Source organism: Streptomyces sp. CA-250714 (genome assembly GCF_050936705.1).
Classification (GTDB): Bacteria; Actinomycetota; Actinomycetes; order Streptomycetales; family Streptomycetaceae; genus Streptomyces.
Genome location: NZ_JBNJMI010000002.1, coordinates 2,265,053 through 2,378,723 on the forward strand (window position 1 = coordinate 2,265,053; position 113,671 = coordinate 2,378,723).

Genomic DNA, 113,671 nt, shown 5'->3' on the forward strand with positions numbered 1-113,671 from the left:
GGCGAAGACCTTGCTGAACGGGCAGGCGGCGCCGGTCGTCTGAGGGTGGCGGCCGCGGTCTTGGCGGGCCCGTCGCGCGTGAGAGAGGGCGCCGCCGGGTCGACGCGGCCCCGTAGTCGGCATAGCCCGCGTAGGCGGCTTGGCCTTGCCCGGCGGATCTTGTACGGCCCTCGCCGGTGTTCCGGTGAGGGGGTGCCCCTGACCGACGCGCGCGGCCTGCGGGCTCGTTGTGGCTTGTGGGGGCACCTCCCGGCCGGAGTCCCCCAGCCTCCGGCCGGGAGATGCCCCCAGGGGAGCAGTTCCCCGCGCCCCTTACGGGGCGCGCCGACAAGGCCGCATTCACTCAACGAAGGTGCCGACTACAGCCGCTGAAGAATGGTGGCAGTCGACAGGGCGCCGCCCGCGCACATGGTGATCAGGGCGAACTCCTTGTCGGTACGTTCGAGTTCATGCAGCGCGGTGGTGAGGAGCCGGGCACCGGTCGCGCCGACGGGGTGGCCGAGCGCGATGGCTCCGCCGTTGACGTTGACCTTCTCCAGGTCCTGTTCGAAGACCTGAGCCCAGGAGAGGACGACGGAGGCGAACGCCTCGTTGATCTCGACGAGGTCGATGTCCTTGAGGGACATCCCTGCCTTGCCGAGGACGGCGCGGGTGGCATCGACGGGCCCGTCCAGGTGGAAGTGCGGGTCGGCACCCACCAGGGCCTGGGCGACGGTACGGGCGCGGGGGCGGAGCTTCAGGGCGCGGGCCATGCGCTTGGAAGCCCACATCACGGCGGCTGCGCCGTCGGAGATCTGCGAGGAGTTCCCGGCGGTGTGCACGGCGGTGGGCATGACGGGTTTGAGTGTGGCGAGGGCTTCCATGGAGGTGTCGCGCAGTCCCTCGTCGCGGTCAACGTAGCGCCACATGCCTTGTCCGGCGGCCTGTTCCTCCTCGGTGGTGGGCACCTGCACGGCGAAGGTCTCCCGCTTGAAGCGCTCCTCGGCCCAGGCGGTGGCGGCGCGTTCCTGGGAGAGGAGGCCGAGCGAGTCGACGCGTTCGCGGGTGAGGCCGCGGTGGCGGGCGATGCGCTCGGCGGCCTCGAACTGGTTGGGCAGGTCGACGTTCCACTCGTCCGGCCAGGGTTTGCCGGGGCCGTGCTTGGAGCCGCTGCCCAGCGGCACCCGGGACATGGCCTCCACACCGCAGCCGATGCCGATGTCGATGACGCCGGCGGCGACCATGTTGGCGACCATGTGGTTGGCCTGCTGGGAGGAGCCGCACTGGCAGTCGACGGTGGTGGCGGCGGTCTCGTAGGGCAGGCCGACGGCCAGCCAGGCGTTGCGTGCCGGGTTCATGGACTGTTCACCGGCGTGGGTGACGGTGCCGCCGACGATCTGTTCGACGCAGTCGGCGTGGATGCCGGTGCGGCCGAGGAGTTCGCGGTAGGTCTCGCCCAGCAGATAGGCGGGGTGCAGATTGGCCAGGGCGCCGGAGCGCTTGCCGATGGGGGTGCGTACTGCCTCGACGATGACGGGTTCGGCGGCCATGAGTCGTCCTCTCCAGCCCGGCTGGCTCCCCACCAGCACAACTAGTACGCGTTCTAGTTCTTCGGACAGTGTGCGGAGCGCGCTCACCGCCGCGCAAGGGTCTTGCACGCTCCGCAACACACTCGCGGCCCACCCCGAAGCACACTCGCGGCCCATTCGCGGCTCACCGCATCGCACGTTCACGGCCCACTCCGTCGCACACTGAAGGCCCACTGTCGGCCCACTCCGTCGCACGCTCGCAGCCCACCCAGCCGCACACCCTCGGCCACCCGGCCGCACGCTCCGTGCGCAAGAACTGCCGCCGCGCCCCTTGCCACTTGTAGAACCCGTTACTACCTTCGGGGCGATTCTGACGGCCCGTCAGCCACGTTCGCCGTATGCCCCAGTACGTCGCGCGGACGAGCCGCCGGCTACGTCGAAGATGGAGTGGAGCTGCCGATGTCCTCCTGCCCCGCGCTGCCCGACGGGTTCGACTTCACCGATCCGGACGTCTACCAGGAGCGCGTGCCGCTCCCCGAGTTCACCCTGCTGCGGGAGACCGCACCGGTGTGGTGGAACCGGCAGCCGCGCGGGGTGGCGGGCTTCGACGACGAGGGGTACTGGGTGGTGACCCGGCACGCCGATGTGAAGGAGGTCTCCACCCGTCCGGAGCTCTACTCCTCCAACCTGAACACCGCTGTCATCAGGTTCGCCGACCATATGAGCCGCGACCAGATCGACGTCCAGAAGCTGATCATGCTCAATATGGACCCGCCCGAGCACACCCGGGTCCGGCAGATCGTGCAGCGGGGCTTCACGCCCCGCGCCATCCGTGCGCTGGAGGCCGCCCTGGGCGAGCGTGCGGCGCGCATCGTACGGGAGGCCAGGGACAGCGGCAGCGGGGACTTCGTCACCGACATCGCCGTCGAACTGCCGCTGCAGGCCATCGCCGAACTCATCGGCATACCGCAGGAGGACCGCTCCCGTATCTTCGACTGGTCCAACAAGATGGTCGCCTACGACGACCCCGAGTACGCCATCACCGAGGAGGTCGGCACCCAGTCGGCGGCCGAGCTCGTCTCGTACGCGATGACGATGGCCCAGGCCCGCAAGGAGTGCCCGGCCCAGTACGCCGAGGACATCGTCAGCCGTCTGGTGGCCGCCGAGGGCGAGGGCAACCTCAGCGCGGACGAGTTCGGCTTCTTCGTCATCCTGCTGGCCGTCGCGGGCAACGAGACCACCCGCAACGCCATCAGCCATGGCATGCACGCCTTCCTCACCCACCCCGACCAGTGGGAGCTCTACCGGCGCGAGCGCCCCGCGACCACGGCCGAGGAGATCGTGCGCTGGGCCACGCCCGTGGTCTCCTTCCAGCGCACCGCCACCCAGGACACCGAACTGGGCGGGCAGAAGATCTCGGCGGGGGAGCGCATCGGCCTCTTCTACTCCTCCGCCAACAACGACCCCGAGGTCTTCGAGGACCCGCACGTCTTCGACATCACCCGCGATCCCAACCCCCACCTCGGATTCGGCGGTGGAGGGCCGCACTTCTGCCTCGGCAAGAGCCTTGCCGTGCTGGAGATCAACCTGATCTTCGACGCCATAGCCGACCTCACCCCCGGAATCTCCCTCGCCGGTCCCACGCCGCGCAGGCTCCGCTCGGCCTGGCTCAACGGGATCAAGGAGCTACGGGTCTTCTACGGCTGACCGCGTACGCGCGCGGCTGAGCATGTACGCGCGCAGCGGATCGGCGCACACGGACACTGACCGGCGTACGCGTGACCCGGCGAGTGCTCAACTGCGGGCGTACGCGCCCGGGGTGATGCCGTAGGAGCGGACGAACCAGCGGTGCAGATGTGCCTGGTCCGCGAATCCGCAGACCGCCGCCGCCTCGGCTGCCGTGGCGCCGCCCGCGAGCATCCGGCGGGCGCCCCGCAGCCGCAGCTGCCGCTGGAAGTCGCTGGGCGGCATGCCCAGCTCCGCGCGGAAGGCGCGGTAGAGCGCGAACCGGCTGCACCCGGCCGCCCGCGCCAGCCGCTCGGCGGGGATCTCCCCGGCCCAGTCCTCCTCCAGCAGCTCGCGGGCCCGGCGTACGGCCACCGACCCGGCGTGCGGAATGGTGGCACGCGCCGGGGTACGCGCACCCCGGCGCACCATGGCGACCACCGTCTCGGTCAACCGCTCGTCCCGCACCAGCGCGCTCGCCGCCGCCCCGCCCGCGAGGGCCGCGTGCAGCCGCAGCAGCGCCGTCCGCAGCACCGGATCCTCACGTACCGGTTCGGGAAACAGCGGCATGGGGGCGTCGTGTCCCGCGGCGTCGGTGAGGACGGACCGCACCAGATCGGGGCCCAGGTGGACGATGCGGTAGGTGAAGCCCGCGGGGACGGCGGCCTCGCCGTCATGCGGATCGTCCGGGTTGAAGGCCATCACCATGCCCGCGCCGCTGGTGTGGTCACCGCCGCGGCAGCGGAAGCGCTGGGCACCCGTCTCGGTCACGGCGAAGGAGTAGGCGTCATGGCTGTGCCGATGGAAGACGCGGCCGGTGAAGTGGGCACGCATGGCCTCCAGCGGCTGGTCGGGCGCCCGCCAGTAGCGGACCCAGTTGCCCGGGGCCGACCCCGCGGAACCAACTCCCTCGCCCATACGGCAGCCTCCTGTGCCTCTCCCGTCCCGCACACCCCGCCCTGTCCAACCAGTCTGCCAGCACACGCGCACATCCGTTCAAGACGGCTGACCAGGGACGCGAGCAGGCTGACCCCATGCGTTTCGACACAAAGATCGCCGTGATCGTCCGCTCGGACCTCGCGGACTGGCAGAAGCTCAATGTGACCGCCTTCCTGGCCAGCGGGATCGCCGGCGCCTCCGACGAGGTGATCGGCGAGCCGTACGAGGACGGCTCGGGCAACCGCTATCTGCCGATGGTCCGCGAGCCCGTACTGTGCTTCGCCGCCGACCGGGAGGGGCTGGCGACGGCGCACCGCCGGGCCCTGTCCCGGGGGCTGGCCATCGCCGTCTACACCGACGAGATGTTCGCCACCGACAACGACGCCGACAACCGGGCCGCCGTTCGGGCCGTCGAGGCGGAGAAGCTCAGTCTTGCCGGGCTGGCGCTCTACGGTCCCCGGAACTCGGTTGACCGGGCAGTGAAAGGTCTGAAGCTGCACGGGTGACCGGCTCCGGACGGTCGTCCGCCGCCACGCCCTGGTCCTCGGCGGTCCCGGAGCCGCCGCCCTCTGCGGTCCCGAAGCCGCTCTCGACGGCCTCCGGGCCGCCCGATCCCTCGTGCGCCGCCGTGTCGTCGCCGCCCCGGAGCCGGGCCAGCCACCGCTGACCGTAGAAGCCCGCCATCACGACTGCGGCACCGCCCGCGGCGTCCAGCAGGTAGTGGTTGGCGGTGGCCATCACCACGAACGTCGTCAGCAGCGGATAGAGCACACCCAGCGCCCGCAGCCAGCGGTTCCGGGTGATGGTGAAGACGACGATCGTGCACCACAGCGACCAGCCCACATGCAGCGACGGCATCGCGGCGTACTGGTTGGACAGCTGCGTCAGCGCGCCGAAGTCCGGGTTGGACAGGTCCTGCGGGCCGTGCGCCGTGTCGATGTAGCCCTGGCCGGGCATCAGCCGCGGCGGCGCGAGCGGGTACAGCCAGAAGCCGATCAGCCCCAGCAGCGTGGCGAGGCTCAGCGCCGTACGCGCCGGCCGGTACTGCTGCACACGGCGCGCGTACATCCAGCCCAACAGGGCTATCGGCACCAGGAAATGGAACGTCGTGTAGTACGTGTCGCAGGCGTCCCGCAGCCACTCCGTTCGCGCGGCAAGCTTGTTGAGGCTGTGCTCCATGTCGATGTGGAGGAACGACTCCGCGGTAAGAATCTGGTGGCCGTGGCCCTCGGCCAGGGAGCGCGAGTCGGGCGCGTGGGCGCGCACCCAGGAGTACGCCCAGTAGCCGACGCGGATCAGCAGCAGCTCCAGCATCAGGTTGGGGCGGCTCAGCGGGCCGGAGGGCTGCGGGTCGGCCCAGGCCGGGGAGGTGCGCGGCACGAACGGGACGGCGCAGGACGCCAGCAGTGCCGCCAGCAGCACCGCGTTGTCGCCGAGCACACCGAACGCGGCGACCTTGGGCACCAGCGCGGTGCCGTCCAGCGTCATCACCATCACCACGAACACCGGCCACACCAGCCGGTCCCCGGTGCGCCGCCCGACGCGGCCCACGACCGCCAGCAGCACCCACAGCTGCTGGTGCTGCCATGCCATCGGCGAAGCGACCACAGCGGCGCACCCCACGACAGCCGCAGCGAGCAGCAGTTGCCCGTCACGCGCGTACCGCACCGCACGGCGCAGCGCCAGCCAGCTGACGGCGGCCACCATCACGACCAGCAGCACCGCCTCCGGCCGGCCGTGCAGCCCGGCACGCAACAGGGCACCGTGCAGCGACTGGTTGGCGGTCGCGGCCGCCGGATCACCCAGGCCGACACCGGCCACGTGGTGTATCCAGTACGTCCACGAGTCGTCCGGCATGGCGGCCCAGCCGGTCAGGGTGCAGATGAGGAACGTCCCCGCGCCGGAGACGGCGGCCGTGCGGCGCCCGGTGAGCCACAGCAGCGGTACGAAGAGCAAGGTGGCGGGCTGCAACGCGCCCGCGATACCGACGAGTACGCCGCCCGCCTTCCCGCCGAGGGCTTCCGTACATGTCGCGAGGAGACGGCGCAGGGCCTCGCCGCGCCCGCCGTGCTCCGCGCTGCGGTCACCCCGGGCCCGCTCGCCGCCCAACAGCCAGGCGGTCAGCACCAGCAGCACCGGCAGGACACTGGTCTGCCCGAGGTGGAAGGTGTTGCGCACCGGCACCGACAGAACGAGCAGGCTCAGCGCGACCGGCACGGCGAACAGCGCGGTACGCCGCGAGACCGGCTCGGGCAGCGCCCGCGCGGCCACCACACCGACGGCGGCGACCAGCAGCATCGTGCCGAACGTCCAGGCCACGCCCAGCCCTTGCTCCGCGGCCCTGGTGAGCGGTTTGAGGACAAGGCCCGCGAACGGCGTCCCGGTGAAGGGCGTCTCGCCGTCGTAGAGGGAACCGTGCACCCGCAGCACGCCGTTGTCGCCGGTCCAGGCGAACAGGTCGACGAGCCGCTCGTCCTGAGGGAGCCGCAGCACGGCGGCCGCCTGCCGGACGGCCAGCGCGAGCGCCAGCAACCACAGGCCCGCCAACACCATGCCCGAGCGGGACCCCAGCCGCCCCCACTGCCGGGCCGGTCTCCGGTACGGTCCACCCGGTCCGCCTTCGGACGGGTGCCATTTGCCGCCCGCGTCCGCCCCCTTGGGCCCGTCCGCCACCGATTCCGCCGCCACGCCCCGCCGTCTCCGTCCTGTCCGCCGGTGTTCTTCTCCGCGGGTCCCCCGCACTCGCCCGCCCCGCCCCGCTTCGCTCTGAGAGGCAGCCCCGTTCTGAGAGGCAGCCTTCAGGTCAGACGCTAGAAACCTACTCGCTACCTGACAGCTGTGTGCGACGGGCCGCCAACCCGGACAGACCTGTCACCGGGGCGGCGGCGTGGTGACGGCGGTGAGGCAGGATGGGCCCATGAGCATCGTCAAGATCAACGCGCTGACCGTGCCCGCCGACCAGCGGGAGGTGCTGGAAAGCCGGTTCGCCGCACGCAAAGGCTTCGTGGAGAGTGCCGACGGCTTCGAGTGGTTCGAACTGCTGCGCCCGCTGGAGGGAACCGACCGCTATCTCGTCTACACCCGCTGGCGGGACGAGGAGTCGTTCCAGGCGTGGATGAACGGCCCGATGAAGGAGGCCCACCAGCGCGCGAAGGGCGCCGACAGCGGCACGGAGGCCAAGCCTGCCGAGTCCGGGACCGGCGGCGAGGAGCGGCCGAAGCCCGCGGCGACCGACTCGGAGACCTGGTCGTTCGAGGTCGTCCAGCAGGCACCGCCGAAGAAGTGACGCCCCCGACGGCGGCGCTGCGCCGTCGGCATCTCGCTACGCCGCCGGGGCAGCTCAGCCGTCGAACGTGAGGCGCACACGGCCGTCCGCGAGCCGGGTGGCGCGCACCTGCTCCAGGTCCGGCACGTGCACGGTCGGGCCGTGTTCACCGGCGCGCGGGCCGACGCCGACGACCGGCATACCGGCGGCCAGGCCCGCCGCGATACCCGCGCCCGAGTCCTCGAACACGACACACTCCGCGGGCGGAAAACCCAGCTCTGCCGCGCCCTTGAGGAACCCCTCGGGATCGGGCTTGCTGGCGCTGACATCGGTGGCGGTGATACGGACCGCGGGCATCCGCAACCCGGCCGCCGCCATCCGCGCCGCGGCCAGGGCCGGAGTCGCGGAGGTCACCAGCGCGTGCGGCAGTTCCTGGAGCGCCGCGAGGAAGGCGGGCGCGCCGGGCACCGGGACGATGCCGTCGGTGTCGGCGGTCTCCTGCGCCAGCAGAACGCTGTTCTCCGCGTAGTTCTGCTCCATCGGGCGGTCCGGGAGCAGCGTGGCCATCGTCAGATGTCCCTGGCGGCCGTGTGCGACCCGCAGCACCTCGTCGGGGGCGAGCCCCTGCTCGACGGCCCAGCCCCGCCAGACCCGCGCGACCACGGCGTCGGAGTTGACGAGCGTGCCGTCCATGTCGAGCAGCAGCGCGCGGACGGTGAGCGGCGGTGTGGGCATGCGGAGGCTCCCGGGATCGCGATCGGTCGGCGCACAGCCGTCAGAAATGCTGCACAGCTGCCGGAAAGAGGGCGCAGCAGTGGCAAGAAATGACGGCGAACAGAACGCACAGGACGAGAAAACAGATGGCCCGCCCGCCGGTCAGGGACGCCCCTCCCGTCAGGTGAGGGACACGGGCGGGACCATTTGTTTCTCCATCATACAAACCAGCTCTGGAATCCGGCCAGCCCTGTGCCGGTCCAGAAAAACGGCCCACTGTGAACGCACGGAAACAGCCCTGCTGTGCCCGTACGGAATACAGCCCGCCTGCGCCGGACCGGAGAACAGGCCCCTGTACGGGAAAAGGCAGCCCTGCCCGCGCTCCCGCTCAGCCCGACGTGCGGGCCTCCAGATGGCGCCGGGTGGCCGGGCCGTACTCGCCAGGTGTGTCGTCCCACAGGTGGTAGTGCGCCTGGTAGCGGAAGACGGCCTCCTGGACGCGCGAGGAGTAGACGCCGTCCTCCGGCGCATCGCGGTCGTAGTAGCCGGCCTCCTTCAGGCGGCGCTGCAACTCGACGACATCGCCGCCCGTGTCTCCGGGGCGGAGGGTCTCTCCCGAGGGGCGGCCCGGCCATCCCGGATGCGGGCGGCCGTGGTCCCGCTGCCCGTCCCCCGGTTGGCCCGGCCGGCCGGTCGGGCGCCCCTTGCCGCTCCGCGAGGGGGACGGGCGCGTGGTGTGCTCGCCGCCGTTCCGGTCTGCGCGGGGGGCTTGGGAGGCGCCGGTGCGGGAGGGGGCGGGCTGGGGCCGCTCGCTGCGTTCCGGGGTCTCCTCGGCGGACGGGGAGGGCGAGGACAGGTCGTCGTCGGGCGCGCCGGTCGGCATGTGGCGCAGTGCCCGGCCGTCCCCGGTGCGGCTGCCGTCGTCGGTCAGCAGTTGGGTCGTCAGCAGGCCGCCGCCGAGCACTGCCGCCACCCCGACCCCGGCGAACACCGCCGTGCTGGGTCTGCGGCGCTCACGCATCCGGCGGTGGGCCGCGGGCGCCGGGGCGGCGGCGGAGGACTGCGCACGGTGCTTCGAAGCCCGGCTGCCACCCGATCCGGTGACGGCGGGCAGCTCGGCCGTCTCCTCCGTACCGTGTGCGGCGAACGGCGACAGGTCGGGCAACGGCACATGGGCGTCCTGGGCGCTCACAGCGGCCTGTTCGGGTGCCTCGTGCCGAGCCTGCGCGGAGTCGCTCTCCCGCAGTTTTACGTAGGGGCGGATGTGCAGCGGATCCTCCGGTTCCCGCGCCGGCTCGCCGCCGGCCGGTCCGCCGCCGGCCGATTCTCCTCCGCCGGGCGGCCCGCTGCCGGCTGCCGTACCGTCAGCGTGTGCGCACGCCTGAGCGCTCCCGCCGCACTCGGGACATCGTCCGTCCCCCGTCATCCCGGTCCCCTCCCCTGGCACCGCCACTCCGTCCGTCGCACGGCGGCCGTGCCCGAATCGCCAGTAACTGTCCAGTGCTGGACCATACGCGGTCGAGGACGGTCAGGGTCAAGCACACAGGAAAAGCCTGACAGGTGCGGAAAGTTCACACTGCGGAAGAGTCCGCCTTTCTTCTGCGGAAGCGCCCTGGGCGGCTGGACGAGAGCGCTCGCCGGACCGCGCGCCGCCAACCGCGTCGCGGTCACGCCGCCCGGGGCGGCTCCGACTCGCCGACTTCCGCGTTCAGTTGCCGTACCAGCTCCGTCAGATCCGTGGGGCGGTCGGGTGTCCACCAGTCGCCCAGCAGCTCGGCCAGCTGCTCCTGGCGGGCGTCGGAGAGGGCACGAGCCGCCTGTTCGCCGCGCGGGGTGGCCACCAGCTCCAGGCCCTCCCGGGTCGCCAGCCCGCGCTCCTCCAACTCCCGTGCCCCGTCGGCGATGACGCGACGGGGCACCACCCCGGCGTCCTCCAGCAGCGCGGGCTCGACCGGCCCGTCGTACTGGACGCGCAGCAGCATCCACGTTGCGGCAGGGGCCAGATCGAGCCCGGCGGTCCGGGCGATCCGCGCGTACAGGTCGCGCCGGCCCTCGATGGTGCTCAGCCGGGAGAGGGCCCGCAGGACCTCGTCGGCGGGGCTGCGCTCGACGGGGCACGCGCCCAGCGTCTCGCTCTCGTCGGGCACCTGCACACTGCGCCGCAGCCGCTGCTCGCGCAGCAGCCAGGTCAGGACGAAGGCCAGCGCGGCGAGCGGCGCGGCGTAGAGGAAGACATCCGTGATGGCGGACGAGTAGGCGTCCAGCACCCCGCGCCGGGCAGCGGCCGGTAGTCGCCCGACGGTCTGCGGGTCGTGTTCCAGGGACTCCGGTGTGATCCCTGCGAGCAGGTTCTGGCCGCGCAGCGCGTCGCTGAGCTTGCCGCCGAGCCGGGAGGCGAAGATCGCGCCGAAGACGGCCACGCCGACCGCGGCGCCCACGGAGCGGAAGAAGGTGACGCCGGAGGTGGCCACACCCAGGTCCGCGTAGCGCACGGCGTTCTGCGCGACCAGCACCAGCACCTGGAGCACCAGTCCGAGGCCGAGGCCGAAGACGGCGAAGTAGATGCCCATCTCCCACTGTGAGCTGTCCGGCGTCATCCGGTGCAGCAGCAGAAGTCCGCCGGTGGTGATCGCGGTGCCCAGCACCGGGAAGATCTTCCAGTGCCCGGTGTGGGTGATCAGCTGGCCGGACAGTGTGGAGGAGACGAGCACGCCGCCCACCATCGGCAGCATGTGCACACCCGACAGCGTCGGCGTGATCCCGTGCACGACCTGGAGGAAGGTCGGCAGATAGGTCAGACAGCCGAACATGGCGAAGCCGATGACGAAGCTGATCGCCGAACAGAGGGTGAAGTTGCGCACGGCGAAGATGCTCGGCGGCAGCACCGGCTCCGCCGCCCTGCGCTCGACCGCGATGAAGCACGGCACCATGACGACGGCCAGCACGGACAGTACGTAGATCTGTGCCGAGTTCCATGGCCAAGTGGTGCCGCCCAGTGAGGTGACGAGCACGACACAGGTGGCGACGGCGGCGATCAGGAACGTGCCGAGGTAGTCGATCCGGTGCGGCTGGGCGTGCACCGGGATGTGCAGCGCGAGGGCGATCACCACCATGGCGACGATGCCGATCGGCAGGTTGATGTAGAAGACCCAGCGCCAGTCGAGGTGCTCGGTGAAGAAGCCGCCCAGCAGCGGGCCGAGCACGCTGGTCGCACCGAACACCGCGCCGAACAGGCCCTGGTAGCGGCCGCGTTCGCGGGGCGGCACCAGATCGCCGACGATCGCCATGGACAGCGTGATCAGCCCGCCGCCGCCCAGGCCCTGTACGGCGCGGTAGCCGATGAGCTGCGGCATGTCCTGCGCCACCCCGCACAGTGCCGAGCCCACCAGGAAGATCACGATGGCGATCTGGAAGAGGCGTTTGCGCCCGTACTGGTCGCCGAGCTTGCCCCACAGCGGGGTGGCCGCCGTCACGGCCAGCAGATAGGCGGTCACCACCCAGGACAGGTGCTCCATGCCGCCGAGATCGCTGACGATGGTGGGCAGCGCGGTGGCGACGATCGTCTGGTCGAGCGCGGCCAGCAGCAGCCCGAGCAGGAGCGCGCTGATCGGCAGCAGTACCCCGCTGGTGCGAGGGGGTGCCGTTGCCGCCGCGTGTTCCCCGCTCATACGCCCACGGTGCCCTGCCGGGTGGGCCCCGGCCCGCCGACCGCCTCCGTTCGGGGGACGGGCAGCTCCTGGGCGACGGCCTCATAACGGGGCCCCTGGGCGACGGCCTCAACGGGGCCCCTAGGCGACGGCCTCATGACGGGCACCCCTCAGGCGACGGCCTCATAGAGGCTGAACGCGGCCAGGGCCAGCATCAGCAGGGCCGCGACCCTGGTGATCAGCCGCAGCGGGACGTACTTCATCAGGGTGCGGCCCCCCAGGATGCCCAGCGCGGCCACCGCCCACAGGGCGAGGACGGCCCCCACGCCCACCGAGAGGGGGTCGTCGTAGCGGGCGGCGAGGTTGGCGGTCATGATCTGCGTCAGATCGCCGAACTCGGCGACGAGGATCAGCATGAAGCCGCTGCCCGCCACCTTCCAGAACGACTGGTCGGCGGGCTTGCGGGCCTGCTCCTCCTCACCGTCGTCCTTCTTGAGCAGCAGCATGGCGGCGCCCAGCAGGAACAGCACGCCCACGATGCCCTGCACCAGCCGGTGCGGCAGCAGAGTCAGCACGCTGCCCGCCGCGACGGCGAGGACGACGTGGACGAGGAAAGCGGCGGCGACGCCCGCGAAGACGTAGGACGCGCGGTAGCGGGTGCCGAGCATCAGTCCGGCCAGGGCCGTCTTGTCCGGCAGTTCGGCGAGGAAGACGACGCCGAACACGACGGCGGTGACGGTGAGGCTGAGCACGGGGTTCCTCCGTGGTCGGGGCTGCCGCACCGGCTCCAGCACACTTCGGCACGGCAGCGTCATGGGCTGTCCGTGCACCGGGCACGAACGCGGACGCTACGGCCGAAGGTCTCGCTGGCGCGGCACCGCCACCGAGTGGCGGACGCCTCGCTCCGGGCGCCGGGCCCGCACGCGGCGGGCCAGTGTGTCGACGGTCCGGCGAAGAGCTACTCCCCTTCAGACTCGTACGACTGTACGCGATGTCCGCGCCCCGCTGCGATCGACGCTCCATGTGACGCAGGAGCCGGGAGGCGTGGCAGAGGGGGACGGCGAACGGCTTGTGCGGCCAACTCCCGTACGACATCCGTCGGGTGGGTGTATCGCGTGTGGACGGAGACTGTTTCCCGGGCAGGCTCTTGAAGTGACGTGCACACGACCGTCAGGCTGTGTGCCTGCACCGCCAACAGCACCACCCGACAGCAAGCACCCGACGCACCGTTCCACCGCACCACCGCTCGACTTCCCCCCACACCATGGGAGTTCGCATGGCGCACAAGCACCGGACAGCCCTCACCCTCTACGCGCGTCGACGCTGGTCGGCGCTCCTGGCGGCCCTCGCAGCCGCCGTCTGCGGAACGCTGACCGCCCTCACCCTGGGCGCCTCCCCCGCCGCCGCCGAGCCCCCGGCGCCGCCCAGCGCATCCGAGGCCACCACCATGCTCGGGGACCTCACCGAGAAGGCCGAGGGCTCGATGGACGGCTACTCGCGCGAGAAATTCCCGCACTGGAGCGACCAGGGCGACAACTGCGACACCCGCGAAGCCGTCCTCAAGCGGGACGGCGAGGGCGTCGAGACCGGCAGCGACTGCTACCCGACCAAGGGCACCTGGAAGAGCCCCTACGACGGAGGGTCCTGGACCAAGCCCTCCGACGTGGACATCGACCACATCGTCCCGCTCGCCGAGTCATGGCGCTCCGGTGCAGCCGACTGGACCCAGGACAAGCGCCAGGAGCTGGCCAACAATCTCAAGATCGCCCAGCTGATCGCGGTCACCGACAACGTCAACCAGGAGAAGGGTGACAAGGACCCCGCCAAGTGGATGCCGTCCGAGTCCGGCTACCACTGCACCTACGCCCGCATGTGGATCTGGGTCAAGCACACCTACGACATGACGGCGGACTCCGAGGAGAAGGCGGCCCTCAAGAAGGCCCTGGGCACCTGCTGAGCCCGTACCCGGTCAGGAAACTGGTCGGACGGCTCCCTCGTTCCGTACGGTGCGGGTTCAAGGCCCGCACCGTACGGCGCCACACGGACGAGGGAGATCCGCATGACCGGCCTCCGACTGGGCCCGCTGCTGCGCTACGTCGACCAGGACACCGCCACGGTATGGGTGGAGACGGACACACCCTGTCAGGCCGAGGTGCACTGCGAGGGCTCGACAGCGGGCGGCACGGCCCGCACCTGGCAGGTCGCGGGACACCACTACGCGCTGATCACCGTGGTCGGCCTGGAGCCGGGCACCGAGACGCCGTACCGCGTCACGCTCGACGGCGAGCAGGTGTGGCCGCTGCCCGACTCCCCGTTCCCCACCAGCACCATCCGCACCCTGCCGCCGCCCGAGGCGGCCCCCCGCGAGACGGCGCCCTTCCGGATAGCCTTCGGGTCCTGCCGCTGGGCCGCCCGCCCCTCGGGCGCCCGGCACGATCCGATGGGGCCCGACGCGCTGGACGCGCTGGCGCACCAGGCGATCTCCGGCGGCCCCCGCCCTGACGTGCTGCTCCTGCTGGGCGACCAGGTCTACGCGGACGAGACCTCGGAGCCGGTCCGCGCGAAGCTCGCCCAGCGCCGCGATGTGAGCAGACCGCCCTGGGACCAGGTGGCCGACTACGAGGAATACACACTGCTGTACTACGAGTCCTGGCTGGACCCGGAGGTGCGCTGGCTGCTGTCCACCGTCCCCAGCTGCATGATCTTCGACGACCACGATGTGATCGACGACTGGAACACCAGCGAGGCGTGGCAGCGCGAGATCCGCGCCACCGACTGGTGGCGCGAGCGCATCCTGAGCGGGCTGACCTCGTACTGGGTCTACCAGCACCTGGGCAACCTCTCCCCCGCCGAACTCGCCGAGGACCCGGTCTTCGCGGCCGTACGGGCCGCCGAGGACGGGGCGCCGCCACTGCGCGCGTACGCCGAGCGCGCCGACCAGGACCCGACCGCGGCCCGGTGGAGCTACCGCCGGGACTTCGGCCGGATCCGGCTGGTGATGATCGACACCCGCGCGGGCCGCGTACTGCCGGAGCGCGAGCGGCGGATGGTGGACGACGAGGAGCTGGACTGGCTGCACGAGCAGGTGCTCGACGGCGGGCCCGGCGCCGTCGACCATCTGATCCTGGGCACCTCGCTGCCGTGGCTGCTGCCGCCCGCAGTGCACGGCCTGGAGTCCTGGAACACCACACTGTGCTCGGGGGCGCGCGGGCCGCGCTGGGCGCGGTTCAGCGAGAAGCTGCGGCAGCGCGCCGACCTGGAGCACTGGGCGGCCTTCCCGCGCTCCTTCCGCGCCCTGACCGAGCTGATCCAGCGGGTGGCCGCCGACCAGGACGCGCCCGCCTCGGTCAGCGTCATCTCGGGTGATGTGCACCACGCGTACGTCACCGAGCCGGAGTTCGACGACCTGAAGGTCGCAGGCGGCGGGCAGCGCTCCCGCGTGGTGCAGCTCACCTGCTCGCCGATACACAACGACATCCCGGCGGTGATGCGGGCCGGCTTCCGCTTCGGCTGGAGCCGGGTCGGCCGCCGGCTCGGGCAGACGCTGGAACGGCACGCCCGCACCGAGGAGCCGCCCATCCGCTGGAAGCGGACCGGCGGCCCCTGGTTCGGCAACATGCTGATGACGCTGACGCTGCACGGCCGCGACGCCGGCTTCGCGCTCGACCAGGCCCGCCCGGCGACCTCCGCGCCGGACGGCACGCCCCGCTCCGGACTGGAGCGGGTCTTCAGCGGCCGGCTCAGCGGAGCGGAACCGGCCGCCGGACAGAACTGACGGCGGGTCGGTGCCGTCGGTCGGCCAGCTGCGCGGGGCAGTTGCGCGGGCGGGTCAGTCCGCGAGCGGGTCAGCTGCCGTTCAGCGGTACGCGTCAGCTGCCGCTCAGCGGTACCGAGAAACAGGCGACCCGGGCACCCGCCTGGCCCGCGTGTCCGTGCCCGGTGCTGGTGCCCCTCTCGTGCAGCACCACCGACTCGGCCTCGCCCGCACGGAACGTCCAGTTGTGCCGGGAGACGGCCTCGCCCCGGCCCTTGCGGTCGGTGGTGAAGTCGAGCCAGACCTCGTTGCGCGGGTTGGCGTAGCGGGGGTTGGTGGACGGCTGCACCGGGTCCTTGCGGTGCTGGTAGTGCGGGCCCGAGTCGTCGGGCTTGGCACCGCAGGGCTTGGTGTGCACATGCGCACCATAGGTGCGGTTCTTGAGCAGGCCGCGCACCTGCAACCGCACTGTGGTGCTGCGCTCGGTGGCCTTCCGCGCCACCATGATGCCCGCCCCGACGGGCACCTTTGCACGGTCGTAGGTGACCGCGTCGGGACGGATGAACGCCTTCGCCGGCGAGAACCGGTCGTAGCGCACCAGGATCGACCGGTAGCTGCCGCCGCGGGCCGCGTCACCGACAGAGTGGGTGGTGTCGATGGCGGCGTCGCCGTCGCTGGTGTGCCGGATGACCGGATCGGAACTGTCGTCGCTGTCGCTGCCGAACCGGAAGGGACGGTCCTGCGCCTTGCCACCGGTGATCTCGACCTCACCGGTGCTCACATTCACGCGCACGCTGCCGAGTTGGGCGTCGCGCATGCGGTTCGGCAGGTCGCGGAGATCCTTCAGCGCCGCGAGACGGTCGATGTCCCTGCCGCCGAGGTCCCGGCTCTTGACGTCGGCTCCGCCGAGGTTCTTCAGTACGTCGGTGAGGCGCTGGAGGTCGAATTGGCCCGCGCGGGCCGTGCGTTCCCCGTCGTCGTCTCCCGGTACGTCGCTCGCCGTACTCGACCCGCTCCCCGCGAGCAGGGCCGTCACCAGCGTGACAGCCGCCGCTCCCCCCACCCCCACCGTGTGCATACGTGCCCTCATCGTGCCGGCCTCCACTGATTCACGGTTGTCCTATGGTCCGATTCCGTGACATCCGTATCCACGAGTGCGGCAGAAGTGTCGCCACGTGCACCCAGCGGCCCTGAGCGGGGGACCCGGGCGTACGCTGTACGGCGGTAAACCGCCAGCCGACGAGAGCCGGACAGGGGAAGAAACGGGGACAGCAGTGCCGGAAATCCTGGGGTCGGTGACCGGATCCCCGTGGATCTACGTTGTCATCGCCGTATCCGTACTGCTCGACGTCTTCGTGCCCGTCCTGCCCAGCGGCGTCCTGGTGATCGCCGCTTCCACCGCCGCCGCGGGGACCACGGCCGCCGACGCCGCCGACCTGCCCACCGCGGCCGCCCGCAGCGCGGCCGAGAGCGGCCATCTCGTCGAAGTGCTGCTGCTGATGCTCTGCGCCGCCTGCGCCTCCGTACTGGGCGATCTGGCGGCGTGGCGGCTGGCCTGGCGGGGCGGCGACCGCTTCGACCGGGCCGTCGCCCGCTCCCGCAGGCTCACCTCCGCGCAGGAACAGCTCGGCCGCGCCCTCTCCCAAGGCGGCGGCGCCCTCGTCGTGCTGGCCCGGTTCGCGCCCGCCGGGCGCTCGGTCGTCAGCCTGACCGCGGGTGCCACACACCGCAGCGCGCGGGACTTCGTGCCCTGGTCGGCGCTGGCCGGAGTGGCCTGGGCGGTCTACAGCGTGGGCCTCGGCTACCTCGGCGGCCAGTGGCTTGGCGCCAGTTGGCTGGGCACGGCCGTCTCGGTGCTCGCGCTGTTCCTGGCCGGCGGATTCGCCGCCTATCTGATACGGCGTGAGCCGGAGGCGGACACCGAAGCGGACGGCCCTCTCGCTGAGGCGGCGGGCACGGTCGCGGACGTACTGCCGGCGCATAGTACGGCGCCAGTCGTGCCCGCGCTGCCGGCCGCGGACCGGCTGCCGCTCCCCGGCGCGTTGCCGGCCCAGGGCTGGCCATCGATGCCGAACGCGTTGGCGGCGGCCCGCGGCGTGCTTCCCGGCCCCACCACCTTCCCCGTGCTGCCCGTACTGCCGACCATACGCACTTCCGGTGACGGCGGCGCCGAGGACGGAACGGTCAGAAGCTCCGCCACGGTGCCACCAGCGCCCGCGTGAACTCCCATGGCTGCTGGACTCCCGAACAGCGGTCCTCGGCTGGACAGGCTAGCTTTCCGCGGGGCCGGTCCCGGCTGACGGACGCCGGCCGGGCCGGCCGCCGCTGGTGGGCGCAGCGCGCGAGAGTGCGGAAGTCCTCGACGGCGACGACCTCCTGATGACCCGTGGTGCCGTTCATCGCGGAGATGCCGCTGTACGCGTACCTGGTGGCCGCGTCGCAGCCGTACGCCTCCCGGGCCGGTCTTCGGCCGCGGTGCAAGGGGCAGGCGGCCCTCACCCGCGCGACCGCCTCGCCGGTCCTCCGGCGGACTGCGACGCTCTCGTACGCCACCGGCAGCACGCACAGCAAAAGGTCCCCGCAGACGACTGCGGGGACCTTCCATTCCACTGCTGGTCAGAGCTTGACCGTCCGGTGGGCACAACTGGGATCGAACCAGTGACATCCTGCTTGTAAGGCAGGCGCTCTACCGCTGAGCTATGCGCCCGGAGCATGTGTGGGACGACAGCGTACCTTGCCTGGTGGCGGGCAGTGCAAACGTGGGTGGCGGGAGCGTTCCGTGAACGAATCAGCTCGTGTGTTCGTTGAGCCCAGGTGGGAGAATGAGCAGCGGTCGAAGAGCCACAGGCGCGTACGGGGAGAGGTTTCGTGACGGCGATGAACGGCGGTGGCATCCGCCGCTGGGGCTGGGGCAGTGGCCGCGCGGATCATCTCCGGGCCGATGCGCAGGCCGCGAAGGACGCCGCAGCAGCCGCCTTCTACGAACTGGACACCGCCCAGCGTGAGCTGCGTATCTCCATAGAGACGATCAGCGCCGTCGACAGCTCCCCAGCGGGCAGGAAGGCTGCCGCAGACTTCGCCGACCTCGGCAGACGGATCGACAGCGTCAGCCATGACTACATCACCGCGGTCGACGCCCACGATCTCGACCGTGACGACCTGGACGCCGCTGCCGCCACCCGGGCCCGTACCGAGCTGGACCGGGCGCGCGGCGAGCTGGAGCGGGCCAAGGGGGAGCTGGACCGGTTCGCGCAGAGCCTGGGCCCGCTGCTGACCCGCGCGGAGAACCAGCTCGCCCGCCTGGCGCCCGCCGTCGAGCGGGCGCGGCAGGCGCTGCTGGCCGCGAGCAACGCGCTGGACGCCGTACGGGCCAAGGGGCTGCGGGCGGACGACCTCGCGGCACGGCTGGCGGCCCTCTCGCCCGAGCTGACCAAGCTCAACGAGGGCGCGGGCACCCACGGCGTGCAGGAGACCATCCACCGCGCCGACCGGGTCGTACGGGAGGCCGAGGCGATCCGCGCAGAGGCGGAGGGGCTGCCGCAGAAGGCGGCCGACATCGACAAGCGGCTCGCCTCGCTGCGGACCCGCACCGAGGCGCTCGAGAACAGGGCCAAGCAGGTGGAGCCCGTCCTCAGCGAGCTGCGGCGCCGCTTCAGCGCGGCGTGCTGGCAGGACCTCCAGCAGGTGCCGCAGCAGGCCGAGCGCTCGGCGCGGCAGGCCGACGAGAAGCTGCGGGAGGCCCGCACGGCCCGCCAGGAGCAGCGCTGGCCGGACGCCACCGCGCTGCTGTCGACGGTGCGGGCACTGCTGAACACCACCGACGAGGCGGTGAAGGCCGCGGGCGAGCGGCTGCAACGGCTCAACGAGGTCTCCTTCGACCACACCAAAGAGGTCGAACGCACCCGCTTCGCGATCCGGGACGCACAGCGGCTCGCGATGGCCGGCCGCAGCACCCCCGATCCGCGGCACGCGCAGCCGCTGGACAACGCGGTGGAGCGGGTGGACCGCGCGGTCGCCTCGCTCACCGGTCGCCACCCGGACTACTGGCACCTGCTCACCGAGCTGGACGCGGTCAAGGAGACGGTGCAGCAGGTGGTCGAACAGATCCGACAGGAGCGCGCGGCCGGGCACTGAGCCGGACCGCCGACGCACTGCGGCGAGGCCGGGGTGTGGGCCCAGAGCCGGGGCCCTGCCGCTACTGAGCGTCGCTGTTGAGGCACAGGCCCTGCGGGCGGATGCTGGAAGGCGAGAGCTGAGCTGAGTGCCTCCGGCCGCCCCGAGGAGGGCCCCGTGGCCGCGTCACCGACCCGTACGTTCCGCTACCGCCGCTTCCTGCCACGCGGGCGGCGCGTGCTGGACGAGCACATGCCGGTGCACCACAAGCTGAGCCGTATCTACCGGGTGGGCGCCGGGCTGGTGGGGATGATCCTGACGGCTTTCGGCATTCTGGGGCTCACCGACAACATCGGCTTCTTCGACATCGGCGGCGACCGGGTGGCCGGTCTCAACACCAACGGCGCGCTCAGCGTGCTCTCCATCGTCGTCGGACTGCTGCTCTTCGCCGGCATGGTGCGCGGCGGCAACTTCGCCTCCGGCCTCAACATCACCCTCGGCGGTCTGTTCCTGCTGAGCGGGTTCGTAAATCTGGCACTGCTGGAGACGCGCTTCAACGTGCTCGCCTTCGAGCTCCAGAACGTTCTGTTCAGCTTCGTCGTCGGACTGCTGCTGCTCGTCTTCGGGATGTACGGGCGGGTGGGCAGCGCCCTGCCGCACGACAACCCGTACTGGCAGCAGCGCCACCTGGAAGAGGTCGAACGCGCCCGGCGCGCCCGGGACCTGCGCGAACAACGGACGCTGGCCCGGCTACGCGGCGAGGAACTGCGCCGCAGGGCCTCGCTCTATGGCGGCGAAGAGCCGGGCGAGGGAGTTGGAGAACCGGAAACGCCCTCGCCGCCCGAGGACGCGGACGGCGATCAGCGGCGCCCCGGCTAGGCGCAGACCTTCCGAGCGCCGCAGGGGGACGCGCCCCGAAGGGGCGCGGGGAACTGCGCGACCAGCCGCAGACGACCCGCAGCCTGCCGGCACAGGCAGGGGCACCCCCTCCCCAGCACACCAGGAGGGACCCACCAAGATGCGCCGGGCAACACACCTAGCGCGGCTCCATCAGCGCCGCACTCATCCGCCGCAGCACCGTCTCGCCCGCCAGGACCCCGCGCTCCGGCAGCACCCGAACGTGTGGCAGCTGCCAGCCGCTGTCGGCGAGCTCACCATGTGCGGGGCGCCAGGCCACCTCGGCGGCGCCCAGCAGGTCGGCGTCGAGCAGGGAGTCACCGGCTGCGAAGGTCCGCGCCGTCCCGGCCCGGCGGGCCACCTCGGCGACGGCGGCGCTCTTGGTGAGCGGGTGCGGTACGGCGTAGATCTTGCGGCCCTGGAGGGAGACGCTCCAGCCCTGCGGGCCCGCCCAGGCGGCCAGTTCCTTCACCCATGTCTCGGGCAGCAGGGACCGTTCGACCACCAGGTAGGCGAACAGTCCGTCCGCGACCCGCTCCTTGAGCAGCCACTCAGGGCGTGCCCGGCTCAGCATGTGGTCGCGGACCTGGGCGAGCGGGGCGCACTCGGTCAGCCGCTCGCGCACCCGTTCCCGCCACTCGGGGTCGCTCTCGCCGTCGACCAGCAGATGGCCGCCGTTGGCGCAGACCGCGAAGCGGGGCGGCGGCCCGGGCAGCCGGACGCGACGGTACTGCTCGGGGGTGCGGGTGGTGGCGGGCACGAAGACCGCGCGGTCGGCGAGCGCGGCCAGCAGAGCGGCGGCCTCCTCCGTCATGAAGGAGAGCGGCCGGTGCTCGTACATCTCGACGCACAGCAGCCGGGGCGCCCGGTGGTCGGGCATGGTCAGCTCCAGGGCCGCCGCCGAGTAGATCAGGGTGCGGTCCAGATCGCTGGTGACCAGGATGCGGTCTGCCGCGGAGCCGTCGGAGTGCTGCGTCACTGTTGTCACCGTGGTTGTCACCGTGCGGCCTTTCCGTCGGCGCCTGTCGCACCGCGGGTGTAGCGGGGGTGGATGATGCCGACGCAGCTGTAGGGCAGGTTGTCGGTCTCCTCGACCGGTACGCCGCGCTGTGCGGCCAGCAGCCGTACGTGGTCGAGGTCGGCGCCCGCGCCGCGCCGGGCCAGGATGCGCCAGGGGACGCGACGCAGCAGCACGCGGGTCGTCTCACCGACCCCCGGTTTGATCAGGTTCACGTCGCCGATGTCGTACGCCTCGCTGATGTCCTCCACGGCGCGCCAGCCCGCCCAGGTGGGGGTGCGGTCCGCGCCGACCAGGGCAGCCGCGTCCTGCGCCGCGCTGTCCCGTACGGCGGCGAAGCGTGCCGCGACGGTGTCCACGAAGTGCTGGGTCAGATCGCCGTCGGCCAGCTCCCGGTAGAACTTCGCGCCGTGGAAGTCGTGCGGACCCACCAGATCGGCGCGGAGCACGGTACGGGATATCAGCCCGGAGACGGTGGAGTTGAGGCAGGCGGAGGGGATGAGGAAGTCCTCGCGGGTGCCGTAGGTGCGCACGCAGGAGCCCGGGTCGGCGAGGACGGCCAGCTCCGGATTGAAGCGGGGATGGGCGGCGAGTGCCTCGGCCAGCTCGCGGGTGATGGCGCCCTTGCCGGTCCAGCCGTCGACGAAGACGACGTCGGCCGGGTCGTGGTGGGCGGCCAGATAGGCCAGCGCGTTGGTGTCGATGCCTCGGCCCCGCACGATCGAGACGGCGTAGTGGGGCAGATCCAGACCGTGTGCGTACTGCGCCCAGCGGCGCATCAGCACCCCGACGGGCGTACCGGCCCTGGCCAGCGAGACGAGCACGGGGCGCGGGCCGCGCTCGGCGAGCACCGTCTCGGTCACGGTGCCGACCGCACGGGCGAGGCGCTCGGCCGCGGACTCCAGGGCGTCGTGGAACAGCTGCTGGTATTCGGCGGAGGGCTGGTACTCCACGGGCAGCGACTCGGCGTAGTGCGCGCCGCCCGCCTGGATGGCCTCCTCCCGCTCCTCCGTGGGCGCCTCCAGCTCGACGTCGGACAGATCGCGCAGCAGCCACGCCACATCGTCGGCAGCGTACGAGGAGAAGGCGGGGCCGTGCAGTGGTGCGGGCGGTTTGGGCCCGGACTGGTCCGGAACGTGGGCGGGAACGACCGACAGCAGCACCTGCCGCGCGCATCCGGCCAGCTGATCCAGCAGTCCGCCGGGGGCGTGCAGCGCGGGGGTGTCGCCCTCGCTGTCCACGACGGCGACGACGGCGTCGAAGCCCTGGCCCGCGATGTTGTAGGCGTAGCGCTCCGCTGGACCGTCCTGGTGCGGCGTGTCGTGCGCCGGGAAGCACAGCGCGGTGCGTATCGCGTAGCCCGGGTCGTCGACGGGAAGGACGGGTGAGCGGGTCGTCGTGGAGAAGCGGATTTCCGCACGGCCATTGGCGCGCTTTTCCATTTCAAACGCGAGCAGCAGTGGCGCGTACATCAGCTCCTCGCTGCCGAGGACGAGAACGCGCGGCAGCTCGCCGTCTGCACGCCCGCCGGGTCCGGCCGAGTCCGGTACGCATGATCCTGCCGGGTCCGGTGCGGACAACCCCGCCGGCTCCAGTGCGGACAGCACGCGTTCGGCCATGTCCGGCAGCGCGGCCTGAAGGCGGATCTGTTCACGCGGGCCGAAGCCGTGCCGTCCGCCGTCCGGAAGCCCGTGCGGCCACCCCAGGTCGACCCGTCGAACGGTGCCCGGGGAAGCCGTGGTCTGCGCGGCCGGCGAAGCGCCGGTGTACTGCTCGACCAGCTCGCGGCCCCGCTCCAGCACGTCTTCGGGAAGCTCCACGCGACCGGCGGCCAGGGCCACCACATCGACGCGGGCGCCCAGTTCCGCGGCGAACTTCTCCAGCGCCGCCACGTCCCCCTCGCCGCGCATGTCGACCAGCGCGGCCACGACGTACCGGTGGCGCGGGTGGACGGCGTGCAGCGCGGCGATGGTGTTGCGTACGGTCCTGCCGGTGGACAGCTCGTCGTCCACCAGCACCAGCGGCCCACCAGTGCGCAGCAGTTGCGGATCCGCGGGGAGCAGCAGATGCGAGGTCGCGTGGCTGTGCTCCTCCTCGAAACCGCCGTACTGCTGCACCCCTGGCACCCGGCGCCGCGTCGAGTGCAGCGCGCTCATGCGGCTGCCCATGCTGTGCGCGACAGTGAGCCCGAGTCCGGTCGCGGTCTCCGCGAAGCCGAGCACGACGGAGCGGGCGGCCTCCTGATCGCCGAGGAGCTCGCGGACCTGCTTCCCCAGACGGCTGCCCGCGCCGAGGACCGCCATCGGGCGCTGCGGTACATGCTTGCCCAGCACGGTGGAGACCAGCAGGTGGGCCCGCTTGGGGTTGCGCCGCAGCGCGAGCCCCAGCAGTTCCCGCAGGCCCGCACCCTCCAGCCGCACCCCGAGCCGGTCGGCCACCCATGTGCCCGGCCACACCTCGGCCTCGGCCCCCGTCCCGGCGGTCCCGGCCCCGACGTCCCGTACGCTTCCGTTCACTTGACTCCCGCCGCCAGCAGTTCGACGAAGCTCACGCCCTCGCGCGCCACCCCGAAGACCTCGCCGCGCAGCAGTGTGCGCTCGGCCCAGGCCCGGTGCGGCTTCACCTCGTTCATCTTGTTCGTATACGCGGAGCGCATCACTCCGCCGCCGCCGCGCTCGGGGCGCAGCACATCGGTCGCGTCGCAGAACTCCTCGTGGCTGACGACCGACAGCGCATGCACGAGAGCCACGTGCGAAGGGTGGATGCAGGTCTTGCCCAGCAGACCGTTGGCCCGGTCGAGCTCGATCTCACGCAGCAGACCGTCCAGGTCGTGCTCGATCAGCGCGGTACGCACATCCTCGGCCCGGCCGCTCAGGAACGGGCTCTGCCGCAGCTGCGGCTTGAACATCCTCTCCTGCGGCCGGAAATATTCCCACACCGGTCCGGTCACGGTGAACCCTGTGCCGTCTGCCCGGCCCAGCACGTTCACCACGTCCGCGATGACGGAAGCGACGATCTGCACGTCGTACGCGGTCATGTCCGGCGTACGGCGCAGCCCGTAGGCGGCGCAGAAGTCGGTCACCCCGAGGCGCAGCGCCAGGACCCGCTCGCGGTACTTGTCGAGGGTGCGGGCGACACCCGTCAGAGCGTCCGTGCGGGTCTCCCGGTGCAGCAGCTCGGGCGACTCCAGGACGGGCATCGCGAACAGCCGCCGCCCGCACTCCGCCTCCGCCTCGGTGAGCGCCTCCATGAACGGCACCGAGCGGTCCTCGGTGAATTTCGGCAGCACGAAACCCGACAGCAGCCACACCGCCGTGCCCAGCCTGCGCACCAGTGCGGTGATCTGCCGGGACTCCCGCACCCGGATGAACAGCAGCGGCAGCTCGTCCTCCGAGGCCCGGTCGGCCAGCTCCCGCAGCTGCCGCACGAGGTTGTCCTCGGCCTGTGGCACCTCAGCGTCGGCTATCGAGTCCTCCAGGCACAGCACCATCGAGACGACGCCCCGCGCCGCCTGCTTGAGTACGTCGTCGGCAAGTGTGGGTCTGGTGGCGGGGCTGTAGAGGGTGGCGCCGAGCGCGATGGCGAGCGTGCCCGCCGGTGCGTCGGGTGTGAACTCGGCCGGCTCACGGTGGAAGAGCGCGCTCCGGCGCTCAGGCGTCAGCTGCCTGAAATGCCGCATGAAAAGACCCCCGTCTGACCGTCTCAGCGTCCTGGTATGGCTGCCATGGCGTGCATGCCTGCCCGATGGTGTCGCGCGGTGGCGGTGGGCCTGCCGTGGCCGCCGTGGTGCCGCGTGGCTGCTCATCGTACGTATGGGGGTCGCTCACCAGTACCCTCGGCACCGGGACAGGGCCGTGTGCGCCGCCGCGGGCAGCAAATCCCGCGCCCGGCCATCACGTCCCGCGTCGCAAGCATCACGCCCCGCGTTGTCGGCGGCGTCCCTCCGGGGGCAGGATGAAGACATGACGCACGGGATGACGAAGGGATCGAACATCCAGCTGGAGTCCAGGGCGGTGCGCGCTGTGCTCTGCTGGGCGCCTGGTGCCGGCGTGCCGGATGTCGATGCCTCGGCTCTGCTGCTCGGCCCGGACGGCAAGGTCCGCTCCGACGACGACTTCATCTTCTACAACCAGCCGCGCCACCCCTCGGGACTGGTGCGGCACCTGGCCAAGAAGCGCGAGCCCGAAGGGCTGCGCGACACCGTCGAGGCGGACCTGGGCGCGCTGGACACCTCCGTGGACCGCGTCCTGCTGGCCGCCTCCGCCGACGGCGGCACCTTCTCCGCCGTACGCGAGCTGCGGCTGCTGCTGCACGACGCGGGCAACCCGGACGGCGCAACGGACCCCGGCCAAGGTGGACAGCTCCTCGCGCGCTTCGACATCGAGCCGGAGACCGGCGCCGAGACCGCCATGGTCTGCGGCGAACTCTACCGGCGCGGCGACGGCTGGAAGTTCCGCGCCCTGGGCCAGGGCTACGACACCGGGCTGGTCGGCCTCGCCACCGAGTTCGGCATCACGGTGGACGAGGGCGACGCCGACGGACCGGAGACGGCCGAGGCCGGCGCCGACCGGAAGGGGGCGCGCACCCCGGAGCACGACCCCGAGCGCGATCCGGACGCGACCGTGGCCCATGTGCCCCGGCCCGACACGATCGGCTCCGAGGACTTCCGGCTGGGCCCGCCCGCCGCCACCGTCCCGAAGCCGCCGCCCGAGCCCGACTTCCCGGAGCCCTCCCCGGTGCCGCCCGAGCCGCACCCGGAGCCGTCGCCCCATCCGGAGCCCGGTCCCCCGCCCGGGCCACCGCCCACGCCGCCCGGGCCCGGCCCCGAGCCGGTGCCGCCGGGACCGCCGCCGGGACCCACGCCCGGCCCGGGCCCCGGGCCCGATCCCGCGCCGCCGCCGCCCGCTCCGGAGCCGCAGCCGACCCCGTCGCCCGAGCCGCAGCCGGACGCGGCGGGAGTGGCGGCGTCCGGCGGGGCGTCGGCGTCGGCCGTCACCGCGCAGGTGCCGCCGCCGGGCGCGCCACCGTTCGGGCCCCAGGGGGCGCCCGGCATACCCGCACCGCCCTCCACGCAGCCCGGCTACGGCTACCCCCAGCCGCCGCACCACCCGCCCCAGCAGCCGCCCGCCACACAGCCCGCCTACGGCTATCCACAGCCGGCCTACGGCTACCCGCAGCCGGACCCGGCGTTCGCGCTGCCACCCCAGGGGCCGCAGTTCCTCACCAACCGCTGAGGACAGCCGACGGCCGGCACGTCACAGCAGCTCCGGCGGCCGACACGTCACAGCAGTCGGCACGGAACGAGGGCGCCGACGCATACGAGGGCCAGCAGCACGCACGAGGCCCCGGCCGCTCACCGGCCGGGGCCTCGTTACGGTGTCATCGCGTATCGCCGCCGCGTACGGGCATCGTCGCCGCCGTATGCGGGCGTCGTCGCCGAACGTCGGGCGTCGCGGTATGCGAGCGTCGTCGTATGCGAGCGTCATCGCCGCACGCGGGCGTCGTCGCCGTATGCGCGTCGCCCACTCCAGGCGCACTGTCGTCCAGGCGTGCTGTCGTCGCCGGTGGACGGAGCGCCGACAGCCCGCTCAGACCTTCTGCGTCTTGTACGCCCGGCCCCACTGCAGGCCCCAGCCGTAGAGCCGGTCCAGCTCCGCCTGGAACCCGTAGACGTAGCGCACCTCGCGGCGCACCCGCAGCTCGCCCTTGACGTTCTCCATCAGCAGCACCGCGCAGGAGCGCGCCTGCGGGGCACGCTCGTCGAGGCCCACCTCCACATGAGGGCCGTTGCTGGGGATGAGCGTGACGACAGCGTGCGTACGGTCGAAGGCCGGGGTGCCGTCGTAGATGTAGACGAAGAACAGCAGCCGCTTGATCTCGTCCTTGTGGTCGAGATTGACGTAGAGCGTCTCGCCGGACGGCGAACCGAACCGGTCGTCCCCGGTGAGCTTGACGTACGGAGGCGCGTTCCAGTCCCCCAGGAAGTTGCCGAGCGGCTGGACGACGCCCTTGCTGCCGTCCGCGAGCTCGTACATGCACGCCAGGTCGAGGTCCACGTTGACGACGCCCTGGGTGTGCGCCTGCACCACGGTGGGCTTGAACGCCCGCAGCGGGTGCCGCAGCGAGCCACTGGTGCGCCGTCCGATGCCCTCCAGGTCCGAACTGCGCATCCGCCAGGAGAGATTGACCTGCATGCTGCCGGTGTCGGCGCCCTGTTTGGTCAGCGACAGCTCGGAGTGGCGTTTGGTCAACTCCATCGCGTACGTCGAAGGACCGCCGACCGTGTCGAACTTGGGTCCGCGCCGGGACATGCCCACACCCCGCCGCCAGTTCTCCCACAGGGAGACCATCCCGCACCCCCAACTCGTATTCGAGCCCAACTCACCGCTGCGGGGCGGCTCCGGAACGGCGGTGCGGGCCGGTGGCCCACGCCGTCACGGAAGCCGCCCCGCTGGGAGCGTTCCTCATTCAGCAAGCGGTCACACGCGCGCGGTGACCTCGGATTGCTCGGACTCGTCCCCGTCTGACCCAGCAGCCTCGATCGCACGGTTGCGGCGCAGCGAGGACCAGAAGGAGGCGGCGATCAGCGCCACGCCGATGGTGCCTGTGATGACCTCGTTGATCTGGTACTTGACGGTGACGAGCAGGATCACCGCGAGGGCGCCGATGGCGTAGTGCGCACCGTGCTCCAGATAGACGTAGTCGTCCAGGGTGCCCTGGCGCACCAGGTAGACGGTGAGCGACCTGACGTACATCGCGCCGATACCCAGGCCGAGCGCCATCCAGAAGATGTGGTTGGTGACCGCGAAGGCGCCGATCACGCCGTCGAAGGAGAACGAGGCGTCCAGCACTTCCAGGTAGAGGAACATGAAGAAGGCCGCCTTGCCCGCCATTCCGACGGCCGAGGGCTCCTTCCCGGCCTTCTTGGCCTCTTCCTCCGCTTCGTGTTCGCGCTCCTCTTCCTCCTCGAGTTTGTTCTCGAAGTGGCCGGAGAGCCCGCCGACGATCAGATAGGTGACGAGCCCGGCGACGCCGGAGAGCAGCACCGTGCCGGACTTGTCGGCATGCCCGGCGTGCTGGTGCGCGGCGGTGGCCAGTGTGGTGGCCGTCACCATCAGCGCGACGAGCGCGATGCAGACGGAAAGACCGTTGATCTTGCCGAGTCGCGACAGCGGGCGTTCCAGCCAGCCGATCCACTTGTGATCCCGCTCATCGAAGATGAAGTCGAGGAAGATCATCAGCAGGAACATCCCACCGAACGCGGCGATGGCCGGATGCGCGTCCGTGACCAACTGCTCGTAGCGGTCGGGATTGTCGAGCGCGACCTGTACGGCCTCGATCGGGCCGACCTTCGCGCTGATGGCGACAATAATGACCGGGAAGATCAGCCGCATGCCGAATACCGCGATCAGAATGCCGATGGTGAGGAAGATCTTCTGCCAGAAGGCGTTCATCTTCTTCAGTACGCCGGCGTTGACGACCGCGTTGTCGAACGACAACGAGATCTCGAGGATGGAAAGGATCGCCACGAGGGCGAACGCCTCCCACCCCCAGAAGAACGCCGCTGCGGCCAACCCAGCGGCGGTGACGCCGAAGGACCAACCAAAGGTTTTCAGGAGCACTGGCTTCCCAATCCGGTATCCGGTCTACATAGGTTCACAAAAGGGGCGAGAGACCCGGGGCGACTACCACCTCGGAGTCGTCCTGGCACATTGCCACAGCTGTGCGGCGCTGTCGCGGCCGGCCGCCATCGAAGCGACTAAGCCACATTGACGCCGAAGTCTAGAGCGATGCCTCGCAGCCCCGACGCGTACCCCTGGCCAACTGCACGGAACTTCCATTCTCCGCTGTAGCGGTACAGCTCCCCGAAGATCATTGCCGTCTCCGAAGAAGCGTCCTCGGTGAGGTCGTAACGCGCCAGCTCCACTCCGTCTTCCTGGTTGAGGACGCGGATGTACGCCTCGCCGACCTGGCCGAAGGTCTGGTTGCGGGTCTCGGCGTCGTAGATCGAGACGGGGAAGACGATCTTGTCCACCTGCGCGGGGACCAGCGAGAGGTCCACCAGCACCGTCTCGTCGTCCTCGCCGCCGGTGCCGCCGACCAGTTCGTCCCCGGTGTGCTCGACGGAGCCCTCGGGGCTCTTGAGGTTGTTGTAGAAGATGAAGTACTCGTCGCCGAGGACCCGGCCACCGGAGCACAGCAGCGCGCTCGCGTCCAGGTCGAAGGCGGCGCCCGTGGTGGAACGGGCCTTCCAGCCCAGGCCGACCCGCACCTGGGTCAGATTCGGTGCGGCCTTCGAGAGGGAGACGTTCCCCCCTTTTGTGAGCGTCACGCTCATGTCTTCTGGTCCTCTCCCCGGCTCGTGGCGCGACCGTGCGGCGCACCACAGTGCATCCCAGTCTCTCCGTACCACCGGGCGCCGCACACCTCCGGGTCACGGAAGTCTGCGGCGCCCGTGGCTGCCGGTCCCCGGCAGGCCCGCTCCACCGGCCCGCGGGCGGGCCGGTGGCGGATACCCGTCAGATTCCTCAGACGTTCACGCCGAAGTCCTGCGCGATGCCGCGCAGACCCGAGGCGTAGCCCTGGCCGATGGCGCGGAACTTCCACTCCGCACCGTGCCGGTAGAGCTCACCGAAGACCATCGCGGTCTCGGTCGACGCGTCCTCGCTGAGGTCGTAGCGCGCCAGCTCGACGTTGTCGGCCTGGTTGAGGACGCGGATGTAGGCGTTCCGCACCTGGCCGAAGCTCTGCTGGCGGCTCTCCGCCTCGTAGATCGAGACGGGGAAGACGATCTTCTCGACGTCGGCGGGCACCCCGGCGAGGTTCACCTTGATCACCTCGTCGTCGCCTTCGCCCTCACCGGTGAGGTTGTCGCCGGTGTGCTCCACGGAGCCGTCGGGGCTCTTGAGGTTGTTGAAGAACACGAAGTTCTGGTCGTTGGCGACCTTGCCCTCCGAGTTCGTCAGCAGGGCACTCGCATCGAGGTCGAAGTCGCTGCCGGTGGTCGTACGCGCGTCCCAGCCCAGACCGACGATGACCGCGGTCAGGTTGGGCGCTTCCTTGGTCAGCGAGACGTTGCCGCCCTTGCTGAGGCTGACTCCCACGAGTCCTCCTGGTCAGTTGTTTCGTGATTCATGAGGAGCACTGCGTGCCCCCGTGTGTGGATGCCATCGGATCAACGATCCGATCCTAGTGAGCGGTTCCCCGGGACACAGCCCTCTTACGGAGCGGAATCGGGGTTGTTCCGAACGTCGCCGGGAGCGCCCGGAGGCGCCCTGCGGCGCGCCGGCCCGCCGGCGTCAGAGCTTCTCGAGCGCCTTGACGTAGTCCTTGAGGTCCCGTGCGTCGGGCAGCCCGTTGACCACTGTCCAGCGCACGGTGCCCTCCTTGTCGATGATGAAGGTCCCGCGCACCGCGCAGCCCTTCTCCTCGTCGAAGACCCCGTAGGCACGGGACGCCTCGCCGTGCGGCCAGAAGTCGGACAGCAGCGGGTACTCCAGCCCCTCCTGCTCGGCGAAGACCCGCAGCGCGAACGGCGAGTCGTTGGAGACCGCCAGCAGCTGCACGTCGTCGTTGACGAACCGGGGCAGCTCGTCCCGCAGGGCGCACAGCTCGCCGGTGCACACTCCGGTGAAGGCGAAGGGGTAGAAGAGCAGGACGACGTTCTTCTCGCCCTGGTAGTCGGAGAGCCGCACGGTCTGGCCGTGCTGGTCCTTGAGCTCGATGTCGGGTGCCTTGGCACCGGTCTCGATCGCCATGGCGGGTTCCCTTCGGTGGGCGGACAAAGACGCCCCCACCCTATGCACCGAGCCCCTGCCGGCCATGGGCCGGTCAGGGGCTCGTCGAACACCCGCTGGAACACATCGGGCACACACCGGAAGCAACCGGAAAGCGACCCGACGGAACCGGGACGGAAGGATTCCGAACGGAAAGTGTCCCGACGTGAAGCATCCGGAAAGCGGCGCCGGCCGCGGAGCACCGACGCCGTAGCGGCTGGGGCGCGGCGCGCCTCAGCGCTTGTTCGGGGCGCCCTTCGGGGTGACCAGGCGGCTGCCCGTCCAGTCCTTCGCCGCGTTGAAGCTCTTGGTCTGGGAGAGACCGGCGGTCTGGGACGCCTCACCGATGTCGCTGGGCTCCACATAGCCCTCGCGGCCCGTCTTGGGGGTCAGCAGCCAGACGGGGGCACCCTCGTCGATCATCGTGGTCGCGTCCACCAGCGCGTCCGTCAGATCGCCGTCCTCGTCGCGGAACCACAGCACCACGGCGTCGGCCACATCGCCGTAATCCTCGTCGACCAGCTCCGTGCCGGTGATCTCCTCGATGGACTCGCGGAGCTCCTGGTCGACGTCGTCGTCGTAGCCGATCTCCTGGACCACCTGTCCGGGCTGGAAACCCAGCCTTGCGGCGGGGTTGGTCCGCTCCTCCGCGTGGTCCGCGGTCGCGCTCACGGATTGCCTCCAGTCATGTCTTTCGAATATGGGGTTGCGGCCCCGCGCGTACGCGAGGCATGAGCCGTAGTCCACACGGGCGGGCCGGATCACGCAAGTACCCGGCCTTCGATCCCGCCCAAACGTTGACGTCTCATCCCACAATGCCTGATCGAGAGTGATTCAGGCCACATTGCAGCCGCTGGGATCTGCCAGGTTTGCCCCGGCTGAGACCGGGGAGCCGTAAGGGTGCCTCCCCGGACCGAACGGATGTTTGGGGTGATCGGAGCGGGGTGCGGGTCCCGCCCGGAACGGGCGTAGGGTTGCGATTCGACCGCCTCGTTGTGCCTGCGTACGCCGCCTTTCCGGCCCGCCTCGAGAGGTGCTGGGTTACTTAGCGGTAGAGATGACGTCACAGCGGCGGCGGTACACGATGGAGGCGGCGCGCCACCCACCGAGCACGACCCCATGGCGTCCGCCGTCGCCCGGCCCCGAGCACCACCGACCGATACAGCGAAGGAACAGCGTGGCTTCCGGATCCGATCGCAACCCGATCATCATTGGCGGCCTTCCCAGCCAGGTCCCGGATTTCGATCCCGAAGAGACCCAGGAATGGCTCGACTCGCTCGACGCCGCCGTCGACGAGCGCGGACGGGAACGCGCCCGCTATCTCATGCTCCGGCTCATCGAGCGCGCCCGCGAGAAGCGCGTCGCCGTCCCGGAGATGCGCAGCACGGACTACGTCAACACCATCGCGACCAAGGACGAGCCGTTCTTCCCCGGCAACGAGGAGATCGAGCGCAAGATCCTGAACGCGACCCGCTGGAACGCGGCGGTCATGGTCTCGCGCGCCCAGCGCCCCGGGATCGGGGTGGGCGGCCACATCGCCACCTTCGCCTCCTCCGCCTCGCTCTACGACGTGGGCTTCAACCACTTCTTCCGCGGCAAGGACGAGGGCGACGGCGGGGACCAGATCTTCTTCCAGGGCCACGCCTCCCCCGGCATCTACGCCCGCGCCTATCTGCTCGACCGGCTCAGCGAGGCCCAGCTCGACGGCTTCCGGCAGGAGAAGAGCAAGGCACCGCACGGGCTTTCCAGCTATCCGCACCCGCGGCTGATGCCGGACTTCTGGGAGTTCCCCACCGTCTCCATGGGCCTGGGCCCGATCGGCGCGATCCACCAGGCGCGGATGAACCGTTACATGGAGGCCCGCGGCATCGCCGACACCTCCAAATCGCGGGTGTGGGCCTTCCTCGGTGACGGCGAGATGGACGAGCCCGAGTCCTTGGGTCAGCTCTCCCTGGCCGCCCGCGAGGGGCTGGACAACCTCACCTTCGTCATCAACTGCAACCTCCAGCGGTTGGACGGGCCGGTCCGCGGCAACGGCAAGGTCATCCAGGAGCTGGAGTCCTACTTCCGGGGCGCCGGCTGGAACGTGATCAAGCTGGTGTGGGACCGCTCCTGGGACCCGCTGCTGGCCCAGGACCGGGACGGCGTGCTGGTCAACAAGCTCAACACGACGCCGGACGGCCAGTTCCAGACCTACGCCACCGAGAGCGGCGCCTATATCCGCGAGCACTTCTTCGGCGGCGACCAGCGGCTGCGCAAGATGGTCGAGGGCATGACCGACGACCAGCTCCTGCACCTGGGCCGCGGCGGCCACGACCACCGCAAGGTCTATGCGGCCTACAAGGCGGCAGCCGAGCACCGGGGCCAGCCGACCGTCATCCTGGCGCAGACGATCAAGGGCTGGACGCTGGGTCCCAACTTCGAGGGCCGCAACGCCACCCACCAGATGAAGAAGCTGACGGTCGACGACCTCAAGGGCTTCCGCGACCGGCTGCACCTGCCGATCCCCGACAGCGAGCTGGAGTCCGGGCTGCCGCCCTACTACCACCCGGGCCGCGACTCGGAAGAGATCCAGTACATGCACGATCGCCGCAAGGAGTGCGGCGGCTACGTGCCGACGCGGGTCAACCGGGCCAAGCCGCTGCGGCTTCCGGACGAGAAGGCGTACGCCACGCTGAAGAAGGGCTCGGGGCAGCAGCAGATCGCCACCACGATGGCGTTCGTCCGGCTGCTGAAGGACCTGATGCGGGACAAGGAGATCGGCAAGCGCTTCGTGCCGATCGCGCCCGACGAGTACCGCACCTTCGGAATGGACTCGTTCTTCCCCTCGGCCAAGATCTACAACCCGCTGGGGCAGCTCTACGAGTCCGTCGACCGCGAACTGCTGCTGGCCTACAAGGAGTCGCCGACCGGTCAGATGCTGCACGACGGCATCTCGGAGGCGGGCTGTACCGCAGCCGCCATCGCCGCGGGCTCCGCCTACGCCACCCACGGCGAGCCGCTGATTCCGATCTACGTCTTCTACTCGATGTTCGGCTTTCAGCGGACCGGCGACCAGTTCTGGCAGATGGCCGACCAGATGGCGCGCGGCTTCGTCCTGGGCGCCACCGCTGGACGCACCACGCTCACCGGTGAGGGGCTCCAGCACGCCGACGGCCACTCGCAGTTGCTCGCCTCCACCAACCCGGCGGTGGTCGCCTACGATCCGGCCTTCGGTTTCGAGATCGCCCATATCGTCCGGGACGGGCTGCGCAGGATGTACGGCTCCAGCGACGAGCACCCGCAGGGCGAGGACATCTTCTACTACCTCACCGTCTACAACGAGCCCATCCAGCAGCCGGCCGAGCCGGAGAACGTGGACGCCGAGGGCATCCTCAAGGGGCTCTACCGCTACCAGGCGGGCGAGCGGGGCACCCACGCCGCGCAGATCCTGGCGTCCGGTGTGGCCCTGCCGTGGGCGCTGGAGGCGCAGCGGATCCTCGCCGAGGAGTGGGACGTGAAGGCCGATGTATGGTCGGCGACCTCGTGGAACGAGCTGCGGCGCGAGGCCGTGGCGGTGGAGGAGCACAACCTTCTGCACCCCGACGAGGAGCAGCGCGTCCCGTACGTCACCCGGAAGCTCCAGGGTGCCGAGGGGCCCAAGGTGGCGGTCTCGGACTGGATGCGGGCCGTGCCGGACCAGATCTCGCGCTGGGTGCCGGGCACCTACCAGTCGCTGGGTGCCGACGGGTTCGGCTTCGCCGACACCCGGGGTGCGGCGCGCCGCTACTTCCACATCGACGCGCAGTCGATCGTGCTGGGCGTGCTGACCGAGCTGGCCAAGGAGGGGAAGGTGGACCGCTCCGCGCTGAAGCAGGCCATCGACCGCTACCAGCTGCTGGAGGTCGCGGCGGCCGACCCGGGCACCGCCGGCGGCGACGCCTGAGCCACATCCCGTACGCCGGGAGCCGTCCCGCTCCCGGCCCGGGCCTCGCGGCCGGGTGCGGTCCTGAAGCGGACCGCACCCGGCCGCCGGCATGCGGGGCCCGTGCCGGCGCCCCGCGTACGCAACGGTCATCTCAGTGCTCCCAGACCTTGAACGCGCGTGCCCGGTAGGGCAGCTCGGGTGTCCAGGAGCCGGAGGGATAGGTGTCGAACTCGGCTGTCTCCGCACACTCCTTGCTCTGATAGAGCGTGACGGGACGGCCCGTGCGGTTCGCCGCGGAGGTCGCCGACGCACCGCCCCGCAGCGGCGTACAGCTTTCGATGTCGATGCCGCTCAACTCGTGGACGCGCGGCTTTCCCTTGAACCGCGGCCGGTCCCACAGACACAGCTCGCCCGGCCCGCACTTCCCCATCCGGGAGCCGGCACCCTCCTTTGCGGCCCGCTGCTGCGGCCCGTGCGTCTGTGCCCCCACCGGCTGCGCGGCGGCCGTGAGCGCCGCCGCGAGCGCTGTCGCGGCCAGGATCCCGGCCGCCGTCCTCGGACCTCGTCCGAACATGCCTTTCATGGCTGATCACACCCCCCGCTCAAGGCCGGACACGTTCTCGCCCGGCGTGTGACCAGCATGTCCGTGCCGCCGACGGGCCGCCAAGAGCAAACGGCCCGGTTCACCGGGACAGGTGGCGGAGTTGTCCACAACTCACGAGTTATCCACCGTCCCGGCTCCACCGGGCCGGGCAACTGCCAGGATTCTTCCGGGCCGTCAGATGTGCACGGACGGCCCCGCGTCGTTCTTTCCGCGGCTGGTGAAGACGGCGACGCCCGCGGCCAGGACGGAGACGATGCCCGCGCAGACGAACGCCAGGCTCATGCCGGAGACGAAGGAGTCGTGCACCACGTGCTTGATCGCCTGGGCCATCTGCTCCGGTGTGCCCTTGGGGATGGGCGCGATACCGACCTCGGCGGCGTCCTTGAGGGCAGCTTCCTTCTTCTCGGGCAGCGGCGGCAGCTTGGCCTCGGCCCACTTGTGCGGAAGTTCGCTGCCGACCCGGGAGGCCATCACGGCACCGAGCACAGCCGTACCGAGGCTGCCGCCCACCTGCATGGCGGCCTGCTGGAGGCCGCCCGCGACACCCGCGTGCTGCAACGGGGCGTTGCCGACGATGACTTCGGTGGCGCCGACCATCACGGGCGCGAGCCCCAGGCCCAGGAGGGCGAACCAGAGGGAGGTGATCCCCATGCCGCTGTCCGTCTCCAGCGTGGAGAGGCCGAACATGGCGACGGCGGCCAGCACCATGGCGACGACCAGCGGAATGCGCGGGCCCACCTTGGTGATGACGGTGCCGGCCAGCGGCGAGGCGACGATCATCATCGCGGTCAGCGGCAGCAGCCGCAGGCCGCTGTCCACCGGCGAGAGCCCGTTGACGTTCTGAAGGTAGAAGGTGACGAAGAAGATGCCGCCCATGAAGCCGAAGGCCATGAGCACCATCAGGACGGTGCCGGCGGTCAGCGGCACCGAGCGGAACATGCTCATCGGCAGCAGCGGTTCCTTGACCTTCGTCTCCCAGAGGCCAAAGACGACGAAGGCCACCACGGAGACCGCCAGGAAACCGAGCGTCCTGGGGTCGCCCCAGTGCCAGTCGGGGGCCTTGATGATCGCCCAGACAAGGCAGAACATCGCGCCGGACAGCAGGATGATGCCCGGCAGGTCGAAGGAGCGGGGGGCGTTCTCGGCGCGCCGGTCGAGCAGCAGCACGAGCCCCATCACCAGCGCGAGCGCTCCGACGGGGATGTTGATGAAGAAGACCGACTCCCAGCCCTTGTGCTCGACCAGCAGTCCGCCCACGATCGGCCCGGCCGCGGTCGAGGCGCCGATGACCGCGCCCCAGATGCCGATGGCCGCGTTCAGCCGCTCGGCGGGGAAGGACGCACGCAGCAGTCCGAGCGCCGCGGGCATCAGCAGTGCTCCGCATATGCCTTGCAGCACACGGAAGGTGATGACGAGGGCAACGCTGCCGGACAGTCCGATGGCGGCGGAGGCGGCCGCGAAACCGATCACGCCGACGAGGAAGGTCTGGCGGTGCCCGAAGCGGTCACCCAGCTTGCCCGCTGTGATCAGCGAGACCGCGAGCGCGAGCAGATAGCCGTTGGTGATCCACTGGACGTCCGCGAGGGAGGCATTGAGGTCGTCCTGGATTGCGGGGTTGGCGATGGCGACGATCGTCCCGTCGAGGGCGACCATCGCGACCCCGAAAGCGACGGTGACGAGGGTCAGCCACGGGTGACCGCGCAGCCCGCTGCGGGTCCCTGGGCCACCGCCCTCGGGGCTTGCTGGATCCGGCGCGCCATGCGCGACGGTGCTGGTCTGGGTGCTCATGGCGGGAGGGTAATGACAGCGACTGACAATTGACAAACCAAATTATTAGCCGGTAAATGTCAGACGATGCTCACGTATCGTGAGCACCCTGACTCAGGAGAGGAAGCGACTTTGACCGGTCTGCGTGAACGGAAGAAACAGCGCACGAGGGACGCCCTGATCGTGGCGGCCCATGAACTCTTCGTCACGCAGGGCTACGAAACCACCACGGTCGACCAGATCGCCGAAGCCGTCGACGTCTCCCAGCGCACCTTCTTCCGCTACTTCGCGAACAAGGAGGAGGTCGCGCTCTTCGTGCAGGACATGGTGGGGCAGTTCTACTACGAGGCCGTCTGCGCCCGCCCGCCCGGCGAACCCCCGCTGGACTGCCTGCGCAACACACTCGACGATGTATGGGACGACGTCGGCGAGGCTGTGGAGGAAATCACCCCTCTTGACCTGCATCTGAAGATGTGCCAGGTGATCGAGCTGACCCCCGCGCTACTGGCCGCGCACCTGCGGCACTCGCTGCTGATGGAGGAGAAGCTCGCCCAGGAGATCGCCCGGCGCACCGGTGTGGACGCCGAGAAGGACCCGCGGCCGCGGGCACTGGTGGCGGCCTTCACCGGCGTGATGCGTACCGCGGGCCGGCAGTGGAGCATGCGCAGCGACGCCTCCCTGGAGATGGCGCGTGAGGTCACCCGTGATTACGTGGCGCAACTGGGTCCCGCGCTCTCCGCCGACTGGGGACGGCAGCACTGAACCCGACTGCCGTACCCCACACGGCAGTTGCGCAGGGTGATCAGTACGCCATACGGATGCGCCACACTGACCCGACGGCGGAGTGCGAAACGTGAGATGACTCACGCAACGCCCATGAATGCGGGACCGCTGCACGGCATCTCCTAGGGTGTCGCACCAGTGACTTACTTCTCCGCACTAGGCAACCCGCTGTCCGGATCAGGCGTCCCCACGTCGGGCGCCCCGGGCATCACGGCCTGGCGTGCGCTGCTCGCCCTGGCCGTCGTCTTCGTGCTGCTGGCGACGACCGGCTGGACAGCGGTCCGCAAGCACCAGGCCGACGCCGGGCCGCGCGCAGCGGCACTGCACGCCTGGGAGAAGGGCTCCCTCGCAGGCCGCCCGCTGCCCGACCCCGACGCCCCGCCCAGCCGCATCGCGCGCTACTTCGCCGGGCTGAACGCGGCACAGCAGCGCACCCTCGCCGCGCGCTATCCGCTGGTCGTGGGCAACCTCGGCGGCGCTCCCCTGCGGCTGCGCTACCAGGCCAACCACACGGCGCTGCTCCAGGCACGTGCGACCGAACGCAAACGGATGCGGGACCAGCGGCTGACGGACGAGGGCCGCCACCAGGCGGGGAAGCGGATGCACCGCTTCGAGTCGATGCTCCGTCCCGGACGGCAGATCCTCGCCTTCGACCCGACAGGACGCGGCCGGGCAGCCGAGGTCTTCGGCGATCTGCGGCACGCCCAGCGCGTCTCGGTGGTCGTCCCGGGGGTCGACACGGAGCTGCTGACCTTCGAGAAGTCGGCACGGCAGTACTCCGCCCCGGTCGGTATGGCCGGCTCACTGCAACGGCAGCAGCACACCGCCCGCCCCGGTATGCGCACGGCAACGATCGCCTGGGCCGACTACACCGCGCCCGCGGGTCTCGGCGTGGACGCCGCCTCGGGCGGGCCTGCGGAGGACGGCGCGGTACGGCTGAACCGGCTGCTGAAGTCCCTGCCCGCCACCTCGGTCGGCCCCTCCCCCAAGGTCGCCCTGTTCTGCCACAGCTACGGCTCGGTGGTGTGCGGCGTCGCAGCGCCCAAGCTGCCGGAGAGCGTCACCGACATCGCCGTCGCCGGCAGCCCCGGGATGCGCGTCGACAACGCGGCACAGCTCGGCACCCGCGCCCACATCTGGGCGATGCGGGACCGCGACGACTGGATCGCCGACGTGCCCCATATGGACGTCGGCGGACTCGGGCACGGCGCGGATCCGGTCGCGGACGGCTTCGGCGCCCGGCATCTGTCGGCGCGCGACGCGATCGGCCACACCGGCTACTTCGTGCCGCACACTCGCAGCCTCGACAACTTCGCCGCCATCGGCACCGGGTCGTACCGGGACGTCTCCTGCGACTCCTCCGACCCGAAGTGCTCCTTCGTCCCGGACACGCTCTGACATCACGCGAGGGCGCCCGCCCTGGGCCCCTCGGGGCGCCGTACGCCCCGAATCAGCGCGCGTAGCGTCGCAGAGAGCGGCGGAGGGGGGACGGAGAGCCGACCGACGCTTACGATGGCCCACATGGGTGACGTACTGGCTGGAATTCACTCCACCTGGGAGTTCGATTCGGACTCCGTGCTCATCCGCTTCGAACGGGGGATTCGCACGCCGAAGCTCTTCCAGGTGCTCGGGGAGCGACGTATTCCGTACGAGGCGCTGAGCGCCGTCGAGCTGGCCCCCGGTGGCAAACGCGGCACTGTCGTGCTCCGCGCCGTGCCCCGGGAAGGCGCCGATCCGCTGCTGGAAGCGGCTGCCGGACAGCTCAAGGAGAGCAGCGACCCGTACCGCCTGGTGCTGCCCGCCGAGCGCGAGACGCTGGCGGACTACTACGCGACCGAGCTGCGGGCCGCGCTGCCGGAGGAGACGGCGAAAGCCGCCGAGCACTATCTGGTCGCCGCACCACCCGCCCCGCAGAGCTTCAAGGCGTACGACGGCAAGGCCTCCTTCGACGGCAAGGTCGTCGCCTTCCGCTGGTTCTGGACGGGCGCCTCCACAGCCAAATGGAAAGCCGGCGACCAGTTCTTCCCCGTGGGCGAGCTGGAAGACGTCGAATGGCGCTCCCCTGAGGGGCTCAGCGGCCATCTGCGGCTGCGCCCGCGCGGAGCCGAGATGCTCGCGGAGGCCGACCAGGACCCGGCCTCCGTGGTGTTCGGCCTCGGCTACGGTCCCGTCTACGAATCGCTGCCCTTCGCCGCCTCGGTCCTGGAGGCGGTACGCGCGGCCGACCCGGTGCGCGGGCTGGAGACCGTCTGCGCGGCCCCCCCGACACCGCAGCCGCACCGTTCGGACCCGGCCGACGTGGCCGAGCGCATCCGGCACCTCGGCGACCTGCACGACGCCGGGCTGCTGACCGACGACGAGTTCACCGCCAAGAAGGCGGAGCTGCTGGCGGAGCTGTGACCGTCCGCGCCGTGGTGCCCCGCCTGCGCGGCGGACTCCGCTCGCTGGGGACCGCACTGGCCACCCCGGCCGAATCGCACGAGCCGCTGCTGCGGCACGCCTCGTCCCGCCCGGTGCGGCTGCTGCCCTACGCGGTGGCGTTCATCTTCACTGTCGTACTCCTCCCGGTCACCATTCAGCTGCTGTCGCGCGAATACCAGGTGCATGCCGGGCTGGCGGGTGCGCTCGGTGTGGCGCAGTCCGTGCCGCTGCTGCTGGCCGTGACCAGGCCGCTGCCCGCCTGGTGGATCATCTTCACCGCCGATCTGCTGGGCGCCCTCGTCCTGCTGGCGGCGGACGGGAGCGCGGGGCGCCCCTGGCCGTGGCCGCCCATGGTGATCGTGGGCTACCTGGTGCTGTGCCTGGCGCTGGCGCTGCGCGAGAGCCGCCGCACCCTGCTGGCGATCTGGCTCGTCACGGTCGCCGCCTCGCTCACGCTGGGGTTCGTCTCGCCTGCGCGCAGCGAGGGAACGAACGTCCTGCTGATCGTGCTCAGCGGTGTCGTACTGCTGCTCGGTATCGCACTGCGGGAGCGGGCGGAGGCACAGCGGCGGCTGGCCGAGCAGGAGACCATCAGCGAAGCGGAACGCGCCCAGCGCACCCTGCTGGAGGAGCGCGCCCGTATCGCACGGGAACTGCACGACGTGGTCGCACACCACATGTCGGTCATCAGCGTCCAGGCCGACAGCGCGCCCTACCGGATCGCGGAGATGCCCGAGGCGGCGCGCGAGGAGTTCGGCTCCATCGCCGCCACAGCACGCGAGTCACTGACGGAGATGCGCCGCCTGCTGGGCGTCCTGCGCAGCGAGCAGACCCGCGGCGAGCGGGCACCGCAGCCCGGCCTGGAAAGACTGGAACAGCTCGTGGAGGCGACCGTACGAGCCGGAGTGCCCACCGAGCTGAGCGTCTCCCTCCCGGAGGGCGAGGACGGTGCAGCAGACGAGGGTTCCGGGCTGGCGCCGACCGTGACGCTGTCGGCGTACCGGATCGTGCAGGAGGCGCTCGCCAACGTCGTACGGCACGCACCCGGCGCACAGACCCGGATCTCGGTGACGGCGCCGGAGGACTTCCTGTCGGTGCTGGTCGTCAACGGGCCCTCACCCGAACCCGGGACGGCGCCGCTGGAGACGACCGGCACCGGACACGGGCTGGTGGGGATGCGGGAGCGGGTGCGGCTGGTCGGCGGCAGTCTCGAAGTCGGCCCGCTGCCCGACGGCGGCTTCCGCGTCGCCGCCCGGCTGCCACTGAGCCCGCCCGTCACCGCCCTGGAAGAGCCGCACGGCACCGCGCGGGATGCCGACGGGGCGGGCAGCGGGCAGGACCGGCAGAAGACGAACCGCGAGCAGGACGCCAGGGCTCCGAAGGACACGAAGGGTTCCCCGACCGCATGAACGGCATCGGCGCGTCCGGCGCCTATCCGACGGACCGGGTGACCCGGGTGGTCATCGTCGACGACCAGGCCATGGTCCGCGCGGGCTTCGCCGCCCTGCTGGCCGCCCAGAGCGACATCGACGTGGTGGGCGAGGCACCGGACGGCGTGGCGGGTGTCGAACTGTGCCGCCGTGCCCACCCGGACGTGGTGCTGATGGACGTGCGGATGCCGCGGCTGAACGGCCTCGAGGCGGCGCAGCAGCTCCTCGACCCGCCGTCTGGTGTCACCCACCGGCCCAAGGTGCTGATGCTCACCACGTTCGACGTGGACGACTATGTGTACGAGGCACTGCGGCTGGGGGCGAGCGGCTTTCTGCTCAAGGACGCGCCACCGGCCGACCTGATCGCCGCGGTGCGGGTGGTGGCCGAGGGCGAGGCACTGCTGGCTCCCTCGGTGACCCGGCGGCTGATCGCGGAGTTCGCCCGGCAGCGGTCAGGTCCCACCCCGCGCAAGGGGCGCGCCTCGGCGACTCCCGAGCTGCGGCTGAAGGCACTGACCGAACGGGAGACCGAAGTGCTGGAGCTCGTGGCCCGCGGGCAGTCCAACACCGAGATCGCGGCGTCGCTCGTACTGGCCGAACAGACGGTGAAGACGCATGTGAGCCGCATCTTCGCCAAGTTGGCGCTGCGTGACCGCGCCCAGGCCGTCATCTTCGCCTACGAGTCGGGGCTCGTCGCACCGGGCGACCAGTAGGCCCTCCCGGGCCCGGGGGCCGCTCGCGCTGTGCCGGTTCCGGCCTGCGCCGCGCCCTCCTCCACCCCCTACCCCGGTAGCACTCGCAGGTTGGCTCCGCAGTGTGACGTCCCGCGTACAGCCGGGCCCGCACTCTCCTTCTGCCGCCACCGGAGGTTCCGGGCGGGCGGCGGGAGGAGGGTCACCCCACATGAAGCGCCGCCGCAAGCGTGCTCTGCTCGTCGCCCCGCTCGTCGCGGCAGTCTTCGCCACGACGGCGGGCGTCACCAGCGGGACGGAACAGACCCCGGTCACCGGGCCCGCGCCGGGCGCCGACGCCTGGCGCGCGGACCATTCGCTGGGGCGCACGCTGCCGGACCCCGCAACCGCGAGCCCCGAACGGGTCGCCGCGTTCTTCGCGGGGCTGAGCGGGAGGGAGCGGCGTGCGCTGGTGCGGCGGCATCCGCTGACGGTGGGGAATCTGGACGGCGTCCCCCTACGTGTTCGTTATCAGGCGAACCGGTTGGCGCTCAAGGTGGAGCGGCGGGCGGAGTTGGGGCGGGCGCGGGATGCCGGGCTGACGCTGGAGGACCACCGGGAGGCCAGGAAGAAGGCCGGGCGGTATGCCGAACTGCTGGCTCCGGGGCGGCAGATCCTCGCCTTCGACCCGCGGGGCCGGGGCCAAGTCGCCGAGGTCTACGGGGACCTGGCGCACGCCAACCGCACCGCTGTCGTCGTTCCCGGCTCCGACATCGACCTGGCCGGCTTCGACGGGGACGGCGAGAACCGCTACGGCAAGCCAGCGGGGATGGCCACGGCGCTGCGCGACCGGATGACCGCACGCGCCCCGCACACCCGTACCGCAGTGGTCGCGTGGGTCGGCTACACCACGCCCGTGGGTCTCGGCCCGGATGCCGCCACCGCGCGGCTCGCGGACGCGGGAGCGCCGCGACTGGTGCGCTTCCTGCGCGGGCTGGCGCAGACCGGGGCGCCCTCCCCCGCCCTGCTGTGCCACAGCTACGGCTCGGTCGTCTGCGGCCGGGCGGCGTCCAGGCTCGGCCGGGCGGACGCCGCCGACATGGTCGTCTTCGGATCTCCCGGAATGCGTACCGGCTCGGCGGCGGCGCTGCACACCAGGGTGCCGGTGTGGGCCGCGCGTGCCGGCGAGGACTGGATCGGCCGCGTCCCCCACGTCGAGCTGTTCGGTCTGGGGCACGGCGCCGATCCCACGGACGCCGGGTTCGGTGCCCGCGTCGTCACGGCAACGAAGGCCGGTGGGCACAGCGGCTATCTGAAGCCGGGCACCGACTCGCTCGACAATTTCGCCGCCATCGCGCTGCGCGCCTACGGCTCCGTCCGGTGCGTGCCCGCGTCCCAGGAGTGCGCCGATGTCCGCTGAAGCTGCTGCTCGCCCCGCTACGCCTGCCCGCTCGGTGCTGGTCAAGGCCAGGGCCGCCGTCCGCACCGTGGAGGAGCGCACTCCCGCGCACCGGGACCGGGCGGTGGACGGTCTGCGTGCGGCGGCGCTGCTCGCCGTTCCGCTGGGGCACTGGATGCTCGGCGGGTTCACCCGTGGCCAGGAGGGTGCCCTGCACAACGCGAGCCCGCTCGCCACGCTGGGCTTCTTCGCACCGCTGAGCTGGATGCTGCAACTGCTGGGCATTTTCTTCCTGGTGGGCGGCTACTCCTCGGTGCTCTCGCTGCGCCGCGCGACCGCGCGGGGCGGGACAACCGGGCAATGGCTGCGGGGCCGACTGCTGCGGCTGGGCCGTCCCGTGCTGGGCGTCACAGCTGTGTGGGCCGCACTGCTGCCCGTGCTGTCGCTCCTGGGCGTGCCGGAGACGACGCTGCGGACCGGGGCCGTACTGGTGGTGCAGCCGCTGTGGTTCGTGGCCGTCTATGCGGGCGTCACCGCGCTCACCCCGTACTGCATGCCTGCGGCGCAGCGGTGGGGCGGGTGGACAGTGGTGCCGCTGCTGGGGACGGTCGCCCTGGTGGACCTGCTGCGTTACGGGCCGTACGCACAGCAGGTGCCCTCCTGGCTCGGTCTGGTCAATCTGCTGCCGGGCTGGCTTTTCGGCTACCAGTTGGGCGCCTGCTGGGGCGCGGGCAGGCTGCGCCGCGCAGGTGCGGCTGTGCTGCTGTCCGGGGGCGTGGTGCTGTTCGCCGTACTGCTGCTCGTCTTCGACTATCCGGCGTCCATGGTGGGCGTCCCCGGGCAGGCGCGTACCAATTCGCATCCCCCGTCGCTGCTGGTGCTGGCGCTCGCGTCCGTGCAGTGCGGTGCTGCTGTGCTGTTGCACGCCCGGATCAGCCGCGCGCTGCGCCGTCCCGCGCTGTGGGCGCCTGTGGTGGCGGTCAATCTGTCGGCGATGACGATTCTGTGCTGGCACCAGACGGCGATGCTGGCCGTGGCCGTGCCGACCGCGCGGCTCGGTGCGGTGGCCGGTCTGACCACCGAACCGGACTCGCTCGGCTGGGTGCTCGCCCGGCTGTTGTGGCTGCCGGTGTTCGCGGTGGTACTGGTGGTGCTCGGCAGCGTCACCCGCCGGTTCGAGCCGCCGTGGCGCGGCGCGGGGCGAGGTGCACGGGCGGCGGCCGGTGCGCTGGCCGCGGCGTTCGCGCTCTACGCGTTCGCCGTGGTGTGAGCCGACGGGGCGGTGGCGGCGTGCGCCTCGACGGCGCGGGTCGCCCGCAGTCCTCCGGTCTTCCGCGAGTAGTGGTCGATCTTGTAGTCGAGTACGGCGAGGGTGTCGTGCAGCTCCGCGATCCGTTCGAGGACGTCCTTGCGGGTGGCCTCCAGGAGCTCCTGGCGTTCCGTGTACGTCTGCTCGCCCTGGCGCACCATCTCGGCGTAGCGCACCATGTCCGCGACGGACATACCGGTCAGCCGCAGTTTGCCGACGAGTTCCAGCCAGTCCAGGTCGCGGTTGGAGAAGCGCCGCTGCCCGGTGTGCGATCTGTCGACGTGCGGCATCAGGCCGATCCGCTCGTACCAGCGCAGGGTGTGCGCGCTCAGCCCGCTGAGTGCCGCCACCTCGCTGATGGTGTACCTGTCCTGGCCGTCCGGCCGTGGGTGGCCGCCGTGGTCGGCGGCGCACTGCGGGGGGCTGGTGAGCTCGGGTGTGTGTGGCTCGGCTGTGCGTGGTGTCTCGGTCTGCGTCACGGTCACAAGTGAACGCTACGGAGTTGGAGTGCACTCCAAGCAAGGGCAAAATCGAGGGCAAATCGCTGCCGTTAGGCTCGTTGTCATGGACAGCCTGCGGATGATCGAGACCTGGCCGGTGCCCACTGCGGCGGCGGCTGTCGTACGCGCCGACGGCACGGTGGCCGGTTCACGCGGTCCGGCCACGCAGCGCTTCGCGCTGGCCTCCGTCACCAAGCTGCTGACGGCCTACGCGGCGCTGATGGCGCTGGAGGAAGGCGCTGTGGAGCTGGACGAGCCGGCCGGTCCCGAGGGTTCGACAGTGCGGCATCTGCTGGCGCACACGTCCGGGCTCGCCTTCGACGAGCACCGGTCGATGGCCGAGCCCGGCACTCGCCGGATCTACTCGAACGCGGGCTTCGAGGTCCTGGCCGACCATCTGGCCAAGGCGACCGAGATGCCCTTTCCGCAGTATCTGCGCGAGGGCGTGCTCGATCCGCTGGGTATGGCCGGGACCGAGCTGGAGGGCTCGGCCGCCAAGGACGCCGTCTCCACACCGGCCGATCTGGTCCGCTTCGCCGCCGAACTCCAGTCGCCCACGCTGCTGGACCCCTCCACGGTGCGGGAGGCGACCTCGGTGGTCTTTCCCGGGCTCAGCGGGGTGCTGCCGGGATACGGCCACCAGAAGCCGAACGACTGGGGGCTGGGTTTCGAGATCCGCGGTACCAAGTCCCCGCACTGGACGGGCGAGACGTCCTCGCCGGACACTTTTGGGCATTTCGGCCAGGCCGGGACGTTCCTATGGGTCGATCCGCAGGCGGGAGCCGCCTGCGTGGCGCTCACCGACCGCGCCTTCGGGCCATGGGCCGTGGAGGCGTGGACACCGTTCACGGACGCGGTCCTGGCAGAGCTGAAGGGCTAGCGGCACAGCGCGCAGCAGTGGCGTTCAGGGCAGCCGCCCAGCGCGCAGCAGTAGCGCTCAGGCCGGCCGCACAGCGCGCAGCAGTGGCACTCAGGCCAGCCCCGCAGCGCGCAGCAGTGGCGCTCAGCCGTACGCAGGCTCCGCGTGCATCTCCCACAGCAGCAGCTCCGCCCCGCCCTCCGCACGCAGCTCCAACTCGCTCTGCGTCGCCCTCCGGTCGGTCTCGGTGACCGCCCTGTCGTCCGTCAGCCGCACGGCGTCGCCCGCACGCAGTGCCGTACCGTCCAGCAGTGCCCTGCCGCGCGCCACATGGACGTACACGAACGCGGCGTCCGGCACAGCAGTGCGCTCCCCGTCGGCCAGCCGCCGCACATGCAGTACCGCTTCGGTGCGCGGCAGTGCGAAGGGAGTGTTGTCCGCGATGCCCCGGACGAGTTCGTACTCGGGCTCGGTGCCGAACGCGCCCGGCACCAGCCACATCTGGACGAAACGCAGCGGCCCTTCGCCCGCGTTGCGCTCGGTGTGCCGCACCCCGCTGCCCGCACCGAGCCGCTGCACGTCTCCCGGGCGCACCACAGTGACGTGCCCAGCGGAGTCACGGTGCTCCAGTTCGCCCTCGATCACCCAGGTGACGATCTCCACGTCACGGTGCGGGTGCTCGCCGAATCCGGCGCCGGGCGCGAGCCGCTCCTCGTTGCAGGCCACCAGCAGTCCGAAGCCGACGTTGTCGGGGTCGTAGAAGCCGGAGAAGGAGAACGCGTGCCGGGTGTCGACCCCGGCCCGCTGGTCGCCGCCCCGGTACCGGTCCTCGGCCCGCCACACCACCTGTGCCATGCGCCCCACGGTAGTCGCGGGCCGCTGCCCACAAGGTCCCGGTCCGCCCCCCGCGCCCGGAAAGAGCATCGGTAAGGCAGGCTTGTCCCGTGCCCGAAGCCACAGATCCACCGCCCCAGCACCCCCATCTGGCCACCCTGCGCCGACTGGAACAGTCCTCAGGAAAGCTCGCCGCCGCGGCCATCGCGCGCATGGACGAGCAGCTGCCCTGGTACCGCGCCATGCCGCCGGAGAACCGCTCCTGGATCGGCCTGGTCGCACAGGCGGGCATCGCCGCGTTCACCGAGTGGTTCCGGCACCCGGAGACACCGCAGGCCATCAGCACGGACGTGTTCGGCACCGCGCCGCGCGAGCTGACCCGGGCGATCACCCTGCGGCAGACCGTAGAGATGGTGCGCACCACGATCGAGGTCGTCGAGACGGCCATCGACGAGGTGGCAGCGCCCGGTGACGAGGCGGTGCTGCGGGAGGCGCTGCTGGTGTACGCGCGGGAGATCGCGTTCGCCACCGCGCAGGTGTACGCGCAGGCCGCCGAGGCGCGCGGCGCATGGGACGCCCGGCTGGAGTCGCTGGTCGTCAACGCGGTGCTCTCCGGCGAGGCCGACGAGGGCGCCGTCTCGCGGGCCGCGGCGCTGGGCTGGAACTCCCCCGAACATGTCGCCGTCGTCCTGGGCACCGCACCGGACGGCGACAGCGAGCTGACGGTCGAGGCGATCCGGCGCGCCTCCCGGCACGCGAAACTCCAGGTGCTCACGGGGGTGCTCGGCAGCCGACTGGTGGTGATCGCGGGCGGCTCGGACGATCCGCTGAAGGCGGCCAAGTCGCTGATCGGGCCGTTCGCCGCGGGCCCGGTGGTCGCCGGGCCCGTGGTGGGCGACCTGCTGGCGGCCACGCGCTCCGCGCAGGCGGCGATGGCGGGTCTGAAGGCGTGTGCGGCCTGGCCGGACGCCCCCCGCCCGGTGCTTGCGGACGATCTTCTTCCCGAGCGCGCGATGGCGGGCGACCCGGTCGCGCGGGAGCTGTTGGTGGAGGAGATCTACAGACCGCTGGAGGAAGCCGGGTCGGCGCTGCTGGAGACGCTCAGCGTCTATCTGGAACAGGCGAGTAGCCTGGAAGGCGCCGCGCGGATGCTGTTCGTGCACCCCAACACCGTCCGCTACCGGCTGCGACGTGTGACGGACGTCACCGGCTGGTCGCCTTCGGATGTGCGTTCCGCTTTCACGCTGCGTATCGCGCTGATCCTGGGGCGTCTCGCGGACTTCTCGGGTCAGCCGTAAGCTGACGGGCGTCTTTTGTCGAGGGTCCACAATTCCCCTCACTGTTCTTCGTCTCGGTCCCCACCGGCCGAGACCCCTGCCCACAGGAGAGAGTGAAAGAGTGCTCGTACTCGTCGCTCCCGGCCAAGGCGCCCAGAAGCCTGGCCTTCTGACCCCCTGGCTCGAACTCCCCGGCGTCGCCGACCGGCTCGCCCAGTGGTCGGCCGCCATCGATCTGGACCTGGTGCACTACGGCACCGAGGCCGACGCCGAGGCGATCCGTGACACCGCCGTCGCCCAGCCGCTGCTGGTCGCCACCAGCCTGCTGTCCGGCTACGAACTGCTGGAGGGCGAGCCCGCCCAGGACGCACCCGGCCGGGCCGCCGCCGTCGGCGCGTTCGCCGGGCACAGCGTGGGTGAGCTGGCCGCCGCGGCGCTGACCGGTGTGCTCACCCCGCTGGAGGCACTGCGTGTCGTCCGCGCCCGGGGCACGGCGATGGCCGAGGCCGCCGCCGCTGCCGAGACCGGCATGTCCGCCGTACTGGGCGGCGAGCCGGAGGTCGTCACCGGGCACCTGGAGAAGCTCGGCCTGACCCCCGCGAACATGAACGGCGCGGGCCAGATCGTGGCCGCCGGTACCGCCGAACAGCTCGCCGCGCTGGCCGAGAACCGCCCCGAGAAGGCGCGGGTCATCCCGCTGAAGGTCGCGGGAGCCTTCCACACCGACCACATGGCGAGCGCGCTGCCCGCCATGGAGGCAGCGGTGCAGGGCGTCACGCCAGGAGCCCCGCTCACCCGTTACGTCTCCAACTTCGACGGCCAGGTCGTGGAGTCGGGGCAGGAGGTCGTCCGCCGCCTCGTCAACCAGATCTCGGCCCCGGTGCGCTGGGATCTGTGCATGGACACCTTCCAACAGCTGGGCGCCACAGCCCTGATCGAACTATGCCCCGGCGGCACCCTGACCGGCCTGGCCAAGCGCGCCCTGCCGGACGTCCGGACGCTGGCACTGAAGTCGCCCGACGACCTCGCCGCGGCACGGGACCTCGTCGCCGCACACACGTCCGCCTGACCTCCAAGGAGTCCCGAGAAGCATGACCGCGAAGATCAAGCCCGCGCAGGGCTCGCCGTATGCGCGCATTCTCGGCGTCGGCGGATACCGACCGACCCGTGTGGTACCGAACGAGGAGATCCTCAAGCACATCGACTCCTCCGACGAGTGGATCCGCTCCCGTTCCGGCATCGCGACCCGGCACTGGGCGGGCCCCGAGGAGACCGTCGCCGAGATGACCCTGGAGGCCGCGGGCAAGGCCGTCGCGGACGCCGGGATCACCGCCGACCAGGTGGGCGCGGTCATCATCTCGACCGTCTCGCACTTCAAGCAGACCCCTGCGGTCGCCACCGAGATCGCCGACCGGATGGGCGCGGGCAAGGCCGCGGCCTTCGACATCAACGCCGGCTGCGCGGGCTTCGGCTACGGCCTCACCCTCGCCAAGAGCCTGGTCGTCGAGGGCAGTGCCGACTACGTGCTGGTGGTCGGCGCCGAGCGGCTCTCCGATCTGACGGACCTGACGGACCGCTCCACGGCGTTCCTGTTCGGGGACGGCGCCGGAGCCGTCATCGTCGGCCCGTCCGACGAACCCGGCATCGGCCCCGCGATCTGGGGTTCGGAGGGCGACAAGCGGGACGTCATCTCGCAGACCGTCCCCTGGGACGGCTTCCGGGTGGGCGATGTCTCACAGCTGCCGCTGAGCGAGGACGGTTCGCTGAAGTTCCCCGCGCTGCGCCAGGAGGGCCAGACGGTCTTCCGCTGGGCCGTCTTCGAGATGGCCAAGGTCGCGCAGCAGGCCCTGGACGCGGCCGGGATAACGGCGGAGGACCTGGACGTCTTCATCCCGCACCAGGCGAACATGCGGATCATCGACTCGATGGTCAAGACTCTCAAGCTGCCCGAACACGTCACAGTCGCCCGCGACGTGGAGACCACGGGCAACACCTCGGCTGCCTCCATCCCGCTGGCGATGGAGCGGCTGCTGGCGACGGGGAAGGCGAAGAGCGGCGACCTCGCGCTCGTCATCGGCTTCGGGGCGGGTCTCGTCTACGCCGCCACGGTCGTTACTCTCCCCTAGTCAAGATCCGAGCAGCCCCGTACGACAGGGTCGGGCGCTGCGGACTCACCGCATAACCGAAGGAGCGCCGCAATGGCCGCCACTCAGGAAGAGATCGTCTCGGGCCTCGCCGAGATCGTGAACGAGATCGCCGGTATCCCGACCGAGGACGTCCAGCTGGAGAAGTCCTTCACCGACGACCTGGACGTGGACTCGCTGTCCATGGTCGAGGTGGTCGTCGCCGCCGAGGAGCGGTTCGGCGTGAAGATCCCGGACGACGACGTCAAGAACCTCAAGACCGTCGGCGACGCCACCGACTACATCCTCAAGCACCAGAGCTGAGACATCCGTTGACGCGTTTGTCGCCACCCGGCGTATGGGTGGCTCAAACGAGTCACCCCCTACCGTGGAGAGAATTCCAGTGAACGCGACCAATCACTCCGTGGTCGTCACCGGTATCGGCGCAACCACACCGCTGGGTGGCGACAGCGCATCGACCTGGGAAGGGCTCGTCGCCGGGCGCTCGGGTGTGGGACTCCTCGAGGAGGAGTGGGCTGCCGACATGCCGGTACGTATCGCGGCGAGGGCCGCGGTCGAGCCGGGCGAGAGCATCCCCCGCCCCCAGGCCAGGCGGCTGGACCGCTCGGCGCAGTTCGCGCTGATCGCGGCCCGTGAGGCATGGGCCGACGCGGGCTTCACCGCCCGGGCCGGCGAGGACGCCTCCGTCAACCCGGACCGGCTGGGCGCCGTCGTGGCGTCCGGTATCGGTGGTGTCACCACGCTGCTGGACCAGTACGACGTGCTGCGGGAGAAGGGCGTTCGCCGCGTCTCGCCGCACACGGTGCCGATGCTGATGCCGAACGGCCCCTCGGCCAACGTGGGTCTGGAGGTCAACGCAAGGGCCGGGGTGCACACCCCGGTCAGCGCCTGCGCCTCCGGCTCCGAAGCGGTGGGGTACGCGATCGAGATGATCCGCACCGGCCGCGCCGACATCGTCGTCGCCGGCGGCACCGAGGCGGCCATCCACCCGCTGCCGGTCGCCGCGTTCGCCAACATGATGGCGATGTCCAAGAACAACGACGACCCGCAGGGCGCCTCCCGCCCCTTCGACGTGGACCGCAACGGTTTCGTGCTCGGCGAGGGCGCCGGCGTGATCGTGCTGGAGTCGGCCGAGCACGCCCGGCGGCGCGGGGCGCGGATCTACGCCGAGGCGGTCGGCCAGGGCATCTCCGCCGACAGCCACGACATCGTGCAGCCGGAGCCCTCGGGCAACGGCATCGCACACGCGCTCCAGAACCTCGTCTCCCGGTCCGAGCTGGACCCCGCCGAGATCATGCACATCAACGCGCACGCCACCTCGACCCCGCAGGGCGACCTGGCGGAGCTAAAGGCGCTGCGCAAGGTGTTCGGCGACGACGTCGACCACATGGGCATCTCGGCGACCAAGTCGATGACCGGCCATCTGCTGGGCGGCGCCGGCGGTGTCGAGACGGTGGCCACGCTGCTGGCGCTGCACCACCGCACCGCACCGCCGACCATCAACATCGCGAACCTCGACCCGGAGGCCGACGGCGACATCGTGCGCGACACCGCACGCGAACTGCCGGCCCAGGGCCGGATCGCCGCGCTGAACAACTCCTTCGGTTTCGGCGGCCACAACGTGGTGCTGGCGTTCCGTACGGTGTGACTCCGGCGGTGTCCGACGGGGTGACCCTGGCGGGGTGATCCCGGCGGTGTGAATTCCGGCGCGGACCGCGTACAGGTCGCGGCTTCGGTAAGGGGCGGTCTCCCATGGAGGCCGCCCCTTACTCATGCCCTGCTGCGCACAGGCGCAGCTGCGCACTTCCGCGACTGCTACGCGGAGCCGCGGGCATCGCCCCTGCCGTAGTCGGAGGCCTCGAAGCTGGCGAAGAACGAGGCTGCCGCGTCGTCCGCGCCGTGCCCCTGCGCCTCGGCGCGCCGCAGCCGCTCGGCCACCGCCGGGGTGGCATCGAGCCGCACCCCTGCCTTCCGTGCCGCGCCGGTGATGAGCTCGGCGTCCTTACGGGCGCCGGAGAGCGGGAAGCTGGCCTCGTAGGCGCCCTCCAGGATCAGCTTGGCCTTCGCCTGGAGATACGGCGCGTCCAGCGCGCCCCCGGCGACGGCGCCGAGGAAATCATCGGGGTCGACACCGAGTCCCTCGGCGAGGGCGAGGGTTTCCGCCGTTCCGTTGATGAGGGTGAGAACCCAGTTGTTGACCACCAGCTTGAGACGGCTCGCGGCGCCGGGCTCCTCGCCGAGCCACAGGGTCTTGGCGCCGATGGCGTCGAACACGGGGGTGACCCGCTCGCGTACGAGGGAGCTGCCGGATCCGCCGGACACCAGAACGGTCAGCTGCCCCGCCTCGGCAGGCGCCTTGGTGCCCAGTACGGGCGCGTCCAGGAACCGCAGCCCGTGCGCCTCGGCGAATTCGACCAGCGGCGCGAGTGCGTCCGGTCCGACGGTGCTGGCCTGGACCCATACGGTGCCCTCCGCCAAGCCGGGCGCAGCGGCGCGCATGGCCGCCAGTACGGCGGGGCCGTCGTGCAGGGAGGTCACCACGGTGTCGGCGCCGCGTACGGCCCCGGCGGCCTCGTCCGTGACGGTGACGCCGTGGCCGGCCAGCGGTTCGGCCCGGGCGCGGGTGCGGTTCCAGGCGCGGACCCGGAGCCCGGCCGCTGACAGGTTGCGGGCCATGGCGGCGCCCATGGTGCCGGTGCCGAGCACTGCGACTGAGGTTTCGTCAGGCATGCCGGAACGGTAGGGCTTCGAGCGCCCTCCATGGCAAGCGGCACGCTACGGCGCGGACGGCTTCAGGCGGGCGGCGTGCGGGGTGGCGGGCATGCGGGCGGCCTGCGGGCCGACGGGCGGCGTGCTGGTGCGGGCGGCAGCCGGTCCGGCCGGTCTCAGACCACCTGGTGCAGCCAGCGGACGGGGGCGCCCTCTCCCGCGTAGCGGAACGGCTCCAGTTCGTCGTCCCAGGGCTTGCCCAGCAGCTTGGAGATCTCGGCCTCCAGCTCGCTCTCACCCCGTCCGGCGCGGGCCACGGCGGCCCGCAGCCGGTCCTCGGGGATGAGGATGTCGCCGTGCATGCCGGTGACCGCGTGGAAGATGCCGAGGTCCGGAGTGGAGCTGTACCGCTCGCCCTCCGCCGTCGCACACGGCTCGGCCGTCACCTCGAAGCGGAGCAGGTGCCAGCCGCGCAGCGCGGAGGCGAGCTTGGAGGCGGTGCCGGGATCGCCCTGCCAGGAGAACTCGGCACGCCAGGTGCCGGGCGAGGCGGGCTGTCTGATCCAGTCGAGGTTGACGCGCGCGCCCAGCACGCCCGCGACGGCCCACTCGACGTGCGGGCACAGGGCGCGGGGCGCCGAGTGGACGTACAGAACTCCACGTGTCGTCACCGGGACCTCCAGTGCGCTCCGAGGGTCGCCACCGGGCGGCCTCGATCACCTACCGATCACGCGCCGGAAAAGCGCCTGACATTTTGCACCACCGGTCACTTCCCTAGCAGCTCCCGAGGTTACGAATAGTAAACACCATTGCGCCCAATTCTCCCTGAAAGGGACAGGAGGTGACGCGAGGTAATATTTACCAGTCGCTGTGCCGGTCGACCCACCCGCTCACCGACCACGGCACAAGCTACCGCGAGGCGGGGCACGGTGGGTGACGTACCGTCGGTTGGGCACGGGTGAAACAGGGGGGCGGATGACGGAGAGCCACGAGCCGGGGAACGCACGTCCAGCACGTTCGCGCCCCGGCGCGCCGAAACGGTCCCGCACCGCCGCCATCTGCGCTTTCGTCCTGATGACCGTAGCGGGTCTGGTGCTCGCCGTGGCGTGTGGCGGCTTGTCGGGTGGAGGCGACGAGCGCGGCGCGCAGCGCGCCGAGGACTCCTCGCGCCCCCACCCCAAGCCCAGCCCGCGGCGGATCTGGGACCGCAGCCCGGACTCCCTGGCCGCTGTCGGCGACTCCATCACCCGTGGGTTCGACGCCTGTTCTTTGCTGGCCGACTGCACAAAAGTGTCATGGGCCACCGGCACGGAGCACGGTGTCGACAGCCTCGCGCGGCGACTGCTGAGCGACCCGAAGAAGGAGAGCTGGAACTACGCGGCCAGCGGCGCGGTCATGGCCGACCTGCCCGGACAGCTGCGCAAGGCCGCGGCCCGGAAGCCGGACATGGTGACCGTCATGAGCGGCGCCAACGACGCCTGCCGCCCGACAGCCGGACAGATGACGCCCGTCGCGGAGTTCCGCACCAGCTTCCGCGAGGGGCTGCGGGCACTGCGCGCCGAGGCCCCCAGAACGCAGGTGTATGTCTCCAGCGTGCCCAACCTCAAACGGCTCTGGCAGCAGGGCAGAAAGAACCCGATAGGGCAACGCGTGTGGGGCCTGGGGATCTGCCAGTCGATGCTCAAGGACCCGCAGTCGATGAACGCGGCCGACCGGGAGCGGCGACAGCAGGTCCACGACCGGGTGATGGCCTACAACGCCGTGCTCAAGCAGGAGTGCGCCAAGGATCTGCGCTGCCGCTACGACAACGGGGCGGTCTTCAACTACCGGTTCACAGGCGCCGAGCTGAGCAACTGGGACTGGTTCCACCCCAGCAAGGAGGGCCAGCGCAGCCTCGCGGAGCTGGCCTACGGACAGATCACCGCGCGGCGCCCCGCCGGGTAGACCGGCGGGACGGGAACTCGCGGGGCGAGTCGAGGCCCGGGCCGCGGGCGCCGCCCACGCTGCGGCGTCCGCGACCCGGAACGAGCGTCAGACGACCTCGAGCGTGACCTCGATGTTGCCGCGCGTGGCGTTGGAGTACGGGCAGACCTGGTGGGCCTTCTCCAGCAGGTCCTTCGCCGTGGCCTCGTCCACGTTCGGGATCGTGGCCCGCAGGGCGACGGTGAGACCGAAACCACCCTCCGGGGTGTTGCCTATGCCGACCTCGGCGGTGACGGTCGAGCCGGAAATGTCGGCGCGCTCCTTGCGGGCCACTACACCGAGCGCCCCCTGGAAGCAGGCGCTGTATCCGGCGGCGAAGAGCTGCTCGGGGTTGGTGCCCGCGCCGCTGCCGCCCATCGCCTTGGGCGGGTTGACGACGACGTCGAGCTGGCCGTCGTCGCTGGCCACGCGGCCGTCACGGCCGTTCTCCGCGGTGGCGACGGCGGTGTACTTGACGTCGATCGGCTGTATTGCCATGGATTTCCTCCTGTTGATGGCACGACCGGGGAAACTCGCGCCCACGCTCCCGCCGGTGCGGTGACAAGCGTAGGCGTTCGGTCCAGCGGCGGGGCAGCCAGCCCGGTCGGCCTTGAGCTCAGGCCCCGAGAGTGACGATCATCTTGCCGACGTTCTCCCCGCGCAGCAGGCCCAGGAAGGCCTCCAGGTTGTTCTCGATGCCCTCGACCACGGTCTCCCGGTACTTCAGCTCGCCGGAGCGCACCCAGGGGGCGACCTCCTCGACGAACTGCGGCTGGAGGTCGTAGTGGTCCATCACCAGGAGGCCTTCCATACGGAAGCGTTTCGCGATGATCTGGGCGAGATTGCGCGGGGCGGGGGTCGGCTCGGTGGCGTTGTACTGCGAGATCATCCCGCATACGGCGATCCGGCCGTGCAGGTTCATGGCGGCGATGGCGGCCTCCAGGTGCTCACCGCCGACGTTGTCGAAGTAGACGTCGATGCCGGCCGGCGCCGCCTCCTTGAGCTGTTCGGCGACGGGGCCGCTCTTGTAGTTGAAGGCCGCGTCGAAGCCGTACTCGTCGATCAGGACCTTGACCTTCTCGTCGGAGCCCGCCGAGCCGATCACCCGGGAGGCGCCCTTCAGCCGGGCGAGCTGGCCCACCTCGCTGCCGACCGCGCCGGCCGCCCCGGAGACGAAGACGGCGTCGCCCGGCTTGAAGTCGGCCACCCGCAGCAGACCCGCGTAGGCGGTCAGGCCCGGCATTCCCAGCACACCGAGGTAGGTGGAGAGCGGGGCCGCCTCCGCGTCGACCTTGGTGGCGTACTTGGCCCGGAGCGTGGCGTACTCCCGCCAGCCCAGGTCGTGCAGCAAATGGTCACCGGGGGCGAAGCCGGGGTCCTCCGAGGCGAGGACGACGCCGATGGCGCCGCCGGTCATGGGCTCGTTCAGCTTGTACGGCTCCACGTAGGACTTCGCCGCGCTCATCCTGCCGCGCATGTACGGGTCCACGGACAGGTGGATGTTCCGCACCAGGATCTGGCCCTCGGCCGGGGCCTGTACCGGCACCTCCCGCAGCGCGAAGTCGTCCGGGGTGGGCCAGCCCTGCGGGCGTGCGGTCAGATGCCAGGCCCGCCCGGTGGCCGGAATCCGGTCCGCGGCAGAGTCGGGGGATACGGATGAGGTCACGGTGTCGCCTCCAGGGAAATTGCTTCAGGTGCTGAAACAACAATGCGCCTGGATATTTCATGTTGTCAAGCATTGCGCTAGGCTGGTCGCATGGCAGCAGCAGACAGTCACGTTCCTGACGCGCTCACCGTCGAGGTGGGCGAGCTGATCGGCACGGTGGTCGCGCGCTATCACGAGGAGTACGAGCTGGCCGCTGCCGAGCACGCGCTGACCGGCGCGCAGGCACGGGTCCTCACCCTGCTGGCGCGCGAGCCCAGGCCGATGCGGCAGCTCGCCCGGCACCTCAAGTGCGAGCCGTCGAACGTGACGGGCATAGTCGACCGCCTCGAGTCGCGCGGCCTGGTCGAGCGCAGGCCCGACCCCGGCGACCGCCGGGTCAAGGTCGCGGCCGTCACAGAGGAGGGGCGCGCCACCGCGGTCCGGCTGCGCGGCGAGCTGGATTTCGCGGGCGAACCGCTCCAGGAGCTCACGCTCGCCGAGCGGAAGCTGCTGCGCGACCTGCTCAAGCGGATGCTGGGCGAGCCTCCGCACTGAGCCCGGCCACCAGCAGATCGAGACCCGCCCGGAACTCCTCCGCGCGGTCGCCCTGGGCCGAGGCCGTAGCGATCTCCACCACTCGCGGATAGCGCTCCGCCGGCAGCGTCCGGCCGCGTTCGATCACCTCGTCCGCCGAGCCGCCCGCCAGGCTGAAGGTGTCACCTCCCGCCTCGCCCTGTGCGAAGCCGACGATGAACCCGGTCACCAGCCGAAAGGCCACCAGCAGGTCCCGCCCGGATCTCCCGCTTCTGGCCAGCGCCTCCAGCATCCGCTCACCGAAGTCGAGGGTCGGCTCGTCCGTCGTGCGGCGCGCCACCATCAGCGGCACCACCTGGGGGTGCCTGCGGATGGTGGCCCAGTAGGACTCGGCAAGGGTGCGCACCTCCTCGCGCCAGTCCGGCGCGGGCTCCGGCGGGTAGGAAGCGTGCCGGACAACCGCCTCGATGACCAGCGACTCCAGCCCGTCGCGCCCGTCCACGTAGTTGTAGAGCGTCATCGGCCCGGTGCCCAGCCGGGAGGCCAGGGAGCGCATCGAGAGGGCGTCCAGGCCCTGCTCGTCGGCCAACGCCAGCGCCTCCGAGGCGAGTTGATCCCTGCTGAACTTCTTGGGTGCCGGCACCGGATGTCCGCCTTTCCGAGGGTGGTCCCGTCGCGTACCCGGGAGATCAGGGCTTGACTACGTACGGCGTACGTGTTCCACTGAAACCCGGTTCGCGTACACCGTACTTGGTGATGAGGGGGCGGCTATGCCTGCGGTAGACCTGTACTCGTCCATGTTCCGGCTCGGTCCGGCCGGCGACGTCCGCGCCGAGGAGCGCCGGATGTCGCCCGACCTCGACGGATGGACTGTGATGACCCTGCATGTCGAGGAGGACGCGGACGCACACCCCGAGTCGTGGGAGCAGCACACGGACGGCGAGGAGGTGCTGTGTGTGCTGACCGGCGCGGTGCGGGTCTACTTCCGCAGGGAGGACGAGCCCCGGGACCCGGACGGGGAGCTGGTGGCCAGGCTCACCCCGGGCACGGCCTGCGTGATACCCAGGGGCCGCTGGCATCGCACGACGATCGAGGAGCCGAGCGACATCATGGCGTTCTCGCGGATCGCCGGGACGCGGATGGAGCGCCGCGCCGGGTGGTGACCGGGAGGGAGCCGCAGCCCGGGCGGCCCCGGCCGGTCCTCCGCCACGGGGGTCACATCTCGCCGCGCAACCGCATCGAGCGCAGCACCAGTTCGAGCTCGAAGCGGCTGTCGGGGTCGTCGATCTCGTCGCCCCACAGCTCGCGGATCTGGCGCAGCCGGTAGCGCACCGTCTGCGGATGCACACCAAGGCGCCCCGCCACCTCCGGGGCACCGCCGCGGGTCTCCAGCCAGGCCAGCAGCGTCTCGGCCAGTCGGCGGCTGTGGGCGGGGCCGCAGGTCTCCAGCGGTGCCAGCCTGCGCCTGGTCAGTCCGGCGATCAGTTCCTCGGGCGGCAGCAGCACAAGGGCTTCGGTGTGCTCGGTGCAGTAGAGCAACTCCCCGCCGGGCAGCAGCCCGCGCTCCATCAGTACGACGGCGGACTGGGCCCAGCGCAGTGATTTGACGGCGTCGGCCAGCGGCACCGGGGGCCCCACAGCCCCGGACCAGCCGGCGGTGGCGCGGCGCAGCAGCTCCGGTCTGCCGGGCGCCTCCGGCTCGGGCACCACCATGCGGGGCTGCTCGCACTCCATGTCGAGCAGCACCTCGTCGCCCACGGCGGGAGGGACGGCCGAGCGGGCGGGGCGCACCAGGACGGCGACGGCGACCGTCTGCGGCATCCGCCAGCCGATGCGGGCGGCACGGTCGGCGAGCAGGTCGGCGCGGTCGCCTCCGCCGCGCGGCGGGTGCTCGGACAGCAGCAGGTCCAGCAGTCGGCGCTGGAGTCGCAGTCGCTCGCCGGCCTGCCGTGCCGCCGCCTCCGCGTAGCCGCGCACGGACTCGGCGACCAGACCGTCGAGGTACTGGAAACCGGACTCCGCCAGCTCGTACATCGCCGGCGGCGGGATCTCCATCTGGGTGCCGATCTCGGCGAACCGGCGCCAGGCCAGCCGGATGCCGAGCCGGTAGATGGCCTGGAGGGAGTCGAGGCTGCGGCCGTGGAGGACCTCGCCCCGGCCGAACTCCTGGAAGACCTGCGGCGGCACATGCGGGGCCTCCAGGCCGGTGGCCAGGTTCTCCACGAAGTGCTCCAGGGCGCGCCGGATGCCGATGAGCGCCATCGGCTCACCCGAGTCGTCCAGCACCAGCGGCAAGGCGGGGTATTCGAGCCGGATGGCGGAGAGGATGTCCTGGGCCAGCACGGGCACCTCGACCATGGCGCGTTCGGCGAACTGCCGCACCCGCAGCGGCGGTACGTCCTGCCAGGCCGAGCGGACAGGCGCGGACGTCACCGTCACTCCCCCGGTGCGGCGGCGGAGGCTGAGGGCTCGGCCGCGTCCCGGGAGCTGTCGGGAGAGTCGTCCGCCGATCCGGGCGGTGCCGAGGGGGAAGCGTCGCCGCCGTCGGCTCCGTCCGAGTCCTCCGGCTGCTGGGCGTCGGGGCTCTCGGCGGCGCTCTTGGAGGGGCTCGCCGAGCGGCTGGGGGAGGCCGACGGCGGGGCGGACCCGCCGTGGTCGGGCAGCTCGTCCGGCGACGAATGGAAGTGCACCAGCGGCACGTTGGGCTGTTCCGGGGTGGCGTTGAGCGCGGCGACGATGCCGAAGCCCGTGCCGACGGCGAGACCGGCGGCGACCACGCAGGTGAGCGCGGCGGCGAGGAGTCTGTGCATGGCGGAGGCGAACCTCTCTTCGTCGGTGCCGTGGTGGCCGTTCCCGCCGTGTCGTGACGCGGCGGTTCGGTGCGACGGCCCCGCCCCAGGAGCCAACCCCTTGTGAGTTGCCGAGTGTCGACGGGCATTGACTCCGTGTCAAGAGACGGCCTACGGTTTCCGGCCCATACGGACCGTCCAGACGACCTGACCGTTCCCTTCACGTGGTCGGGCGGCCCATCATCGAACGTGCACTTCCCCGTCGTAGCGCCGCACCTGCCGCAGGACCACACCTGCGCGCGGGCCCAGACCACCCTCGGAGTGCCCCGTCATGCGCCGTACCGCATCGCCTCTCGCCCTGATCCTGCTGGGCCTCGGCATCTTCCTGCTCGTGCTCTCGCCGATGCTCGCCTGGTACGTCGAACCACGGGCCAAGCGCACTCCGACCGACGTGAACATCACGTCGGTCTTCACCGGCACGGGCAAGTACTTCGACCAGCAGGAACTCAAGACCAAGAGCGGCCAGAAGCTCACCGTCACCCGCCGCGTGCTGGGCGATGTCGCGGCCAGCGAGAAGACCGGGCGAGCCGTCTGGAACGTCTCGCAGGCCATCGACAACCCCAAGACCCGCAAGCTGGACGACCCGCGCAAATCGTTCCAGTGGACGACCGAGCGCCTGGTGACCGACCGCAAGAACAACCGGCCGGTCAACTGCTGCCGCGCCAAGCCGAAGGACATCGCCGGCGAGGCGTATCTGAAGTGGCCGTTCGACGTGGAGAAGCGCGACTACGCCTGGTGGGACAGCAGCCTGGGGGCGACCGTCCCGTTGCACTACAAGGGCGAGGCGAAGGTACGCGGGCACCAGGGGCTGCGCTTCTCCGGCACGGTGAAGCCGACCCGGGCCGGCACCCGGCAGGTCCCCGGCGTACTGGTGGACCGTCCCGACAGTGGCCAGGTCAACGCCGAGGAGTGGTACTCGAATTCGGGCCTGGACTTCATCGTCGACCAGCGCACCGGCCGCATCCTCTACGCGGCGACGGGGCCGAAGCTCGTGCTGCGCGCACCCGGGGGCAAGGCCGACAAGGTGACGCTGTTGCAGAGCAACAAGCTGGCGTTCACCAAGAAGACCCAGCAGGAGGCCGTGGACCTGGCCAAGGACGACAACTCCCGGCTGCGGATGGTCGGCAGTGTCGCTCCCTTCGGCGCCGTGACGGCCGGCGGGGTGTGCGCCGCGGCGGGTGCCGTACTGGTCACCAGGGGACGTCCCGCTCCCGGCCGGGCGCGGCATGCCCCGGACCGTCCGGCCGAGGGTTGACGGTGACGAGGGGGTGACAGGGGCATGTGCGCACCTGTGCTGCGCGGCGAACTCGGCTCCTGCCGACCGCTGATGGTTGAACACTCGACAGAGCGCGAAAGTGATGAAGCGTCAGGCGCATTCCGGAGCAAAATTATCACTCCGGTGAGTAGCCACCCGCGAACGCTGCGGCGAACACTGAGCCATCCAACAGGAAACGCCCCGCACAACCCCCGCGCACGGCCCCCGCAAAGCCTTTGCACCGCCTCCGCAACGCACCAGCCCCACGGCAACGCACCGCATCCGCCCCACGGCAACGCGATGCAACGGCCCCACTGAACGCACTGCAACGCAACGCACGCTTCGGTCCCACCGCAACGCAAAGCAACGCACTGCAACGCATCGGCCCCACCGCCACGGCTCCACCGCAAGGCCCCACCGCAACGCAAGGCAACGCAACTCGCGCCATCGCAGCACCCTGCAACACCACCCACGGCAACACACCGCTCCGTGATGCAACCCACTGCACCCCGGACCAACGCACCGCGACGCAACACACTGCACCGCACTGCGACGCAACCCACTGCACCGCAAAGCAACGCACCGCACAGGCCCTCACCGGCCCCCACCGCACCACCCCCCACCGAGACGGCCCCCACCGCATCGGTCCCTACCGCACCCTGAGACGAGTTGGAGCACCAATGCCCCAGCACGTACGACCCTCCCTGGTCCCCCCACACGACCAGCACGCCGCCCTCGTGCCTGCCCCCATCGCCGGGCAGGGCTCCGTCCCGCGCAGGCAGCGTCCGGCCGATCCAGGGTCTCCCCGCCGCATCGTCTTCCTGGCACGTCGTGATCTCGGCAATCCGGCCGCCGGCGGCTCCGAGCTGCTGATCGACCGGATAGCCGAGGGGCTCACCCAGCACGGCCACCAGGTCACCCTGCTGTGCGGCGGCCCGGCCGCCTACCGCGACTACCGCGTGGTGTCGGCAGGCGGTGACGCCACACACTTCCTGCGCGCCCGCAGCGCCTTCGCCCGGCAGGTCGGCGACTGCGATCTGCTGGTGGAGGTCTGCAACGGCATGCCGTACCTCGCACCCCTGTGGCACCGGGGGCCGACGCTCTGCTTCGTCAACCATGTGCACACCGACCTGTGGGGGATGCGTTATCCGGCTCCCGCCGCGCGGCTCGGCCGGCAGTTGGAGCACTGGGCGCTGGCCCGCAACCACCGGAACAACCTGAAGGTGGCGGTCTCCGGATCGACCGCTCGGGCGCTGACCGAGATCGGGGTGCCCGAGGAGGAGATCCGCATCGTCCACAACGGCGTCGAGGAGCCGGGCCCGCCGCACCCCAAGGCGCCGGAGCCGCTGTTCCTCGCGATGGGCCGGCTGGTCGAGTACAAGCGGGTCGATCTGCTGCTGCGCCTGTGGGAGCGGGTCAGGCCGGTCACCGGGGGCCGGCTGGTCATCGTCGGCGACGGGCCGGAACGCTCCGCACTGGAGGCCATGGCGGGCCCCGGCGTCACCTTCACCGGGCATATCAGCGAGGGCGAAAAGCACCGACTGCTGTGCCGTTCCTGGATGCTGCTGCACCCCTCTCTGGTGGAGGGGTGGGGGCTGGTCGTCATGGAGGCAGCGGCCCGCGGCACACCTGCCATCGGTTTCGACATCCCCGGACTGCGTGACTCGGTGGAGGACGGGGTGACCGGGCTGCTGGCGCGCGGAGAGAGCTCGTTCGCCGCGCACTGGTGCGCGCTCGCGCTGTCGGCCGAACGGCGGCTGGCACTGGGCCGTGCTGCGGAGCGCAGGGCGGCCCGGTTCCGCTGGGCGCAGACGGTACGCAGTTTCCGGACCGTCGCGGCAGAGGCGTACGCCCGCGCCACCGGCACTACGGGAACGCCCGCGCCCGGCCGTACGGACGGCCGTACGGACCCGGGTCAGGACTCCGCCCATGCCGCCCCGCGGCCTGTTCCCGTAGGGCGGTGATAGGATCGTGCGGGATCCCTCCATCAGACGATCCGTCACGCTCTTCCGTGCCTTCCTGCGCGAGCAGTCCGACCCCGAGTACTGCTACGGCCTGCTCGCGCGGGACGCGGTGCAACAGGTGGAGCGCTACGTCGCGCTGGAGGGCCGCACGGTCGTGGACGTCGGCGGCGGCAATGGGCACTTCACAGAGGAGTTCCGCCGCCGGGGAGCGCGCTGCTACCTGTTCGAGCCGGACCCCGAAGAGCTGCACGCGGGCGGGCGCAAGCCGCAAGGCGCTGTGCTGGCCGACGGCTATCTGCTGCCGCTGGCCGACGGGGTGGCGGACGTGTGCTTCTCCTCCAACGTGCTCGAGCATGTGGCCGACCCGCAGACGTTCCTGTCCGAGATGGTCCGGGTGACCAGGCCGGGCGGGCTGATCTACGTGTCGTTCACCAACTGGCTCTCCCCCTGGGGCGGTCACGAGACGGCGCCCTGGCACTACCTGGGTGCGGAACGCGCCCGCGCCCGCTACCGGCGCCGTACCGGCCGCCCCGCCAAGCACACCCTCGGCGAGAACCTGTTCGCCGTGCACATCGGACCCACCCTGCGTCACGTGCGTGCCCGGGACGACGTGCAGCTCGTCGCTGCCCGCTCCCGCTACTGGCCGTTTCTCGCGGGCGCCATCACTCGCGTGCCCGGGCTGCGCGAGTTCGCCACCTGGAACCTCCTCCTCATTCTCCGGCGGTGTCCCTCATGACCACGACCGTCCAGGCGCCACCCCAGACCCCGGCTCCCTCGCCGCGGCCCGTTCCCCCACCGGAGCGGCCCAGGAGCCGACGCTGGCTGTTCGGCTTCTGGGCGGTCGTCCTGGTCGCCTTCCTCGCCAAGTCGCCGGGGAAGATGACGTTCGAGACGAAGCTGGGCGTGGCGGCCGACCCCTGGCAGTTCCTGGGCGACCTGGGGCAGTTGTGGCACGACCGGGGCGGCTTCGGCGGGATCGCCGACCAGTACGCCGGCTATCTCTTCCCGGCGCTGCCGTACTACGGGCTGACCGATCTGCTCCAGATACCGACCTGGCTGGCCGAGCGGCTGTGGATGTCGCTGATCGTCTCGGCCGCCTTCTGGGGCGCGCTGCGGCTCGCCGAGCGCCTCGGCGTGGGTACGAGCGTCACCAGGCTGCCCGCCGCGGTGATCTACGCCCTGTGGCCCACCTACACCATTGTGATCGGCTCCACCTCGGCCGCCGCGCTGCCGGGCGCCGTACTGCCGTGGGTGCTGCTGCCGTTGACCTCCACCCTGGTGGCACCCCGCGTCGCGGCGGCCCGCTCCGCTCTGGCGATCCCCTTCATGGCCGGTGTCAACGCGGCCTCGACGCTTGCGGCGCTGCTGCCGGCGCTGCTGTACGTCGCCACCCGCACCGGACGCACCCGGCGGACCCTGCTGGCCTGGTGGCTGCCGGGGGTCGTGCTGGCCACCATCTGGTGGTGGGTTCCGCTGCTGCTGCTCGGCACGTACGGCGAGGACTTCATGCCGTATGTGGAGAACGCGGAGACCACCACGGGCACCATGTCGGCCACCGAGATGCTGCGCGGCAGCGGCAACTGGACGGCCTATCTGCACTTCGGCGACCCATGGCTGCCCGCCGGGTGGACCGTGGCGGCCGGCTGGCTCGCCATCCTCGGCGGCGCGCTCGCCGCCGCGCTGGGCCTGGCCGGGCTGGCCCGCCGCGACCTGCCGGAGCGGCGCTGGCTGCTGCTGACGACAGTGACCGTCACCGGCATCATGCTCGCCGGATACGCGGGAGCGCTGGGCGCGCCGTTCGCCGAGCAGATCCAGGCGTGGCTGGACGGCTGGCTGCGCCCGTTCCGCAACATCTACAAGTTCCAGCCGGGGCTCGCCCTCGCGCTCACCTTCGGTCTCGCCCATCTGCTGGCCGTCGCGCTCAGCACCCGCGGCACCAGAGCACTGCCGGGCCGCAGAGTGCTGCTGTGGGTGGCGTCGCTGGCCGTACTGCCGGGGCTGTGCCTGCCGTACGTCAACGGGGACATCCTTCAGCCGGGCGCGTTCGACAAGCTGCCCAAGCACTGGCAGCAGACGGCCGACTGGCTCGAGAAGAAGTCGCCGCACACCCGCGCCTATGTCACTCCCGCCACAGCGCACGGCATCTACAGCTGGGGCTCCCCCATCGACCAGCCGCTGGACGTGCTCGCCAAGTCCCCATGGGCGCAGCGCGACTACGTGCCGTTCGGCACCCCGGGCAACCGCAGGGCGACCGACGCGGTGGAACAGGCGCTGATGAGCGGCGGGGAAGTCCCCGGGCTGGCGGACTTCCTGACCCGCGCGGGCCTCTACGACGTGGTCGTACGCAACGATCTCGACCCCGACCAACTGGGCTATGTGCCGCCGCAGATCGTCAAACGCACCCTGGAGGCATCCGGCTACCGGAAGGTGAAGGCTTTCGGCCCGAAGCTGACCGGGGGCCGTATCCCCGAGGGGACGCCGGTACAGGTCGCCGGTTTCTACCCGCGCCAGCAGGCGGTGGAGATCTACCAGCCGACCGGTACGGCGCGCCCGGACAGGGTGGCGCTCAAGCCGGTCTCGCAGACGGCCGAGGTCAGCGGTGGCCCGGAGGCGCTGCTGCCGCTGGCCGGCGACAAGCGGGTCAAGGGCAGGCCGACGGTGCTGGCCGGGGACAACCATCCCGGTCTCGGCACCCCCGCCCTCCAGGTGAAGGGCGACGGGCTGCGGCGCGCCGACACCAGGTTCGGGCTGGTCAACACCAACACCTCGTACACCTACACAGCCGGTGAGCGGAACCATCCGGACAGCGTCCAGCAGCCCGGCGCGAAACCGAAGCAGATCCTGCCGACCGAGGGCAGCGGGCACCAGACGACGTCCGTGCTGCGCGGTGCGAAGTCGGTGACCGCCTCCAGCAGCGGCAACTGGCTCTTCCACCTGCCGCAGTACGAGCCGGTGGGTGCCTTCGACGGCAACCCGGCCACCGCATGGGCAGAAGGTTCCGCAGGTGAACCCGAAGGCCAGTGGATCAAGGCCGAGTTCCGGCGCGGCGTGGACATCCCCCGCGAGATCGAGGTGATGCCGCTGCCCGGCGACGCGACCCGCGCGGCACCCACCCGGGTGCGGGTGGAGACCGAACACGGCAGCGCCTCCAGCTTCCTGCGGCCCACCGGGGAACGTCAGAAGATCAAGGCACCGCAGGGCTCCGCCCGGTGGCTGAAGCTGACCATCACCGACGCGCAGCCGCCGCGCGCGGGGCTGTCCGGTGCGGGGTTCGCCGAAATCAGCATCCCCGATGTGAATGTGACACGACTGCTGAAGCTCCCGGCGGACGCCGGCAGGGACAGTGCGGACAGTGAGCTGGTTTCGCTGCACCGCGGTGACGATCCGGGCGGTCTGTCCCCTGTCTCCGCCGAGGTCGGTCTGCACCGTAAATTCACCACTGCTGCGAACTCGGACTACGACATACGGGCACGAGCGCTGCCCGTACCGGGTGGTGAACTCGACCGGCTGCTGGACGAGGCGGCACCCGGGTCGCGCGACCGGATCACGGCGACGGTCGACTCGACGGCCAGGACCGGCACCGCGTTGAGCGCGCGCAATCTGGTGGACGGAAATCTCTCCACCGCGTGGATCGCCGGTGACAAGCCGACGATCCGGCTCAAGTGGCCCGAGAAACGGGAGATCAAGGAGGTCGTTCTCGCCCCGGCCGGCGGCATCTCCGCGGCGGCCAAGGAGGTACGGATCAGCTCGCCGGACGGTGCGACGACAGCCGGGGTCGACAAGAACGGCCAGGCGCGCTTCGAACCGATCGAGACGGACGAAATGACGCTCACGGTCACCAAGACCAAACAGCTCACCGTCCACAACCCCATCGCCGACCGGCAGCTCCAACTGCCTGTCGGACTCAACGAGGTCTATCTGCCCGCACTGGACGAGTTCCGGGTGCTCGCGCCCGCTGCCGACCAGAAGTTCGAACTGCCCTGCGGCAAGGGCCCGATGATCGCCGTCGACGGCACCCTGCACGCCACCAAGGCGGCCGGGAAGGTCCGCGATCTGACCGAACGGCGCCCGATCGATGTGGAGCTGTGCGCCGGCGAGGCGGAGGACGGCAGCCTGGAGCTGGGCGCGGGCAGCCACACCGTGGATTCCGGTGACGCCGGTCCCCTGGCGATCACGGACATCACGCTGGGCAGCGGCGACGAGGGCGCGGTCGCGAAGACCACGGGAGACACCGCGGCCTCGGAGGATGCCTCGCAGGCCGCCGGGGACCGCAGGAGTGTCGCCCGGGACTGGGCGGGTGACGAGCGCACCGTCGAGGTGGGCGACGGGCCCGCCGCCTATCTCCAGACGCACCAGAACGCCAACGACGGCTGGAAGGCCACCCTCAACGGCAAGGAGCTGCGTCCGCTGCGGCTCGACGGCTGGCAGCAGGGCTTCCTCGTACCGGCGGGCGAGACGGGCACGGTCAAGCTGGAGTACCGGCCCGCCACCTGGTACCAGGCGGGGCTGGTCGCGGGTGGGCTGGGCATCGTCGCACTGCTGTGCCTGGCCTTCATCGGCATGCGGCGCGGTACGCCGCTGGGCGCCGGGGAAGAGCGTGATCCGGTGCCGCCGCCCGGCTGGGTGCTGGGGACAGTGGTGGTCACCCTGGTGGTCGCGCTGGCCGCGGGCCCGTACGCGTTGGTGGTTCCCGCGCTGGCGGTGGCCGCCCGGCTCCGGCCCGGCGTGCTGGTGCCGGTGGCGCTGGTGGCCATGGCGGGCGCCGGAGTGGTCGCGGCCCTCGGCGCCGGATCCGCCATCGCGGAGGGGCAGGGCGCCTTCGGGCATGTGGCACAGGCGCTGGCCCTGCTGGCGCTGGCCACCGCACTGGTGACGCTGCCCGCACGGGAGCCGGAGCCGGCCACAGCAGCGGAGGCGGAGCCCTGGGGGCCGGGCGCGGGGCCGCCGCCACCGGTCGCGCCGACCATGCAGCTGCAGCCGCAACAGCCGCCGCAGCCGCAGCACTCGCCGTACGAAGCGGAGGCCGCGACGACACCCTTGCCGCCCATACCGCCCGGTCAGTACGGCGGGCACACCCCGACCCTCCCGGACGCCCCCGGCGGGGCAGCCGGACCGGGCTCGGTCTCGCCCGGCGGCACGGAGGCGGCACCGCACACCCGGCCCGCCGAGAGCCCATCCGACGAGCAGCACAAGCCGCACAAGGGGGAGGAACCCGCCCCATGACACCACCCCACCAGGGCGCAAGCGCCACACCCGCGCACGAGGGCGCCATCCGGCACGGCACGGCACCGCAGGGCAGCGCCGCACCGGAGTCCGCTGTCGTCTCGGGCGGGGCGGCGCCGCAGGTGAGCCCGGGCAGTGGGCATGTCGGCAAGGACAGCGGCGACGGCGCGGGGGCTTCGGATTCCGCGGCAGGGGAGCGCCGCATTCCGTTCCCCACCGTCGACGAGATAACGCGGCACTGTCTGGACGACGACGAGCCGGAGACGGTGCATGTGGAAATCCATCTGCCCGCACTGCCCGACCCGGACCGGCTGCGGGCCGCGTTCGCCGAGGCGATGCGCCGGCATCCGCGGATTCTGCTGCGGCAGGCGCCCACCCGCTGGTGGCGGCCGCGGTACGAGTGGGTGCTGACCCCGGAGCCGGACCGGGATCCGGTCTCCTTCCCCGGCGGCACCCTGGAGGAGGCGCGCCGTCGTGCCCTGGCGGAGTGCCCACCGCTGGACGCCTCGCCTCCGTTCCGTGCGGAGGTGATCGAGCACGGGGACGGCTGTGTGCTCCTGGTGACGATCAACCACACGGCGCTGGACGGCCCGGCGTGTCTGCGGGTGGTCGCCACGGCGGCCGAACTGTACGGCGGCGCCGACAACTCTCCCGCACCGCCGCCCGTTCGGGCCCCCACCCGGGAGCGTGGCGGGGACGAGGATTCCGCGCCGGGCGGGCGGCTCTGGACGCGTCCGGCCCGCATCGCGGCGGACACCCGCCATCCTGGGGAGCCCGGAAACGGCATGCTGATCGCCGACCTGCCGGTGCCGCAGCGGCCGCCCCGCGCTCCGGGCGAGTCGGCCCCCTACACCGTCAACGACCAACTGCTGGTTGCCACCTGGCTGATGGTGGCGCGGTGGAACAGCGCACACGAGGAGCCCGTACGGCCTGTCCGTATCACCATGCCGGTCGACGACCGGCCCCGCACCGCCGATATGCCCATCGGGAACGGGACCCGGCTGGTGGAGGTGACCTTCGGAGCGCGGGAACGGGAGTTGTACGGGACGCTGACGGCCCCCGGCACACCAGGCACACCAAGTACACCGGGCACATCCGACCGCGGCCGGGAGGAAATCGAGCAGCTGCTGCGCTCGACCGCCGCCCGTACCCGCGCCCTCAAGTCCGTCGACCGGCCCCAACTCGGTTTCAGCGGTGATCTGCTGACCACCCCGCTGCTGCCCGTAGGGCTCCGCGCGGCGGGCATCCGTACGCTGCGCAGGGCTGCGGGTCCGTGGGCGTCCACCACGCTGCTGTCCAACATCGGACGGGTCCCCTACCCGCTGGATTTCGGTGACGCTGGACGCGCCCGTGCGGTGTGGTTCTCGGCGCCGGCCAGAGTGCCGCGCGGCCTGTCGGTGACGACCGTCTCGACAAACGGGCGGCTCCAGTTGGCGCTGCGCTGGTCGCACGCCCGGCTGGACGACAGTGCGGGCGAACGCCTCGGCGCACTGTTCGCCGAGGCGCTGGCCGCCACCTCCTACGTCCCCGACGAGCCGGCCGAGTCGCGCCAGGAGCCCTCGTGACCAGCAGCACCGCACATACCGAAGAGCGAGCGGATGGACCGCATCCGCCCAGCAGCCTCCAGCAGCTCTACGAGGACCCCGCGACACCGGTCGCCTCCGGGCCCGATCGTGCGCGCCGGCAGGCGGAGATCCTGGCCCGGGCCCTGGGGCCGACCCCGTCCACCGTGCTGGACATCGGCTGCGGCGACGGCAGTGCGGCGGCCACCGCCGCGCGGTCGCTGCCAGGGCACCGTCTGGTGGGCGTCGACTGGTCGCAGGACGCGCTGCGCCGCGCCTCGGCGCATCTGACGGCCGTACGGGGCGAACTGTCCGCACCAGGACTGCCGTTCGCCACCGGGTCGGCCGACGCGGTGCTCTTCTCCGAGGTGATCGAGCACCTTGTCGACCCCGACGCCGCACTGGACGAGCTGCACCGGGTGCTGCGGCCGGGCGGGCATCTGCTGCTGTCCACACCGAACCTCGCGGCCTGGTACAACCGTGCGCTGCTGCTGGCGGGCACGCAGCCGGTCTTCTCCGAGGTGTCGCTGCGCGGCATCCACGGCCGTCCGGGCTCGCAAGTGGTGGGACATCTGCGGCTGTTCACAGCGCGTGCGCTGCGCTCCATGCTGCCCGCTGCCGGTTTCCGTGTCGTACGGATCACCGGGGCGCCCTACCACGATGTGCCCCGCCCGCTGCGGCCGCTGGACCGCGCCGCCTGCCATGTGCCGTCCCTGGCCTCCATCCTGCTGGTGCACGCGCGCGCGGTGCCACGGCGGGGCGGGGCACCGTACCGTGAGCCGCCCGGGGAGGAGGGCAGCTGATGCTCTGGGGCGTCGCGGCGGCGCTGCTGGCCAACCTGCTCTTCAGCGCGGGTTTCGTCATCGAGAAGCGGGCGCTCTCCACACTGCCCCCGCTCTCCGCTGGGCACCCTTGGCGGCTCGTCGTGCATCTGCTGCGCAGCCCGCTGTGGATCGCGGGTGCCGCCTCGCTGCTGCTGGGTTTCGCCGCACAGCTGGCCGTCTACCGCACGCTTCCCCTCGTCGCCGCGCAGGGGCTGTTCGTCACCGGACTGGTGATGCTTCTGCTGCTGTCCACACTCTTCCTGGGCGAGCGGTCCAGCGGGCGGGAGCGGCAGGGCATGCTGGCCATCCTGGCGGCGCTGCTGATGATTGTCTTCTCACTGCACGACAGTTCCGAGACGATCAGCAAACTGGCGCCCGTCCCCTTACTGCTCGTCATCTGCCTGCCGTCCCTCGCACTGGGACTGGGGCTGTTCCTGTCCGCCGAGCGGCGCTCCAGGCGGCGCCACCGGCTGCCGACGGCAGGTGTGCCCTACGGGGTGGCGGTGGGTTTTCTGTACGGGGTGAGCTCGCTGGCCATCAAGGGCGTCGCCGGGCTGCTCGACCTCGGCGACCCGGGCGGCACCCTGGTCGCGCTGCTCACCTCGCCGTATCCGTACCTCCTGCTGTTCACCGGGACGACCGGGCTGGTGCTGTCGCAGACGGCGCTGCAACGGTGCCGCGCCTCACTGGTCGTACCGGTGTGCACAACAGTGAACTTCCTCTACGCGACAGTCAGCGGCACCGTCGCCTTCGCCGAGCCGCTGCCGGAGGAGCCGCTGCGGCTCGCCCTGCGGCTGGGCGGCGCCGCGCTCGCCGTCTGCGTCCTGGTCATGCTGCCCCGCCACGAACCGGACACCGAACAGACCACGGCAACGGGCACCGCAACAGGCACAGCAATGGGCACCGCAACTGATGCCGCACAGGACGCCGCACAGGCCCCTGACCCGGACGCGGAGCCGGACACCGCACCGGACGCCGGACCGAAGCCCGTCCCGAAGGCCCTCCCGCCCGCCGGGCGCCCGCTGTCGGCGACGCTGCCGCCCGCGCGCCCCGAAGACGCACCCGAAAGGCAGTGACCATGTCCCACTTCTCCGCCGACGACCCTCTGCTGAAGATCCTCGCCTGTCCGCTGGACAAGGGACCGCTCACCCTGCTCCAGCCGGAGGAAGCGCTCTACAACCCCCGCCTGCGCCGCCGCTACCCCATCGTGGACGGCATTCCGCAACTGCTCCCCTCCTCCGGCGAGCAGGTCGGTGACGAGGAGCACCAGCGACTGCTGAAACGCCTCTCCGAGCCGGAGGCCCCCTCCTCATGACCCTCGCCTCCCGTATCGGCCCGCACCTGCCAGGACGTCTGCTGACGGCCGTGACCGACCTGCTGTACCCGCGCTTCGAGCCGGAACTGGCGCGGCTGGCCGACTTCTGCCCGTACGGCGGCACAGCTGTCGACATCGGCGGCTGGTACGGGCCGTGGACGCGCCGGCTGGCACGGCGGGCCGACCGCGTGGTCACTCTGGAACCCGTCCCCCATCTGGCGCGCCGACTGCGCGCTGCTGCGCCGCCGCATACGGAGGTCCTCCAGGCTGCGGCCAGCGACCGCTCCGGTACGGCGACGCTATGGCTGCCGCCCGACGGACGCGGCGACCGCGGCGTCTCCTCACTGGTACGGCGCGAGGTGCACCAGGCGACGCTGGATGTGCCCTGTCTGCCGCTGGACGAGCTGGGCCTGACCGACGTCACCCTGCTCAAGATCGATGTGGACGGCAGTGAACTCGCCGTGCTGCACGGCGCGGAGGAGACCGTCGTTCGGGAGCGGCCCGCTCTCTTCATCGAGTTGGAGCTGCGCATTCAGCCGCTCGCGCCGGTGCTCTCCCTGCTGTCCTCGCTCGGCTACACCGGCTGGGTGCTGCCCGCGCGCACCTGGGTGCCGCTGGCCGACTTCGATCTGGCCGCACATCAGCGGCGCACCGCGCACGTCGCGGAACACGGACTGCTGCGCCGTTCACTGGCACCGCACCGGCGGTATGTGAACTCGGTGCTCTTCCTCCCGTCCGGCCGCAGACCGGGAGGAAGACGCGCCCCGTAAGGGGCGCGGCGAACTGCTCCCCTGGGGGCACCTCCCGGCCGGAGGCTGGGGGACTGCGGCCGGGAGGTGCCCCCACCAGCCACTGCCGGGCCGCAGCCCGCGAACGACAGCCAGGGGCACCACCTCACCGGAACAACGGAGGGCGCTCACGCAGTCTTGCGGGGCCGCGTGGACTTCTTCGCGGCTGGCTTCTTTTCGGCGGTCTTCCCGGTGGCCGACTTCTTGGTGGCCGACTTCTTTGTGGCGGTCTTCTTGGCGGCAGTCTTCTTGGTGGCCGTCTTGGCCGCAGCCTTCTTGGCCGGTTCCTTCTTCCCCGCCGCCTCCTTGGCGGCCGTCTTCTTGGCGGGACGCTGGCGTTCCGCCAGCTCGTGGACGGTCGCCTCGCCCTCCTGGCGCCCGCTGCGGGCCTCCTGCACGCTGCGTTCCAGCACCGACATCAGGTCCACCAGCTTGCCGCCGCCCGCCTCGGTCCTGCGGCGCAGCTCCTCGGGCGGCGGCTCGACGCCCTCCGCCTTCGCCCTGACGAGCTCTTCCAGCGCTTCCCGGTACTCGTCCCGCAGATCGCTCCAGTCCAGCTCGCCGAGCGTCTCCATGAGGGTGTCGGCCAGATCGAGTTCGGCGTCCCGCACCGCGACCTGTCCCTCGGGTGCCACCCCGCCGACCGAGCGGATCTCGTCGGGCCACAGCATGGTGTGCAGCGCCAGCGCGTCCTCGTACACACGCAGCATCCCCAGGCTCTCCCGGGCCCGCAGTGCCAGCTTGGCGACGGCGACCTTGCCGGATCTTCGCAGCGCCTCGCGCAGCAGTACGTAGGGCTTGTCGGCGCGCTTGCCGTCGGCGGCCAGGTAGTACGAGCGGTCGAGCTGGATGGGGTCGATCTCCTCGGCGGGGATGAAGCCGAGGATCTCCACGGTCTTGGCGGTGGGGAGGGGCAGGGCTGCCATGTCGTCGTCGGTCAGCAGCACGGTGCGGCCCTCTTCGGTCTCGAAGCCGCGGCCGATCTCCTCGCGCGGCACCTCCTCCTCGTCCAGCTCGCACACCTTGCGGTAGCGGATGCGGCCCCCGTCGGCCGTGTGCACCTGGTGGAAGGAGACGCTGTGGTTCTCGGTGGCGGCCACCACCTTGATCGGGATCGAGACCAGCCCGAAGGAAATGGTCCCTTTCCAGATTGAACGCATACTTTGTCCCTTCTATGGGACTCTCAGGGTATGCCGCACACGGAGATCGGGGGCCACCGTCTGGCCCTCAGCAACCTCGACAAGGTGCTCTATCCGGCGACGGGTTTCACCAAGGGCGAGGCGATCCACTACTACGCCTCGATCGCCGATGTTCTCCTGCCCCACCTCGACGGACGCCCCCTCTCCTTCCTGCGCTACCCGGACGGCGTGGAGGGCGAGAAGTTCTTCACCAAGCATGTGCCGCCCGGCACCCCCGACTGGGTGACGAGGCGCAAGATCACCGTCGTCAGCAGGGAGCCGCTGCACCAGGTGCTCATCCAGGACGAGGCGACGCTGGTGTGGGCGGCGAACCTGGCGGCGCTGGAACTGCACACCCCGCAGTGGCAGTCGGACCACCAGGCGGAGGCGGACCGGCTGGTCTTCGACCTCGACCCCGGCGAGGGCGCCGACATCCTGGACTGCCGCCGGCTCGCCGACTGGCTCCGCGAGCGGGCGGGCGGCGACGGCATCACCCTGCTGCCCAAAACCTCGGGCTCCAAGGGCCTGCACCTGATCGCGCCGATCGAGCGCACCCCCTCCGACCAGGTCTCGGCGTACGCGAAGAAGCTGGCCCAGGAGGCGGAGGCGGAACTGCCCGACCACGCGGTCAGCAAGATGGCCAAGGATCTGCGCCCCGGGAAGGTCTTCGTCGACTGGTCGCAGAACAACCAGGCCAAGACGACGGCAGCCCCCTACACGCTGCGCGCCAAGCAGCGCCCCACCGTCTCCACCCCGCTGACCTGGGACGAACTAGCCGCCGCCAGGAAACCGGAGGACCTGGTCTTCGACAACTCCGACCTCCCGCCGCGGATCGAGGAGTACGGCGATCTGCTGGCCCCGCTGCTGGAGGGCAGCGGGAAGAACAGCGGCCGGGGCCGTATCCCCGGATAGCAGCCGACGGCCCGCCACCCGGAGCCCGGCCCCGGCCCTCGGTGGTGCTCAGTGCGCCTCGTGGTGCTCAGTGCGCCTCGGCGCCCCAGTCACTGCCCGCCCGTGCGCGATAGTCACGGGCCGTACGGACTCGGTCACTCACCGGGGAGGGGAGCCGGTCCTGGACCGCGTCGGCCGCCTTGGCCGCGGCCTGCCGCCCGCTGAGCGCCGCCGCCTCCCCCGCGTTGCGTACCGCCGGGTTCTCCGCGATCCTTCGCACAGCCTTCCTGATCTGCTCGTACCGCTCGCGTCCCGCGCGGGCGCCGAGTACATAGCCGACGGCCAGTCCGGACACGAACGTGAGCCGGTAGCGCATAGTTGCCCCTTCTCTCGGCTGGTGGTCCTGCTGCCGGTGCCCCGGCGGCTGCGACCGCCGTCGGGACGCCTGAGGGGTACCGCGGACGGGCGACGGCAATACCGATTTCGGAGCACCCCCTGGCATGCGCTAATGTATTCCTCACCGCAAGGGAGCGCCTCGGAGATCCGGAGCGCGACCGACAAGACGGTCCCGTGTAGCTCAATCGGCAGAGCAGCCGGCTGTTAACCGGCAGGTTACTGGTTCGAGTCCAGTCGCGGGAGCAGTAGCCGAAAGGGCCCCTTCCCGGGGCCCTTTTTCCATGCCGTCACTCGTCCGGGGTCCGTTGCAAGGGCGTTCTCCCGTGATCTGCACGGAAGTTGACCACGAGCGGGAACCGATCACCCTTGGTTCGCGGTCCTCACCTGCGTAGATCTCCCCCGGCGCGGGCGGCAGATCCTATGAACGGTTATGCTGCGGCAGACGGCGCGCACAGATGTGCGCGGTGCGCCGTTACGGGGCGGTAGCTCAGCCGGTTAGAGCAGCGGACTCATAATCCGTCGGCCGTGGGTTCGAGTCCCACCCGCCCCACCCCAGCACAACCGTGCAGAAACGTTCCAAGCTGTACCTTCGGCGGGGCGCTCCGGAAGACCGGGCGCCCCGTGCGGCGTATCGGGCGGCAGTCCGGCCCAGCGCCCTGGGCCCCTGGCCGGTCACCCGATCGTGGCTTCCCCCGCCGGCACTCGCTGCCCGCACCCACGCCCCCACCCGCGCCCGCCGCGAGCGCCGCGCGGGACACACGGGACGGCGCCAGGCCGGCCCAGTACGCCCTCCCCTCCCCCGGTCCCGGCACCTCCGCGTCAGCCTCAAGCGGGATCGGCCCCGGGTGCCTGTGGCGGCGCGGGCGCGGGCGCGGACGGCGAGCCGTTCGCCGTGCGGTCGATGACCCCTGCGACGTACTCGGCGTACGGGCGCAGCCGGGGCAGCAGGTCGTCCCAGTGCTCGTCCTGCTGTCCGAGATAGCCGGCGCGTGCGCGGGCCAGTACGGGACGGTGTTCGGCGGGGAGGCGGGCGAGGGCCCAGTCGGCGGCTGCGTCCTTGGGCTGGACGAGCCCGGTTTCCAAGGTCGTCCAGATGCGGGCGAGCGTCAGCACGACGTTACGGGTGTCCAGCTCCAGTTCGGCCAGCAGGTCCGGGACTCCGGCGGCCAGCGCACGCCGGAGGTCTGCCGTCGGGACGGGGTCGAGCACGTCCGCGGGCGGCGGGCCGAACAGCGCGGTGTCCCCGAGCAGCACCATCGTGATCAGTGGGGCGAGGTCGGGGTCAGGCGCGGGCGAGGGTGTCTCGCCCCGTTCGTAGGCGTCGCGCAGCCACTCGCCGTACTGGAACTCACGGCGCGGTGGGTAGCGCCAGGGGCGGATGTCGTCCTGGACGACGACGGTCAGCTCGACCGGGCGGGCGGGGCCGAGCCGGGCCTTCTCGCCGGAGATCTCCAGCAGCCCCTCGACGAGCGCCCTGCGCTCGCCCTCTGAGGTACGCCGCCGCACCACTGCGAACACATCCACGTCGCTGTGCGGGCGCAGCCCGCCGAGCACCGCGGAGCCGTGCAGATATCCGCCCACCACATCGGTGCCGAGCACGTGGCGGACCACCCGTGCAGCAGCCATGGCCTGCGTCACCGGACCTCCTTGCGGACGATGCAGTCTCCGTTCTCGCGAGCCACTACCCCGGCCGGTCGCGCCCGAAGCCCAGAAGGTGTCAATGAAGGTTGACACGACCCGGCTTGTCACCCTAGGTTGACAGCATGGCAGGAACGGAAGCGGAGGAGGCCGATGAGGCGGTGCACACCGCCCAGGCCGCACTGAACGGTGATCCGGCAGTCGGACTGCGGGCCGTGGCCGCGCTGCGGCGGCTCGCGGAACGGCTGGAGGTGCTCCAGGTCGACAACGCACGCCGGCAGGGCTGGTCCTGGGACGAGATCGGCGCCGCCCTCGGGGTCAGCAGGCAGGCCGTACACAAGAAGCACGCGAAGCGGACAGGGAGGTAGGGCCGATGTTCGAACGGTTCAGCAGGGAGGCGCGGGACGTGGTGATCCGCGCGCAGGACGAGGCCAACTCGCTCGGGCACGACTGGATCGGCACCGAGCATCTGCTGCTCGCCGCGCTGCACCACCCGGAGCAGCCCGGCGCGGCGACGCTCGTCCGGCTCGGCATCACCACGACGTCGTGCCGGGCGGCGGTCGCGGGTGTGGTGCCCGGGGCGCGGGAGGACCTCGGCCCGGAGGACGCGGAGGCGCTGCGTGCCCTCGGGATCGATCTGGAGGCGGTGCGCAGGCGCGCGGAGGAGTCGTTCGGTGCGGGCGCACTGGACGCGGCGCCGGACTCCGGCCGTACGAAGCGCGGGCGGGGCCGTGGCAAGGGCGAGGGCACGCTCACCCGCCATGTGCCGTTCGCCGCGCGGGCGAAGAAGGTGCTCAAGCAGGCGCTGCGGGAGGCGCTGACGCGCAAGGACCGGGGCATCGGCGTGGAGCATGTGGTGCTCGGGGTGCTGCGCTCCGAGGACAACATCTCCCTCGCCCTCTTCGCCCGCCTCGGCATCGAGCCGGAGGTGGTACGGGAGTTGGTGCTCGACGATCTGCGTACGGCGGCCTGAGCCCGGGCTGTCAGCCCCAACGCCTCAGCCCACCGCTCCCAGTCATCGCCTCGGTCCGATCTCAGTCCGCCTCAGCCGTTGCCGCAGTCATCGCCTGGGGCGGCAGTGACAGATGGGAACCCAAGTGGCATGACGCGGCGTCAACTTGTCGTATCAGGCGGTTGGTGGCGTACAACCCCTTGCGGTACCAACGTGTCGTACTGGGTATCCCGCACATCAGCCTCATGCCGCCGATGTCAGGGATATCTCGAATGCAATAGTTCTTCATCAAAGAGGGGGAAAAAATCACTATGCGTTCCACACGGTTCTCAAAAGGCGCACTGGTCGCAGCGACCACGGCGCTGGTGCTCCTGCCCGCCGGTGCGGCGTACGCCGGCAGCGGTCCGGCCACTCCGCCGTCCCACTCGCAGAAGCTGGCCCGCTCCACCGCCCCGTCTCCCGAGGGGAACCCGGCGAGCAGGCTGGCGCAGGCCGCGGGCGTCTGCGACGACGCGGTGCCGATCGGTGAGCGCGGACTGATCAAGCGGGGTACGACGACGATCGCCTCGGTCAAGCAGTTCTACTCGAAGAAGTGCAACGAGAACTACGGCTACGTGTGGGTCTGGGAGAGCTTCCGCAAGACCGCGGCTCCCTATGACATCACCGCCGGTGTCTACAGCTACAGCGACGACTCGGTGCACGCCGCCAAGGCGTGGAACGCCACCAAGCAGCAGGAGTTCTGGACGGACGGGGCGAACACGGTCGAGGACTGCACCTCCGGCGTGGGCAGCCTGCGCCCGGCGGGCTCACCGCAGAGCTACCAGGCGTACTCCCAGAAGCGCTGCTGACCTTGGGCAGCGCAGCCGCTGCCGGCCGTGCCGCCCGACCGGGCACGGCTGATCTACGGCACCGTTGCTGAACCGACCGCGGCCGACGGGGAGCCGCAAAGCCCGGGGCCCGGCGTCATCTTGATGGCGCCGGGCCCCTTCCGTACGACTCCGTGCGACTCCGGTACGACCTGCTTCCGTACGACCCGCCGTCGCGTGCGAATACCCGCCGCGGGTGCCGCAGCCTCCTACTGTGAGGCCCCGGTTCGACCGATATGACCGGTGTCTTACTTTCTTCCGCTGGAGGAGATCCATGCGCACCCTCTCTCCCGTCAACGGCGCGGTCATCGCGGCCGCCTGTGCGATGGCGCTGCTGCCCGCCGGAGCGGCCAGGGCAGGCAGTGGCACGCCGCCGGCCCCCTCGGCGACGGCCGGCGAGGTGACGGTCACCGCCGCCTTCCCCGAGGGCCGCCCGTCGAGCGGGGCCGCCCGGCCGGCGCGGAGGTGACAAGTCGCGCACCGAATCAGCACGATCGGCCACATCATGCGCGGGCCGGACTCTTCACCGCACCGACGCCATCCGGCGCACGGCCTCCTCCAGGATCCCGGGCGAGGTCGCCAGGTTCAGCCGTACGTGCCCCGCGCCTCCGGTGCCGAAGGCGGGGCCGGAGTTGAGGGCGACCCGGCCGCGCCGGAGGAAGGCGGCGGCCGGGTCGTCGCCCAGCCCCAGGGCGCGGCAGTCGAGCCAGGCGAGAAAGGTGCCCTGGGGCGGCCGGTAGCCGACCTCGGGCAGGCTGTCGGCCAGCAGCTCACCCAGCAGCCGGCGGTTCTCGTCCAGTCCGGCCAGCAGTCCGTCGAGCCAGTCGGTGGCGTGCCGCAGCGCCGCGCTGTGGGCGATGATGCCCAGGTGGCTGGGGCCGTGGCTGACCTCCTCCGGCATGGCGGCCAGTTCACCGGCCGCCGCACCGCCCGCGACGGCCAGCCCCGCCTTGAGTCCGGCCAGGTTCCAGGCCTTGGAGGCGGACAGCAGACAGAAGGCGTTCTCGCTGCCCGGCACCGAGAGGTACGGCACATGGCGGGCGCCGGGCAGCACCAGGGGCGCATGGATCTCGTCCGCGACCACGCGCACGCCGTTCGCGCCGGCGAGCGCGGCGACCTCGGTCAGCTCCTGTGCCGTGTGCACCGTGCCGGTGGGGTTGTGCGGGCTGCACAGCAGGTAGGCGGCGCGGCGCCCGCCCTCGGTGGCCTTGGCGAACGCGGCCTCCAGCGCCTCCGGATCGAGCCGCCCCGCCTGGTCGAGCGGGGCCCCCAGCACCTGCCGGTCCAGGTGCGAGACGAACTGGTAGAAGGGCGGGTAGACGGGCGGATTGACCACGACCGTGTCGCCCGGGCCGGTCACCAGCTTCAGCACCTCGACGACGCCGAGCATCACGTCCGGGACGATCGCGGTGCGCGCCGCCGGGACCTCCCAGCCCCAGCGGCGCCGCGCGAAGTCGTCCCAGGCGTCCGCGTAGCCGGTGCCCGCCGGGTAGCCGGTGTCGCCCAGCCGTACGGCCGCACCGATCGCCTCGGCGACCGGCTCCGCCAGATGTACGTCCATCTCCGCCACCCACAGGGGCAGCACATCGGCGTCATAGGTGCGCCACTTCATGCTCGTACGGCGGCGCAGTTCCTCCAGGGTCGGCCTGCGCAGGGGGTTGGACAACGGTGCTCCTTCCGGTCGTCGTGCCGTTCCGGGCGGCCGGCTGCGGGCCGGGTGGTGCGGCGTGGGTCACGCCGGCTGGGTAGCGGGCCCGGTACGGGTGACTATGAGGCATCATTCCGGCCATGGGGATAGTCGCCGGACTGGACAGTTCAGCCGAGTACACAAGCATCGTCGTCTGTGACGCGGAGACGGGTGCGGTCGTCAGGCACGGCCACGCCGAGCACCCGGCCGAGCGCGACGACCCGCAGTCGTGGCTGCTCTCCCTCGGTACGGCAGCGGGCGGCGGGCAGCTCGCCGAGGTGCAGGCGATCGGCGTCTCGGCGCAGCAGCAGGGTCTCGTCGCACTGGACAGCGCGGGGACGCCGGTCGGGCCCGCGCTGCTCGGCAACGACCAGCGGGTGCAGCCGGCGGCGGCCGACCTGATCGACGCGCTCGGCGGGCGCGAGGCGTGGGCGCAGGCCGTCGGCACCGTCCCGCAGGCCGCGCACCCGGTCTCCAAGCTGCGCTGGCTGGCCCGCGAGCAGCCGGACGCGGCGCGGCAGGTCGCCGAGATCATGCAGCCGCACGACTGGCTGGTCTGGCAGCTGCTGGGCCGCCCGGCGCGGCGGGTCACCGACCGCGGGGACGCCTCGGGCACCGGCTACTGGTCGGCGGCCACCGAGTCCTACCGCCCCGACCTGGTCGAGCTGGCACTCGGCCACCAGGTGGGGCTCCCCGAGGTGATCGGTCCGGCGCAGCCCGCCGGGCACACCCCGGAGGGGCTGCTGATCTCCGCCGGTACGGGCCAGACGATGGCCGCCGCCTTCGGGCTGGGCGTCGGCCTCGGTGACGTGGTGATCTCGCTGGGGGCGACGGGCTCGGTGTGCGCCGTCCACCATGAGGCGCTCGTCGACCCCTCCGGCACCATCACCTCCTACGCCGACGCGACCGGACTGCACCTGCCGGTGGTACGGACCCTCAACGCGACGCGGGTGCTGCGCGGCGCCGCCGGGATGCTCGGCACCGATCTGGAGGGCCTCTCGGAGCTGGCGCTGACCTCCACCCCCGGCTCCTCGGGGCTGGTGCTGCTGCCGTATCTGGAGGGCGAGCAGACGCCGCAGCTGCCGCACACGGCCGGCTCGCTGCACGGGCTGCGGCGCGAGAGCATGAAGCCCGAATTCCTGGCGCGGGCCGCCGTCGAGGGGATGCTGTGCGGGCTGGCGGACGCGCTGGAGGTGCTGCGCAACCGCGGGGTGTCCGTCCGGCGGGTCTTCCTGCTGGGCCAGGCCGCGGGGCTGGCCGCTGTCCGGGACGCGGCGCCCGCGCTGCTGGACGCGCAGATCGTGGTGCCCGAGCCCGCCGACTACGCCGCGATCGGCGCCGCCCGGCAGGCGGCCTGGGCGCTGTCGGGCTCCGGCTATCCGCCCCAGTGGCCCGCCGCGGCGTGCCAGGTGTTCGAGGCGGGCGAGGACCGGGCCGTCGGACAGGCCGTGCGGCAGCAGTACGCGACCGTGCGCGAGGAGATGTATCCGGGAGCCCTGGCGCAGACGTATCCGGGGACTGTGCCGGCGTAGTGCGCCCCGCGGCCGGGGGCGCCGATCAGTCCTGTGCCCTTTGCCGATGACTCGGTCATGGAAGCACCGGAAACAAACAAAGGAGAGGCAGGACCGAGCCGCACACTTGTACGCTCGTTCACTTCTGCCCTCCTTGCTTCGCCCTCACTGACCGACCGAGGAAATCCGTGTGCTGATCCGCCTCCTCCGCGCCCGGCTGCGCCAGTACCGGCGGCCGATCGCGCTGCTCGTGCTGCTGCAACTCATACAGACGAGCGCCACGCTCTATCTGCCCACGCTCAACGCGGACATCATCGACAACGGTGTCGTGCGCGGCGACACCGGCTACATACTGCGGTACGGCGGCTTCATGCTGGCCGTCTCCGTGGTGCAGGTGGTCTGCAACATCGGCGCCGTCCATCTGGGTGCGCGTACCGCCGCAGCGGTCGGCCGCGACATCCGCGCGGGCGTCTTCGACCGGGTGCAGTCCTTCTCGGCCCGCGAGGTCGGCCAGTTCGGCGCGCCCTCCCTGATCACCCGCACCACCAACGATGTGCAGCAGGTGCAGACGGTCACGCTGATGGCCTTCACGCTGCTGGTCTCCGCGCCGATCATGTGCTTCGGCGGCATCTTCATGGCACTCGGCCAGGACGTGCCGCTCTCGGCCGTACTGCTGGGCGTGGTGCCGGTGCTCGGCATCACCGTCGGGCTGATCGTCCGCCGGATGCGGCCGCTGTTCCGGTCCATGCAGGAGCGGCTGGACAACGTCAACCGCATCCTGCGTGAACAGATCACCGGTGCCCGCGTCATCCGTGCCTTCGTCAAGGACGACTACGAGCGCCGCCGCTTCCATGAGGCCAACACCGAGTTGACCGATGTGCAGCTGCGCACCGGCCAGTTGATGGCGCTGATGTTCCCCGTCGTGATGACCGTGGTGAACGTCTCCAGCGTCGTCGTGGTCTGGTTCGGGGCGCACCGCATCAGCAGCGGTGACATGGAGATCGGCTCGCTGACCGCGTTCCTCGCCTATCTGATGCAGATCGTGATGGCGGTGATGATGGCCACCTTCATGTTCATGATGGTGCCCCGCGCCGAGGTGTGCGCCGAGCGCATCCAGGAGGTGCTGGCCACCGACTCCAGCGTGGTACCGCCCCTCGCACCGGTCACCGCGCTGCGCCGGCACGGCCATCTGGAGCTGCGCGGCGCAGGGTTCGGCTACCCCGGTGCCGAGGCGCCGGTGCTGCAGGGCATCGACCTGGTGGCGCGGCCCGGCGAGACCACTGCTGTGATCGGCTCGACGGGCAGCGGCAAGTCGACGCTGCTGGGCCTGGTGCCGCGGCTGTTCGACGCGACGGAGGGCCAAGTCCTCGTGGACGGGGAGGACGTGCGCACCCTGGCCCCCGAGCTGCTGGCGAGCACGGTGGGCCTCGTACCGCAGCGCCCGTACCTGTTCTCCGGGACAGTCGCCTCCAATCTGCGCTATGGCCGGCCGGAGGCGAGTGACGAGGAGCTGTGGGAGGCCCTCGAGGTCGCGCAGGCCAAGGAGTTCGTGGAGCGGATGGAAGGCGGCCTCGACGCGCCGATCGCCCAGGGCGGCAGCAACGTCTCCGGAGGGCAGCGGCAACGGCTGGCCATAGCCCGGGTACTGGTGCACCGGCCGGAGATCTATCTGTTCGACGACTCGTTCTCCGCGCTGGATTACGCGACCGACGCGGCGCTGCGGGCGGCGCTCGCCCGCCGGACCGCGGACGCGACGGTCGTCATCGTCGCCCAGCGCGTGGCGACCATCCGGAACGCCGACCGCATCCTCGTACTGGACGAGGGCCGCGCCGTGGGCATGGGACAGCACCACGAGCTGATGGAGAGCAACGAGACGTACCGGGAGATCGTGCTCTCCCAGTTGACCGAAAGTGAGGCCTCATGAGTGGGCCCGGGGGAATGGCCGGGGCGCCGCCCCGGCGGTCCATGGACTTCAAGGGGTCGGGCAGACGTCTGCTGAGGCAGTTCAGGCCGGAGCGCGGCCGGCTGCTGCTGATGCTGGCCGTACTCGTCGTCAGCGTCGGACTGAGCGTGATCGGACCGAAGATCCTCGGGCACGCCACCGACCTGGTCTTCGGCGGCTTCGTCGGGGAGAAGCTGCCGGACGGGCTCAGCAAGCAGCAGGCGCTGGAGGAGCTGCGGCAGCGCGGGGACGACGGCGCCGCGGACATGCTCTCCGGTATGGACTTCACCCCTGGCCAGGGCATCGACTTCGGCGCTGTGGGCAGGGTGCTGCTGGTGGTCGTCGCCGTCTACGCCGCGGCCGGACTGCTGATGCTGTGGGCGGGGCGCATATCCTCCCGCATCATCACCCGCACCGTCTTCCGGCTGCGCGAACAGGTGGAGGCCAAGCTGGGCCGGCTGCCGCTGTCCTACCTGGACGGGCAGTCGCGCGGCGAGGTGCTGTCGCGGGTCACCAACGACATCGACAATCTGGGCCAGACGCTCCAGCAGACCATGGGCCAGCTCATCACCTCGCTGCTGACGATCATCGGTGTGCTGGGCGTGATGTTCTGGATCTCGCCACTGCTGGCACTGGTAGCGCTGGTGACGGTGCCGCTGTCGGCGCTGATCGCCACACGGGTGGGCAAGCGCGCGCAGCCGCAGTTCGTCGACCAGTGGAAGTCGACCGGCGCGCTGAACGCGCACGTCGAGGAGATGTACACCGGGCATGCGCTGGTGAAGGTCTTCGGGCGGCAGCAGGAGTCGGCCGAGGTCTTCGCCGAGCAGAACGAGAAGCTCTACCAGGCCGGTTTCAAGGCGCAGTTCATCAGCGGGATCATGCAGCCCGCGATGATGTTCGTCGGCAACCTCAACTACGTCCTGGTGGCGGTCGTCGGCGGACTGCGGGTGGCCTCGGGGGCGCTGTCCATCGGTGACGTACAGGCGTTCGTGCAGTACTCGCGGCAGTTCAGCCAGCCGCTCACCCAGGTCGCCTCGATGGCCAACCTCGTCCAGTCCGGAGTGGCCTCGGCCGAGCGGGTCTTCGAGATCATCGACGCGGAGGAGCAGTCCCCCGACCCCGACGCGGCGCACGCCGAGCGGCCGTCCGAGCAGCGCGGCCGGGTGGAGCTGAAGAACGTCTCGTTCCGCTACTCCGAGGACAAACCGCTGATCGAGAATCTGTCACTGGCGGTCGAGCCCGGCCAGACGGTGGCGATCGTCGGCCCCACAGGCGCCGGCAAGACCACCCTGGTCAATCTGCTGCTGCGGTTCTACGAGGTGCGGGACGGCCGCATCCTGCTGGACGGCACCGACATCGCGGCCATGTCCCGGGAGGAACTGCGCGCCGGCATCGGCATGGTGCTCCAGGACACCTGGCTGTTCGGCGGCACCATCGCGGAGAACATCGCGTACGGGGCCCAGGGAGCCACCCGCGAACAGGTGGAGGAAGCGGCGCGGGCCGCGCACGCGGACCGGTTCATCCGCACTCTGCCGGACGGCTACGACACGGTGCTGGACGCCGAGGGCGACAGCGTCAGCGCGGGCGAGAAGCAGCTCATCACCATCGCCCGCGCCTTCCTCTCGGATCCGGTGATCCTGGTGCTGGACGAGGCGACCAGCTCCGTCGACACCCGTACCGAGGTGCTGATCCAGCGCGCGATGGAGCGGCTGGCCTCGGAGCGCACCAGCTTCGTGATAGCCCACCGCCTCTCCACCATCCGGGACGCGGACGTGATCCTGGTGATGGAGGACGGCTCCATCGTCGAACAGGGCACCCACGAGAGCCTGCTGTCCGCGGGGGGCGCCTACGCGCGGCTGTACCGGTCGCAGTTCGCCGCCGCGGTGGCGGAGGTGAACTGAGAACAGCCCCCCTCCGGCCGGGCACCCTCCCCCACCGCGACGGCGAGAACCGGCGACGAGGCGACCGGTGGTGCCGAACCGGCCGTGACCCGCGACAACACGCCCGCGGGCCACGGCCGGAACGGAAGAGCCGAAGCTCAGCCACCCAGCTTGTCGGCGGCCGCCTGGATGTCCTTCGCGAACGTGCTGACCTCCGTGTACACGCCGGGCTTGCCCGGCCTGGCGCAGCCGTCGCCCCAGCTGACGATGCCGACCTGGACCCACTCACCGGCGTCGTCCTTGCGGAACATCGGTCCGCCGGAGTCGCCCTGGCAGGAGTCGACACCGCCGGTGTCCATCTTCCCGGCGCACAGCTCCTCGTCCTCGACGAGGTTGGAGTACGCGGTCTTGCAGGTGGCGTCGTCCACGAATGGCACCTCGGCCTTGAGCAGGTAGCGCTGCTGCTCGCCGCCCTCCTTGTCGGCGCCCCATCCGGCGATGGTGAAGTCGCCCTTGTTGAGGGAGGCGTCCTTGGCCATGGGCAGGGTCGGCTGGTCGATGGGCTTGTCCAGCTTGATGAGGGCCCAGTCCTTGCCCGTGCCGTTGTAGCCGGGTGCCTGGACGACCTCGGTGGACTTGGCCGTCTTGGCGGCCGAGTCCTCCAGGTCGACGACTCCGCCGGTGGCGGTGATGCTGGTGTCGGGGCCGCTGCCGTCGACGCAGTGGGCGGCGGTCAGCACGATGTCCTTGGTGAGCAGCGAGCCGCCGCAGCCCATGGACAGCCGTACCATAAAGGGGAATTCGCCCTGCTTCGCCTTGGTGCCGCCGACGATGCTGGCGCTCGGGTCACCGCCGCCGGGGCCGTCGGTCGGCATCGCGGAGGCGACCGAGGGGCTGAGGCTGAAGGCGGCGAGCGCGACGGCGCCGACGGCGGTGACTCTCGTGAGGTGCTTGGTGGGTATCCCGGTGTGCTTCAACGGGCTTCCTCTCGTGGGGGGTTGCTCGCGAACCGCACCCGACGCCCGTTTTTACGTAGATCATGCCCATGCCAAACGACAGCGAGCACGCACGCAAGACGTCCTGTCACAGAGGGCCGGTCCGCGAAATGCTGCCGCGATTATGGAGAGGGCTCGAACAAGCTGACAAGAGTGCCTCAATCAGCCGGCTTCGATCGCCACCGGTTCAGAATCAGTCCAGATAGCCCCGGAGTTGGTCGGCGAAGGCGTGATCCCGCAGCTTGGTGAGGGTCTTGGACTCGATCTGCCGGATCCGCTCCCGGGTGACGCCGAAGAGCCGGCCGATCTCCTCCAGCGTGCGCGGCCTGCCGTCGATCAGCCCGTACCGCAGCTGCACCACCTTGCGTTCGCGCTCGCCGAGCGTGGAGAGCACCGCTTCCAGGTGCTCCCGCAGCAGCATGAAGGCGGCCGACTCCACCGGGGAGGGCGCGTCGCCGTCCTCGATGAGGTCGCCGAGGTTGACGTCGTCCTCCTCGCCCACCGGCGCGTGCAGCGACACCGGTTCCTGAGCGAGCCGCAGCACCTCGCTCACCCGCTCCTCCGACAGGTCGAGTTGGGCTGCGACCTCCTCGGCCGTGGGCTCGTAGCCGCGCTCCTGGAGCATCCGGCGCTGAACCCGCACCACCCGATTGATCAGCTCGACGACATGCACCGGGACGCGGATCGTACGGGCCTGGTCGGCCAGCGCGCGGGACATGGCCTGACGAATCCACCAGGTCGCGTACGTGGAGAACTTGTAGCCCCGCGCGTAGTCGAACTTCTCCACCGCGCGGATCAGCCCCAGGTTGCCCTCCTGGACGAGGTCGAGCATGGTCAGCCCGCGGCCCACATAGCGCTTGGCGACGGAGACCACCAGCCGCAGGTTCGCCTCTATGAGCCGGCGCTTGGCGACCCTGCCCTGCACCACCAGCCGGTCGAGATCGAGCGCGAGCTCCCCGTCCAGACTGGGCGTGCCCGCCAGTTTCTCCTCGGCGAACAGCCCCGCCTCCACGCTGCGGGCCAGTTCCACTTCCTCGGCGGCGGTCAGCAGCGGGATACGGCCGATCTCGCGCAGATACTGGCGGAACAGGTCCGCCGAAGGGCCGGTCGCGGACAGCTCCCGCTGTGGCGCGGCCGGTTCCGCCTCGGCCTCCGGCGCACCACCTTGCGGCGGCACCGTCTCGGCGGGTTCGGTCTCGCCGGGTTCGGTCTCGGCGGGGGGCGCCTGGGGCGGGGCGAGGGCGCCGTCCGGCACGACGGCGGCCGGCAGGGGCACCGGCGCCTCGAAGGGCGGTTCAGGTGCGGGGTGCTGCCCTGGACGCGCGGGGGGCGCCGACGGCGCGTGACCCGGGGCCAGGGGGGCGGTCGGGGCGGCGAGACGCGCCGCTTTCAGGGTCCGGGTCTGCACGGGGGCGACCTCCAGTGTGATCGCTGCCGGTTCGGGGGCGGCGTGCGAGACGGGGACGGCTGCGGCCGGGCCGCGCTCCATCCCGTACGAAACGTGCGGATCCGCGGGGGATTTTGGCCCGTTCCGGCCAGCACCACCCCGCTCCGAGGACTCAGGCACCGCTCACCAGTGTGGAGTACGACACACGCCTGCCACGAGAGGCGTGCGCGCGGTTTTTCCATGAATCGGTGACGGGTTGCGCACGCACCGACACGGTGGGGTGGGGTGCCGCTGTCCCACTCCTGCCCCGTTGCCGGGGTCCGGGCAGGGGCCGCCCCTTGCCGTTTCGCCGCAGGCCACGAGTGATCGGCTGGCTTGTCGCGCAGTTCCCCGTCCCCTTCGGGGCGCGCCTCTCCGCGCGGCGTCAGAGCGCCGCCGCGCCCCGCTCGCGCAGCGCGATGCCGTACTGCTGGAGAGTCCAGATCTGCTGGCGCACGCCCGCCGACTGCTCGTACTCCTGGCGCGCCTCCAACCTGCGGGCCGCACCCTCCAGTTCGCCGATACGGGCATTGACGGCAGCGCGGCGTACGGCGACGAGTTGCTCACCCGCGTACGCCTCGTCGACCTCGCGGTTGCGGGCGCTGCGCAGTGGTTCGACGGCCAGCTCGGTGATCAGCGAGCGCACCGTGTCGTCCGGCGCCGCGTCCCGGACCCGGCCCAGATAGCCGCTGTCCCCGATCCCGGCCTCGGCGCCGCCGGCAGCCTCCAGCGCCTGCCGCACCACGGCGTACGGCGGCGCGGTGAACTCGTCGGCCCCGTAGGCGTCGAAGGCGGGCGAGACCAGCTCGGGGCGCTGGAGCGCCAGCTTCAGCAGCTCCCGCTCGACGCGGTGTGCGGGGCTGCGCAGGTTCAGGTCGGGGCCGCGCGGCACGAACGGGGCCTGCACCGCGGGGGATTCGGGGCCGCGGGAGGCGCGGGCCGCCGAGCGCGGAGGCGCCTGGCCGCGCTCGCGCGCCCACCGGGCGAGCTGGGCGACGCGGCGGACGACGAACTCCTCGTCCACGATGCCGAGCAGCCCGGCCAGCCGTACCGCGTAGCCGCGCCGGATGGAGGGGTCCTTGATCTGGGTGACGACCGGCGCGACCTCCTCCAGCGCGGCCGAACGCCCCTCGGCCGTATCGAGGTTGTGCCGGTCCACGATCGAACGGATGGCGAAGTCGAAGAGCGGGGTACGGCTCTCCACCACCTTGGCCACCGCCTCGTCACCCTGCGCGAGCCGCAGATCGCACGGGTCCATACCGCCCGGCGTCAGCGCGATCCAGGTGCGGGCCGCGAACTTCTGGTCGTCCTCGAAGGCGCGCAGCGCGGCTTTCTGGCCCGCCGCGTCGCCGTCGAAGGTGAAGACGACCTCCGACTGGGCGTTGTCCATCAGCACCCGGCGGAGGATCTTCACATGCTCCCCGCCGAAGGCGGTGCCGCAGGTGGCGATGGCGGTGGTGACCCCGGCCAGATGGCAGGCCATCACATCGGTGTAGCCCTCGACGACGACGGCGCGATTGGCCTTGGCGATCTCGCGCTTGGCCAGATCGATGCCGTAGAGGACCTGGGACTTGTGGTAGATGGGCGTCTCGGGCGTGTTGAGGTACTTCGGCCCCTGGTCGTCCTCGCGCAGTTTGCGCGCACCGAAGCCGACGACATCCCCTGTGATGTCCCGGATCGGCCACATCAGCCGACCGCGGAAGCGGTCGATGGGCCGCCCGTTGCGCGCCTCCTGGGCGAGCCCTGAGAGCGTCATCTCCTTGTCCGTGAAGCCCTGCCCGCGCAGATAGCGCACCAGATGGTCCCAGCCCGCCGGGGCGTAGCCGATGCCGAAGTGCCGGGCCGCCTCCTGGTCGAAACCGCGGTCCGCGAGGAAGCGCCGGCCGATCTCCGCCTCGGGCCCGTCGAGCTGCTCGGCGTAGAACCGCGCCGCGATCTTGTGCGCCTCCACCAGCCGGGTGCGCTCACCCTGCTGCGAGGCGCGGCCGTAGCCGCCCTCCTCGTAGCGCAGCGTGATACCGGCACGGGCCGCGAGCCGCTCGACGGCCTCGGAGAAGGACAGATGGTCGACCTTCATCACGAAGTCGAGCGTGTCCCCGCCCTCCTGGCAGCCAAAGCAGTGGTAGAGCCCCTTGCTCGGGCTCACATGGAAGGAAGGGGACTTCTCATCATGAAACGGGCACAGCCCCTTGAGGTTGCCGCCGCCCGCGTTGCGGAGCTGAAGGTACTCCGACACCACGGAGTCGATCGGGACCGCGTCCCTGACCGCCTTCACGTCCTCGTCGTTGATCCTCCCAGCCACGCCCCGAGTCTACGGGCCGCCGCTGACATGGCCGCCCCCTCCCGGAGGGGGTGCGAGGTTCGCGGCGTCGCCTTCTTCGCGGGGAAGGAGTTGCGGCACGCGGATTCAGGGGCGCGGGATGTTCCGCAGGTTCGACCGTGCCATCTGCACCATCCGTCCCACTCCCCCGTCCAGCACGGTCTTGCCGGCGGAGAGTGCGAAGCCGCTCAGCTGTTCGCGGGTGATCTTGGGCGGGAGGGAGAGCGCGTGCGGGTCGGTCACGATGTCGATCAACGCGGGCCCCCTGTGCGCCAGCACACCCCGCAGGGCGCCGCGCAGGTGCTTCGGCTTCTCGACGCGGACGGCGTGCGCGCCGGCGGCCTGGGCGAGGGCGGCGAAGTCGGGGTTCCGGTTGTGCGTGCCGTACGCCGGCATGCCGTCGACCATCATCTCCAGCTCGACCATCCCGAGCGAGGAGTTGTTGAACAGCACCACCTTGACCGGCAGGTCGTACTGGACCAGCGTGAGGAACTCCCCCATCAGCATGGCGAAGCCACCGTCGCCCGACATCGAGATGACCTGCCGGCTCCGGTCGAGGAACTGCGCGCCGACGGCCTGCGGCACGGCGTTGGCCATCGAGCCGTGGCTGAACGAGCCGATCACCCGGCGCCGCCCGTTCGGGGTGATGTAGCGGGCCGCCCACACATTGCACATCCCGGTGTCGACGGTGAAGACGGCGTCGTCCGCCGCCTCCTCGTCCAGCACGGACGCCACGTACTCGGGGTGGATCGGGGTGTGCTTCTCGACGTTGCGGGTGTAGGCCCTGACGACACCCTCCAGCGTGTCGGCGTGCTTCTTGAGCATCTGGTCGAGGAATCTGCGGCCGGCCTTGGCCCGGACACGCGGCGTGAGGCAGCGCAGCGTCTCGCGTACGTCGCCCCAGACCGCGAGGTCGAGCCGGGTGCGGCGGCCGAGGTGCTCGGGGCGCACATCGACCTGGACGATCTTGCAGTTCTTCGGCAGGAACGCGTTGTACGGGAAGTCGGTGCCCAGCAGGATCAGCAGATCGCACTCGTGGGTGGCCTCGTAGGCGGCGCCGTAGCCGAGCAGCCCGCTCATGCCGACGTCGTAGGGGTTGTCGTACTGGATCCACTCCTTGCCGCGCAGCGCGTGCCCCACCGGGGCCTTGAGCCGCTCGGCGAACTCCATGACCTCCTCGTGCGCGCCCGCGGTGCCGGCGCCGCAGAACAGGGTGATCTTCTCCGCGTCGTCGATCATGCGCACCAGCGCGTCGATCTCCGCGTCCCCGGGGCGCACGGTGGGGCGCGAGGTGACCAGCGCGTGCTCCACGGGGCTCTCGGGCGCGGGCTCGGAGGCAAGATCGCCGGGGAGCGCGACGACGCTGACGCCCTGCCGGCCGACGGCGTGCTGGATGGCGGTCTGGAGCACCCGGGGCATCTGCTGCTCGCTGGAGATCAGCTCGCTGTAGTGGCTGCACTCCACGAAGAGCCGCTCGGGGTGGGTCTCCTGGAAGAAGCTGGTGCCGATCTCGCTGCTGGGGATGTGCGAGGCCAGCGCGAGGACGGGCGCCATCGAGCGGTGCGCGTCGAAGAGCCCGTTGATCAGGTGCAGATTTCCTGGGCCGCAGGAGCCGGCGCACGCGGCGAGCTTTCCGGTGAGCTGCGCCTCGGCGCCTGCCGCGAAGGCGGCCGCCTCCTCGTGCCGGACCTGGATCCAGTCGATGCCCGGGGTTCGCCGGATGGCGTCGACGACGGGATTGAGACTGTCCCCCACCACGCCGTAGAGACGCTCCACTCCGCAGCGCACCAGGGTGTCGACGAACTGCTCGGCCACCGTCTGCTTCGCCATGGCTCACTCGTCCTCAGCTCGCCGCACACGGAGGGCGGCGGTACGGGGCAACGCTCCTACGCAAGGCACTCACGTCTTGCAAGGCTCACGCAGAGCTCTTACGGAGAACGTATTCCCCAACCGCCGCCCTGGCATCACGCGAATCCGGCGGCCCAGCCGCTACGCGGGATCGGCGGCCCCTCCGGCTGCACCCTTCGCCCCAGCCGTTCCCGCACCATTCGTGGTGCCCAGCGACTCGAGGGGCACACCCGGGTCGGCCAGCGCGTGCGGATCCACCCGGACGCCGGAGCGGATCAGGTCCTGGATGGGCCCGGTCACATCCCAGACGTTGGCGTTCATCCCGGCCAGCACCTGGTTGTCGCGCAGCCAGAAGGCGATGAACTCGCGCTTGCCCACATCGCCCCGGCACACCACCTGGTCGTAGGAGCCGGGCGGGGCGTAGCCGGAGTACTCCATACCGAGGTCGTACTGGTCGGAGAAGAAATACGGCACCCGGTCGTAGGAGACGTCCTTGCCGAGCATGGCGCGGGCTGCGGCGGGACCGCCGTGGAGGGCGTTGGCCCAGTGCTCCACCCGGAGCCGTTCGCCGAGCAGCGGATGGGCCACGGCGGCGGCGTCACCGGTGGCGTAGATGTCCGGGTCGCTGGTGCGCAGCGAGGCGTCCACCGCGATGCCGCCGCCCGGCCCTGCGGCCAGCTCCAGCCCCGCCGCCTCGGCCAGCGCGGTGCGCGGGGCCGCGCCGATGGCGGCGAGCACGTCGTGCGCGGGGTGCTCGTCGCCGTCGTCGGTGCGCACGCTGACGACCATGCCGTCGGTGCCGGTGATCTCGGTCAGCCGGGCGCCGAAGTGGAAGCGGACGCCGTGCTCGCGGTGCAGGTCGGCGAAGAGCGCGCCCAGCTCGGGGCCGAGCACGGTGTGCAGCGGGGTGGGCTCCGGCTCGACGACGGTGACCTCGGCGCCGTACGTCCGCGCTGCCGCGGCCACCTCGAGGCCGATCCAGCCGGCGCCGGCGATCACCAGGTGTCCGTTCTCCTGGCCGAGCGCGCTCAGCACCCCGCGCAGCCGGTCGGCGTGCGCAAGTCTGCGCAGGTGGTGGACGCCCGCCAGATCGGTGCCGGGGATCTCCAGCCGGCGCGGCTCGGCCCCGGTGGCCAGCAGCAGCTTGTCGTAGTGGACGCGGGTGCCGTCGCCCAGCCGTACCGACTTGCCCGCCCGGTCGAGCTGCACGGCGGGCTGCCCCAGATGGAGCTCGATGTCGGCGCCCGCGTACCAGGCGGGCTCGTGCACGAAGACGCTGTCACGTTCGTCCGAACCGGTGAGGTAGCCCTTGGAGAGCGGGGGGCGTTCGTAGGGATGGTCGCGCTCGTCGCCGATCAGGATGACGCGGCCGGTGAACCCCTCCGCGCGCAGGGCCTCGGCGGCTTTCGCCCCCGCCAGCCCCCCACCGACGATGACGAACGTACGGTGTGCGTCGACCACTTGAAGCCTCCTCCTCGAAGACGCTGCCCCCTGCGGGCCGTGCTGTCCCCCGTCGTGCTGTCCCCCGTCGTCCACACGTGAGCGTCCCGCATCGGGGCAGGCGCGGGAAGAGGCAGGGGGCATGGATGGGACGTATGAGCGCCCCGGCGAGTTCCGTGGCGCCGGGCGGGCGCGGGGCGCTGCCCAGTGGGACGGACACCCCTCGCGCCGGGCTCGTGGATCATCCGGACCGCCCTCGCGCCGGGCTCGCGGACCGTCCGCGCCGCCCTCGTGCCGTCAGCTCCGTGTGCAGGGAGCGGGCCGCGGCGTCGGTGAGCGTGGAGATCTGGTCGACGACCACGCGCAGCCGTGCCGCGTACGGCTCCGCGGAGCCGTCCGCCTCGGCGTACAGGTCCGCGTACTGCGGGTCCAGGCCCTCGGGCGCGCGGGCCAGCAGTGCCTCGGCCAGTTCGTGGACGACGACCCGCTGCTCGCTCCGCAGCCGCTCCAGGTCCGGGCGCTGCATCACATAGCGGTCGGCGACCGCCTTGAGGACGGCGCACTCCAGCCACGAGGACTGCGGCACGATCAGCTCGGCGGTGTACCGGGTCATCGGGCCCGAGCCGTAGGCGGTGCGGGTCGCGGCCTCGGCGGCCAGGCAGAAGCGGCCGATCAGCTGGCTGCTGGCGTCCTTGAGCCGGGCCTGGGCCCGGGCCGTGCCGTCATAGCTGTGCGGCCACCACTCCTGCGCCTGCAGCCGGTCGAGCGCGGCGGCCAGCTCGCCGTCCCCCGCGCCGGGTGCGTACCGCTCGGCGGCGACGGCGAACACGTCGCTCCGCTCGGGCCCGGACCGCAGCATGCGCGGGTCCAGGTGCCCGCCGCGGATGCCGTCCTCCAGGTCGTGCACCGAGTAGGCCACATCGTCCGACCAGTCCATGACCTGCGCCTCGAAGCACGTACGGCCCTCCGGCGCGCCCTTGCGCAGCCACTGGAAGACGGGCAGGTCCTCCTCGTAGACGCCGAACTTCGGCGAGTCCGGGTCCGCCGGGTGCTCACCGCGCCGCCACGGGTACTTGGTGGCGGCATCCAGCGCGGCGCGGGTCAGATTGAGGCCGACGTACGGCTGGCCGTCCGGCTCCTCGGAGAACCGCTTGGGCTCCAGCCGGGTCAGCAGCCGCAGGGACTGCGCGTTCCCCTCGAAGCCGCCCGCCGGTGCGGCGATCTCGGCCAGCACGGCCTCACCGTTGTGGCCGAACGGCGGGTGGCCCAGGTCGTGGGCCAGGCACGCCGTCTCGACCAGATCCGGGTCGCAGCCCAGCGCGGCACCCAGCTCCCGGCCCACCTGGGCGCACTCCAGGGAGTGCGTCAGCCTGGTGCGCGGCGTCGCGTCCCATGCGGGACTGGCGCTGCCCGGCGCCACCAGCTGGGTCTTGCCCGCCAGCCTGCGCAGCGCTGCGGAGTGCAGGACGCGGGCGCGGTCCCGCTGGAAGGCGGTACGCCCCGGGCGCTTGTCCGGCTCCGGCACCCAGCGCTCGACGTCGGCGGGCACATAGCGGGGCGCCGGCGGGGTACCGCTCGCCGCCGGTGTGCCGGGGGCCGGTTGGCCCTCGTCGGGTGTGCCGTAGGTGGCGTGCATACGCCGACCGTAACCGGAGGGCGCGGCCTCAGGGCTGCTGGGAGGGCCGCGTCTCGTCCTCGACCCACCGCAGGTAGTCCGCGCTGCCGCGGACCACGGGGGTGGCGATGATCTCCGGCACGTCGTACGGGTGGGCCTCGCGCAGATACGCCTCCAGCGCGTCGTAGCGCGCGGCGCTCGTCTTGAACAGCACCTGCCACTCGGGGTCCGTCTGGACGGCGCCCTCCCACCGGTACACCGAGGTGACGGGCCCGCTGAGCTGCGCGCACGCCGCCAGTCTGCGCTCGATCGCGGCCGCGGCGAGCGCCTTGGCGTCCTCCTGGGAGCTGGTCGTCGTCAGTACGGTGAGGATCTCGGCCATCCGTCCACCGTAATCGGGGTGCCATTCGGTGGTGTCTGTCTCGTCTGTCGTCTCTGTCGCGGAGGAGGGCCGAAACGTTCGCGGAGGAGCGGCCGAAACGTTCAAGACGGGGCGGGCGCAGCGCCATAGCGTGCCGGTATGACACTTCGTTTCGACCTCATCGGCATCGTCACCTCCGACCTGGCCGCCTCGCTGGCCTTCTACCGGCGGCTCGGGCTCGACATCCCCGCGGACGCGGACACCCTTCCGCATGTGGAGTGCACCGGCCCCGGCGGCGTGCGGCTCGCGTGGGACACCGAGGAGACCGTCCGCTCGTTCGACCCGGACTGGACGGCGCCGCCCCACGGTGCCGGCCGGATCGGGCTGGCCTTTCTGTGCGACTCACCCGCCGAGGTCGACAAGGCGTACGGCGAGCTGATCGACGCCGGTTACGAGGGCCACCACGCCCCGTGGAACGCCGAGTGGGGGCAGCGCTACGCCACCGTGCTCGACCCGGACGGCAACGGGATCGACCTGTTCGCGCCGCTCGGCTGACGGCCGCGGACCAGCTCCGTCATCGGGACGCCCGCCAACGCGCGGATCTCGCGGGCCAGATGGGCCTGGTCGGCGTACCCCGCACGCAGCGCGGTCTCGGCCAGCGGCGTGCCCGCCGCGGCCAGCTCCAGCGCCCGCTGCATCCGCAGCACCCGGGCCAGCGTCTTGGCGCCGTACCCGAAGGCGTCCCGGCAGCGGCGGTGCAGCTGACGTTCGCTCAGTCCGACGCGGCGGGCGACCTGGGCGACACCGGCGCCGTCCCGCAGCGCCGCGACGACGGTCTCCACCAGTACGGCGCCGTGCGGGTCGGCGGCGGCGTGCCGCTCGGCTGTCAGTCGCCCCGCCGCGACCCCCTCCAGGGCGGCGAGCGGGTCGCGGGCCTGGGCGACCCGCTCGTGCAGCTCGCGCACCTGGCTGCCGGGCCACAGGTCGGCCAGCGGTATCCGCCGGTCACGCAGCTCCCAGGCGGGTGCGCCGAAGACGCGGGGTCCTGTGCCGGGTGGCAGCCGCAGTCCGTACACCCGTAGGCCCCTGCGTTCCGTGGCCAGATACGCGCGCGTGTCGGGCCCGGCGACGATCAGTTCGCCGTTCCACAGCAGCAGGTCCATGCACCCGTCGGGCAGCACCCGGCCGGTCGTACCCGGCGGCGCGGGGGCCCGGGTCCAGGCCATGGCGCCGCGCAGCCGCGATGCCCGTTCCTCGTACATGGGCCCAGGATGCACCCGCCCACTGACAGCGCTGCCGGGAAGCCGGACGGCTCAGCCGGTGCCGGCCCCCGCCAGGTAGGCCGTGGGGCTGACGCCGCGCAGCCGTTTGAAGGCAGCGCTCAGGGCGAAACCGTCCGCGTACCCGACCCTGCGGGCCACCGCGCCCAGGGTCGCGCCTTGTTCGCGGAGCAGCCGTGCGGCGAGGTCGATGCGCCAGTGGGCGAGATAGGTCATGGGCGGCTCGCCGACCAGTTCGGTGAAGCGGCGGGCGAGGCTCGCCCGGGAGACCCCGGCCTTGGCCGCGAGGGCCGCCACCGTCCAGCCGTGCCCGGGCTGCTCGTGCAACAGCCGCAGCGCCACCCCGACCATGGGGTCGCTCTGCGCGCGGTACCAGGCGGGGGCACGCGCCTCCGGACGGGCGAACCAGGCGCGCAGCACCGAGACCAGCAGCAGGTCCAGCAGCCGGTCGAGCACCATCTGCTGGCCCGGTGCGTCCTTGACGACCTCCGCGGCGACCAGCGCCAGCAGCTCCGCGTCCCACTCCTGCTTCCGCAGCACCAGAACGGGCGGCAGCGCGTCGAGCAGTCGTGCGCTGAGGTCACCGTGCAGCTGGTAGTTGCCGCTCAGCAGTGCGGTGGGATCCTCCAGACTGCGCCCCCAGGTACGCACCCCCAGCGCGAGCTCCTCGCACATGTCCACCCCGTCCGGGGTGGTGCAGCAGTCGCCGGGCTGGATCAGCAGCCCCGGCTCGGTCGCCGGGTCGTCGGCGAGCACATACGGCGCCGGCCCGCGCAGCACCGCCACATCGCCCGGCGCCAGCCGTACCGCCCGTGGGTCCTCGGAGTGCAGCACCCAGCCCTCACCGCGCAGCATGGACGCCACGGACAGCGGGGTGCCGTCCTGCACCCGTACGCTCCACGGCGGCGCGAGCACCGCCCGGTGGAAGAGCCCGCCCCGCGCCCGCGCCCCGCTCAGCACGTCGGTGAGCGCCTCGGTCAGCCCGTCGGCATGCTCCGCCTGTTGCGCACTGCTCGCGTCCCCTGTCACAACCACCGTCACAACAGCAGCTTAGACGCTCGGACATGGAGCTGAGCCGCTGAGCAATGTTCTTCTCCGGCCGCACGGCGTTGTCTTGAGTCATGACACAGCACACGAGCACGAACGCGACAACGACAGCGAACGCAGCAGCGGACACAGCACAGCAGCAGAACTCCCCGGCCCCCGTCCTCGTCCTGTGCGGCACCGGCAAGAACGGCAGCCGAGTCGTCGAGCGGCTGCGCGAGCGCGGCCACCCGGTGCGGGTGGGCTCCCGCTCAGGTGAGCCGCCGTTCGACTGGGAGTCCCCCGCCACCTGGGACGCAGCGGTGGAGGGAGTGGGCGCCGTCTTCATCATCTGCCAGCCCGACGTGGGCGCCCCGGGCTCCGCACAGGCGGTGCGCGCCTTCGGGGAGCGCGCCGCACGGGCCGGGGTGCGGCGGCTGGTGCTGCTCTCGGCGCGCGGCGAGGACCTGGCACTCCCGACGGAGCAGGCGGTACGGGAAGCGGGCACCGAGTGGACGATCCTGCGCACGAGCTGGTTCTTCCAGAACTTCAGCGAGGGCGTCTTCCTGCCGTACGTAGCGGCGGGCGAACTGCCCTTCCCCGCGGGCGACGTACGCGAGCCGTTCATCGACGCGGACGACATCGCGGACGTGGCGGTGGCCGCGCTGACGGAAGACGGCCACCACGGGCGGATCCACGATCTGACGGGGCCGCGGCTGCTCAGCTACTCGGAGGCCGTCACCGAGCTGGCCGCGGCGGGCGGGCCTGCGGTGCGCTATGTGCCGATGCCGCTCGAGGAGTACGCCGAGTGGCTGGCCGGGCAGGGCCTGGAGCCGGCGCTGGTGGCGTTCCTGGGCGAGCTGTTCGCCCAGCTGCTGGACGGGCGCAACGCGGTCGTCTCGGACGGCGTACGGGAGGTGCTGGGCCGGCCGCCCCGGGACTTCGCCGACTTCGCGCGCGAGGCGGCGGCGAAGGGCGCGTGGCAGGACTGACGGTCCTGCCCGGGCGGGGCCCACGGCGGTCCGGCCCGGGCGGGGCTCACGGAGGGAATCCGCGGCGGTACCGCGGGTCGCCCGGTTGCATCGTGTGCCGTGCGGGGCACGATGGACGCATGGATGATGTGACCGCCCTGGCAGCCGAGCACATGGCGCTGGCAAGGAAAGACCCGCACGGCCGCAGCGCGTACCTCTTCCTGCACGACGGGCCGCTGCGGCAGTCCGTCATCGCGCTGACGAAGGGCTCGGCGCTGGAGGAGCACAACACGCCTCCCGCGGCGAGCGTCCACGTCCTCCAGGGCAGTATCCGGCTCACCGAGGGCACCGCCGACCAGGACGTCGGCACCGGGCAGATCCAGCGGGTGCCGCATCTGCGGCACGGTGTTCTCGCGCTGGAGGACACGGTGTTCATCCTGACGGCGGTGACGGGCACCGACTGACCGGGGGCGCCCTCTCACCGAAAGGGAGGGGGAGGGCATGCCGGAGACGGCCTAACGCGCGCTCCACTCCGCGATGCGGTGCAGTACCGAGCGCAGCGCCAGCTCGTAGCCGAAGACGCCGTGTCCGGAGACCATGCCCTGGCACACCGGCGCGGTCACCGAGGTGTGCCGGAAGGGCTCGCGGGCGTGCACGTTGGAGATGTGCACCTCCACGCAGGGGATGCCGAGTCCGGCGACGGCCTCGATGGCGTCACGCAGTGCGTAGCTGTAGTGCGCGTAGGCGCCGGGGTTGAAGACGATGCCGTTGTCACCGCTGCGGGTGCCGTGCACGAAATCGATGAGCGCTCCCTCGCTGTTGCTCTGCGCGCAGCGCACCTCGGCGCCCAGTTCCTTGCCCAGTGCCGTGGTGCGCTCTTCGACGTCCCGCAGGGTGGTGCTGCCGTAGGTGGCCTTGTCGCGCTCGCCGAGCAGATTGAGATTGGGCCCGTGCAGGAGCAGCACACGCGGTGCTGTGGAGGAGCCGGCGAACGGCGCAGCAGAGGGGGAATTCGCGTTCATGGGGGCAGCCTAGAGCCCACCGGGCAGCCGGGCCCTGGCGACCGGGCAGCCGGCCAGGGTCGCGGTGCGGCTGACCTCGACCGTCCGGGGGCGGGCCGCTAGCCTCCACCAGTGAGGGGGGCTTGACCGAGGCGAGGAGCAGGGCGAGCGATGGGCTGGACAGCGCGGAACATCCCCGACCAGAGCGGCCGTACGGCGGTCGTGACCGGCGCCAACAGCGGGCTCGGCCTCGTGACGGCCCGGGAGCTGGCGCGGCGCGGTGCCCGTGTGGTGCTGGCCTGCCGGGACGAGGAGCGCGGCAGCCGGGCGCGCGACGAGCTCGTCGAGGAGCTGCCCGAGGCGGGGCCACGGACCGAACTGCGCCGGCTCGACCTGGGCGACCTGGCGTCGGTGCGGGCGTTCGCCAAGGAGCTGCCGGACGACCGGGTGGACCTGCTGATCAACAACGCGGGTGTGATGGCGCTGCCGTACGGCAGGACGGCGGACGGCTTCGAGCAGCAGTTCGGCATCAACCACCTGGGGCACTTCGCCCTCACCGGGCTGCTGCTGGACCGGCTGCTGGCCGCCCGCGCGCCCCGCGTCGTCACCGTCTCCAGCGGTTTCCACGCACTGTCCAACATCGATATCGCGGATCTCAACAGTGAGCACTCCTACCGGCGCTGGATCGCCTACGGCCGCTCCAAGACCGCGAATCTGCTCTTCACACACGAGCTGGCCCGCCTCCTCGCCGACACCCCGCTGATCGCCGCTGCCGCGCACCCCGGCTACGCGGCCACCAATCTCCAGACCGCCGGGGCCCGCATGGAGGGCAGGAAGGCCGTCGAGCGGGTGATGGCGCTGGGCAACAGGCTTGTCGCACAGTCCGCCGAGGCGGGCGCGCTGCCGACGCTGTACGCGGCAACGGCGCCCGGGGTGGCACCGGACTCCTTCACGGGGCCGCGGCTGCTGGGCTGGCGCGGCGCCCCGGCGCCGTCCTGGCGGGCGCCCTGGACACTCAGCGATGTGGCGGCAGAGCGGCTGTGGGCGGCTTCGGAGCAGCTGACGGGGGTCACCTACGGGGTGCCTTCGTGATCCGGGTGCTGGTGGTCGACGACGACTTCATGGTGGCCCGGCTGCACAGCACGCTGGTCTCCCGGGTGCCCGGTTTCGAGGTCGCAGCAGTGGCGCACAGCGGTTCGGAAGCGCTCAAGCTGGTGCGGGAGACCGCACCCGATCTGGTGCTGCTGGATCTGTATCTGCCCGATGTGAGCGGGCTGGAGGTGCTGCGGCAGCTGCGCGGTTCCGGTGCGCCCGGCGGGGGTCCCGATGTGCTGGTGATCACGGCGGCACGGGACGCGGCGAGCGTACGGGCCGCACGGCACGGCGGGGCGGTGCAGTACGTCGTCAAACCGTTCGAGGGGCGGCTGTTGAGCGAGCGCCTTGAGCGGTACGCGCGGGAGCGGCGGGAGTTCGAGTCGCTGACCGCGCCCGGCCAGGAGGAGCTGGACCGGGTGTTCTCCGGTGGCGGTACGGGCGCACCGGGTGTGCCGTCCCGGGAGGGCTCTGCCGTTGCCACCCGCAGTCCGCGTACCCGCCCGCTGCCCAAGGGGCTCACCGAGCAGACCGCGGCACTGGTGCGCTCCGCACTCGACGCCAGCCCCCGGGAGACAGGGCTGTCCGCCTCCGAGTGCGCCGAGCACAGCGGGCTGTCCCGGGTGAGCGCCCGCCGCTATCTGGAGCACTTCGTCGCGACCGGCACCGCACGGGTCACCCTGCGATACGGCACGACAGGCCGCCCCGAGCACCGCTACCACCGGATGTGAAGCGGCGGCGCTGTGCGGCCGATCCCGGCAATGCTTTCGTCCGCCGTTGCGTTGACGTCAGCGTCAACCCATAGCGTGCCGAGCACCGTACGAGAGCACGGAAGGCACCGCGGACATCACGGAAGAGCGCCGCGGAACAGCACGCGGAAAGGAGGGCCGCATGCGCATCGGAGAGCTGGCCAAGCGCGCCGGTACGACCACGCGGACCCTGCGCTACTACGAGTCGCGGGGCCTGCTGACCGTGGCGCGGGACGCGCACGGGTACCGCACCTTCGGCGAGGACGATCTGCGGGTGCTGCGGCAGATCAGGACGCTGCGGGAGAACGGCTTCGAGCTGGAGGAGACCCGGCCCTTCGTGGAGTGCCTGCGCGCGGGCCATCCGGAGGGCGACTCCTGCCCGGACTCGCTGGAGGTCTACCGCCGCAAGCTCGCCGAACTGGACGCGTGCATGGCCGAACTGCGCTCCGTACGGGACGAGGTCGCGGCGCGGCTGGCCCGCGCCGAGGTCGAGGCCGCTGCGGGTACGCCGCACGGCCCCGAACCGCGGTGCGAGCTGACCCCGCCGGGCCTGTTGCCGCACACACGCGAGGGACGCGAGGGAGACCGAAGACCATGAGCACAACAGCCGCCCATCTGCGGGAAGTCACGGACGCGACGTTCGCCGAGGAGGTGCTGCGCTCCGACATCCCGGTACTGGTCGACTTCACCGCCGAGTGGTGCCCGCCGTGCCGCATGGTCGCCCCCGTGCTCGCCCAGCTCGCCGAGGAGCGCGCGGGCACCCTGAAGATCGTCTCCCTCGACGTGGACCGCAACCCCGAGACCCAGGCCGCATACGGCGTCCTGTCGATGCCCACCCTCATCCTGTTCCGCGCCGGCGAGCCCGCCCGCTCCGTAGTGGGCGCCCAGCCCAAGCGCCGCCTGGTGGAACAGCTGGGCCTGGACGAGGCGCACTGAAGCCACGCCGCCAACCAAGCAACGGCGCACAGAAGAGGAGGCGGCACCCCCGCACGGGTGCCGCCTCCTGGCCGGGCCTCGTCCGCAGGTGAGGGTGAAGAGTGCGGACGGCAGCCCGGGAGTGGAATGGCTCTGATTGCTCCTTACTCGGCGGCCTGCTGGGCCGCCGCGCGGCCTGCCTCCAGGCGGGCCACCGGGATGCGGAAGGGGGAGCAGGAGACGTAGTCGAGGCCCACCTCGTGGAAGAAGTGCACCGACTCCGGGTCACCGCCGTGCTCGCCGCAGACACCGAGCTTGAGGTCGGGCCGGGTGGCCCGGCCCGCCTCGGCGGCGCTGCGGACCAGCGCGCCGACGCCGTCCTTGTCGATGGTCTCGAACGGCGAGACGCCGAAGATGCCCTTCTCCAGGTAGGCCGTGAAGAAGCTGGCCTCCACGTCGTCGCGGCTGAACGCCCACACGGTCTGGGTGAGGTCGTTGGTGCCGAAGGAGAAGAAGTCGGCGCACTCGGCGATCTGCCCGGCGGTGAGCGCCGCGCGGGGCAGCTCGATCATCGTGCCGAGGGTGAGCCCCAGCTCCACGTTGTGCTCGCGCTCGATCTCCGCGATGACCTGCTCGGCCTCCTCGCGGACGAGCTCCAGCTCCTGCACGGTGCCCACCAGCGGAATCATGATCTCGGCGCGCGGGTCGCCACCGGCGGCCTTGCGCTCGGCCGCCGCCTCGGCGATGGCGCGGATCTGCATGGTGAACAGGCCGGGGATGACCAGGCCGAGGCGGACACCGCGCAGGCCCAGCATGGGGTTCTGCTCGTGCAGCCGGTGCACGGCCTGGAGCAGCCGCAGGTCGTTCTCGTTGGCGTCCTTGCGGGACTCGGCGAGCGCGACCCGTACGGACAGTTCGGTGATGTCCGGCAGGAACTCGTGCAGCGGCGGGTCCAGCAGCCGTACCGTCACCGGCAGGCCGTCCATCGACTCGAACAGCTCGATGAAGTCGCCCTCCTGGAGCGGCAGCAGCGCGCTCAGCGCCTCCTCGCGCTCCTTCTCTGTGTCGGCGAGGATGAGCCGCTCGACCAGTTCGCGCCGCTCGCCGAGGAACATGTGCTCGGTGCGGCACAGGCCGATGCCCTGGGCGCCGAACCGGCGGGCGCGCGCGGCGTCCTCGGCGTTGTCGGCGTTGGCCCGCACCCGCAGCCGGCGTACCCGGTCCGCGTACGCCATGATCCGGTGGACGGCCTTGACCAGTTCGTCGGCGTCGTCGGCGCCCGCGTGCATCCGGCCTTCGAAGTACTCCACGACCGGGGACGGCACGACCGGCACCTCGCCGGCGTAGACCTTGCCGGTGGAGCCGTCGATGGAGACGACGTCGCCCTCCTCGATGACCCGCCCGTCCTGGGTCTTCAGGCAGCGCCGCTTGGTGTCGACCTCCAGCTCCTCGGCGCCGCACACACAGGTCTTGCCCATGCCGCGGGCGACGACGGCCGCGTGCGAGGTCTTGCCGCCGCGCGAGGTGAGGATGCCCTCGGCCGCGAGCATGCCGTCCAGATCGTCCGGGTTGGTCTCGCGGCGGATGAGGATGACCTTCTCGCCGGAGCGGGACCATTTGATGGCGGTGTAGGAGTCGAAGACGGCCTTGCCGACGGCGGCGCCCGGCGAGGCGGCGATGCCCCAGCCGATCTGGTCGGCGTCCTTGACGCCGCCGTTGCTGTCGAAGCGGGGGAACATCAGCTGGGCGAGCTGGGTCCCGTTGACCCGCTGCAACGCCTCGGCCTCGTCGATCAGGCCCTGGTCGACGAGCTGGGTGGCGATCCGGAAGGCGGCGGCCGCGGTGCGCTTGCCGACCCGGGTCTGGAGCATCCACAGCTTGCCGCGCTCGATGGTGAACTCAATGTCGCACAGATCCCGGTAGTGGTTCTCCAGGGTCTCCATGATCTGCATCAGCTGGTCGTACGACGCCTTGTCGAGCTGCTCGAGGTCGGCGAGCGGCACGGTGTTGCGGATGCCTGCGACGACGTCCTCGCCCTGGGCGTTCTGCAAGTAGTCGCCGTAGACGCCCTGCTGGCCGCTGGCCGGGTCGCGGGTGAAGGCGACGCCGGTGCCGGAGTCGGGGCCGAGGTTGCCGAAGACCATCGAGCAGATGTTGACGGCGGTGCCCAGGTCGTGCGGGATGCGCTCCTGGCGGCGGTAGAGGCGGGCGCGGCTGCCGTTCCACGAGTCGAAGACCGCGCGTACCGCCAGATCCATCTGCTCGCGCGGGTCCTGCGGGAAGTCGCGGCCGGTCTCCTCTGAGACGATGGACTTGAACTTGCTGACGAGTTCCTTGAGGTCGTCCGCCGTCAGATCCACGTCGGTCTTGGCGCCGCGCGCGCTCTTGACCTCGTCCAGCGTCTCGGAGAACCGCTCGCCGTGAATGCCGAGCACGGTGTCACCGAACATCTGGATGAGGCGGCGGTAGGAGTCCCAGGCGAAGCGCTCGTCGCCGGACTGGGCCGCGAGTCCGTGCACGGACTCGTCGGAGAGCCCGATATTGAGGACGGTGTCCATCATCCCGGGCATGGAGAACTTGGCGCCGGAGCGCACGGAGACCAGCAGCGGGTCGTCGGCCTGGCCGAGCTTTTTGCCCATCCGCTCCTCGAGCGCGGCCAGATGCGCGCTCACCTCGTCCTGGAGCGCCGCGGGGGCCTCGCCGGACTCCAGGTAGGCCTTGCAGGCCTCGGTGGTGATGGTGAAGCCCGGAGGGACGGGCAGACCGAGATTGGTCATCTCGGCGAGGTTGGCTCCCTTCCCGCCGAGGAGGTCCTTGAGGTCCTTGTTGCCCTCACTGAAGTCATAGACGAACTTCCGCTGCTGCGACTGCTGCTGCGACGCGCCTACTGCGGACTCTGCGTTCGCGGACTCTGTGTTCTTCGCGTGAACCGGCACCGGACTCGGCTCCTCGTGGTCGGCTGCCCTGACGGCGGGGAGCGTACCCAGATCCAAGGCTTACGAGTACGTCCAGCAGCACGTCACACGGCTGTAACCACCCATGTGCCGAGAGATCGAAAGTGCACGGCCCTCTCGGCTGATTGGGTATGCCATTCAGAACTCGAACGGATGATGACGTTCCGCTGGCCGGATCAGCGGCTTCACTCACGGAGAGTAGCGGTCTCTACAAGCCGGGAACCAAGGGTCGGTAAAACCCTGGCCTGCTCCTTGGAGATCTACAGCTCACATTTGAGCGCTCATCTGAGCGTACCCCTTATCAAGGTGGCGCGAATCACGCGACTGAACGGGTGAACGTCTCACTATGCGGACGGGCGTTCCGACCGCAGTACATTGCCTGGGTGACCGACCAGACCACCGCTGCGGCCACCGGCCCGACCGCACGCCTCTCCCCCGTCGACAGCGCGGCGGACGCCCTGTTCGTGTACGGCACCTTGCGCTTCCGCCGCATCCTGACCGCCCTCCTCGGCCGCGTACCGGCCGGCACCCCGGCCACCGCCCCCGGCTGGCGCACCGCGGCCCTCGCCCGGCGGCCCTACCCCGGGCTGGTCCCGGCACCCGGACAGACGGCTTCCGGACTGTTGTTGAGTGGGCTGAGCCCCCAGGAGTGGCGAGTGCTCGACGACTTCGAGGACGACGAGTACGAGCTTGTCCCGCTGCCGGTGGACAGCGGGACCAGGAAACCTCCGGGCACGGCCTGGGCGTACATCTGGGCGGCCCCGGGCGACGTCCGCCCGGAGAACTGGGATGCGGACACCTTCGCGGAGCGGCAGTTGGACCAGTACGCCGCACGGCTGGAGGAGGCAGCAGCGCCCCGTCAGGGGCGCGGGGAACTGCGCGCGTAACCTGGGGGCACCTCCCGGCCGGAGGCTGGGGGAGGACCCGCGGACCGCTACGGACAGAAAAGGGGCAACCCCTCCGGAGGGCTCGGCCTAACCGCCGGAGGTGTCGAGTTCGGCGTCCGCGCCGATGCCCGTGCCGCACTCGTACGGGTCGTCCAGCCAGCCCTCGGGCAGGACGACCTTGTTGCGCGAATGGGTCCGGCCGCGCGGGCCGTCGGCGCTTTCCGGCCACTCCTGGGTCAGGTCCAGCTCGTCGAGGAGTGAACGCAGCTCCTCCAGCGAGGCCGCGACAGCGAGACGCTTGCGCATCTCGGAGCCGACCGAGAAGCCCTTGGTGTACCAGGCGACGTGCTTGCGGAAGTCGATGACACCGCGTGCCTCGTCCCCCAGCCACTCCCCCAGCAGCCGCGCGTGCCGCACCATGACGTCGGCGACCTCGGCCAGCGTGGGCCGGGCGTAGGCGTGCGTACCGTCTCCGGCCAGCGCGGCCACCAGATCCGCGAACAGCCAGGGCCGGCCCAGGCAGCCACGGCCCACCACGACTCCGTCGCAGCCGGTCCGCCGCATCATGCGGACCGCGTCGTCGGCCGACCAGATGTCGCCGTTGCCCAGTACGGGGATCTCGGGGACGGCTTCCTTGAGGCGCGCGATGGCGTCCCAGTCGGCGGTCCCGCCGTAGTGCTGCGCTGCCGTGCGGCCGTGCAGGGCGATGGCGGTGACTCCCTCCTGAACGGCGATGCGCCCGGCGTCCAGGTAGGTCAGATGGTCGTCGTCGATGCCCTTGCGCATCTTCATCGTCACCGGCCGCCCGCCGGCGTTGCCCACGGCCTCGTGCAGGATGGCCCGCAGCAGCGGCCGCTTGTACGGCAGTGCGGAGCCGCCGCCCTTGCGGGTGACCTTGGGAACGGGGCAGCCGAAGTTGAGGTCGATGTGGTCGGCCAGATCCTCGTCGGCGATCATCCGCACCGCCTTGCCGACCGTCACCGGGTCGACGCCGTACAGCTGGATGGAGCGCGGTGTCTCGCTCGCGTCGAAGTGGACGAGCTGCATCGTCTTCTCGTTGCGCTCCACCAGCGCCCGGGTGGTGATCATCTCGCTGACGAACAGCCCACGGCCGCCGGAGAACTCCCGGCACAGCGTCCGGAACGGCGCGTTGGTGATCCCAGCCATCGGCGCCAGCACCACGGGCGGCTGGACGGCGTGCTCTCCGATGTGCAGCGGCTGGGTCGGCTCGGTCATGCGGCGGCGGTCCTCGACGGTCACTGGCGGACAGGTTCGGCGCTCCGGGTGCGGACATCCACGGGGGGCGGGCTCCCCGGGGCGACTCCCCATTGTCCCCCATCCGGGTAAGGAAGCGGAGCTGACCGACTACTGCTCCGCGATCACCAGTTCATGCAGCCGCTCCACCCGTGCCTGGGTCTCCTCGTCCCGCGGTACGTACGTGCCCAGGCGGGCGCCCTCGGCCGGGCCGAGCCACAGGCCGTGGTAGGTGAAGGACAGCATTCCCACGTGCGGATTGCGGAAGCGCTTGGTCTGGTCGACCGCGCGGGCCACCTCATGCCGTTCCCACAGCTCGCGGAACTCCGGCGAGGAGCGCTCCATCCGCTTCAGCAGCGCTTTCCACGCGGGCTCCGCCAAGTGCTCGGCCATCCGGGAGCGGAACCTGGCCGCCATCAGCCGGATCGTCTCCTCCCGGTCCGGCATGGCGGCCGCCCAGTCGGGGTCGGTGAAGGCCAGCCACATGCAGTTGCGGTCCTCGGGCGGATGCGCGTCCAGGTCGCCGAGCAGGCGGCCATAGGTGCGGTTGTAGGCGAGGATGTCGTAGCGCGCGTTCTGCACACAGGCCGGAAAAGGTTCGAGCTGGGTGAGCAGCTTCCGGATGCCGGACGGCAGCACTGTCGTCTCGTTCGCGGGCGTCGGGTCGGCCGTCCCCGCCAGCGCGAACAGATGGGCGCGCTCGCTGGAGTCCAGCATCAGGGCCCGGGAGAGGGAGTCCAGCACCTGCGCCGAGACCTGGATGTCACGGGCCTGCTCCAGCCACGTGTACCAGGTCACACCGACTGCCGACAGCTGCGCCACCTCCTCGCGGCGCAGCCCCGGCGTACGGCGGCGCGGCCCGCGGGGCAGCCCCACCTGCTCCGGGGCGATCCGCTCCCGCCTGCTGCGCAGAAAGGCCGCGAGCTCCTCGCGGCGCACGCTGTCGGCAGGTGCGCGCGTTTCCGGGGTCGCGTGGGCGGTGCCGGGGGTGCTGACGCTCATGGCACCAGGATGAGGCACGCCGCATCCTGTTGCCAGGTAGTCGCTGTACCAGGATGAGGACCGTCTGGTACCAGGCTGACGCTTGGCCGAGGCTCGTGGCCATGAGTCACGACGCCCTCACTTCACCCCGCACCGGCGGGACCGCACCGACGGGCGGCACCGGCACGGGCACCGGCCGCGCGCCGGCGCCCCGGGTTGCCGCGCTACGCCCCCTCGGCCTGTTCACCCTGCTGCTGGGTGCGGCACTGCCCATGATCGATTTCTTTGTCGTCAACGTCGCGTTTCCCAGCATCGAGGCCGACCTCGACGCCTCCCCGGCCGCGCTGGAGATGGTCGTCGCCAGTTACGCCGTCGCCTACGCCTCGCTGCTCGTACTGGGCGGACGGCTGGGCGACACCTTCGGACGGCGCAGGCTGTTCCTGTGGGGTGTGCTCGCCTTCGGCATCACCTCGCTCGCCTGCGGATTCGCCCCCGGCGTGTGGTGGCTGATCGCCGCGCGGCTGGCGCAGGGCGCGGCCTCCGCGATGATGTTCCCGCAGGTGCTCGCCACCATCCACGCCACCAGCGAGGGGCAGGTACGGGCGCGTGCCATCGGTCTGTTCGGCTCGGTCGGCGGGATCTCCATCGTCACCGGGCAGGTGCTGGGCGGCGTACTGGTCGCCGCCGATCTGGCGGGCACCGGCTGGCGGGCGATCTTCCTGATCAACGTCCCCGTGGTGCTGATCGCACTGGCGATGGGCGCCCGTACGGTGCCGGACAGCCGCTCGGAATCGCCCGCGCGGGGCGACATCGCCGGAACCGTACTGCTGGCGTGCGGACTTGTCGCACTGCTGCTGCCACTGACGGAAGGGCGTGCCGCCGGGTGGCCCTGGTGGTCGGTGACGCTGCTGGTGGCGGCGGTGGTGCTGGCCTGCGCGTTCGTCGCCGTCGAACGACGGGAGGAGCGGGAGGGCCGCAGCCCGCTGCTGCCGCCCTCACTGCTGCGCGAACCGGGAGTGCGGCGCGGGCTGCTGGCCGGAGCACCCATCTTTCTGGGCTTCAGCAGCTTCATGTTCGAGAGTGCACTGCTGTTGCAACAGGGGCTGCGTTTCGGTGCGTTGAAGGCGGGGCTCACCCTGGTGCCGATGGGCCTGGCACAGTTCACCGCCTCCGTGCTGGCGCCCCGACTGACCGAACGACTCGGCGCGGGACGTGTGCTGGCGCTCAGCGCGGTCGCGCAGGGCGCGGGACTGGGTGCGCTGCTGCTGGCCGTTTTCACCGAGTGGCCCGGCCTGCCGCCCCTCGCGCTGGCACCGGCACTGCTGCTGTGCGGGCTGGGTCAGGGGCTGCAACTGCCCACCTACTACCGCGTCCTGCTGTCCGGCATCCCCGCCGCCCGCGCCGGCGCCGGCAGCGGCCTCGCCGCCACGGCCCAGCAGTCCGGCCTCGCCCTGGGCGTCGCCACACTGGGCTCCCTCTTCCTCGCCCTGATACCGCACTACGGCATACGCGAAGCGCTGGGCGCTGCGCTGGCCGTGCAGGGCTGCGGGTTGCTGGCACTGCTCGTCATGGGACTGCGGATGCCCCGCAGGATCGCCTGAGCGATGCGGACGCGCCCCGAAGGGGCGGGTGGGGCACCGGTCCGCCCAGGGCTTGCCCGACGATCCCGCGTACCCCGCGTCGGGGGGCTGCGCTTGCCAGCCCTGCGCCTCTGGCGCAGACTTCCCAAGCGCCGCAGGGGACGTGCCCCGTAAGGGGCGCGGGGAACTGCGCGACCAGCCACCGCTCACCCGCAGCCCGCACGCGTCGGGCAGGGCACCCCCTTGCCGGAGCAACGGATGGCGCCGCCCTAACATGCCGGTCATGGCCATGTTCGTGCATCTGACGTCGGCGGCGAACGCCCCCCGCATCCGGCGGTCCGGAATCCGCGCGGCGAGCCGCGGACAAGGCGATGCACGCGGCGTGTACTGCTTTCCGGTGCTGCCGTCGTACACCCTCACCCACCAATGGCTGCGCGAGCTGGCCCGGTTCAGCAACCGGGGAGGGTTGGTCGCCGTCCATGTGCGGCTGGACGACGCCCAGCAGGTACTGGTGGGGCGCTATGCGAGAGAGCAGGACACCGTTCCCGCCGCCGAGGCAGTACGGCGGATCGCGGCGCTGGACGACCCGCGCGGGTGGGAGGTGTTCGTCCCCCGGGCGATCCGGCCGCGCGAGGTGCACCGGATCCGTACCGCACCACAGACGGTCGGGTGGCGGTACTGGCCCGAGGCGCACGGCGTCCGCCCCTGCACCTGCGACGGTTGCCGGGTACGCGGCGAGTACGGGTCGCGGCGCCTGCGCGAGCGGTTGCCGCATCCGCTGGACGGTCCGCCGCCACCGGCCAGGGTGCTGCTCGCCAGGGTCGCCGCAGCGGGCACCCCGGGAGACTCGGCCCAACTACGGGAGACCCTGCACTGGTTCGGCATGCGCCGCCGTGGCCCCCTCGCCCAGCTGACCCACCTCGCAGCCCATCCCGACCCCGCGGTACGGGAGGACCTCGTATGGGCCATCTCCCGCTGGTCCACCCCGGGAGTGGCCGAGCTGCTGGACGGTCTCGCCGACGACCCGCACGCGGATGTCCGAGAGGCGGTCGAGACGGTCCGTACGCCGGAATCGGACAGCTAGCCCCCTCCCTCGCGGCGCACGGCGAGGTGGACCCACACCGTTTTGCCCGCCCCCGTGCGAGGTCGTACGCCCCACGCTTGCGAGAGGGCGTCGACCAGCAGTAATCCGCGGCCCGATGCCTCATCCGGGTCCGGCTTGCGAAGTTCCGGCATCTCCCACTGGAACGAGTCGGAGACCTCCAGCACGAGGACGCCGTCGCGGCGGCGGAGTACGAGTTCGAAGTAGTCGCCGATTCCCCGTGCGGCGTGGGTGACCACATTGGTCGCCAACTCACTTGTGATCAGCGCCGCGTCCTCGCCGAGGTGTCCGAGCTTCCACTCTCTGAGCACCAGCCGCACGTGCTCCCGCGCCTTCGGCACGGACACCTTGCTGATGCGGAACCTTGCGATGTTCGTACGCCCGGACATGGGGCCTCCCCGGGGGCGGCTGAGCAGGTTGGATTCGCTCACCCTTGGTGCCCGAACGGACGCGTTGAGTGAGGTAACTCACGCTAAGGCCAACCAGAACGCTTGGCAAGTCTTCAGTATGGCAAGTTTGCCAATGACGCTCAGTCTCAAACTCCTGTCCCACTCAGCCAGTTGGTGTGCAGACTTGGGGAAGCAAGAAGGGAAGGACACATGCCCTCGGACCGGAAGCCCACGATGCGCGGCAGGCGGCTCGGCTCCGCGCTGCGCCGATACAGGCTGGCCGCAAAGCTCGATCAGGAACACGCGGCACAAGAACTGGGCTGCTCGACGGCGAAGATAAGCCGCATCGAATCGGGGGCGAACTGCGCCCGCGTCGCGGAAGTCCGCTACCTGCTGGATCTCTACGAGGTGCACGACGAGACGACGCGCTCGCAGCTTGAGCGGCTGGCCCGCAGCGCCACCAAGCGCGGCTGGTGGGTCAACCAACCGGTGCCAGTGCCGGACAAGCTGGGCGACTACCTCGCGCTGGAGTCGGACGCCACATTCATCCGCACGTGGCAGACAACCCTGGTGCCGGGGCTGTTGCAGACGGAGGAGTACACGAGGGTTCTGCTCGCGACGAATCCTACGTACGGGGATGAAACAGATATCGAGCG

At 71.2% G+C, this 113,671-nt stretch carries 102 protein-coding genes and 3 tRNA genes (2 of these 105 cut by a window edge); 57 read left to right on the forward strand and 48 right to left on the reverse strand.

Translation table 11 applies throughout. The features are described from left to right. Positions 1–43, forward strand: the 3' portion of a protein-coding gene (locus ACQEU8_RS29025) for a TetR/AcrR family transcriptional regulator (RefSeq protein ID WP_433106244.1). The gene continues 533 nt to the left of window position 1, outside the view; 43 of the gene's 576 nt are visible here — the last part of the coding sequence; the start codon falls outside the window, past its left edge; its stop codon occupies positions 41–43. A 316-nt stretch (positions 44–359) separates the two neighbouring features. Here the strand turns inward: ACQEU8_RS29025 and ACQEU8_RS29030 are convergent, their stop codons facing one another. Next, positions 360–1,529 carry a steroid 3-ketoacyl-CoA thiolase gene (locus ACQEU8_RS29030; protein WP_433106246.1) on the reverse strand — a complete coding sequence of 390 codons (1,170 nt, stop codon included), beginning with the start codon at positions 1,527–1,529 and terminating at the stop codon, positions 360–362. Between the two features lie 438 nt (positions 1,530–1,967). On the opposite strand from ACQEU8_RS29030, the gene ACQEU8_RS29035 reads away from it, so the two are divergent. Then, positions 1,968–3,215 carry a cytochrome P450 gene (locus tag ACQEU8_RS29035; RefSeq protein ID WP_433106248.1) on the forward strand — a complete coding sequence of 416 codons (1,248 nt, stop codon included), beginning with the start codon at positions 1,968–1,970 and terminating at the stop codon, positions 3,213–3,215. A gap of 87 nt (positions 3,216–3,302) precedes the next feature. Here the strand turns inward: ACQEU8_RS29035 and ACQEU8_RS29040 are convergent, their stop codons facing one another. Then, a complete protein-coding gene (locus ACQEU8_RS29040) occupies positions 3,303–4,151 on the reverse strand; it encodes an AraC family ligand binding domain-containing protein (RefSeq protein WP_433106250.1) in 849 nt (282 codons plus the stop codon). 116 nt (positions 4,152–4,267) lie between these two features. Here ACQEU8_RS29040 and ACQEU8_RS29045 point away from each other — a divergent pair, with 116 nt between their 5' ends. Continuing rightward, positions 4,268–4,678 carry a DUF2000 family protein gene (locus ACQEU8_RS29045; protein WP_433106252.1) on the forward strand — a complete coding sequence of 137 codons (411 nt, stop codon included), beginning with the start codon at positions 4,268–4,270 and terminating at the stop codon, positions 4,676–4,678. Here the strand turns inward: ACQEU8_RS29045 and ACQEU8_RS29050 are convergent. After that, positions 4,599–6,860 (reverse strand): bifunctional glycosyltransferase 87/phosphatase PAP2 family protein, encoded by a 2,262-nt coding sequence (locus ACQEU8_RS29050; RefSeq protein WP_433106254.1) that lies wholly within the window; start codon positions 6,858–6,860, stop codon positions 4,599–4,601. The genes ACQEU8_RS29045 and ACQEU8_RS29050 overlap by 80 nt on opposite strands. A 229-nt stretch (positions 6,861–7,089) precedes the next feature. Between ACQEU8_RS29050 and ACQEU8_RS29055 the strand changes: the two genes are divergently transcribed. Continuing rightward, a complete protein-coding gene (locus tag ACQEU8_RS29055; RefSeq protein WP_433106256.1) occupies positions 7,090–7,458 on the forward strand; it encodes an antibiotic biosynthesis monooxygenase family protein in 369 nt (122 codons plus the stop codon). A gap of 54 nt (positions 7,459–7,512) precedes the next feature. Here ACQEU8_RS29055 and ACQEU8_RS29060 read toward each other — a convergent pair whose 3' ends face one another. From ACQEU8_RS29060 to ACQEU8_RS29075, 4 genes are all read right to left on the reverse strand, one after another. After that, on the reverse strand, positions 7,513–8,172 hold the full coding sequence (locus tag ACQEU8_RS29060) for an HAD-IA family hydrolase (protein ID WP_433106258.1): 660 nt from the start codon (positions 8,170–8,172) through the stop codon (positions 7,513–7,515). Positions 8,173–8,539: 367 nt separating this feature from the next. Then, positions 8,540–9,577 carry a peptidoglycan-binding protein gene (locus tag ACQEU8_RS29065; RefSeq protein ID WP_433106260.1) on the reverse strand — a complete coding sequence of 346 codons (1,038 nt, stop codon included), beginning with the start codon at positions 9,575–9,577 and terminating at the stop codon, positions 8,540–8,542. Between the two features lie 241 nt (positions 9,578–9,818). After that, the gene (locus ACQEU8_RS29070; RefSeq protein WP_433106262.1) at positions 9,819–11,819 is read right to left on the reverse strand and encodes a DHA2 family efflux MFS transporter permease subunit; all 2,001 of its coding nucleotides are present in this window, start codon (positions 11,817–11,819) and stop codon (positions 9,819–9,821) included. Between the two features lie 149 nt (positions 11,820–11,968). Beyond that, positions 11,969–12,550 (reverse strand): TMEM165/GDT1 family protein, encoded by a 582-nt coding sequence (locus ACQEU8_RS29075; protein WP_433106264.1) that lies wholly within the window; start codon positions 12,548–12,550, stop codon positions 11,969–11,971. Positions 12,551–13,074: 524 nt separating this feature from the next. Between ACQEU8_RS29075 and ACQEU8_RS29080 the strand changes: the two genes are divergently transcribed. Both ACQEU8_RS29080 and ACQEU8_RS29085 read left to right on the forward strand, forming a co-directional pair. Further along, positions 13,075–13,755 (forward strand): HNH endonuclease family protein, encoded by a 681-nt coding sequence (locus ACQEU8_RS29080; RefSeq protein ID WP_433106266.1) that lies wholly within the window; start codon positions 13,075–13,077, stop codon positions 13,753–13,755. A gap of 102 nt (positions 13,756–13,857) precedes the next feature. Further along, the gene (locus ACQEU8_RS29085) at positions 13,858–15,573 is read left to right on the forward strand and encodes an alkaline phosphatase D family protein (protein ID WP_433106268.1); all 1,716 of its coding nucleotides are present in this window, start codon (positions 13,858–13,860) and stop codon (positions 15,571–15,573) included. A 94-nt stretch (positions 15,574–15,667) separates the two neighbouring features. Here ACQEU8_RS29085 and ACQEU8_RS29090 read toward each other — a convergent pair whose 3' ends face one another. Further along, the gene (locus tag ACQEU8_RS29090; protein ID WP_433106270.1) at positions 15,668–16,642 is read right to left on the reverse strand and encodes a superoxide dismutase family protein; all 975 of its coding nucleotides are present in this window, start codon (positions 16,640–16,642) and stop codon (positions 15,668–15,670) included. Between the two features lie 205 nt (positions 16,643–16,847). Here ACQEU8_RS29090 and ACQEU8_RS29095 point away from each other — a divergent pair, with 205 nt between their 5' ends. Further along, entirely contained in the window at positions 16,848–17,774 is a 927-nt protein-coding gene (locus ACQEU8_RS29095) for a DedA family protein (protein WP_433106272.1), read from the forward strand. On the opposite strand, the gene ACQEU8_RS29100 is transcribed toward ACQEU8_RS29095, so the two are convergent. Both ACQEU8_RS29100 and ACQEU8_RS29105 read right to left on the reverse strand, forming a co-directional pair. Continuing rightward, positions 17,737–18,162, reverse strand: a complete 426-nt coding sequence (locus ACQEU8_RS29100; protein WP_433106274.1) for a hypothetical protein — start codon at positions 18,160–18,162, stop codon at positions 17,737–17,739. The two genes, ACQEU8_RS29095 and ACQEU8_RS29100, sit on opposite strands and share 38 nt — an antisense overlap. A gap of 25 nt (positions 18,163–18,187) precedes the next feature. Then, positions 18,188–18,259: transfer RNA gene (locus ACQEU8_RS29105), tRNA-Val, on the reverse strand. 170 nt (positions 18,260–18,429) lie between these two features. Between ACQEU8_RS29105 and ACQEU8_RS29110 the strand changes: the two genes are divergently transcribed. Beyond that, on the forward strand, positions 18,430–19,686 hold the full coding sequence (locus ACQEU8_RS29110) for a hypothetical protein (RefSeq protein ID WP_433108804.1): 1,257 nt from the start codon (positions 18,430–18,432) through the stop codon (positions 19,684–19,686). 156 nt (positions 19,687–19,842) lie between these two features. Continuing rightward, positions 19,843–20,544, forward strand: a complete 702-nt coding sequence (locus ACQEU8_RS29115; protein ID WP_433106276.1) for a DUF4383 domain-containing protein — start codon at positions 19,843–19,845, stop codon at positions 20,542–20,544. Between the two features lie 157 nt (positions 20,545–20,701). Here ACQEU8_RS29115 and ACQEU8_RS29120 read toward each other — a convergent pair whose 3' ends face one another. From ACQEU8_RS29120 to ACQEU8_RS29130, 3 genes are all read right to left on the reverse strand, one after another. Next, positions 20,702–21,442, reverse strand: coding sequence for an HAD family hydrolase (locus tag ACQEU8_RS29120; RefSeq protein WP_433108806.1), 741 nt, complete (start codon positions 21,440–21,442; stop codon positions 20,702–20,704). A 116-nt stretch (positions 21,443–21,558) separates the two neighbouring features. Further along, entirely contained in the window at positions 21,559–24,096 is a 2,538-nt protein-coding gene (locus tag ACQEU8_RS29125) for a phosphoribosyltransferase (protein WP_433106278.1), read from the reverse strand. Next, positions 24,093–25,259, reverse strand: a complete 1,167-nt coding sequence (locus tag ACQEU8_RS29130; protein WP_433106280.1) for an HpcH/HpaI aldolase/citrate lyase family protein — start codon at positions 25,257–25,259, stop codon at positions 24,093–24,095. Before ACQEU8_RS29130 ends, ACQEU8_RS29125 begins: the two co-directional genes overlap by 4 nt. A 283-nt stretch (positions 25,260–25,542) precedes the next feature. Here ACQEU8_RS29130 and ACQEU8_RS29135 point away from each other — a divergent pair, with 283 nt between their 5' ends. Beyond that, entirely contained in the window at positions 25,543–26,814 is a 1,272-nt protein-coding gene (locus tag ACQEU8_RS29135) for a TerD family protein (protein WP_433106282.1), read from the forward strand. A 354-nt stretch (positions 26,815–27,168) separates the two neighbouring features. Here ACQEU8_RS29135 and ACQEU8_RS29140 read toward each other — a convergent pair whose 3' ends face one another. From ACQEU8_RS29140 to ACQEU8_RS29165, 6 genes are all read right to left on the reverse strand, one after another. Beyond that, complete coding sequence (locus ACQEU8_RS29140; protein WP_433106284.1) at positions 27,169–27,930, reverse strand: TerD family protein; 762 nt, start codon at positions 27,928–27,930, stop codon at positions 27,169–27,171. A 129-nt stretch (positions 27,931–28,059) separates the two neighbouring features. Next, a complete protein-coding gene (locus ACQEU8_RS29145; RefSeq protein ID WP_433106286.1) occupies positions 28,060–29,202 on the reverse strand; it encodes a DUF475 domain-containing protein in 1,143 nt (380 codons plus the stop codon). A gap of 137 nt (positions 29,203–29,339) precedes the next feature. Continuing rightward, complete coding sequence (locus ACQEU8_RS29150) at positions 29,340–29,918, reverse strand: TerD family protein (RefSeq protein WP_433106288.1); 579 nt, start codon at positions 29,916–29,918, stop codon at positions 29,340–29,342. Positions 29,919–30,108: 190 nt separating this feature from the next. Beyond that, a complete protein-coding gene (locus tag ACQEU8_RS29155; protein WP_433106290.1) occupies positions 30,109–30,684 on the reverse strand; it encodes a TerD family protein in 576 nt (191 codons plus the stop codon). Between the two features lie 195 nt (positions 30,685–30,879). After that, a complete protein-coding gene (locus ACQEU8_RS29160) occupies positions 30,880–31,338 on the reverse strand; it encodes a peroxiredoxin (protein ID WP_433106292.1) in 459 nt (152 codons plus the stop codon). A gap of 252 nt (positions 31,339–31,590) precedes the next feature. After that, entirely contained in the window at positions 31,591–32,028 is a 438-nt protein-coding gene (locus ACQEU8_RS29165; protein ID WP_099880468.1) for a DUF3052 domain-containing protein, read from the reverse strand. A gap of 505 nt (positions 32,029–32,533) precedes the next feature. On the opposite strand from ACQEU8_RS29165, the gene aceE reads away from it, so the two are divergent. Continuing rightward, positions 32,534–35,281, forward strand: coding sequence for a pyruvate dehydrogenase (acetyl-transferring), homodimeric type (aceE, locus tag ACQEU8_RS29170; RefSeq protein WP_433106295.1), 2,748 nt, complete (start codon positions 32,534–32,536; stop codon positions 35,279–35,281). 133 nt (positions 35,282–35,414) lie between these two features. On the opposite strand, the gene ACQEU8_RS29175 is transcribed toward aceE, so the two are convergent. Together ACQEU8_RS29175 and ACQEU8_RS29180 are read right to left on the reverse strand one after the other, a co-directional pair. Next, positions 35,415–35,846: a peptidase inhibitor family I36 protein gene (locus tag ACQEU8_RS29175; RefSeq protein ID WP_433106297.1), complete on the reverse strand. Its 432-nt coding sequence runs from the start codon at positions 35,844–35,846 to the stop codon at positions 35,415–35,417. Positions 35,847–36,041: 195 nt separating this feature from the next. Continuing rightward, positions 36,042–37,655: an MFS transporter gene (locus ACQEU8_RS29180; RefSeq protein WP_433106299.1), complete on the reverse strand. Its 1,614-nt coding sequence runs from the start codon at positions 37,653–37,655 to the stop codon at positions 36,042–36,044. A 111-nt stretch (positions 37,656–37,766) separates the two neighbouring features. Here ACQEU8_RS29180 and ACQEU8_RS29185 point away from each other — a divergent pair, with 111 nt between their 5' ends. The 7 genes from ACQEU8_RS29185 to ACQEU8_RS29215 all read left to right on the forward strand — a co-directional run bounded on the left by ACQEU8_RS29185 (position 37,767) and on the right by ACQEU8_RS29215 (position 45,608). Further along, positions 37,767–38,396 (forward strand): TetR family transcriptional regulator, encoded by a 630-nt coding sequence (locus ACQEU8_RS29185; protein ID WP_433106301.1) that lies wholly within the window; start codon positions 37,767–37,769, stop codon positions 38,394–38,396. Between the two features lie 159 nt (positions 38,397–38,555). Continuing rightward, positions 38,556–39,815: an alpha/beta hydrolase gene (locus tag ACQEU8_RS29190; protein WP_433106303.1), complete on the forward strand. Its 1,260-nt coding sequence runs from the start codon at positions 38,556–38,558 to the stop codon at positions 39,813–39,815. A gap of 123 nt (positions 39,816–39,938) precedes the next feature. Beyond that, a complete protein-coding gene (locus ACQEU8_RS29195; RefSeq protein WP_433106305.1) occupies positions 39,939–40,817 on the forward strand; it encodes a DUF4429 domain-containing protein in 879 nt (292 codons plus the stop codon). Further along, entirely contained in the window at positions 40,814–42,247 is a 1,434-nt protein-coding gene (locus ACQEU8_RS29200; RefSeq protein ID WP_433106307.1) for a sensor histidine kinase, read from the forward strand. Before ACQEU8_RS29195 ends, ACQEU8_RS29200 begins: the two co-directional genes overlap by 4 nt. Next, the gene (locus ACQEU8_RS29205) at positions 42,244–42,981 is read left to right on the forward strand and encodes a response regulator (protein ID WP_433106309.1); all 738 of its coding nucleotides are present in this window, start codon (positions 42,244–42,246) and stop codon (positions 42,979–42,981) included. Before ACQEU8_RS29200 ends, ACQEU8_RS29205 begins: the two co-directional genes overlap by 4 nt. 190 nt (positions 42,982–43,171) lie before the next feature. Then, positions 43,172–44,359: an alpha/beta hydrolase gene (locus tag ACQEU8_RS29210; RefSeq protein ID WP_433106311.1), complete on the forward strand. Its 1,188-nt coding sequence runs from the start codon at positions 43,172–43,174 to the stop codon at positions 44,357–44,359. After that, entirely contained in the window at positions 44,349–45,608 is a 1,260-nt protein-coding gene (locus tag ACQEU8_RS29215) for an acyltransferase family protein (protein WP_433106313.1), read from the forward strand. Before ACQEU8_RS29210 ends, ACQEU8_RS29215 begins: the two co-directional genes overlap by 11 nt. Here ACQEU8_RS29215 and ACQEU8_RS29220 read toward each other — a convergent pair. After that, positions 45,587–46,132 (reverse strand): MerR family transcriptional regulator, encoded by a 546-nt coding sequence (locus ACQEU8_RS29220; protein WP_433106315.1) that lies wholly within the window; start codon positions 46,130–46,132, stop codon positions 45,587–45,589. The two genes, ACQEU8_RS29215 and ACQEU8_RS29220, sit on opposite strands and share 22 nt — an antisense overlap. A 79-nt stretch (positions 46,133–46,211) precedes the next feature. Here ACQEU8_RS29220 and ACQEU8_RS29225 point away from each other — a divergent pair, with 79 nt between their 5' ends. Then, positions 46,212–47,027 (forward strand): serine hydrolase domain-containing protein, encoded by an 816-nt coding sequence (locus ACQEU8_RS29225; RefSeq protein WP_433106317.1) that lies wholly within the window; start codon positions 46,212–46,214, stop codon positions 47,025–47,027. 123 nt (positions 47,028–47,150) lie between these two features. On the opposite strand, the gene ACQEU8_RS29230 is transcribed toward ACQEU8_RS29225, so the two are convergent. Next, on the reverse strand, positions 47,151–47,861 hold the full coding sequence (locus tag ACQEU8_RS29230; RefSeq protein WP_433106319.1) for a pirin family protein: 711 nt from the start codon (positions 47,859–47,861) through the stop codon (positions 47,151–47,153). An 89-nt stretch (positions 47,862–47,950) separates the two neighbouring features. Between ACQEU8_RS29230 and ACQEU8_RS29235 the strand changes: the two genes are divergently transcribed. The 5 genes from ACQEU8_RS29235 (at position 47,951) to ACQEU8_RS29255 (ending at position 52,909) form a co-directional block, all read left to right on the forward strand. Beyond that, positions 47,951–49,138: a PucR family transcriptional regulator gene (locus ACQEU8_RS29235; RefSeq protein ID WP_433106321.1), complete on the forward strand. Its 1,188-nt coding sequence runs from the start codon at positions 47,951–47,953 to the stop codon at positions 49,136–49,138. A 100-nt stretch (positions 49,139–49,238) separates the two neighbouring features. Then, positions 49,239–50,186 (forward strand): ACP S-malonyltransferase, encoded by a 948-nt coding sequence (locus tag ACQEU8_RS29240; protein ID WP_433106323.1) that lies wholly within the window; start codon positions 49,239–49,241, stop codon positions 50,184–50,186. Positions 50,187–50,208: 22 nt separating this feature from the next. After that, the gene (locus tag ACQEU8_RS29245; protein ID WP_433106325.1) at positions 50,209–51,243 is read left to right on the forward strand and encodes a ketoacyl-ACP synthase III; all 1,035 of its coding nucleotides are present in this window, start codon (positions 50,209–50,211) and stop codon (positions 51,241–51,243) included. Positions 51,244–51,315: 72 nt separating this feature from the next. After that, positions 51,316–51,564 (forward strand): acyl carrier protein, encoded by a 249-nt coding sequence (locus ACQEU8_RS29250; RefSeq protein WP_209263290.1) that lies wholly within the window; start codon positions 51,316–51,318, stop codon positions 51,562–51,564. A 34-nt stretch (positions 51,565–51,598) separates the two neighbouring features. After that, entirely contained in the window at positions 51,599–52,909 is a 1,311-nt protein-coding gene (locus ACQEU8_RS29255) for a beta-ketoacyl-[acyl-carrier-protein] synthase family protein (RefSeq protein WP_433106327.1), read from the forward strand. 167 nt (positions 52,910–53,076) lie between these two features. Here the strand turns inward: ACQEU8_RS29255 and ACQEU8_RS29260 are convergent, their stop codons facing one another. Continuing rightward, positions 53,077–53,991: an NAD(P)-dependent oxidoreductase gene (locus ACQEU8_RS29260; RefSeq protein ID WP_433106329.1), complete on the reverse strand. Its 915-nt coding sequence runs from the start codon at positions 53,989–53,991 to the stop codon at positions 53,077–53,079. Positions 53,992–54,146: 155 nt separating this feature from the next. Further along, the gene (locus ACQEU8_RS29265; protein ID WP_099880502.1) at positions 54,147–54,641 is read right to left on the reverse strand and encodes a DUF3145 domain-containing protein; all 495 of its coding nucleotides are present in this window, start codon (positions 54,639–54,641) and stop codon (positions 54,147–54,149) included. A gap of 304 nt (positions 54,642–54,945) precedes the next feature. Between ACQEU8_RS29265 and ACQEU8_RS29270 the strand changes: the two genes are divergently transcribed. After that, positions 54,946–55,914 carry an SGNH/GDSL hydrolase family protein gene (locus ACQEU8_RS29270; RefSeq protein ID WP_433106332.1) on the forward strand — a complete coding sequence of 323 codons (969 nt, stop codon included), beginning with the start codon at positions 54,946–54,948 and terminating at the stop codon, positions 55,912–55,914. Positions 55,915–56,001: 87 nt separating this feature from the next. On the opposite strand, the gene ACQEU8_RS29275 is transcribed toward ACQEU8_RS29270, so the two are convergent. Both ACQEU8_RS29275 and ACQEU8_RS29280 read right to left on the reverse strand, forming a co-directional pair. After that, on the reverse strand, positions 56,002–56,430 hold the full coding sequence (locus ACQEU8_RS29275) for an organic hydroperoxide resistance protein (RefSeq protein WP_433106334.1): 429 nt from the start codon (positions 56,428–56,430) through the stop codon (positions 56,002–56,004). A 118-nt stretch (positions 56,431–56,548) separates the two neighbouring features. Continuing rightward, entirely contained in the window at positions 56,549–57,598 is a 1,050-nt protein-coding gene (locus ACQEU8_RS29280) for an NADP-dependent oxidoreductase (RefSeq protein WP_433106336.1), read from the reverse strand. Between the two features lie 90 nt (positions 57,599–57,688). On the opposite strand from ACQEU8_RS29280, the gene ACQEU8_RS29285 reads away from it, so the two are divergent. Then, complete coding sequence (locus tag ACQEU8_RS29285; RefSeq protein ID WP_433106338.1) at positions 57,689–58,132, forward strand: MarR family winged helix-turn-helix transcriptional regulator; 444 nt, start codon at positions 57,689–57,691, stop codon at positions 58,130–58,132. On the opposite strand, the gene ACQEU8_RS29290 is transcribed toward ACQEU8_RS29285, so the two are convergent. Continuing rightward, complete coding sequence (locus tag ACQEU8_RS29290; protein ID WP_433106340.1) at positions 58,101–58,754, reverse strand: TetR/AcrR family transcriptional regulator C-terminal domain-containing protein; 654 nt, start codon at positions 58,752–58,754, stop codon at positions 58,101–58,103. The genes ACQEU8_RS29285 and ACQEU8_RS29290 overlap by 32 nt on opposite strands. Before the next feature lie 127 nt (positions 58,755–58,881). On the opposite strand from ACQEU8_RS29290, the gene ACQEU8_RS29295 reads away from it, so the two are divergent. Then, on the forward strand, positions 58,882–59,274 hold the full coding sequence (locus tag ACQEU8_RS29295; RefSeq protein WP_433106342.1) for a cupin: 393 nt from the start codon (positions 58,882–58,884) through the stop codon (positions 59,272–59,274). Positions 59,275–59,326: 52 nt separating this feature from the next. On the opposite strand, the gene ACQEU8_RS29300 is transcribed toward ACQEU8_RS29295, so the two are convergent. Together ACQEU8_RS29300 and ACQEU8_RS29305 are read right to left on the reverse strand one after the other, a co-directional pair. Continuing rightward, complete coding sequence (locus tag ACQEU8_RS29300; RefSeq protein ID WP_433106344.1) at positions 59,327–60,544, reverse strand: helix-turn-helix domain-containing protein; 1,218 nt, start codon at positions 60,542–60,544, stop codon at positions 59,327–59,329. Between the two features lie 2 nt (positions 60,545–60,546). Further along, on the reverse strand, positions 60,547–60,921 hold the full coding sequence (locus ACQEU8_RS29305; protein WP_433106346.1) for a hypothetical protein: 375 nt from the start codon (positions 60,919–60,921) through the stop codon (positions 60,547–60,549). 310 nt (positions 60,922–61,231) lie between these two features. Here ACQEU8_RS29305 and ACQEU8_RS29310 point away from each other — a divergent pair, with 310 nt between their 5' ends. From ACQEU8_RS29310 to ACQEU8_RS29350, 9 genes are all read left to right on the forward strand, one after another. Further along, positions 61,232–62,215 (forward strand): DUF3068 domain-containing protein, encoded by a 984-nt coding sequence (locus ACQEU8_RS29310; protein ID WP_433106348.1) that lies wholly within the window; start codon positions 61,232–61,234, stop codon positions 62,213–62,215. Positions 62,216–62,895: 680 nt separating this feature from the next. Continuing rightward, the gene (locus tag ACQEU8_RS29315; RefSeq protein ID WP_433106350.1) at positions 62,896–64,179 is read left to right on the forward strand and encodes a glycosyltransferase family 4 protein; all 1,284 of its coding nucleotides are present in this window, start codon (positions 62,896–62,898) and stop codon (positions 64,177–64,179) included. A gap of 7 nt (positions 64,180–64,186) precedes the next feature. After that, a complete protein-coding gene (locus ACQEU8_RS29320) occupies positions 64,187–64,915 on the forward strand; it encodes a class I SAM-dependent methyltransferase (protein WP_433106352.1) in 729 nt (242 codons plus the stop codon). Beyond that, the gene (locus ACQEU8_RS29325) at positions 64,912–69,402 is read left to right on the forward strand and encodes an alpha-(1->3)-arabinofuranosyltransferase domain-containing protein (protein ID WP_433106354.1); all 4,491 of its coding nucleotides are present in this window, start codon (positions 64,912–64,914) and stop codon (positions 69,400–69,402) included. The genes ACQEU8_RS29320 and ACQEU8_RS29325 overlap by 4 nt, the downstream gene beginning before the upstream one ends. Then, a complete protein-coding gene (locus tag ACQEU8_RS29330) occupies positions 69,399–70,967 on the forward strand; it encodes a condensation protein (protein WP_433106356.1) in 1,569 nt (522 codons plus the stop codon). The genes ACQEU8_RS29325 and ACQEU8_RS29330 overlap by 4 nt, the downstream gene beginning before the upstream one ends. Continuing rightward, positions 70,964–71,767, forward strand: coding sequence for a class I SAM-dependent methyltransferase (locus ACQEU8_RS29335; RefSeq protein WP_433106358.1), 804 nt, complete (start codon positions 70,964–70,966; stop codon positions 71,765–71,767). The genes ACQEU8_RS29330 and ACQEU8_RS29335 overlap by 4 nt, the downstream gene beginning before the upstream one ends. After that, positions 71,767–72,864 (forward strand): DMT family transporter, encoded by a 1,098-nt coding sequence (locus tag ACQEU8_RS29340; RefSeq protein WP_433106360.1) that lies wholly within the window; start codon positions 71,767–71,769, stop codon positions 72,862–72,864. The genes ACQEU8_RS29335 and ACQEU8_RS29340 overlap by 1 nt, the downstream gene beginning before the upstream one ends. A gap of 2 nt (positions 72,865–72,866) precedes the next feature. Continuing rightward, entirely contained in the window at positions 72,867–73,103 is a 237-nt protein-coding gene (locus ACQEU8_RS29345) for a Trm112 family protein (protein ID WP_433106362.1), read from the forward strand. Beyond that, positions 73,100–73,873 carry an FkbM family methyltransferase gene (locus ACQEU8_RS29350; RefSeq protein ID WP_433106364.1) on the forward strand — a complete coding sequence of 258 codons (774 nt, stop codon included), beginning with the start codon at positions 73,100–73,102 and terminating at the stop codon, positions 73,871–73,873. Before ACQEU8_RS29345 ends, ACQEU8_RS29350 begins: the two co-directional genes overlap by 4 nt. A gap of 146 nt (positions 73,874–74,019) precedes the next feature. Here the strand turns inward: ACQEU8_RS29350 and ACQEU8_RS29355 are convergent, their stop codons facing one another. Continuing rightward, complete coding sequence (locus ACQEU8_RS29355; RefSeq protein WP_433106366.1) at positions 74,020–75,051, reverse strand: Ku protein; 1,032 nt, start codon at positions 75,049–75,051, stop codon at positions 74,020–74,022. 30 nt (positions 75,052–75,081) lie between these two features. Here ACQEU8_RS29355 and ligD point away from each other — a divergent pair, with 30 nt between their 5' ends. Continuing rightward, a complete protein-coding gene (gene ligD, locus ACQEU8_RS29360) occupies positions 75,082–75,981 on the forward strand; it encodes a non-homologous end-joining DNA ligase (RefSeq protein ID WP_433106368.1) in 900 nt (299 codons plus the stop codon). A 67-nt stretch (positions 75,982–76,048) separates the two neighbouring features. Here ligD and ACQEU8_RS29365 read toward each other — a convergent pair whose 3' ends face one another. Beyond that, entirely contained in the window at positions 76,049–76,336 is a 288-nt protein-coding gene (locus tag ACQEU8_RS29365; protein WP_433106370.1) for a YtxH domain-containing protein, read from the reverse strand. A gap of 190 nt (positions 76,337–76,526) precedes the next feature. Between ACQEU8_RS29365 and ACQEU8_RS29370 the strand changes: the two genes are divergently transcribed. Next, positions 76,527–76,599 (forward strand) — tRNA-Asn (locus tag ACQEU8_RS29370). Positions 76,600–76,832: 233 nt separating this feature from the next. After that, positions 76,833–76,906 (forward strand) — tRNA-Ile (locus tag ACQEU8_RS29375). Positions 76,907–77,181: 275 nt separating this feature from the next. Here the strand turns inward: ACQEU8_RS29375 and ACQEU8_RS29380 are convergent. Then, positions 77,182–77,982: an aminoglycoside adenylyltransferase family protein gene (locus ACQEU8_RS29380; protein WP_433108807.1), complete on the reverse strand. Its 801-nt coding sequence runs from the start codon at positions 77,980–77,982 to the stop codon at positions 77,182–77,184. A gap of 137 nt (positions 77,983–78,119) precedes the next feature. Here ACQEU8_RS29380 and ACQEU8_RS29385 point away from each other — a divergent pair, with 137 nt between their 5' ends. The 4 genes from ACQEU8_RS29385 (at position 78,120) to ACQEU8_RS29400 (ending at position 80,281) form a co-directional block, all read left to right on the forward strand. Next, positions 78,120–78,362, forward strand: coding sequence for a hypothetical protein (locus ACQEU8_RS29385; RefSeq protein ID WP_433106372.1), 243 nt, complete (start codon positions 78,120–78,122; stop codon positions 78,360–78,362). Between the two features lie 5 nt (positions 78,363–78,367). Continuing rightward, entirely contained in the window at positions 78,368–78,967 is a 600-nt protein-coding gene (locus ACQEU8_RS29390; protein ID WP_433106374.1) for a Clp protease N-terminal domain-containing protein, read from the forward strand. Between the two features lie 290 nt (positions 78,968–79,257). Continuing rightward, positions 79,258–79,794, forward strand: a complete 537-nt coding sequence (locus ACQEU8_RS29395; protein ID WP_433106376.1) for a hypothetical protein — start codon at positions 79,258–79,260, stop codon at positions 79,792–79,794. A gap of 292 nt (positions 79,795–80,086) precedes the next feature. Then, positions 80,087–80,281 carry a hypothetical protein gene (locus ACQEU8_RS29400; RefSeq protein WP_433106378.1) on the forward strand — a complete coding sequence of 65 codons (195 nt, stop codon included), beginning with the start codon at positions 80,087–80,089 and terminating at the stop codon, positions 80,279–80,281. A 54-nt stretch (positions 80,282–80,335) separates the two neighbouring features. On the opposite strand, the gene ACQEU8_RS29405 is transcribed toward ACQEU8_RS29400, so the two are convergent. Then, complete coding sequence (locus ACQEU8_RS29405; protein ID WP_433106380.1) at positions 80,336–81,478, reverse strand: MalY/PatB family protein; 1,143 nt, start codon at positions 81,476–81,478, stop codon at positions 80,336–80,338. Between the two features lie 122 nt (positions 81,479–81,600). On the opposite strand from ACQEU8_RS29405, the gene ACQEU8_RS29410 reads away from it, so the two are divergent. From ACQEU8_RS29410 to ACQEU8_RS29420, 3 genes are all read left to right on the forward strand, one after another. Next, complete coding sequence (locus ACQEU8_RS29410; RefSeq protein ID WP_433106382.1) at positions 81,601–83,031, forward strand: FGGY family carbohydrate kinase; 1,431 nt, start codon at positions 81,601–81,603, stop codon at positions 83,029–83,031. Positions 83,032–83,200: 169 nt separating this feature from the next. Continuing rightward, on the forward strand, positions 83,201–84,934 hold the full coding sequence (locus ACQEU8_RS29415) for an ABC transporter ATP-binding protein (RefSeq protein ID WP_433106384.1): 1,734 nt from the start codon (positions 83,201–83,203) through the stop codon (positions 84,932–84,934). Next, a complete protein-coding gene (locus tag ACQEU8_RS29420) occupies positions 84,931–86,853 on the forward strand; it encodes an ABC transporter ATP-binding protein (RefSeq protein WP_433106386.1) in 1,923 nt (640 codons plus the stop codon). Before ACQEU8_RS29415 ends, ACQEU8_RS29420 begins: the two co-directional genes overlap by 4 nt. Positions 86,854–86,990: 137 nt before the next feature. Here the strand turns inward: ACQEU8_RS29420 and ACQEU8_RS29425 are convergent, their stop codons facing one another. The 7 genes from ACQEU8_RS29425 to cutA all read right to left on the reverse strand — a co-directional run bounded on the left by ACQEU8_RS29425 (position 86,991) and on the right by cutA (position 96,858). Continuing rightward, entirely contained in the window at positions 86,991–87,809 is an 819-nt protein-coding gene (locus tag ACQEU8_RS29425) for a S1 family peptidase (protein WP_433106388.1), read from the reverse strand. 211 nt (positions 87,810–88,020) lie between these two features. Beyond that, entirely contained in the window at positions 88,021–89,316 is a 1,296-nt protein-coding gene (locus ACQEU8_RS29430) for an RNA polymerase sigma factor (protein ID WP_433106390.1), read from the reverse strand. A gap of 322 nt (positions 89,317–89,638) precedes the next feature. Next, positions 89,639–91,555: a DNA primase gene (gene dnaG / locus ACQEU8_RS29435; protein ID WP_433106392.1), complete on the reverse strand. Its 1,917-nt coding sequence runs from the start codon at positions 91,553–91,555 to the stop codon at positions 89,639–89,641. A gap of 105 nt (positions 91,556–91,660) precedes the next feature. Then, positions 91,661–93,403, reverse strand: coding sequence for a pyruvate dehydrogenase (locus ACQEU8_RS29440; RefSeq protein WP_433106394.1), 1,743 nt, complete (start codon positions 93,401–93,403; stop codon positions 91,661–91,663). A 159-nt stretch (positions 93,404–93,562) separates the two neighbouring features. Beyond that, entirely contained in the window at positions 93,563–94,882 is a 1,320-nt protein-coding gene (locus ACQEU8_RS29445; RefSeq protein WP_433106396.1) for an NAD(P)/FAD-dependent oxidoreductase, read from the reverse strand. A gap of 220 nt (positions 94,883–95,102) precedes the next feature. After that, positions 95,103–96,497, reverse strand: a complete 1,395-nt coding sequence (locus tag ACQEU8_RS29450) for a deoxyguanosinetriphosphate triphosphohydrolase (RefSeq protein ID WP_433106398.1) — start codon at positions 96,495–96,497, stop codon at positions 95,103–95,105. Positions 96,498–96,525: 28 nt separating this feature from the next. Then, on the reverse strand, positions 96,526–96,858 hold the full coding sequence (gene cutA / locus ACQEU8_RS29455; RefSeq protein ID WP_433106400.1) for a divalent-cation tolerance protein CutA: 333 nt from the start codon (positions 96,856–96,858) through the stop codon (positions 96,526–96,528). A gap of 138 nt (positions 96,859–96,996) precedes the next feature. On the opposite strand from cutA, the gene ACQEU8_RS29460 reads away from it, so the two are divergent. After that, positions 96,997–97,392, forward strand: coding sequence for a VOC family protein (locus ACQEU8_RS29460; protein WP_433106402.1), 396 nt, complete (start codon positions 96,997–96,999; stop codon positions 97,390–97,392). Here the strand turns inward: ACQEU8_RS29460 and ACQEU8_RS29465 are convergent. Then, positions 97,332–98,099, reverse strand: coding sequence for a helix-turn-helix domain-containing protein (locus ACQEU8_RS29465; RefSeq protein ID WP_433106404.1), 768 nt, complete (start codon positions 98,097–98,099; stop codon positions 97,332–97,334). The genes ACQEU8_RS29460 and ACQEU8_RS29465 overlap by 61 nt on opposite strands. A 51-nt stretch (positions 98,100–98,150) precedes the next feature. After that, positions 98,151–99,098, reverse strand: a complete 948-nt coding sequence (locus ACQEU8_RS29470; RefSeq protein ID WP_433108809.1) for an AraC family transcriptional regulator — start codon at positions 99,096–99,098, stop codon at positions 98,151–98,153. Positions 99,099–99,238: 140 nt separating this feature from the next. Here ACQEU8_RS29470 and ACQEU8_RS29475 point away from each other — a divergent pair, with 140 nt between their 5' ends. Together ACQEU8_RS29475 and ACQEU8_RS29480 are read left to right on the forward strand one after the other, a co-directional pair. After that, on the forward strand, positions 99,239–100,132 hold the full coding sequence (locus ACQEU8_RS29475) for an NAD(P)H-binding protein (protein WP_433106406.1): 894 nt from the start codon (positions 99,239–99,241) through the stop codon (positions 100,130–100,132). Between the two features lie 119 nt (positions 100,133–100,251). Next, entirely contained in the window at positions 100,252–100,575 is a 324-nt protein-coding gene (locus tag ACQEU8_RS29480) for a cupin (RefSeq protein ID WP_433106408.1), read from the forward strand. A 51-nt stretch (positions 100,576–100,626) separates the two neighbouring features. Here ACQEU8_RS29480 and aroQ read toward each other — a convergent pair whose 3' ends face one another. Next, complete coding sequence (aroQ, locus tag ACQEU8_RS29485; protein WP_433106410.1) at positions 100,627–101,133, reverse strand: type II 3-dehydroquinate dehydratase; 507 nt, start codon at positions 101,131–101,133, stop codon at positions 100,627–100,629. 150 nt (positions 101,134–101,283) lie between these two features. Between aroQ and ACQEU8_RS29490 the strand changes: the two genes are divergently transcribed. From ACQEU8_RS29490 to trxA, 4 genes are all read left to right on the forward strand, one after another. Beyond that, positions 101,284–102,204 (forward strand): oxidoreductase, encoded by a 921-nt coding sequence (locus ACQEU8_RS29490; protein WP_433106412.1) that lies wholly within the window; start codon positions 101,284–101,286, stop codon positions 102,202–102,204. Continuing rightward, the gene (locus tag ACQEU8_RS29495) at positions 102,201–102,935 is read left to right on the forward strand and encodes a response regulator (protein ID WP_433106414.1); all 735 of its coding nucleotides are present in this window, start codon (positions 102,201–102,203) and stop codon (positions 102,933–102,935) included. Before ACQEU8_RS29490 ends, ACQEU8_RS29495 begins: the two co-directional genes overlap by 4 nt. 160 nt (positions 102,936–103,095) lie before the next feature. Continuing rightward, on the forward strand, positions 103,096–103,551 hold the full coding sequence (locus tag ACQEU8_RS29500; RefSeq protein ID WP_433106416.1) for a MerR family transcriptional regulator: 456 nt from the start codon (positions 103,096–103,098) through the stop codon (positions 103,549–103,551). Beyond that, entirely contained in the window at positions 103,548–103,889 is a 342-nt protein-coding gene (trxA, locus tag ACQEU8_RS29505) for a thioredoxin (protein WP_433106418.1), read from the forward strand. Before ACQEU8_RS29500 ends, trxA begins: the two co-directional genes overlap by 4 nt. Before the next feature lie 143 nt (positions 103,890–104,032). Here the strand turns inward: trxA and ppdK are convergent, their stop codons facing one another. After that, a complete protein-coding gene (gene ppdK, locus ACQEU8_RS29510; RefSeq protein ID WP_433106420.1) occupies positions 104,033–106,804 on the reverse strand; it encodes a pyruvate, phosphate dikinase in 2,772 nt (923 codons plus the stop codon). A gap of 401 nt (positions 106,805–107,205) precedes the next feature. On the opposite strand from ppdK, the gene ACQEU8_RS29515 reads away from it, so the two are divergent. After that, entirely contained in the window at positions 107,206–107,709 is a 504-nt protein-coding gene (locus ACQEU8_RS29515; RefSeq protein WP_433106422.1) for a gamma-glutamylcyclotransferase family protein, read from the forward strand. A gap of 87 nt (positions 107,710–107,796) precedes the next feature. Here the strand turns inward: ACQEU8_RS29515 and dusB are convergent, their stop codons facing one another. Continuing rightward, positions 107,797–108,945: a tRNA dihydrouridine synthase DusB gene (gene dusB / locus ACQEU8_RS29520; RefSeq protein ID WP_433106424.1), complete on the reverse strand. Its 1,149-nt coding sequence runs from the start codon at positions 108,943–108,945 to the stop codon at positions 107,797–107,799. Positions 108,946–109,074: 129 nt separating this feature from the next. Next, a complete protein-coding gene (locus ACQEU8_RS29525; protein ID WP_433106426.1) occupies positions 109,075–109,965 on the reverse strand; it encodes a helix-turn-helix transcriptional regulator in 891 nt (296 codons plus the stop codon). Positions 109,966–110,066: 101 nt separating this feature from the next. Between ACQEU8_RS29525 and ACQEU8_RS29530 the strand changes: the two genes are divergently transcribed. Both ACQEU8_RS29530 and ACQEU8_RS29535 read left to right on the forward strand, forming a co-directional pair. Further along, complete coding sequence (locus ACQEU8_RS29530) at positions 110,067–111,545, forward strand: MFS transporter (RefSeq protein ID WP_433106428.1); 1,479 nt, start codon at positions 110,067–110,069, stop codon at positions 111,543–111,545. A 262-nt stretch (positions 111,546–111,807) separates the two neighbouring features. Next, complete coding sequence (locus ACQEU8_RS29535) at positions 111,808–112,608, forward strand: HEAT repeat domain-containing protein (protein ID WP_433106430.1); 801 nt, start codon at positions 111,808–111,810, stop codon at positions 112,606–112,608. On the opposite strand, the gene ACQEU8_RS29540 is transcribed toward ACQEU8_RS29535, so the two are convergent. Then, a complete protein-coding gene (locus tag ACQEU8_RS29540) occupies positions 112,605–113,015 on the reverse strand; it encodes an ATP-binding protein (protein ID WP_433106432.1) in 411 nt (136 codons plus the stop codon). The two genes, ACQEU8_RS29535 and ACQEU8_RS29540, sit on opposite strands and share 4 nt — an antisense overlap. Positions 113,016–113,225: 210 nt before the next feature. Here ACQEU8_RS29540 and ACQEU8_RS29545 point away from each other — a divergent pair, with 210 nt between their 5' ends. Next, on the forward strand, positions 113,226–113,671 hold the 5' portion of the coding sequence (locus ACQEU8_RS29545; RefSeq protein WP_433106434.1) for a helix-turn-helix domain-containing protein. Its footprint extends 430 nt past the window's final position; only the first 446 of its 876 coding nucleotides appear in the window; it begins with the start codon at positions 113,226–113,228; its stop codon lies beyond the right edge, outside the window.

Coding starts and splice junctions, on each gene's coding strand:
- ACQEU8_RS29030 (WP_433106246.1), bottom strand. CDS start 1,529: ATGGCCGCCGAACCCGTCATCGTCGAGGCAGTACGCACCCCCATCGGC.
- ACQEU8_RS29035 (WP_433106248.1), top strand. CDS start 1,968: ATGTCCTCCTGCCCCGCGCTGCCCGACGGGTTCGACTTCACCGATCCG.
- ACQEU8_RS29040 (WP_433106250.1), bottom strand. CDS start 4,151: ATGGGCGAGGGAGTTGGTTCCGCGGGGTCGGCCCCGGGCAACTGGGTC.
- ACQEU8_RS29045 (WP_433106252.1), top strand. CDS start 4,268: ATGCGTTTCGACACAAAGATCGCCGTGATCGTCCGCTCGGACCTCGCG.
- ACQEU8_RS29055 (WP_433106256.1), top strand. CDS start 7,090: ATGAGCATCGTCAAGATCAACGCGCTGACCGTGCCCGCCGACCAGCGG.
- ACQEU8_RS29060 (WP_433106258.1), bottom strand. CDS start 8,172: ATGCCCACACCGCCGCTCACCGTCCGCGCGCTGCTGCTCGACATGGAC.
- ACQEU8_RS29065 (WP_433106260.1), bottom strand. CDS start 9,577: ATGACGGGGGACGGACGATGTCCCGAGTGCGGCGGGAGCGCTCAGGCG.
- ACQEU8_RS29070 (WP_433106262.1), bottom strand. CDS start 11,819: ATGAGCGGGGAACACGCGGCGGCAACGGCACCCCCTCGCACCAGCGGG.
- ACQEU8_RS29080 (WP_433106266.1), top strand. CDS start 13,075: ATGGCGCACAAGCACCGGACAGCCCTCACCCTCTACGCGCGTCGACGC.
- ACQEU8_RS29085 (WP_433106268.1), top strand. CDS start 13,858: ATGACCGGCCTCCGACTGGGCCCGCTGCTGCGCTACGTCGACCAGGAC.
- ACQEU8_RS29090 (WP_433106270.1), bottom strand. CDS start 16,642: ATGAGGGCACGTATGCACACGGTGGGGGTGGGGGGAGCGGCGGCTGTC.
- ACQEU8_RS29110 (WP_433108804.1), top strand. CDS start 18,430: ATGAACGGCGGTGGCATCCGCCGCTGGGGCTGGGGCAGTGGCCGCGCG.
- ACQEU8_RS29120 (WP_433108806.1), bottom strand. CDS start 21,442: ATGCCCGACCACCGGGCGCCCCGGCTGCTGTGCGTCGAGATGTACGAG.
- ACQEU8_RS29130 (WP_433106280.1), bottom strand. CDS start 25,259: ATGCGGCATTTCAGGCAGCTGACGCCTGAGCGCCGGAGCGCGCTCTTC.
- ACQEU8_RS29135 (WP_433106282.1), top strand. CDS start 25,543: ATGACGCACGGGATGACGAAGGGATCGAACATCCAGCTGGAGTCCAGG.
- ACQEU8_RS29140 (WP_433106284.1), bottom strand. CDS start 27,930: ATGGTCTCCCTGTGGGAGAACTGGCGGCGGGGTGTGGGCATGTCCCGG.
- ACQEU8_RS29150 (WP_433106288.1), bottom strand. CDS start 29,918: ATGAGCGTGACGCTCACAAAAGGGGGGAACGTCTCCCTCTCGAAGGCC.
- ACQEU8_RS29160 (WP_433106292.1), bottom strand. CDS start 31,338: ATGGCGATCGAGACCGGTGCCAAGGCACCCGACATCGAGCTCAAGGAC.
- ACQEU8_RS29175 (WP_433106297.1), bottom strand. CDS start 35,846: ATGAAAGGCATGTTCGGACGAGGTCCGAGGACGGCGGCCGGGATCCTG.
- ACQEU8_RS29180 (WP_433106299.1), bottom strand. CDS start 37,655: ATGAGCACCCAGACCAGCACCGTCGCGCATGGCGCGCCGGATCCAGCA.
- ACQEU8_RS29195 (WP_433106305.1), top strand. CDS start 39,939: ATGGGTGACGTACTGGCTGGAATTCACTCCACCTGGGAGTTCGATTCG.
- ACQEU8_RS29205 (WP_433106309.1), top strand. CDS start 42,244: ATGAACGGCATCGGCGCGTCCGGCGCCTATCCGACGGACCGGGTGACC.
- ACQEU8_RS29210 (WP_433106311.1), top strand. CDS start 43,172: ATGAAGCGCCGCCGCAAGCGTGCTCTGCTCGTCGCCCCGCTCGTCGCG.
- ACQEU8_RS29215 (WP_433106313.1), top strand. CDS start 44,349: ATGTCCGCTGAAGCTGCTGCTCGCCCCGCTACGCCTGCCCGCTCGGTG.
- ACQEU8_RS29225 (WP_433106317.1), top strand. CDS start 46,212: ATGGACAGCCTGCGGATGATCGAGACCTGGCCGGTGCCCACTGCGGCG.
- ACQEU8_RS29230 (WP_433106319.1), bottom strand. CDS start 47,861: ATGGCACAGGTGGTGTGGCGGGCCGAGGACCGGTACCGGGGCGGCGAC.
- ACQEU8_RS29245 (WP_433106325.1), top strand. CDS start 50,209: ATGACCGCGAAGATCAAGCCCGCGCAGGGCTCGCCGTATGCGCGCATT.
- ACQEU8_RS29250 (WP_209263290.1), top strand. CDS start 51,316: ATGGCCGCCACTCAGGAAGAGATCGTCTCGGGCCTCGCCGAGATCGTG.
- ACQEU8_RS29255 (WP_433106327.1), top strand. CDS start 51,599: ATGGGTGGCTCAAACGAGTCACCCCCTACCGTGGAGAGAATTCCAGTG.
- ACQEU8_RS29260 (WP_433106329.1), bottom strand. CDS start 53,991: ATGCCTGACGAAACCTCAGTCGCAGTGCTCGGCACCGGCACCATGGGC.
- ACQEU8_RS29270 (WP_433106332.1), top strand. CDS start 54,946: ATGACGGAGAGCCACGAGCCGGGGAACGCACGTCCAGCACGTTCGCGC.
- ACQEU8_RS29275 (WP_433106334.1), bottom strand. CDS start 56,430: ATGGCAATACAGCCGATCGACGTCAAGTACACCGCCGTCGCCACCGCG.
- ACQEU8_RS29285 (WP_433106338.1), top strand. CDS start 57,689: ATGGCAGCAGCAGACAGTCACGTTCCTGACGCGCTCACCGTCGAGGTG.
- ACQEU8_RS29295 (WP_433106342.1), top strand. CDS start 58,882: ATGCCTGCGGTAGACCTGTACTCGTCCATGTTCCGGCTCGGTCCGGCC.
- ACQEU8_RS29305 (WP_433106346.1), bottom strand. CDS start 60,921: ATGCACAGACTCCTCGCCGCCGCGCTCACCTGCGTGGTCGCCGCCGGT.
- ACQEU8_RS29310 (WP_433106348.1), top strand. CDS start 61,232: ATGCGCCGTACCGCATCGCCTCTCGCCCTGATCCTGCTGGGCCTCGGC.
- ACQEU8_RS29315 (WP_433106350.1), top strand. CDS start 62,896: ATGCCCCAGCACGTACGACCCTCCCTGGTCCCCCCACACGACCAGCAC.
- ACQEU8_RS29325 (WP_433106354.1), top strand. CDS start 64,912: ATGACCACGACCGTCCAGGCGCCACCCCAGACCCCGGCTCCCTCGCCG.
- ACQEU8_RS29330 (WP_433106356.1), top strand. CDS start 69,399: ATGACACCACCCCACCAGGGCGCAAGCGCCACACCCGCGCACGAGGGC.
- ACQEU8_RS29340 (WP_433106360.1), top strand. CDS start 71,767: ATGCTCTGGGGCGTCGCGGCGGCGCTGCTGGCCAACCTGCTCTTCAGC.
- ACQEU8_RS29345 (WP_433106362.1), top strand. CDS start 72,867: ATGTCCCACTTCTCCGCCGACGACCCTCTGCTGAAGATCCTCGCCTGT.
- ACQEU8_RS29350 (WP_433106364.1), top strand. CDS start 73,100: ATGACCCTCGCCTCCCGTATCGGCCCGCACCTGCCAGGACGTCTGCTG.
- ACQEU8_RS29355 (WP_433106366.1), bottom strand. CDS start 75,051: ATGCGTTCAATCTGGAAAGGGACCATTTCCTTCGGGCTGGTCTCGATC.
- ligD (WP_433106368.1), top strand. CDS start 75,082: ATGCCGCACACGGAGATCGGGGGCCACCGTCTGGCCCTCAGCAACCTC.
- ACQEU8_RS29365 (WP_433106370.1), bottom strand. CDS start 76,336: ATGCGCTACCGGCTCACGTTCGTGTCCGGACTGGCCGTCGGCTATGTA.
- ACQEU8_RS29380 (WP_433108807.1), bottom strand. CDS start 77,982: ATGGCTGCTGCACGGGTGGTCCGCCACGTGCTCGGCACCGATGTGGTG.
- ACQEU8_RS29385 (WP_433106372.1), top strand. CDS start 78,120: ATGGCAGGAACGGAAGCGGAGGAGGCCGATGAGGCGGTGCACACCGCC.
- ACQEU8_RS29390 (WP_433106374.1), top strand. CDS start 78,368: ATGTTCGAACGGTTCAGCAGGGAGGCGCGGGACGTGGTGATCCGCGCG.
- ACQEU8_RS29395 (WP_433106376.1), top strand. CDS start 79,258: ATGCGTTCCACACGGTTCTCAAAAGGCGCACTGGTCGCAGCGACCACG.
- ACQEU8_RS29400 (WP_433106378.1), top strand. CDS start 80,087: ATGCGCACCCTCTCTCCCGTCAACGGCGCGGTCATCGCGGCCGCCTGT.
- ACQEU8_RS29410 (WP_433106382.1), top strand. CDS start 81,601: ATGGGGATAGTCGCCGGACTGGACAGTTCAGCCGAGTACACAAGCATC.
- ACQEU8_RS29420 (WP_433106386.1), top strand. CDS start 84,931: ATGAGTGGGCCCGGGGGAATGGCCGGGGCGCCGCCCCGGCGGTCCATG.
- ACQEU8_RS29430 (WP_433106390.1), bottom strand. CDS start 89,316: ATGGAGCGCGGCCCGGCCGCAGCCGTCCCCGTCTCGCACGCCGCCCCC.
- ACQEU8_RS29440 (WP_433106394.1), bottom strand. CDS start 93,403: ATGGCGAAGCAGACGGTGGCCGAGCAGTTCGTCGACACCCTGGTGCGC.
- ACQEU8_RS29450 (WP_433106398.1), bottom strand. CDS start 96,497: ATGCACGCCACCTACGGCACACCCGACGAGGGCCAACCGGCCCCCGGC.
- cutA (WP_433106400.1), bottom strand. CDS start 96,858: ATGGCCGAGATCCTCACCGTACTGACGACGACCAGCTCCCAGGAGGAC.
- ACQEU8_RS29460 (WP_433106402.1), top strand. CDS start 96,997: ATGACACTTCGTTTCGACCTCATCGGCATCGTCACCTCCGACCTGGCC.
- ACQEU8_RS29465 (WP_433106404.1), bottom strand. CDS start 98,099: ATGTACGAGGAACGGGCATCGCGGCTGCGCGGCGCCATGGCCTGGACC.
- ACQEU8_RS29475 (WP_433106406.1), top strand. CDS start 99,239: ATGACACAGCACACGAGCACGAACGCGACAACGACAGCGAACGCAGCA.
- ACQEU8_RS29480 (WP_433106408.1), top strand. CDS start 100,252: ATGGATGATGTGACCGCCCTGGCAGCCGAGCACATGGCGCTGGCAAGG.
- aroQ (WP_433106410.1), bottom strand. CDS start 101,133: ATGAACGCGAATTCCCCCTCTGCTGCGCCGTTCGCCGGCTCCTCCACA.
- ACQEU8_RS29490 (WP_433106412.1), top strand. CDS start 101,284: ATGGGCTGGACAGCGCGGAACATCCCCGACCAGAGCGGCCGTACGGCG.
- ACQEU8_RS29500 (WP_433106416.1), top strand. CDS start 103,096: ATGCGCATCGGAGAGCTGGCCAAGCGCGCCGGTACGACCACGCGGACC.
- trxA (WP_433106418.1), top strand. CDS start 103,548: ATGAGCACAACAGCCGCCCATCTGCGGGAAGTCACGGACGCGACGTTC.
- dusB (WP_433106424.1), bottom strand. CDS start 108,945: ATGACCGAGCCGACCCAGCCGCTGCACATCGGAGAGCACGCCGTCCAG.
- ACQEU8_RS29525 (WP_433106426.1), bottom strand. CDS start 109,965: ATGAGCGTCAGCACCCCCGGCACCGCCCACGCGACCCCGGAAACGCGC.
- ACQEU8_RS29530 (WP_433106428.1), top strand. CDS start 110,067: ATGAGTCACGACGCCCTCACTTCACCCCGCACCGGCGGGACCGCACCG.
- ACQEU8_RS29535 (WP_433106430.1), top strand. CDS start 111,808: ATGGCCATGTTCGTGCATCTGACGTCGGCGGCGAACGCCCCCCGCATC.
- ACQEU8_RS29540 (WP_433106432.1), bottom strand. CDS start 113,015: ATGTCCGGGCGTACGAACATCGCAAGGTTCCGCATCAGCAAGGTGTCC.